Origin of the sequence: Ensifer sp. ENS03 (assembly GCF_014852035.1) — a bacterium.
Lineage (GTDB): Bacteria > Pseudomonadota > Alphaproteobacteria > Rhizobiales > Rhizobiaceae > Ensifer > Ensifer adhaerens.
This window is the reverse complement of sequence record NZ_JACVAV010000008.1, coordinates 1-115,343: the sequence shown is the minus strand read 5'-3', so window position 1 is coordinate 115,343 and position 115,343 is coordinate 1. Positions and strand designations below refer to the sequence as shown.

At 60.9% G+C, this 115,343-nt stretch carries 95 protein-coding genes and 4 pseudogenes (1 of these 99 running past the window's edge); 54 read left to right on the top strand and 45 right to left on the bottom strand.

Going from position 1 to position 115,343, the window contains the following annotated elements; all coding sequences use genetic code 11:
* The 7 genes from IB263_RS24525 to IB263_RS24495 form a co-directional block, all read right to left on the bottom strand.
* Positions 1-33, bottom strand: the start of a protein-coding gene (locus tag IB263_RS24525) for a bifunctional 2-polyprenyl-6-hydroxyphenol methylase/3-demethylubiquinol 3-O-methyltransferase UbiG (RefSeq protein WP_246811078.1). 822 nt of this gene lie to the left of the window's left edge; 33 of the gene's 855 nt are visible here — the first part of the coding sequence; its start codon is at positions 31-33; its stop codon lies off the left edge, out of view.
* Positions 34-459: 426 nt separating this feature from the next.
* A complete protein-coding gene (locus tag IB263_RS24520) occupies positions 460-2,394 on the bottom strand; it encodes a glycosyltransferase family 2 protein (protein WP_192439162.1) in 1,935 nt (644 codons plus the stop codon).
* A gap of 135 nt (positions 2,395-2,529) precedes the next feature.
* The gene (locus IB263_RS24515; RefSeq protein ID WP_192439160.1) at positions 2,530-3,348 is read right to left on the bottom strand and encodes a sterol desaturase family protein; all 819 of its coding nucleotides are present in this window, start codon (positions 3,346-3,348) and stop codon (positions 2,530-2,532) included.
* A gap of 81 nt (positions 3,349-3,429) precedes the next feature.
* Complete coding sequence (locus IB263_RS24510; protein ID WP_192439158.1) at positions 3,430-4,227, bottom strand: 3-methyl-2-oxobutanoate hydroxymethyltransferase; 798 nt, start codon at positions 4,225-4,227, stop codon at positions 3,430-3,432.
* A gap of 46 nt (positions 4,228-4,273) precedes the next feature.
* Positions 4,274-5,500, bottom strand: coding sequence for an NAD(P)/FAD-dependent oxidoreductase (locus tag IB263_RS24505; protein ID WP_192439156.1), 1,227 nt, complete (start codon positions 5,498-5,500; stop codon positions 4,274-4,276).
* 49 nt (positions 5,501-5,549) lie between these two features.
* Positions 5,550-5,867, bottom strand: a complete 318-nt coding sequence (locus tag IB263_RS24500; RefSeq protein WP_127890676.1) for a MocE family 2Fe-2S type ferredoxin — start codon at positions 5,865-5,867, stop codon at positions 5,550-5,552.
* A 30-nt stretch (positions 5,868-5,897) separates the two neighbouring features.
* Positions 5,898-6,989 carry a fatty acid desaturase family protein gene (locus IB263_RS24495; protein WP_192439154.1) on the bottom strand — a complete coding sequence of 364 codons (1,092 nt, stop codon included), beginning with the start codon at positions 6,987-6,989 and terminating at the stop codon, positions 5,898-5,900.
* Positions 6,990-7,153: 164 nt separating this feature from the next.
* Between IB263_RS24495 and IB263_RS24490 the strand changes: the two genes are divergently transcribed.
* Positions 7,154-8,185, top strand: a complete 1,032-nt coding sequence (locus IB263_RS24490) for a LacI family DNA-binding transcriptional regulator (RefSeq protein ID WP_210338312.1) — start codon at positions 7,154-7,156, stop codon at positions 8,183-8,185.
* Between the two features lie 29 nt (positions 8,186-8,214).
* On the opposite strand, the gene IB263_RS24485 is transcribed toward IB263_RS24490, so the two are convergent.
* Entirely contained in the window at positions 8,215-9,258 is a 1,044-nt protein-coding gene (locus IB263_RS24485) for a capsular biosynthesis protein (protein ID WP_192439152.1), read from the bottom strand.
* A gap of 319 nt (positions 9,259-9,577) precedes the next feature.
* Here IB263_RS24485 and IB263_RS24480 point away from each other — a divergent pair, with 319 nt between their 5' ends.
* The 5 genes from IB263_RS24480 (at position 9,578) to IB263_RS34505 (ending at position 14,649) form a co-directional block, all read left to right on the top strand.
* A complete protein-coding gene (locus IB263_RS24480; RefSeq protein ID WP_192439151.1) occupies positions 9,578-10,390 on the top strand; it encodes a TIM barrel protein in 813 nt (270 codons plus the stop codon).
* A 228-nt stretch (positions 10,391-10,618) separates the two neighbouring features.
* Positions 10,619-11,548: a sugar ABC transporter substrate-binding protein gene (locus IB263_RS24475; protein WP_192439150.1), complete on the top strand. Its 930-nt coding sequence runs from the start codon at positions 10,619-10,621 to the stop codon at positions 11,546-11,548.
* A 166-nt stretch (positions 11,549-11,714) separates the two neighbouring features.
* Entirely contained in the window at positions 11,715-13,256 is a 1,542-nt protein-coding gene (locus tag IB263_RS24470) for a sugar ABC transporter ATP-binding protein (protein WP_110819770.1), read from the top strand.
* A 31-nt stretch (positions 13,257-13,287) separates the two neighbouring features.
* Entirely contained in the window at positions 13,288-14,313 is a 1,026-nt protein-coding gene (locus tag IB263_RS24465; RefSeq protein ID WP_034800589.1) for an ABC transporter permease, read from the top strand.
* A 213-nt stretch (positions 14,314-14,526) separates the two neighbouring features.
* Positions 14,527-14,649 carry a hypothetical protein gene (locus tag IB263_RS34505; protein ID WP_255381084.1) on the top strand — a complete coding sequence of 41 codons (123 nt, stop codon included), beginning with the start codon at positions 14,527-14,529 and terminating at the stop codon, positions 14,647-14,649.
* A 120-nt stretch (positions 14,650-14,769) separates the two neighbouring features.
* On the opposite strand, the gene IB263_RS24460 is transcribed toward IB263_RS34505, so the two are convergent.
* Both IB263_RS24460 and IB263_RS24455 read right to left on the bottom strand, forming a co-directional pair.
* A complete protein-coding gene (locus tag IB263_RS24460; RefSeq protein ID WP_112975810.1) occupies positions 14,770-16,149 on the bottom strand; it encodes a sensor histidine kinase in 1,380 nt (459 codons plus the stop codon).
* The gene (locus IB263_RS24455; protein WP_034800583.1) at positions 16,146-16,823 is read right to left on the bottom strand and encodes a response regulator transcription factor; all 678 of its coding nucleotides are present in this window, start codon (positions 16,821-16,823) and stop codon (positions 16,146-16,148) included. Before IB263_RS24455 ends, IB263_RS24460 begins: the two co-directional genes overlap by 4 nt.
* A gap of 77 nt (positions 16,824-16,900) precedes the next feature.
* Here IB263_RS24455 and IB263_RS24450 point away from each other — a divergent pair, with 77 nt between their 5' ends.
* The gene (locus IB263_RS24450; protein WP_192439149.1) at positions 16,901-17,968 is read left to right on the top strand and encodes an ABC transporter substrate-binding protein; all 1,068 of its coding nucleotides are present in this window, start codon (positions 16,901-16,903) and stop codon (positions 17,966-17,968) included.
* Between the two features lie 56 nt (positions 17,969-18,024).
* On the opposite strand, the gene IB263_RS24445 is transcribed toward IB263_RS24450, so the two are convergent.
* Positions 18,025-18,474, bottom strand: coding sequence for a DUF1801 domain-containing protein (locus tag IB263_RS24445; RefSeq protein ID WP_192439148.1), 450 nt, complete (start codon positions 18,472-18,474; stop codon positions 18,025-18,027).
* Positions 18,475-18,936: 462 nt separating this feature from the next.
* Between IB263_RS24445 and IB263_RS24440 the strand changes: the two genes are divergently transcribed.
* The 4 genes from IB263_RS24440 to IB263_RS24425 all read left to right on the top strand — a co-directional run bounded on the left by IB263_RS24440 (position 18,937) and on the right by IB263_RS24425 (position 22,275).
* Positions 18,937-19,881 carry a tripartite tricarboxylate transporter substrate binding protein gene (locus IB263_RS24440; RefSeq protein ID WP_060521022.1) on the top strand — a complete coding sequence of 315 codons (945 nt, stop codon included), beginning with the start codon at positions 18,937-18,939 and terminating at the stop codon, positions 19,879-19,881.
* Entirely contained in the window at positions 19,878-20,369 is a 492-nt protein-coding gene (locus tag IB263_RS24435) for a tripartite tricarboxylate transporter TctB family protein (RefSeq protein ID WP_090427463.1), read from the top strand. Before IB263_RS24440 ends, IB263_RS24435 begins: the two co-directional genes overlap by 4 nt.
* A 14-nt stretch (positions 20,370-20,383) precedes the next feature.
* Complete coding sequence (locus tag IB263_RS24430; protein WP_192439147.1) at positions 20,384-21,901, top strand: tripartite tricarboxylate transporter permease; 1,518 nt, start codon at positions 20,384-20,386, stop codon at positions 21,899-21,901.
* Between the two features lie 206 nt (positions 21,902-22,107).
* Positions 22,108-22,275, top strand: a complete 168-nt coding sequence (locus tag IB263_RS24425; protein ID WP_192439146.1) for a hypothetical protein — start codon at positions 22,108-22,110, stop codon at positions 22,273-22,275.
* A 295-nt stretch (positions 22,276-22,570) separates the two neighbouring features.
* Here the strand turns inward: IB263_RS24425 and IB263_RS24420 are convergent.
* Positions 22,571-23,214, bottom strand: a pseudogene (locus IB263_RS24420) (3'-5' exonuclease).
* A gap of 145 nt (positions 23,215-23,359) precedes the next feature.
* Positions 23,360-26,620, bottom strand: a complete 3,261-nt coding sequence (gene traA / locus IB263_RS24415; RefSeq protein ID WP_192439231.1) for a Ti-type conjugative transfer relaxase TraA — start codon at positions 26,618-26,620, stop codon at positions 23,360-23,362.
* A 224-nt stretch (positions 26,621-26,844) separates the two neighbouring features.
* Here traA and IB263_RS24410 point away from each other — a divergent pair, with 224 nt between their 5' ends.
* The 4 genes and pseudogenes from IB263_RS24410 to IB263_RS24395 all read left to right on the top strand — a co-directional run bounded on the left by IB263_RS24410 (position 26,845) and on the right by IB263_RS24395 (position 29,630).
* The gene (locus IB263_RS24410; protein ID WP_192439145.1) at positions 26,845-27,138 is read left to right on the top strand and encodes a mobilization protein; all 294 of its coding nucleotides are present in this window, start codon (positions 26,845-26,847) and stop codon (positions 27,136-27,138) included.
* Entirely contained in the window at positions 27,135-28,712 is a 1,578-nt protein-coding gene (locus tag IB263_RS24405) for a type IV secretory system conjugative DNA transfer family protein (RefSeq protein ID WP_192439144.1), read from the top strand. The genes IB263_RS24410 and IB263_RS24405 overlap by 4 nt, the downstream gene beginning before the upstream one ends.
* A 73-nt stretch (positions 28,713-28,785) precedes the next feature.
* Positions 28,786-29,340: a ProQ/FINO family protein gene (locus IB263_RS24400; protein ID WP_192439143.1), complete on the top strand. Its 555-nt coding sequence runs from the start codon at positions 28,786-28,788 to the stop codon at positions 29,338-29,340.
* A gap of 88 nt (positions 29,341-29,428) precedes the next feature.
* A pseudogene (locus IB263_RS24395) lies at positions 29,429-29,630 on the top strand (WGR domain-containing protein).
* Between the two features lie 219 nt (positions 29,631-29,849).
* Here IB263_RS24395 and IB263_RS24390 read toward each other — a convergent pair.
* On the bottom strand, positions 29,850-30,800 hold the full coding sequence (locus tag IB263_RS24390; RefSeq protein ID WP_192439142.1) for an ArdC family protein: 951 nt from the start codon (positions 30,798-30,800) through the stop codon (positions 29,850-29,852).
* A 291-nt stretch (positions 30,801-31,091) separates the two neighbouring features.
* Here IB263_RS24390 and IB263_RS34205 point away from each other — a divergent pair.
* Positions 31,092-31,205: pseudogene (locus IB263_RS34205) on the top strand (cold-shock protein); the annotation flags it as partial.
* 258 nt (positions 31,206-31,463) lie between these two features.
* Here the strand turns inward: IB263_RS34205 and IB263_RS24385 are convergent.
* Positions 31,464-32,354, bottom strand: coding sequence for a LysR family transcriptional regulator (locus IB263_RS24385; RefSeq protein WP_113554521.1), 891 nt, complete (start codon positions 32,352-32,354; stop codon positions 31,464-31,466).
* Between the two features lie 118 nt (positions 32,355-32,472).
* Here IB263_RS24385 and IB263_RS24380 point away from each other — a divergent pair, with 118 nt between their 5' ends.
* The 4 genes from IB263_RS24380 (at position 32,473) to IB263_RS24365 (ending at position 36,767) form a co-directional block, all read left to right on the top strand.
* On the top strand, positions 32,473-32,688 hold the full coding sequence (locus IB263_RS24380; RefSeq protein WP_113554551.1) for a helix-turn-helix domain-containing protein: 216 nt from the start codon (positions 32,473-32,475) through the stop codon (positions 32,686-32,688).
* Positions 32,689-33,413: 725 nt separating this feature from the next.
* A complete protein-coding gene (locus IB263_RS24375; protein WP_192439141.1) occupies positions 33,414-34,988 on the top strand; it encodes a recombinase family protein in 1,575 nt (524 codons plus the stop codon).
* Positions 34,988-35,890: a plasmid partitioning protein RepB C-terminal domain-containing protein gene (locus IB263_RS24370; RefSeq protein WP_113554519.1), complete on the top strand. Its 903-nt coding sequence runs from the start codon at positions 34,988-34,990 to the stop codon at positions 35,888-35,890. Before IB263_RS24375 ends, IB263_RS24370 begins: the two co-directional genes overlap by 1 nt.
* Positions 35,877-36,767: a plasmid partitioning protein RepB C-terminal domain-containing protein gene (locus tag IB263_RS24365; protein WP_113554518.1), complete on the top strand. Its 891-nt coding sequence runs from the start codon at positions 35,877-35,879 to the stop codon at positions 36,765-36,767. The genes IB263_RS24370 and IB263_RS24365 overlap by 14 nt, the downstream gene beginning before the upstream one ends.
* 56 nt (positions 36,768-36,823) lie before the next feature.
* Here IB263_RS24365 and IB263_RS24360 read toward each other — a convergent pair whose 3' ends face one another.
* Positions 36,824-37,105: a hypothetical protein gene (locus IB263_RS24360; RefSeq protein ID WP_110819764.1), complete on the bottom strand. Its 282-nt coding sequence runs from the start codon at positions 37,103-37,105 to the stop codon at positions 36,824-36,826.
* 118 nt (positions 37,106-37,223) lie between these two features.
* Positions 37,224-38,378 carry an amidohydrolase gene (locus tag IB263_RS24355; RefSeq protein WP_192439140.1) on the bottom strand — a complete coding sequence of 385 codons (1,155 nt, stop codon included), beginning with the start codon at positions 38,376-38,378 and terminating at the stop codon, positions 37,224-37,226.
* A 192-nt stretch (positions 38,379-38,570) separates the two neighbouring features.
* On the opposite strand from IB263_RS24355, the pseudogene IB263_RS34200 reads away from it, so the two are divergent.
* Positions 38,571-38,771, top strand: a pseudogene (locus tag IB263_RS34200) (integrase); the annotation flags it as partial.
* A 176-nt stretch (positions 38,772-38,947) separates the two neighbouring features.
* Here the strand turns inward: IB263_RS34200 and IB263_RS24350 are convergent.
* Positions 38,948-39,148, bottom strand: coding sequence for a hypothetical protein (locus tag IB263_RS24350; RefSeq protein ID WP_246811076.1), 201 nt, complete (start codon positions 39,146-39,148; stop codon positions 38,948-38,950).
* A gap of 16 nt (positions 39,149-39,164) precedes the next feature.
* Entirely contained in the window at positions 39,165-39,383 is a 219-nt protein-coding gene (locus IB263_RS24345; RefSeq protein ID WP_192439230.1) for a cold-shock protein, read from the bottom strand.
* Between the two features lie 92 nt (positions 39,384-39,475).
* Between IB263_RS24345 and IB263_RS24340 the strand changes: the two genes are divergently transcribed.
* The gene (locus IB263_RS24340) at positions 39,476-39,643 is read left to right on the top strand and encodes a hypothetical protein (protein ID WP_110819761.1); all 168 of its coding nucleotides are present in this window, start codon (positions 39,476-39,478) and stop codon (positions 39,641-39,643) included.
* 95 nt (positions 39,644-39,738) lie between these two features.
* Here the strand turns inward: IB263_RS24340 and IB263_RS24335 are convergent, their stop codons facing one another.
* Together IB263_RS24335 and IB263_RS24330 are read right to left on the bottom strand one after the other, a co-directional pair.
* Positions 39,739-40,014, bottom strand: a complete 276-nt coding sequence (locus IB263_RS24335; protein ID WP_060521018.1) for a hypothetical protein — start codon at positions 40,012-40,014, stop codon at positions 39,739-39,741.
* A 119-nt stretch (positions 40,015-40,133) separates the two neighbouring features.
* The gene (locus tag IB263_RS24330) at positions 40,134-41,237 is read right to left on the bottom strand and encodes a DUF475 domain-containing protein (protein WP_113554516.1); all 1,104 of its coding nucleotides are present in this window, start codon (positions 41,235-41,237) and stop codon (positions 40,134-40,136) included.
* A 456-nt stretch (positions 41,238-41,693) separates the two neighbouring features.
* On the opposite strand from IB263_RS24330, the gene IB263_RS24325 reads away from it, so the two are divergent.
* The 6 genes from IB263_RS24325 (at position 41,694) to IB263_RS24300 (ending at position 46,679) form a co-directional block, all read left to right on the top strand.
* Complete coding sequence (locus IB263_RS24325; RefSeq protein ID WP_192439139.1) at positions 41,694-42,602, top strand: DMT family transporter; 909 nt, start codon at positions 41,694-41,696, stop codon at positions 42,600-42,602.
* A gap of 75 nt (positions 42,603-42,677) precedes the next feature.
* On the top strand, positions 42,678-43,073 hold the full coding sequence (locus IB263_RS24320) for a VOC family protein (protein WP_112984739.1): 396 nt from the start codon (positions 42,678-42,680) through the stop codon (positions 43,071-43,073).
* A gap of 127 nt (positions 43,074-43,200) precedes the next feature.
* On the top strand, positions 43,201-43,980 hold the full coding sequence (locus IB263_RS24315; protein ID WP_192339723.1) for an ABC transporter substrate-binding protein: 780 nt from the start codon (positions 43,201-43,203) through the stop codon (positions 43,978-43,980).
* Between the two features lie 128 nt (positions 43,981-44,108).
* Positions 44,109-44,681, top strand: a complete 573-nt coding sequence (locus IB263_RS34760) for a dTDP-4-dehydrorhamnose 3,5-epimerase family protein (RefSeq protein WP_192439138.1) — start codon at positions 44,109-44,111, stop codon at positions 44,679-44,681.
* A gap of 2 nt (positions 44,682-44,683) precedes the next feature.
* The gene (locus tag IB263_RS24305; RefSeq protein ID WP_192439137.1) at positions 44,684-45,595 is read left to right on the top strand and encodes a Gfo/Idh/MocA family protein; all 912 of its coding nucleotides are present in this window, start codon (positions 44,684-44,686) and stop codon (positions 45,593-45,595) included.
* A 1-nt stretch (position 45,596) separates the two neighbouring features.
* A complete protein-coding gene (locus IB263_RS24300) occupies positions 45,597-46,679 on the top strand; it encodes a glycosyltransferase family A protein (RefSeq protein WP_192439136.1) in 1,083 nt (360 codons plus the stop codon).
* 97 nt (positions 46,680-46,776) lie between these two features.
* Here IB263_RS24300 and IB263_RS24295 read toward each other — a convergent pair whose 3' ends face one another.
* Positions 46,777-47,835, bottom strand: a complete 1,059-nt coding sequence (locus IB263_RS24295; RefSeq protein WP_192439135.1) for a GNAT family N-acetyltransferase — start codon at positions 47,833-47,835, stop codon at positions 46,777-46,779.
* Positions 47,836-48,185: 350 nt separating this feature from the next.
* Between IB263_RS24295 and IB263_RS24290 the strand changes: the two genes are divergently transcribed.
* Positions 48,186-48,935, top strand: a complete 750-nt coding sequence (locus IB263_RS24290; RefSeq protein ID WP_110819757.1) for an SDR family oxidoreductase — start codon at positions 48,186-48,188, stop codon at positions 48,933-48,935.
* A 113-nt stretch (positions 48,936-49,048) separates the two neighbouring features.
* On the opposite strand, the gene IB263_RS24285 is transcribed toward IB263_RS24290, so the two are convergent.
* A complete protein-coding gene (locus IB263_RS24285) occupies positions 49,049-49,912 on the bottom strand; it encodes a LysR substrate-binding domain-containing protein (protein ID WP_192439134.1) in 864 nt (287 codons plus the stop codon).
* Between the two features lie 110 nt (positions 49,913-50,022).
* Here IB263_RS24285 and IB263_RS24280 point away from each other — a divergent pair, with 110 nt between their 5' ends.
* Entirely contained in the window at positions 50,023-50,433 is a 411-nt protein-coding gene (locus tag IB263_RS24280; protein ID WP_060610274.1) for a 4-oxalocrotonate tautomerase family protein, read from the top strand.
* A 232-nt stretch (positions 50,434-50,665) separates the two neighbouring features.
* On the opposite strand, the gene IB263_RS24275 is transcribed toward IB263_RS24280, so the two are convergent.
* Positions 50,666-57,172, bottom strand: coding sequence for a putative Ig domain-containing protein (locus tag IB263_RS24275; RefSeq protein ID WP_192439133.1), 6,507 nt, complete (start codon positions 57,170-57,172; stop codon positions 50,666-50,668).
* Positions 57,173-57,414: 242 nt separating this feature from the next.
* Between IB263_RS24275 and IB263_RS24270 the strand changes: the two genes are divergently transcribed.
* Genes IB263_RS24270 through IB263_RS24255 form a run of 4 tightly spaced genes read left to right on the top strand, consistent with a single transcriptional unit; the run spans position 57,415 to position 59,621 of the window.
* Entirely contained in the window at positions 57,415-57,936 is a 522-nt protein-coding gene (locus IB263_RS24270) for a phage tail protein (protein WP_060529399.1), read from the top strand.
* A gap of 21 nt (positions 57,937-57,957) precedes the next feature.
* Positions 57,958-58,488 (top strand): phage tail protein, encoded by a 531-nt coding sequence (locus IB263_RS24265; protein WP_060529400.1) that lies wholly within the window; start codon positions 57,958-57,960, stop codon positions 58,486-58,488.
* Positions 58,489-58,521: 33 nt separating this feature from the next.
* Positions 58,522-59,058 carry a phage tail protein gene (locus IB263_RS24260; protein ID WP_060610265.1) on the top strand — a complete coding sequence of 179 codons (537 nt, stop codon included), beginning with the start codon at positions 58,522-58,524 and terminating at the stop codon, positions 59,056-59,058.
* The gene (locus tag IB263_RS24255) at positions 59,055-59,621 is read left to right on the top strand and encodes a GNAT family N-acetyltransferase (protein ID WP_192439132.1); all 567 of its coding nucleotides are present in this window, start codon (positions 59,055-59,057) and stop codon (positions 59,619-59,621) included. The genes IB263_RS24260 and IB263_RS24255 overlap by 4 nt, the downstream gene beginning before the upstream one ends.
* 15 nt (positions 59,622-59,636) lie before the next feature.
* Here IB263_RS24255 and IB263_RS24250 read toward each other — a convergent pair whose 3' ends face one another.
* The 8 genes from IB263_RS24250 to IB263_RS24215 form a co-directional block, all read right to left on the bottom strand.
* Positions 59,637-59,930 (bottom strand): hypothetical protein, encoded by a 294-nt coding sequence (locus IB263_RS24250; protein WP_110819752.1) that lies wholly within the window; start codon positions 59,928-59,930, stop codon positions 59,637-59,639.
* A gap of 186 nt (positions 59,931-60,116) precedes the next feature.
* A complete protein-coding gene (locus IB263_RS24245; protein WP_192439131.1) occupies positions 60,117-61,028 on the bottom strand; it encodes an NAD-dependent epimerase/dehydratase family protein in 912 nt (303 codons plus the stop codon).
* 260 nt (positions 61,029-61,288) lie between these two features.
* On the bottom strand, positions 61,289-62,140 hold the full coding sequence (locus IB263_RS24240) for an ATP-binding protein (RefSeq protein WP_127890614.1): 852 nt from the start codon (positions 62,138-62,140) through the stop codon (positions 61,289-61,291).
* A 344-nt stretch (positions 62,141-62,484) separates the two neighbouring features.
* Positions 62,485-63,615 (bottom strand): glycosyltransferase, encoded by a 1,131-nt coding sequence (locus tag IB263_RS24235; RefSeq protein WP_060610250.1) that lies wholly within the window; start codon positions 63,613-63,615, stop codon positions 62,485-62,487.
* A gap of 212 nt (positions 63,616-63,827) precedes the next feature.
* Positions 63,828-65,051 (bottom strand): glycosyltransferase family 4 protein, encoded by a 1,224-nt coding sequence (locus IB263_RS24230; protein WP_192439130.1) that lies wholly within the window; start codon positions 65,049-65,051, stop codon positions 63,828-63,830.
* Between the two features lie 39 nt (positions 65,052-65,090).
* Positions 65,091-67,244, bottom strand: a complete 2,154-nt coding sequence (locus IB263_RS24225) for a nucleoside-diphosphate sugar epimerase/dehydratase (RefSeq protein ID WP_112984713.1) — start codon at positions 67,242-67,244, stop codon at positions 65,091-65,093.
* Between the two features lie 766 nt (positions 67,245-68,010).
* Positions 68,011-69,291 (bottom strand): HlyD family type I secretion periplasmic adaptor subunit, encoded by a 1,281-nt coding sequence (locus IB263_RS24220; protein WP_226020765.1) that lies wholly within the window; start codon positions 69,289-69,291, stop codon positions 68,011-68,013.
* 38 nt (positions 69,292-69,329) lie between these two features.
* A complete protein-coding gene (locus IB263_RS24215) occupies positions 69,330-71,111 on the bottom strand; it encodes a type I secretion system permease/ATPase (RefSeq protein ID WP_113504363.1) in 1,782 nt (593 codons plus the stop codon).
* Between the two features lie 251 nt (positions 71,112-71,362).
* On the opposite strand from IB263_RS24215, the gene IB263_RS24210 reads away from it, so the two are divergent.
* Positions 71,363-72,553: a calcium-binding protein gene (locus tag IB263_RS24210; RefSeq protein ID WP_060610239.1), complete on the top strand. Its 1,191-nt coding sequence runs from the start codon at positions 71,363-71,365 to the stop codon at positions 72,551-72,553.
* Positions 72,554-72,644: 91 nt separating this feature from the next.
* Here IB263_RS24210 and IB263_RS24205 read toward each other — a convergent pair whose 3' ends face one another.
* The 3 genes from IB263_RS24205 to IB263_RS24195 all read right to left on the bottom strand — a co-directional run bounded on the left by IB263_RS24205 (position 72,645) and on the right by IB263_RS24195 (position 75,312).
* Complete coding sequence (locus IB263_RS24205) at positions 72,645-73,343, bottom strand: HAD family hydrolase (protein WP_060521003.1); 699 nt, start codon at positions 73,341-73,343, stop codon at positions 72,645-72,647.
* Positions 73,344-73,347: 4 nt separating this feature from the next.
* Complete coding sequence (locus IB263_RS24200) at positions 73,348-74,319, bottom strand: ATP-grasp domain-containing protein (RefSeq protein ID WP_113187645.1); 972 nt, start codon at positions 74,317-74,319, stop codon at positions 73,348-73,350.
* Positions 74,320-74,406: 87 nt separating this feature from the next.
* Positions 74,407-75,312: a methionyl-tRNA formyltransferase gene (locus tag IB263_RS24195; RefSeq protein ID WP_192439129.1), complete on the bottom strand. Its 906-nt coding sequence runs from the start codon at positions 75,310-75,312 to the stop codon at positions 74,407-74,409.
* A gap of 428 nt (positions 75,313-75,740) precedes the next feature.
* Between IB263_RS24195 and IB263_RS24190 the strand changes: the two genes are divergently transcribed.
* The 3 genes from IB263_RS24190 to IB263_RS24180 all read left to right on the top strand — a co-directional run bounded on the left by IB263_RS24190 (position 75,741) and on the right by IB263_RS24180 (position 78,790).
* The gene (locus tag IB263_RS24190; protein ID WP_060521000.1) at positions 75,741-76,826 is read left to right on the top strand and encodes a glycosyltransferase; all 1,086 of its coding nucleotides are present in this window, start codon (positions 75,741-75,743) and stop codon (positions 76,824-76,826) included.
* A gap of 129 nt (positions 76,827-76,955) precedes the next feature.
* Positions 76,956-77,615 carry a response regulator transcription factor gene (locus tag IB263_RS24185; protein WP_113294464.1) on the top strand — a complete coding sequence of 220 codons (660 nt, stop codon included), beginning with the start codon at positions 76,956-76,958 and terminating at the stop codon, positions 77,613-77,615.
* Positions 77,616-77,686: 71 nt separating this feature from the next.
* On the top strand, positions 77,687-78,790 hold the full coding sequence (locus IB263_RS24180; RefSeq protein ID WP_371814209.1) for a glycosyltransferase family 4 protein: 1,104 nt from the start codon (positions 77,687-77,689) through the stop codon (positions 78,788-78,790).
* A 37-nt stretch (positions 78,791-78,827) separates the two neighbouring features.
* On the opposite strand, the gene IB263_RS24175 is transcribed toward IB263_RS24180, so the two are convergent.
* A complete protein-coding gene (locus IB263_RS24175) occupies positions 78,828-80,534 on the bottom strand; it encodes a glycosyltransferase family 39 protein (RefSeq protein ID WP_192439127.1) in 1,707 nt (568 codons plus the stop codon).
* Positions 80,535-80,868: 334 nt separating this feature from the next.
* Here IB263_RS24175 and rfbF point away from each other — a divergent pair, with 334 nt between their 5' ends.
* From rfbF to IB263_RS24125, 10 genes are all read left to right on the top strand, one after another.
* Entirely contained in the window at positions 80,869-81,693 is an 825-nt protein-coding gene (rfbF, locus tag IB263_RS24170) for a glucose-1-phosphate cytidylyltransferase (protein ID WP_192339749.1), read from the top strand.
* A 3-nt stretch (positions 81,694-81,696) separates the two neighbouring features.
* The gene (gene rfbG, locus IB263_RS24165; protein WP_127890623.1) at positions 81,697-82,854 is read left to right on the top strand and encodes a CDP-glucose 4,6-dehydratase; all 1,158 of its coding nucleotides are present in this window, start codon (positions 81,697-81,699) and stop codon (positions 82,852-82,854) included.
* Positions 82,844-84,082, top strand: coding sequence for a DegT/DnrJ/EryC1/StrS aminotransferase family protein (locus IB263_RS24160; protein ID WP_060520995.1), 1,239 nt, complete (start codon positions 82,844-82,846; stop codon positions 84,080-84,082). Before rfbG ends, IB263_RS24160 begins: the two co-directional genes overlap by 11 nt.
* 91 nt (positions 84,083-84,173) lie before the next feature.
* Positions 84,174-85,151 (top strand): NAD(P)-dependent oxidoreductase, encoded by a 978-nt coding sequence (locus IB263_RS24155; RefSeq protein ID WP_060520994.1) that lies wholly within the window; start codon positions 84,174-84,176, stop codon positions 85,149-85,151.
* 16 nt (positions 85,152-85,167) lie between these two features.
* The gene (locus tag IB263_RS24150; RefSeq protein WP_060610216.1) at positions 85,168-86,181 is read left to right on the top strand and encodes a glycosyltransferase family 2 protein; all 1,014 of its coding nucleotides are present in this window, start codon (positions 85,168-85,170) and stop codon (positions 86,179-86,181) included.
* The gene (locus tag IB263_RS24145) at positions 86,153-86,590 is read left to right on the top strand and encodes a GtrA family protein (RefSeq protein ID WP_168711285.1); all 438 of its coding nucleotides are present in this window, start codon (positions 86,153-86,155) and stop codon (positions 86,588-86,590) included. Before IB263_RS24150 ends, IB263_RS24145 begins: the two co-directional genes overlap by 29 nt.
* Positions 86,591-86,706: 116 nt before the next feature.
* The gene (gene cysD, locus IB263_RS24140) at positions 86,707-87,606 is read left to right on the top strand and encodes a sulfate adenylyltransferase subunit CysD (RefSeq protein WP_034798293.1); all 900 of its coding nucleotides are present in this window, start codon (positions 86,707-86,709) and stop codon (positions 87,604-87,606) included.
* Positions 87,606-89,495, top strand: a complete 1,890-nt coding sequence (cysN, locus tag IB263_RS24135; protein WP_089045701.1) for a sulfate adenylyltransferase subunit CysN — start codon at positions 87,606-87,608, stop codon at positions 89,493-89,495. Before cysD ends, cysN begins: the two co-directional genes overlap by 1 nt.
* A 53-nt stretch (positions 89,496-89,548) precedes the next feature.
* On the top strand, positions 89,549-90,358 hold the full coding sequence (gene cysQ / locus IB263_RS24130) for a 3'(2'),5'-bisphosphate nucleotidase CysQ (RefSeq protein ID WP_060520989.1): 810 nt from the start codon (positions 89,549-89,551) through the stop codon (positions 90,356-90,358).
* A gap of 75 nt (positions 90,359-90,433) precedes the next feature.
* Positions 90,434-91,807, top strand: a complete 1,374-nt coding sequence (locus IB263_RS24125; RefSeq protein ID WP_089045702.1) for an O-antigen ligase — start codon at positions 90,434-90,436, stop codon at positions 91,805-91,807.
* On the opposite strand, the gene IB263_RS24120 is transcribed toward IB263_RS24125, so the two are convergent.
* From IB263_RS24120 to IB263_RS24105, 4 genes are all read right to left on the bottom strand, one after another.
* Positions 91,773-92,363, bottom strand: a complete 591-nt coding sequence (locus IB263_RS24120; RefSeq protein ID WP_089045703.1) for a sugar transferase — start codon at positions 92,361-92,363, stop codon at positions 91,773-91,775. The genes IB263_RS24125 and IB263_RS24120 overlap by 35 nt on opposite strands.
* Positions 92,364-92,441: 78 nt before the next feature.
* Positions 92,442-93,650 (bottom strand): DegT/DnrJ/EryC1/StrS aminotransferase family protein, encoded by a 1,209-nt coding sequence (locus IB263_RS24115; protein WP_110819734.1) that lies wholly within the window; start codon positions 93,648-93,650, stop codon positions 92,442-92,444.
* 37 nt (positions 93,651-93,687) lie between these two features.
* Positions 93,688-94,371 (bottom strand): PIG-L deacetylase family protein, encoded by a 684-nt coding sequence (locus tag IB263_RS24110; RefSeq protein WP_060539340.1) that lies wholly within the window; start codon positions 94,369-94,371, stop codon positions 93,688-93,690.
* Positions 94,372-94,532: 161 nt separating this feature from the next.
* The gene (locus tag IB263_RS24105; RefSeq protein WP_089045705.1) at positions 94,533-95,846 is read right to left on the bottom strand and encodes a polysaccharide biosynthesis/export family protein; all 1,314 of its coding nucleotides are present in this window, start codon (positions 95,844-95,846) and stop codon (positions 94,533-94,535) included.
* Between the two features lie 301 nt (positions 95,847-96,147).
* On the opposite strand from IB263_RS24105, the gene IB263_RS24100 reads away from it, so the two are divergent.
* The gene (locus IB263_RS24100; protein WP_309142305.1) at positions 96,148-97,497 is read left to right on the top strand and encodes an oligosaccharide flippase family protein; all 1,350 of its coding nucleotides are present in this window, start codon (positions 96,148-96,150) and stop codon (positions 97,495-97,497) included.
* 377 nt (positions 97,498-97,874) lie between these two features.
* Here IB263_RS24100 and IB263_RS24095 read toward each other — a convergent pair whose 3' ends face one another.
* Both IB263_RS24095 and IB263_RS24090 read right to left on the bottom strand, forming a co-directional pair.
* On the bottom strand, positions 97,875-100,007 hold the full coding sequence (locus IB263_RS24095) for an exopolysaccharide transport family protein (protein WP_162727300.1): 2,133 nt from the start codon (positions 100,005-100,007) through the stop codon (positions 97,875-97,877).
* 326 nt (positions 100,008-100,333) lie between these two features.
* On the bottom strand, positions 100,334-101,794 hold the full coding sequence (locus IB263_RS24090) for a polysaccharide lyase family 1 protein (protein ID WP_060610196.1): 1,461 nt from the start codon (positions 101,792-101,794) through the stop codon (positions 100,334-100,336).
* A gap of 272 nt (positions 101,795-102,066) precedes the next feature.
* Between IB263_RS24090 and IB263_RS24085 the strand changes: the two genes are divergently transcribed.
* Both IB263_RS24085 and IB263_RS24080 read left to right on the top strand, forming a co-directional pair.
* Entirely contained in the window at positions 102,067-103,272 is a 1,206-nt protein-coding gene (locus IB263_RS24085; RefSeq protein ID WP_162770755.1) for a glycosyltransferase family 4 protein, read from the top strand.
* 31 nt (positions 103,273-103,303) lie between these two features.
* Positions 103,304-104,149 (top strand): sulfotransferase, encoded by an 846-nt coding sequence (locus IB263_RS24080; RefSeq protein ID WP_127890625.1) that lies wholly within the window; start codon positions 103,304-103,306, stop codon positions 104,147-104,149.
* Between the two features lie 7 nt (positions 104,150-104,156).
* Here IB263_RS24080 and IB263_RS24075 read toward each other — a convergent pair whose 3' ends face one another.
* From IB263_RS24075 to IB263_RS24065, 3 genes are all read right to left on the bottom strand, one after another.
* The gene (locus IB263_RS24075) at positions 104,157-105,341 is read right to left on the bottom strand and encodes a TCR/Tet family MFS transporter (RefSeq protein WP_246811082.1); all 1,185 of its coding nucleotides are present in this window, start codon (positions 105,339-105,341) and stop codon (positions 104,157-104,159) included.
* 520 nt (positions 105,342-105,861) lie between these two features.
* Entirely contained in the window at positions 105,862-107,046 is a 1,185-nt protein-coding gene (locus tag IB263_RS24070; protein WP_113294477.1) for a GGDEF domain-containing protein, read from the bottom strand.
* A gap of 115 nt (positions 107,047-107,161) precedes the next feature.
* Entirely contained in the window at positions 107,162-107,611 is a 450-nt protein-coding gene (locus tag IB263_RS24065) for a helix-turn-helix domain-containing protein (RefSeq protein ID WP_029742867.1), read from the bottom strand.
* Positions 107,612-107,706: 95 nt separating this feature from the next.
* Here IB263_RS24065 and IB263_RS24060 point away from each other — a divergent pair, with 95 nt between their 5' ends.
* The 3 genes from IB263_RS24060 to IB263_RS33990 all read left to right on the top strand — a co-directional run bounded on the left by IB263_RS24060 (position 107,707) and on the right by IB263_RS33990 (position 115,062).
* Positions 107,707-108,972: an MFS transporter gene (locus IB263_RS24060; RefSeq protein WP_082566498.1), complete on the top strand. Its 1,266-nt coding sequence runs from the start codon at positions 107,707-107,709 to the stop codon at positions 108,970-108,972.
* A gap of 253 nt (positions 108,973-109,225) precedes the next feature.
* A complete protein-coding gene (locus IB263_RS24055) occupies positions 109,226-112,858 on the top strand; it encodes a response regulator (protein WP_371814208.1) in 3,633 nt (1,210 codons plus the stop codon).
* Positions 112,859-113,016: 158 nt separating this feature from the next.
* Positions 113,017-115,062, top strand: coding sequence for a PAS domain S-box protein (locus tag IB263_RS33990; RefSeq protein WP_210338310.1), 2,046 nt, complete (start codon positions 113,017-113,019; stop codon positions 115,060-115,062).
* The last annotated feature ends 281 nt before the right edge of the window (positions 115,063-115,343 follow it).

Genomic DNA, 115,343 nt, shown 5'->3' with positions numbered 1-115,343 from the left:
CCGTATTCTCCATTTTTTCCAAAACTGAAACATATTCTTTCCTGTGGGAGCGGCAGTTTGCTTAACTGAGCTTATAGAAACGGCTCTCTGCGATGGCAATTAGGATCGCGTCAAACAAAATTTTGCTTGCCCGAGCCGCGAGCACGGCTAGCGCATCCCCGACCTCCCTTAGGCCGGGTTGTTATCGCGAACAATCAGTCCTCCATTGGGCATCTTGATTCGCAACGCCACCCTATCAGCCCACATACTAGCAGGTGAAGGTGAAGGATCCGGGACTTAAACATCAGCAGAATCCACTATCCTGCTGTCGACTTCCACCTGAGAAACTCGTCCGGCCCCTTCGACGCGCCGCGAAATAGAATTTGATGTGACTCTCTGTCTCCATCCAAGACCGGTCATCCGCTTGGCAGCCTCACAAGGACTTGCGATCGGCCTTGTGACACTATCTTCTAAGGCAGATCATTGAGACGTTCTCGGCGATAGATCGCGTGGATAGGCCTCAAGTACATAATCCTCAGCGATAAGCGATAGATTCGGATTATGATACGGATCATTCCGCAAAAGATCGCCCCAGCGTTGATACACGGTCCGTTCTTCTGCCGCGAAACGACGCAACTTCTCGGGTGTGTTGTCCGCACCGCGGGATACCGATTCTTTATGCACGAGAACACTTTGGGGTGTCCATACAATCTGCGAGCCCGCCTGGCGCACTTTGACGCAGTAGTCCACATCGTTGAACGCCACCTTTAAATTGTTCTCATCCATACCTCCGGTCTGCACCCAGAGGCTCTTTCGAGTCAGCAGGCATGCGGCAGTAACCGCTGAGACCTCTCTTCGTTCGCGAAGGAGACCATGATCCTCGACTGATTCTGGGTGAAGGAAATGGAAAGTATGCCGGGCTACCGTTCCCGCTCCGAGCGTTACGCCCCCGTGTTGAACGTAACCATCGGGGAAAAATAGCAAGCTGCCAGCAGCTCCGGTACTTGGATCGTCCAGCTCCCGAGCAAGCTTAGCAAGCCAGTCCGGCTGCAATGGCTCGACATCGTTGTTTAGCAGGAGGATAAGTTCATAGCGCGACGCGCCCACGCCGATATTGCACGCTTTTGAGAAATTGAACTCTCCGGGGAGGGGCAAGCGACGAATTTTACCAACCTCCCGATATCGCTCCATGAGAGCCAGCGTTTTGGGATCACTGCTATCATTGTCGATGACAATAACATCTAGAACTACACCGCTGGTGCTTTCAAAAAGCCCCCTTAGGCAAGCTTCAAGCAGGTCCGCGCGATCACGCGTCGGGATTATAACGCTCACATGAGGTAGCTCAAGCGGTTCCGATGGGAGCCGCGCTGGTCCGGAGACACGTTGGCGTGGAGCGTCTCTATGCAAAAGTACGCGTGGTATGTGAAACACTGCGTCTCGGCGACCATTTGCAGCCTTGGCGATCACCTCTCCCATCGGCATTGCCTCAAGATCGAGCTCGTCCGGTAGGTCCGCCACTCGGATGAGTGCGCCGTCTAATGCGAGCCAACCGGATTTGGCAAGCGGTGGGTTCCAAGCCGGCTTGAGGAATGGCTCAACCCGGCGACCACGTTTGGTGAGGCGATCTTCATCGCAATAAACCGCGACCACCGATTGCGATAATGCGAATGGACGCACAAGCGCTTCCAGCGCACGTGGGGCCAGGCGCATGCCTGCGGGAACTCGCATCCATAAAAGCGGTCGAACTGCATCCCGCTCTTTGATGTTGGCGACTTTGTCAGGCGATATCTCGACGTGGTGACGCCAAGTCTGCGCAATCAGTGACGCTCGAGTTTGAGCGATGGCCTCCTCAATGTCGCCCACAATCGAAACGACAACAAGGGGCTTCGTAGGCCAGTTGGTAGGTAGCGTGTCAGGCAGCTCCGCGCGCTCTGCTGCCTGCTGCGCTCCGATCCACTCGCTATAGCTCGGTGCGGACATAGCATCTACCTGCCGGGCAAAGCGGAAGGTCGCGCCTTTCAAGTTGAACGCTAATAAGAGGCGGAGCACACGAAGCATGAACAACGGTCGTTGCAGCACCAGCCGAAGCCCGATTTCCAGCAATGAAAGTCGACGGATGGTTATTCCCGGATCAACGTCTGCCCACACTTCCGCGGTCGCTTCATCTGCGATAAGCGTAACGCCGTCGAATTGAACCGGCATCCATCCATAAAACCGTCCTCGTCCTTTGGCATTTACCAGAAAAGATCGAAAAACAGTGGCAGGCACCCTGCCTCTACGATGCAACCCCAAACGAGGCCGCAAACCCAACCGATGATTAGGATCTTTAACTGTTAGAATGACGGGATGGTTGGCATAGTAACTTGGCGCAGCTTTGAGCTGAACTTTAAATTCGACCTTTTTAGCGTCAGCCATAATTCTCTTCTCTGCAGTTCAAGCGGCTACGGCGGCATGCAGTTGGCGATAGAATCGCCCGGTTCGCAGATTACTTCCGGTGCAGGAAAATCACCTCACAGGCCTATCGGCGACGATGATCCTGCCTATCGGGGATTACCGATCCAAATTAGCGGCCGTGCTTTGTGCGGGAGCAGCTTGCAGCGGTCGCTTCAGGGTGACCGCAGGCGCCTCATTCTCAAATGTCTGTACCCGTCGATCGTAGTTTGGCGCAACCGTGCCCATCACGCGGTCCCAGAACGAGAAGTAGTTGGCGTAGTTGTACTTGAATTCGGCGTGGTGCTGGTCGTGATAGGTCGTGCAAAGCATCGGCGAAGGATAGCGCGCGGTGCGTGAGGCGAAGTATTCGAAGCCGGCGTGGCCGAAGGTGCCGTTGATCTGGTCGAACAACCGGTGCACGAGGAGGATGATCGGCGGGAACGGCACGAAGAAGGTGACGACGGCGTAATAGCCCTGGCTCATGGCGGTGTCGACCAGGCCGATCGAGTCGTTGCTCCAGGCCGTCGGCGCGACGCTGCGGTGATGAAGCAGGTGGTACTTATAGAATAGTTTGGTGTGCAGCAGCCGGTGCGCAAAATAGAACCAGGCGTCGAAGAGCACCATGCAGAGCACGAACAGCGGAACGGCCGCCCACCAGCTGAACTCCCAGGGCGAGAACAGGGTCCATCCCTTGTACTGGACGAAAAGTCCTATCGCGACCGACGTGCAGGTCACGAGGATCGAGGCCATGCTCTGGCGGATCTCGATGGCCTTGCGCTTCTCGCCGCGCCGCCCCTTCTGGATGCGGCGCTCGGGGTTGCGATCGTTGAGCCAGGTGATGCCGTAACCCAGGATGAAGTACAGCGCCACCGTCGCTGCATAAATCGCAGCCAGCAAGCCGACAAAGGTAAGACTGTCCTGAAGAAGGGCGCTCAAATCGTGATCCGTCGCGGAAAGAAAAGTTGAACTGGCGCGTGGACTATACCAAGCACCCTCTTCCGCGCAAGACGTACAGCCTTAGCCGCGCTCAAGTTCAGCCAGAAATGCGCGCAGTTCAGCTCCGTCAATGCCGACGAGGTGGCCCTCCTGCGGATACCTGCCCGAGCGCACATCCTCGGCAAACTCCGAGAACGCGGCGATCCGTTCGCGCTGAAGCCGGTCGTATTCGGCGGCAAAGGTGCGATAGGTCTTGGCGTGGCGCGGTACGTGGCCGCGATTGCTGCCGAGCACGTCGGCCGCGAAAAGATACTGGGCGTCGCAGCCGGAACCCGCTCCCATCGAAAGCATCAGCATCGAGGTTCTGGCACTGATCGCCCCAGCGACATCTCCCGGAACGACCTCGATTTCTGCCGCGAAGGCGCCGGCTTCCTCAAGCGCCTTGACCTGTCGCCAGATCTCGAGCGCACTCGCGGCCGTCTTGCCGACGGCGCGAAATCCGCCGGTCCAGGTGGCCTTGGAGGGGATGAGACCCACATGGCCGCAGACGGGAATGCCCTCCTCGCGCATCCGCCGGACGGTGGAAAGTCCTGCAGCACAATAGACCGCGTCACCGCCGGCCTTCAGCGCCTTGAAGGCTGCACGCATGTACTCTTCCGCCGTGACGTAGTCGCCATATTCGAGGCCCGGAAAGGCAAAGCAGGTCGGCGCAACCTCGCGAAACTCCGGCCCTAAGAGCGTCGGGGGAACGGAAACGAGATCGATGCCGGCGGTTTCGGCCGCTTCGGCTTCATCCAGCGTTTCAACGCGCAGCATGGTGAGCTGGCGCTTGCCTTTCATCGACAAGAGATCGGCAACGGTCGGACGGTGGCTTTTCATGAGAAGGCTCCGGAGATCATGAAAGAAGGATGATTTGCCGCTCACTCTAGGCGGCGAGGAGTGCTTTGAGCTTGGTTTCGGGCGAGATGAGCGCCTGCGGATCCGGTCGTTTTCGGGCTGCAATCAGCATTTCTGCAAGCCGAATGTCGCGCGCGATCGCATTGCCCGGTCCGATGCCGGAAGCCGCAAGCAGCCGACCGGTATTGTCGAGATGAAAAAGAATGAAGGCGTCGTCGGTAAGTTCGCGCCGCACGGTCGTTGCAGCACCCTCGGCAAGCCCCGCGATCTGCAGTGTCAGATCATACTGGTCGGACCAGAACCATGGCACGCTGGTGATCGCCTCGCCCCCGCCGAGCAGATTGCCGGCAACGAGCGTCCCCTGATCCTGCGCATTGCGCCACGCCTCAAGACGTATCCGACGATCACCATAGTGACAGAGCGGGAAAGAGCAGCAATCGCCGGCGGCATAGATATCCGGGTCGCTGGTTTGAAGCGTCGCGTCGACCGCAATGCCGTTCTCGATCGAAAGGCCGGCGACGGCTGCAAGCTCCGTGTTCGGGACCGCGCCGATGCCAACGACGACGAGATCGGCCTCAATTGTCTCGCCGCCGGCGAGAACGACGCGCGCATGGCCTTCGTCCGCGTCGATACGTTCGATCTTCGCGTTGCATCGTATGTCGACGCCTTCTGCACGATGCCGCGCGGCAACAATTGCGGCGATCTCCTCCGGCACGCCGCGCGAAAGGATGCGCGGCAACCCTTCGATAAGCGATACGGCAGCACCGAGCCGGCGCGCCGTTGCGGCGAGCTCCAGGCCGATGAAGCCACCGCCGATGATCGCAAGCTTGCGACCGGGCGCAAGTGCGCGGCGGATCTCTTCAGAATCGGCATGGGTTCTAAGCGTGCGGATGCGCCGTGACACCTCATCTATACCGGCGATGGTTCGCGCCCGGGCACCGGTCGTCAGCAACAGCCGGTCATAGGCTATGCTGCTTCCGTCTGCGAGGGTCACGCGCTTATCGGCGCGATCGATGGCCATGACCGGGATATCCGTCAGCACTTCGATCCCTGCTGCCGCGTAGCGCTCGGCATCAGCGACATATTTCGGTGCTACCTCTGCCTTGAGCCCTTCCTTCGAAAGAGGCGGCCGCTCATAGGGAAGATGCGGTTCTGCGCCGATCAGTGTGATCTTGCCGTCGTATTCCTTTTCCCTAAGGGCAAAGGCGGCCCTTGCCCCACATTCGCCGGCGCCCACGATGACGATAGAACCCATCTCAACCTCCCTGCCCGCCGCGGCGGGCCCAATCCTATCGAGAGCGGCTTCAGCCGAGCGCGATGAACACGCTTCCGGCCTCGACCTTCACCGGATAGGTCTTCAGGTTGACGCAAACGGGCGCGCCCTTGGCCTGGCCGGTCTTGTAGTTGAAGCGGCCGTTGTGCTTCGGACATTCGATGATGTCGTCCATCACGAGGCCATCGGCGAGATGAATATGCTCGTGGGTGCAGAGCCCGTCGGTGGCAAAATACTCGTCGTCCGGGCTGCGGTAGACAGCAAAGGTGCGTCCGTCGTGATCGAAACGGATAACATCTTCTTCGTCGATTTCGTCCGCTGCGCAGACTTCAACCCAGTTTCCGTTCATGATTTCCTCCCATTTCCTGGCATCGGTTGGTTATTCGGCTGCGTGCACGATCGCATCGCTGTGAAATTCTTCCCGGTAGGGCTTTGCCGTCGCCGGCAGCTCGCGCTTCAGGAAGTAATCTTCGTTCCGCAACTGCCGCAGGAAGGCCGGGATCATTTCTCGGTAGCCGTGCAACATCGACGGGTTCGGCTCCGGCAGATCATGCTTGATCATGGCGTGCAGCTTCGGCAGCGCGTGATAAGGCACCATCGGGAACATGTGGTGTTCCACATGGTAGTTCATGTTCCAATAGACGAAGCGGCTAACCGGATTCATGTAGACGGTGCGGCTGTTCAGCCGATGGTCGGTCACGTTGTCGGCCAAGCCGCCGTGCTGCAGCAGCCCGGTCAGCACGTGGTGCCAGGCACCGTAGAGCCTGGGCAGACCGATCAGCATCAGCGGCAGGATCGAGCCGAGATAGAAACAGGCGGCGATGGTGGCTGAATAGATCGCAAACCAGATGCGTGCGACCAGGATCGCCTTCGGCTGCTCCATTTTAGGGATGAAAGTCGCTTCCTCGGCGCTGATGATGCCGAACGTGTTGCGCACCATGTCGATCATCGCGTGCCAGACGTCGAGCACACCGAAGAAATTGAGGACGAGGCGCAGCAGATCCGGCGGCCGCATGACCGCGATTTCGGGATCCCGGCCGACGATCACCGTATCCGTGTGGTGGCGGGTGTGGCTCCAACGCCAGGTGACCGGATTGCGCATGATCATGAAGCAGGCGATCTGGTAGACGGCATCGTTCATCCACATCGTCTTGAAGGCCGTGCCATGGCCGCATTCATGCCAGCGGCTATCGGAGGCGGAACCGTAGAGAACGCCATAGGAAAGGAAGAACGGAACGGCCCACCAGGTGCCCCAGAAGGTGATGCCGAGTGCACCGAACAGAACGAGACAACCGAGCCAGATCGCAGTGTCGCGGATAGCCGGCCCATCCTCGCGCTTCATCAGTTCCTTCATCTGCTTGCGCGGAATGTCGGTGTGATACCACTCCGCGGCCGAGAGACCGTTGGCGACGGCCGCCTGGGCATCTCGGCCAAGCAGGCTGTAGTCTCGCTTCGTCGGTGTCATCGTCATTTGCGCTACTCCCCGCGGTCCGACCCGATCTGGCCGGCGACGTCTCATGTCGTGCAATGACGATAGGTTGACTTTTGCCAGGTCTCAATGCAGCAATGATATATTCTCTCAAATGATGTCATCATTCGCATTTCATTCATGATGCAAACCTATCAGGAGACGCGATGAGCAACCGACCGACAATTGCCGACCTTGCGCGCACCGCCGGCGTCAGCGTCGCGACCGTCGATCGCGTGCTCAACGGGCGCCATCCCGTGCGGGAGGAAACCGCACGCCGGGTCTATGAGGCTGCCAAATCAATTGGCTATCACGCCGTGGGCTTGATCCGGCAGCGCGTCTTTGAGGACCTGCCGCAATACAGGCTTGGCTTCGTGCTGCAAAAGCCGGAGCAGGCGTTCTATCAAACAGTCTCGAAGGAAATCGAAAACGCGGCACTGTCGCTGTCGCATGCCCGCGTCTTCGCGCAGGTCGACTTCGTCGCAAATTCCACTCCATCGGCCATCACGGAGAAGCTTCGGGCCGCCGCAGCGCGCAACCAGGCCATTGCGCTCGTCGCTCCCGACTACCCGGCAGTGACCACCGCAATCGAGGAACTCAAGGAACGCGGCATTCCGGTCGTCTCCCTGCTATCGGATTTTGCGGCTGGCGTCCGTGAAGGCTATGTCGGCCTCAACAATCACAAGGTCGGCCGCACGGCCGCGTGGATGATCACCAAGGCGGCCAAACGCCCCGGCAAGGTCGCTGCCTTCGTCGGCAGCCACCGCTTTCTCGGCCACGAGCTTCGAGAAATTGGCTTTCGCTCCTATTTCCGTGAGCACGCGCCGGATTTCGAGGTGCTGGATACGATGGTTAACCTCGACACGGCCGAGATCACCCATGAAGCTACGCTCAATCTGCTGCAGCGCCACCCAGACCTGATCGGCTTTTATGTCTGCGGCGGCGGCATGGAAGGGGCGATCTCGGCGATCCGCGAGGAAAAGCTTGAGGGAAAACTGATCGTGGTCGTCAACGAGCTGACACCGGATTCCCGTCCGGCCCTTGGCGACGATGTCGTGACCCTGGCGATATCGACCCCGACGGCCGCCCTCGCGCGCGAAACGATCAACCTGATGATCCAGGCGATAGACAAGGGCCCGACCGGAGCGCCGGGGCAAACCTTCTTGCCGTTCGACCTCTTCACACCGGAAAATATCTAGGCGGATGGTGGTTCGTGAGAATGACGGCGCTACGACTCGCGCCGCGTCTGTGCAATTTCTTTCACAAGGTAATCAATGGCCGCCAGTGTATCCAACTGCACCCATGTCTCAGGATGGCGATACACTGGATAGAGACTTAAAGCCGCAAAGGTCAGTTGATCGAGCGTTGGGCGCGCCGCCGACCTGCGACGCAAGGTGCTTTGCGAAGCCTTGCCCGATCGGTCGTCGGTGAGACCCCAGCCTGCATAAAACGGCGTTGCATAGCAACGGACGGGCAATCCCCGCAAAAGCGCATCGAAGCCCATTTGGCTGGACACCGTCCAGACCTCATCTACGATTTCGAGGATTGAGGCGGCAGAGACCTTGTCCGCCATCAAGATGATCCCGGGCGTTTTGGCAGCCCGCTCTGTCATGTAGCCGCGCCTATGGCCGGCGATCACATCTGGATGTGTCCGAACAACGCACTGAGCGCCGCTAGCGAGGGCATCATCCAACATCCGATGAAAGGACGCCGGCGATCCGAGCGCCTTTGCAACGGAAACATCCCCGTACACTTGATCCACGAGCAGCACCCTGCGCCGGTTAGTGCGTTCAATGCGCGGACTATGGTGGGGCAAGCTGTTGTATTTAGAAAGCTTGTTCGCCACCAGGGCCTCCCGGATGGCGGCACCCGTGTTTGTGAACTCCGTACGACCCGCTTCGGCGATCAACAACTCTAGACGCGAGGCACGACCCGCTTCGACCGGAAGCGCTTTGTCGTCGATAACAATCGAAATCGGCACACTGCCTTCCTTGCCCAGACCCACGGAGCGTAGAAAGCCATCTTCGAGGTGCCAATGCGGCAGACCTCTGAGGCGTGCAATACGGATAGCTGCCTTTGCCGGCAACCGACCGCCCCAAGAGACGATCCCGTCGAGTGAAGATGACAGCGTCGAATGAAGCGGCGCATCCCCGAAGTAGTTCCGCAGCCAGGGGAATGCCTGCTGCACGAAAAAGGATGCCCCTATTCTGGAACCCCATCTCGGGTGCCAGGGGCGCGTTGTTTCTGGCGATACTTCGTCCAGCTCGTTCATCCCATTGTCTCAAGTCGCTAAAATTCTCAACTTCGTCCGGCCAAAAACCATCTCCCCTTCAGAAATGCAATTGCCAACTTGAACCAGGAGCGATCGGAGATCTCTTAACCACTGGGAAGCATGTCAGAGAGAATTTGGTACCCACGCAGGAATGAGAGAATTCCATCACTGACGAAAGACAATCTTGCAGTAATGCAAGGCCTTTTCGCGCTGTGCTCTTTGACTGCGCTCCGACAGTTGGTGAATTGTCCGCAAGGTTATAAATGGAATGAACGTTCCATTTATAACCCATAGCCACCCCACTGGAGGAGACATTCCCGTGACCGCCCTGCCCTTCGCCCTCAATCACATGACGACGCCGAATCTACCGCTTGGCGACTTTTTCCAACTCGCCAAATCGCTCGGCATGACCTCTGTCGAAATCCGCAACGATCTCACCGGTAACGCCATCCTCGACGGCACGCCGGCGAAGGATGTCGCCGCCCTCGCCAGCCGTCACGACATCACGATCATCTCGATCAATGCTCTGCAGCGTTTCAACGAATGGAACGAAGCCCGGCAGGCCGAAGCCGAAGAACTGATCGCTTATGCGCGCGACTGCGGCGCCAAGGCCCTGGTGCTCGTTCCCGTCAATGATGGCACGGGCCAGGCCGATGGCGAACGCCAGGCAAATCTTCGCAAAGCTCTTTCGGCACTGAAGCCGATGCTCGAAAAGGCCGGAATCATCGGCCTCGTCGAACCACTCGGCTTCGAGATCTGCTCGCTGCGCTCGAAGACGGAGGCTGTTGCGGCAATCAAGGAAGTCGAGGGTGTGAAGACCTTCCGCCTGGTGCACGACACGTTTCACCACCACCTCGCCGGTGAGCATGCGGTCTATCCCGAGATGACCGGTCTCATCCACATTTCCGGCGTCACCGATGAACGCGTGGCCGTGTCGGATCTGCGTGATTCGCACCGCGTCCTCGTCGATCGGAGCGACCTGCTCGACAATGTCGGACAGATTCGGCGCCTGCGCGCGGCGGGCTATTCAGGGCCACTCTCGTTTGAGCCTTTCGCCGCCGAAGTCCACGGACTGGCGGATCCGGCCGCAGCCGTCAGGCAGAGCGCGGACTACATCCAAACCCAGATCTGAGCATCCCCGGCCCGAGGCCGGCAAATCAACAACGGGCGCCGCATCAGGCCTTGACGGCGTCCGTATAAAATGGAATACATATTCCGTAATCGCAATTTACTGGTTCGTTTATTCCGTTTCATTCGAAAGCGCAGCGGGAGTGCCGCTTTTGAAATGAATGAGCGCAGTCCGGCATTGCGTCCCGGCAGGAGAAGGTGTCGCCGGGCACCATTGTGGAGGAGAAAGACAATGAAGAAATTCGTGCTCAGCACAGCGCTGGCCGTGATGATGTCGACGGCAGCCCATGCCGAAACTATCGGCGTATCCATGGCCCTTTTTGACGACAACTTCCTGACAGTCTTGCGCAACGGCATGTCCGACTACGCCAAGACGCTCGATGGCGTCGAACTGCAGATCGAAGACGCGCAGAACGACGTCTCCAAACAGCAGAGCCAGATCCAGAACTTCATCGCCGCCGGCGTGACCGCGATCATCGTCAACCCGGTTGATACCGATGCGACGGCTGCCATGTCGAAGATCGCCGCGGATGCCGGTATCCCGCTCGTCTACGTCAACCGCGAACCGGTCAATGTCGACACTCTGCCGGAAAAGCAGGCTTTCGTGGCATCGAACGAGCAGGAATCCGGCACGCTGCAGACGCAAGAAATCTGCAAGATGCTTGGCGGCAAGGGCAAGGCCGTCGTGATGATGGGTGAACTGTCCAACCAGGCCGCCCGCATGCGCACCAAGGACATCCACGATGTGCTTGGGACCGACCAGTGCAAGGGCATCGAGATCGTCGAAGAGCAGACCGCCAACTGGTCGCGCACGCAAGGCTCAGACCTTCTGACCAACTGGCTCTCGGCCGGCGTTGAATTCGACGCCGTCATTTCCAACAACGACGAAATGGCGATCGGCGCGATCCAGGCGCTGAAGGCCGCCGGCCGTTCGATGGATAGCGTCGTCATTGGCGGTATCGATGCGACGCAGGACGCTCTTGCAGCCATGGCCGCAGGCGACCTCGACGTCACGGTATTCCAGAATGCCGCTGGCCAGGGCAAGGGCTCTGTCGATGCCGCGCTGAAGCTTGCCAAGGGCGAAGCAGTCGACAAGAAGGTCTACATTCCCTTCGAGCTCGTGACGAAGGAAAACCTCGACAAGTACCAGGCGAAGAACTGATCGCCGCAATAGAGAGCGCGGGAAAGCCCGCGCTCTCATTCGAAAAATGCAGGTCCGACCGCAAATCTCTGCGTCCAATGGATGCCGTACGCGGTAAAATGGGCTGGTCACCCGCCAGCGATGAGGACTTTCCGCGACAGCCGGAACCCACGGGGAGGCAAGGAACATGACGCTCAGTCCGACAACGATGGCAGCCGTGCGCGCCAGCGGCGCGGTACCCAAGGCCGAATATCTTCTTTCTGCGGAAGGGATCCGCAAGGAATTCCCCGGTGTCGTCGCGCTCGACGATGTCGAATTCAAGCTGAAGCGTGGCACGGTCCATGCGCTGATGGGCGAAAACGGCGCCGGCAAGTCGACCCTGATGAAGATCCTCGCCGGCATCTACACGCCCGACAAGGGCGACGTGAAGCTTAAAGGTGCCGAGATCCGGCTGAAGTCGCCGCTCGACGCCCTCGAAAACGGCATCGCCATGATCCATCAGGAACTGAACCTGATGCCGTTCATGACGGTCGCGGAAAACATCTGGATCCGCCGCGAACCGAAGAACCGCTTCGGCTTCGTCGATCACGGCGAAATGAACCGCATAACCGCGCGTCTCTTCGACCGCCTGAAAATCAAGATCGATCCTGAAATTGAAGTGCGTCACCTGTCGGTGGCCAACCGGCAGATGGTCGAGATCGCCAAGGCGGTCTCCTACGAATCCGACGTGCTGATCATGGACGAGCCGACGTCTGCGCTGACCGAGCGCGAGGTCGCCCACCTCTTCGAGATCATCCGGGATCTGCGCGAACAGGGCATCGGCATCGTTTACATCACCCACAAGATGAACGAGCTGTTTGAGATCGCCGACGAGTTCTCGGTATTCCGCGACGGCAAGTTCATCGGCACGCACGCTTCGAGCGACGTTACCCGCGACGACATCATCCGCATGATGGTCGGCCGCGAAATCACCCAGATGTTCCCGAAGGAGGAGGTTCCGATCGGCGACGTCGTGCTGTCGGTCAAGAACCTGGCGCTTGACGGCGTCTTCCGCGACGTTTCCTTTGACGTCCGCGCCGGCGAAATCCTCGGGATTGCCGGTCTCGTCGGCTCCGGCCGCTCGAATGTCGCCGAAACCCTCTTCGGCGTGACCCCGGCAAGCTCAGGCACGATTTCGATCGACGGCAAGACCCTTTCGATCGACAGCCCGAACAAGGCGATCAGGAACCGCATGGCGTTTCTCACCGAAGATCGCAAGGACACCGGCTGTCTCCTGATCCTCGACATTCTCGAAAACATGCAGATCGCCGTGCTTCAGGACCGCTTCGTCAAGGGCGGCTTCGTCACCGAAAAACAGGTCACGGCGGCCTGCGAAGAAATGAGCCGCAAGCTACGTGTCAAGACGCCGAACCTGCAGGAGCGCATCGAGAACCTATCGGGCGGCAATCAGCAGAAGGTGCTGATCGGCCGCTGGCTGCTCACCAATCCGCGCATCCTGATCCTCGACGAGCCGACACGCGGCATCGATGTCGGCGCCAAGGCGGAAATTCACCGTCTCGTCACCGAACTCGCGCGCAACGGCGTCGCCGTCATCATGATCTCTTCGGAGATGCCCGAGGTGCTCGGTATGAGCGACCGCATCATGGTCATGCACGAGGGCCGCGTCACCGGCTTCCTCGACAGGGCCGAAGCAACCCAGATCAAGGTCATGGAGCTCGCCGCGAGCTGAGCGGGAAACGACCCCAAAGGGAGGACTGAAAATGGATACCAATGTCGCCGCACAGGGCGCGAGCGCACCGCTCTCAGGGACAAGGCGCCGCTTGCCGCCTGAATTCAACATCTTCCTGGTCTTGATCGGCATCGCGCTGGTCTATGAGATCCTCGGCTGGATTTTCGTCGGCCAGAGCTTCCTCATGAATCCGCAGCGCCTGACGATCATGATCCTGCAAGTGTCCGTTATCGGCATCATCGCCGTCGGCGTCACCCAGGTCATCATCACCGGCGGCATCGACCTGTCCTCGGGCTCCGTCGTCGGCATGACGGCGATGATTTCGGCAAGCGTCGCCCAGGCCTCCACCTGGCCGCGCGCGCTCTATCCGTCCTTGACCGATATGCCGGCGATCGTCCCGATCGGGCTTGGCATCGGCATCGGGCTACTCGCCGGCTTTATCAACGGCCAGCTGATTGCCCGTACGAAGATCCCACCCTTCATCGCCACGCTCGGCATGATGGTTTCGGCACGCGGCATTTCCAAGTGGTACACCAAGGGCCAGCCGGTCTCAGGTCTCACCGATCAGTTCAACTTCATCGGAACCGGCATCTGGCCCGTCATCGTCTTCCTGGTCGTCGCGCTCATCTTCCACATCGCGCTGCGCTACACCCGCTACGGCAAGTTCACCTATGCGATCGGCGCCAATGTCCAGGCAGCCCGTGTCTCCGGCATCAATGTCGAGGCGCATTTGATCAAGGTTTATGCCATTGCCGGCATGCTGGCGGGGCTGGCTGGTGTCGTCACTGCCGCCCGTGCCCAGACCGCACAGGCCGGCATGGGCGTTATGTACGAACTGGACGCGATCGCCGCGACCGTTATCGGCGGAACCTCGCTGACGGGTGGCGTCGGCCGGGTCACTGGCACAGTCATCGGCACCATCATCCTTGGCGTCATGACCTCAGGCTTCACCTTCCTTCGGGTCGACGCCTACTACCAGGAAATCGTCAAGGGCCTGATCATCGTCGCGGCTGTCGTGATCGACGTCTATCGACAGAAGAACCGCAAGAAGGCCTGAGTCCCAAAAGCAATACTCTCCTCCCAGTGAAGCCAACTGGCCGGGATGACGAAAGTCATCCCGGCATTTTATTTTGTTGAGAAGGCTATATCGCCAGGCTCAAGCCGTTTTCCACATATGCTTGGCGCGCAGGTCTGCCCCGGCGCACGCGCTCTGGCAAAATCCTTGGCGATGCACTATATGACAGGCGTTCAAAACTATTGGAGACTTCCCATGTTGTCGCAGCGTAAGCTTGCGAGCCAGTTTCAGCCGCGTTTCGTTCTTCAGCTTTGGAACGCGATGCTGCGGGTACAGACCCGCGAGACAGCTTCCTTCTTCGGCCACCGCGGCCGCTAAGCAAGACCCCAAAAAACCTGAATTGCCCCAGCCACGTGAGCGTGTCGCCTGACCGGTCGCAGATGGCTTTCGCTCAACCGGCCCGCATTTGGCGGCGCGCCGGGCTGAGCCTATTCGTGCTTAGCCCTCTGGAAAGCGGATGGTCACCTTGAGGCCGCGGCCGTCAGCCCCCTCGCTGAGGCTGGTCGTCGCGCCGTAAAGCTCGGCAATCTCTTCGACGATCGGCAGCCCGAGCCCGGAGCCCGGAGCATCACTGCCGCCGCGCTCGAAACGCCTGAGTACCGTCTCGTGCAATTCCGGCCGAATGCCGGGTCCGTTATCCTCCACCTCCAGCGACACTGAACCGTCCCGCGCAAAGACACGGCTCGTCACTTCCGCACCGCGGCCGGCATAAAGCAGCGCATTGCCGATCAGGTTCTTGAGGAGTTCACCGATGAGCAACGGCTCGGCGCGGATGAAAGCCTCACCCCCACCGTCAAAGCCGAGATCGATATCCGCGTCTCCAGCCGCCGGCACGTGTTCGGCCGTAATCTCCCGCACGAGTTCGATGAGATCGACGCGCTCCAGCGAACGTGCCTCATCCTTGCCGGCAGCATCGATCTTCGCCATCAGCAGCAGCTGCCCCAGAATGCGCTCGGCATTGGCGACCGCCTCGTCGGCCTTTTTCACAGCACTTCTCGTCTCCTCGATCGAGCCGGCGCGTTGCGCCAGGGCGAGCTGCGTGCGGATGATTGCGAGGGGCGTGCGCAGCTGGTGGCTTGCATTGCCGGTAAAATTGCGAAGCGCATCGAGCGCCGACTGCAAGCGCCCCATGAAGGAGTTGACCGTATCGACGAGGCCCTGGACCTCGTTCGGAACCCGCTCACCGATCGGATGCAGATCGTCCGGACTGCGCTCCGAGATCGCGTCACCCAGCCTGTAGAGCGGGCGCAAGGAAAACGTGACAGCGATCCAGACGATCACGGCAGCGCCGGCAATCATCATGCCGAGGCGGAGCGCCGAGCGCACCAGGATCGTCTGCGCCAGATGTCGGCGCGCGATCGTCGTTTCGGCAACCGTGACCACGAAGGGCACGGAATTGATGCCGGTTGACGCGGAGCGGCGAAGGGCGGCGATGCGGATCGGTTCGCCGCGGAAGATCGAATCCGCAAAGGTGGTCGATGCGCCCGGCTCCTCCGCCAGCGACGGCAGCGTCTGGTAACCGGTGATGAACTGGCCGGGCGGCCCGTCGACCCGGTAGAACACCCGGTCCTGCGCGGCCGACGTCAGCATTTCCAGCGCAACATAGGGGATGTCGACTTCGAGCGATCCGTCTTCCGCCACGACCACGCGCTCGGCGATTGCCAGCGCCGAGCCGGCAAGCACACGGTCGGAAACGACGTTGGCGGTCGTGACCGCCTCGCGATAGGTATCCATCAGTGCAATGACCCCGATCACCACCGTCGAGATCAAAAGCCAGCCAAGCAGGCGCCGGCGGAGGGAATAGACCGTCGTCCTCATTCCGGCCCGGCCGCCTTGTCGAGATAGTAGCCGATGCCGCGAGCGGTGCGCACGGTCAGCCCATGCGGTGCGAGCCGCTTGCGCAGCCGGCTGACATATTGCTCGATCGCGTTGGAGCTCAAGTCGTCGTCGAAACCTGTCAGCGACTGCATGATCGCATCCTTGGCGACCACCTTGCCGGCACGCATGAACAGAAGCTCAAGAAGTCCGAGCTCGCGCGCCGGGATCTCGATCGGCGCACCGCCGGACGAGAAGCTGCGGGTGTTGAGATCGAGCGACACATTGCCGTAACTGACGGTCGAGGCCCTGAGGCCCGCCTGACGGCGCAAGAGCACGCGCACGCGCGCTTCGAGCTCGCCGACGTCGAAAGGTTTGATCATGTAGTCGTCGGCGCCGAGGTCGAGCCCCTTGATCCGCTCTTCGGGCGCGCCCCTTGCCGTCAGGATCAAGACCGCGGCGCGGTTCTGGCGAGCACGCATCGCCCTCAGCACATCGAGGCCATCCATTTCCGGCAGATTGAGATCGAGAATGACAAGATCGAACGTTTCGGTGGCGGCCACCGCATGCGCCGACGCACCGTCACTGACGACGTCAACGGCATAGCCACTGCCGCGCAAGATCGCCGACAGGCCCTCGGCCAGGTCCTGGTTGTCCTCAACAAGCAAGATACGCAATTATCATCACTCCCCCGACCACCTTATCCGCCGACGCCTTGCTTGTGAACGGTGCGACACTGAGGCATTGTGGATTCATGCGGTTCTTGATTTCTTTTCTTTTTTTCGCCCTTTGTCCCCAGCTGCTCCTTGCGGCCCCCATCATATTCCCAGCTCTTTCCGGCAAAGCGGACGTGCGCACGCTGGTCGTCTATTCATCGCTCGACGAGCCGCTCGCAAAGCCGATGATCATCGGTTTCCAGCGGGCCAATCCGGATGTTGCCGTGCGCTATGAGGACATGCTGACCGGAGAAATCTACGACCGCATCATCAAGGAGACCGACGCCGGAATGAAGACGGCGGACTTCGCCTTTTCTTCCGCCATGGACCTGCAAGTCAAGCTCAGCAACGACGGTTACGCCCAGCGCAGCGACCTGCCGATGAGCGACCGCTGGCCGGCCTGGGCCAACTGGCGCAACACGGCTTATGCGCTGACCTTCGAGCCTGCCGTCTTCGTCTATCACAAGCCGAGCTTCACCAAGGAGAAACCGCCGTCGACGCGCGCGGAATTTGTCGATTACCTGAAGCGCCAGGGCGCGGCCGTCTTCGGCAGGATCGGAACCTATGACATCGAGCGGTCCGGCGTCGGCTTCCTCTTCATGTCACGCGACCAGGAACAGTTCGGCGATATATGGGATGTAATCCAGGCCATGGGTGCGGCCGGCGTCAAGCTCTACTCGACCAGCGAAGCAATCCTCGAGCGTGTCGCCGACGGCCGCTTCGTGCTCGGCTACAACATCCTCGGCTCTTACGCCGCCGACTGGGCGGCACGGCATCCGGATGTCGGCATCGTTCTGCCGAAGGACTACACCGTGGTGATGTCGCGCATCGGCCTCGTCCCGCAAGCCGCCGCCTCCCCCGAACTCGGCCGGCGCTACCTTGAATTCTTCATGTCGAAGGAAGGCCAGACGATCATGGCGCGGGAGTTGCAAATCCCGGCCGTCAGCCCAGAGGTCGCCGGCGAAAATACCGCCAACACCATGCAGGAGATGCTTGGCGGTCAGTTGCGCCCCGTCCCGGTAAGCCCGGGACTGATGGTCTATCTCGATCAGGTGAAGCGTTCACGGCTGATTGCCAAATGGAACGAGGTTTTAAGGCTCCATTGAAGACGACCGACCGGAAAGCGCTCCCGGTCAGGCTGGAAACCCGCCAGGCTCCGGCCCTAAGCCTTCTTCCGCGAGCGCCCGGAGCGTAGGGCCTGCGCGGAAAGGTTCAGTTCGACGGCGGCCAAAACCAATGCCTTCAACGCCTCTTCGTCGATCGCCTCGCCCTCATGGATATCGATGGCACGTCGGGTATTGCCGTCCAGGCTGGCGTTGAAAAGTCCGGCCGGATCCTCGAGCGCCGCCCCCTTGGCAAAGGTCATTTTCACAACCGCTTTATAGGTCTCGCCGGTACAGATGATGCCGGCATGTTCCCAGACCGGGACGCCCCGCCATTTCCATTCCTCGACGACGTCAGGATCCGCTTCCTTGATCAGCTTGCGTATCTGCGCGAGCGTCGCACCGCGCCAGTCGCCAAGCTCCGCGATTCTCGCGTCGATCTGCCCGGAGGCGGAGGCGGCGTCTTCCGCCGCATCGTTGATTTTGGCCTTGGTCGTCGCTTTCGCCATCGAATTTACTCTCCCATCATCCTTGCCCGGAACTCGCCTTCAGGCGGGGCCGGCGCAAACCTGTCTTCGCCTTGTCGGCGTTGCTTCCTCATACCTAGGCTCGGCCCGGCTGGCGGCAATATCCCAGTCGCGATTCGTGGTTCCGTCGCGAAATCCGGTCGGGAACTTCCTCAATTTGAACACCGGGGACCGGCAGCATCGCCTGTCAGCGCATGCGAGAGCCTAAAATTCCGTAAACGATGCAGCAGGATTTTCGCATTCGGGGCTTGATGTCAGCTAAATGTCAGCTTTCTATGGTGCCTTAAGGTCACTGGCACCCGTGGAGGCGGGCCGCCGGTTGCGTACTGGGAGGAAGCCACCAATCCGGTCAAGCGATAAGGGTCGAAAGAGCCCGTCGCCGTCTTCCCGTTCGCACACAGCAACAACGTGCGCGGTGAAAACGCGCCTCACGGAGGACTGACCTTGAAACATATTTTCCTCGCAACGATTCTCGCCGGTGCCATGTCGCTCCCGGCAGTTGCCGCTGACTACACGATCATTGCACCGGCAAATCCGGGCGGCGGCTGGGACCAGACGGCGCGTTCGCTGCAGACGGTCATGCAGCAGGAAGGCATCTCCGGAAACGTTCAGGTTCAGAACGTACCGGGCGCCGGCGGCACCATTGGTCTCGCCCAGTTCGCAAGCCAGCAGAAGGGCAACCCGAACGCCCTGATCGTCGGCGGCTACGTCATGGTCGGTGCAATCCTCACCAACAAGTCCCCGGTCACCCTTAAAGACGTCACGCCGATCGCGCGTCTCACCGGCGAATACGAAGCTGTCGTCGTTCCGGCCTCGTCCGAGATCAAGACCATGGGTGACCTCGTCGAAGCCCTGAAGAAAGATCCGGGTGCTGTGTCCTGGGCTGGTGGCTCGGCCGGCGGTACCGACCACATCGCTGTTGGCCTGATCGCCAAGGCTGCCGGCGTCGACCCGACCAAGATCAACTACATCGCCTATTCCGGCGGCGGTGAAGCGCTTGCCGCCATCCTCGGCAGCCAGGTTACGGCCGGTGTCTCGGGCTACGGCGAATTTGAATCGCAGGTCAAGGCCGGCACGCTTCGCCTGCTCGCCGTATCGAGCGCCGAGCGCCTTGCCGGCGTCGATGCTCCGACGCTGAAGGAATCCGGTCTCGACGTCACTGTCGAAAACTGGCGCATGATCGCTGCTGCTCCGGGTCTCTCGGACGAGCAGAAGGCTGCCGTAACCGCCGATATAGAGAAGCTTGCGAAGTCCGCCGGTTGGCAGGAAGTCCTGAAGACCAAGGGCTGGCAGGACACCTATCTCGCCGGTGACGCCTTCAACACCCAGCTCGACAAGGATGTTGCGGCGACCGAAGGCGTTCTCAAGGACATTGGACTGGTGAAATGACCAAGGGGCATCACCCTTCAACTGCAACGCGTCGCCCGGATCGGGCGGCGCTCTTCATCGCGGTGGTTCTCGCCGCTATCGCTGGACTCATTTTCTGGGATGTGTCGCGCCTGACCGGCGCTGCCGGCTACTCCCAGGTCGGACCGACGACGGTTCCCTATGCGATCGCCTGCTGTCTTTTTGGCCTTGCGATCTGGACCGCGATCGAAGCGTTTCGCGGCGATTTCCCAGAGCGCGAGCGCCAGGAAGTCGCTCCGGTTGTCTGGATCGTCGGTGGTCTTGCCGCCCAGATGCTGCTGTTGAACATTGCAGGCTTCTCGATCGCCACCGGCATTCTGTTCGCGTTGACCGCACGTGGTTTCGGCAAGCGCAAGCTTTGGTTCTCGCTCCCCGTCGGCATTGCGATCTGCTTTGTTGTGTGGGTGATCTTCGCCAAGCTGCTGCTTCTGTCGCTGCCCGCGGGGCCGCTTGAACGCCTGTTCTTCTAAGAGGGCCTACGACCATGGCTACTTTTGAATTCCTGATGCAGGGATTGCTGGTTGCTGCGCAACCGATGAACCTGCTCTACGCCCTGATCGGCGTAACGCTCGGCACGGCGGTCGGCGTCCTGCCCGGCATCGGCCCGGCACTGACGGTGGCGCTCCTGCTGCCGGTCACCTACCGACTCGATCCCGGCGGCTCGCTGATCATGTTTGCCGGCATCTATTACGGCGGCATGTATGGCGGCTCGACCACGTCGATCCTGCTCAACACGCCTGGCGAAAGCGCCTCGATCGTGACTGCGCTCGAAGGCAACAAGATGGCAAGAGCGGGACGCGGCGGGCCAGCGCTGGCAACGGCGGCGATCGGCTCCTTCGTCGCCGGCCTGATTGCCACGCTTGGTCTTGCCTTCATCGCGCCCTACATCGTCAAGCTGGCCCTGGTTTTCGGTCCGCGCGAATATTTCGCGCTGATGGTTCTCGCCTTTGTCACCGTTTCCTCGGCCTTCGGCGACAGCACCCTTCGCGGTCTGACGTCGCTGTTTGTCGGCCTGGCGCTTTCCGTCATCGGCATCGACCAACTGACCGGCCAGGCGCGCCTTTCCTTCGGCGTTCCCGAATTGCTTGACGGCATTGAGGTGACGACGCTCGCCGTTGCCATGTTCGCGATCGGCGAGACGCTCTACATCGCTGCACAGGGCGACAAGGGGCCCGACAAGGTCGAGGCCGTCCGTGGCTCGGTGTGGATGAATGCGGCCGACTGGGCACGTTCCTGGAAGGCGTGGCTGCGCGGTACGCTCATCGGCTTCCCGATCGGCGCCATGCCGGCTGGCGGCGCCGAGATCGGCACGTTCCTGTCCTATGCCGCAGAAAAGCGCCTGACGAAGCATCCGGAAGAATTCGGCAATGGCGCGATCGAAGGCGTCGCCGGCCCGGAAGCCGCCAACAACGCGTCGGCCGCCGGTACGCTCGTGCCGCTGCTGACGCTTGGCCTGCCGACCACGGCAACTGCGGCCATCATGCTTGCCGGCTTTCAGCAGTATGGCCTCCAGCCCGGACCGCTGCTCTTTGCGACCAATCCGCAGCTCGTCTGGGGCCTGATCGCCAGCCTGCTGATCGCCAACTTCATGCTGCTGGTCCTGAACCTGCCGCTCATCGGTCTTTGGGTGAAGCTGCTGACCGTTCCGAAACCCTGGCTCTATGCCGGCATCCTGCTGTTTGCCACGCTCGGCACCATCGGTGCCAACCCGTCGGTCTACGAACTCGGCATGCTGCTCGCCTTCGGCCTGCTCGGCTATGCCATGCGCATCTTCGGATATCCGATCGCGCCTGTCGTCGTCGGCCTGATCCTCGGCCCGCTTGCGGAACAGCAGCTGCGCCGCGCGCTCGCGATCAGCCAGGGGGATTACTCGGTCCTGTTCACCTCGCCGATTGCCGCAGGCCTCCTGATCATCGCAGCTGCAGCGCTGATCGTACCGCTCATCCTTCGGGCCCGTGGCCGCGGCGAAGTCCTTTCGCAGCTCGCCGCCAACGAAGACTAAGCCCCAATAACGATCAGGTCCGGAAACCCTTTCGGACCTGATCGAAAAAGCGCCGCCTCCCAAGGCCTATTCGCAGGCCCGGCCGGTTTGAAAACCGACCGGGCCTGCTTCCTTTGCATGGCTGGCCTGCCCGATTGTGCATTGCAATAAGACTGGCCAGACCCCATCTTTTGCTCATCAAAGAGAAAACGAAAGCGAGCAAGAAGATGGCTACCACAACTTATCACAAGGGTTTCATCGGTCGTGCATTCGCAGTTCTCGGCGCTGCTAGCGCTGCCGCCGCCGCTGTCGAAGGTCACCGCCGCCCGAAGGCAAGCGACCTGCGTACGCTCGGCATCGATCCGGTGAACTTCCCGGACACGCGTCGCGGCTAGCAAATTCAAGCGCCCCGAGGGGCGCCTTGTTCTCCCAAGGATGAAAAACGGCTCGGGGTCGAAAGATCGCCGGGCCGTTGTGTTTTCCGGCATCCGGCAACTTCAACCGCCACGCCCCACGACTTCACAGGCCCGGACCAGGAGGGCGGCGATCGAGGGACCGAAATTCTAAGCCATATGAATCCGCGATTTTCTGGGAAATGTGGTCTTACCGCCTCCAGAGAACCGATAACGAGAACTCGATTGGCTTCTGCCAGCATTGCCGACGCTTCGATCAGCGATACGTATCGCGGCACTAAAATATCTCCTTCCTGTCAAGGATTGGTGCGGCAAGTTTGAATGCCTCCGGCCGCAATATTCCGGCTTTCATCAGGTGTTGCAGGGTATATGCAAGGGAAAGGGCGTCATCGAGCGCGTCGTGGCCATGCAACGGCGGGTGTTCCACCTGATAGTAGTCAGCGAGCTTGTTGCTCGGTGTCTTGGCCAGGTCCTCCATTGGCATGCCTGCAGCCGCAAGCAGTTTGACAGCATTGTCAAATCGATTGGCCGGGATCGGTGGCTGAATGCCTGCGACGTAACAACTGATCGCGACCATGTTGAGTTCGTCCTTGCCCCACGACCAACACCGGGCTCCCTCGGTAAAACTCTCGAAGTTCGCAAGGGCGTCCTCCAATGACACACCCTGTTCCTCGATATTCGTTTCCGTGATGCCCGTCAGCCTGGTGAAAAACGGGTCGAGAGAATATCTTCTGCCAAATCGGTCGATAGGTCGAACATACGCCTTATAACTACCTAGGAGGGCAAAATCGCCCTCGAGCGCTAACTGGACAGCGCCAATCTGCGCGATGACCGGGTCCGGGTCATGGGCTCCACACCAAAACCGCGCTGCGAGTCTTCACGGCAGAGAAATTCACAGTCGAGTATGATGGCGGTTTTCATGACAACCTCTCATGCGTCCCATGGATGTACTTCCGCACACGGATGAGCGTGTTGATGCTTGCCACGGATGGCTTCCCGCGGCGAACTGCAACTCCGATCCGGTCTGCCTGCCGGCAATCTCCGCGCGGCAGTTTCCGCGGCAACGTCACATGCCCAAACCGAGCCCCCTCTTCAGCGTCCGCGTGAGCTCGTATTTCCGACTGAGCTCGGCCCGATCGGCTCGATCGACCAGGCGGGCGACGTACTTGATACGCTCGATCGCGGACGGATCTTTCAACCCGAGCCGATCGAGCTCCTTCTTGAAACTCCTCGGATCCGCGCTGCCCAAACGCTGCTCAAGAGCGCGGGCGATGGTTTTGGTTTCTTCCAGCACTTGCCGCCCTTCTGGCGTCCCGGAGAGCTCGGTGAGAAACCGCGGTTTTTCGGCCTGAGGCAAGGCATCGAACTGCTTCAAGATGTCCTCGCTGCGCCTGGTCAAACTGGGAACTTCAACAACGTCCCTCTTCTCACGCTGCCAGGCTTCCGATTTACGTTCGGCCTCAAGGCGGCGCGACCAGGTGTTGGCCGCCGATGCCACATGGAGACCGAGGGCCTTGGAGAAGTGATGAGCGGCCTTGCGCTCCTTGTTGTCGCCGAAGAAACCGGTCTTGCCGCGCAATTCCCCGAACCGTTCCGGATGCTCGGTCACGGCGTTTGCAAGCGTCTGCCCGTCCGCTCCAGCTTTGACAATGGCCTGTCCGATTTTCGCCGCAGCTCCGTCGGGGTCGACATAGATTTGTCGACCCACGGATCGCACCGTTTCCATGGCGCGATCGAAATCCGGCCTTGCCTTTTCGCGTGCGACGTCCTCGATCCTGCGCGCATAGCTCGTGATTGCCGGGATGAGCGGATTGACGCTCTCGCGCCCTCCCTCACCTGTCGCCATTCCCGTTTGCGTACCGAGGGCGGGCCCGGGTCTGGCGACCTTTGCTGCCGGCAAGATGGCGATCTCACTCTGAATGCCGAACTCTTCAGCAAGCCCTCTGCGCGCAGCGAAGGTGCTCGTGTAGTCGAGCGTCGTTTCCTTCGCGCCCGAGCGTCCCATGCTGGCGCCAAGCGCTTTCATGTCCTTCATCTCATCCCGACCGATATAGAGCCGCACATCGTCGCGATGGCGGGTCATTGCGACATAGGCCAGATGCCGGTCCATGGTAGTGGAGGCCATGACAAAGGCGCGATCGACGGTTCCTCCTTGCGACTTGTGGATTGTCGTCGCGTAGCCGTGATCAAAGGATTGGTAACTGTTGACCGGTATTGAAACTGTGCGGCCGCTTTTGTTTGCGCCAGCACTGCCGTCGAGACGTATCTGTGGTGCGTCCGGCTCGACGGCCTCAACGGTTCCAAGCATGCCGTTCTTCACGCCGAGATCGCGGTTGTTTTCGAGAAGAACGATGCGGTCGCCGCGGGCGAAGGACCGATCGCCATCATTGGTGCGGTAGACGCGTTGCCGCCCAAGGGCCGCATCCTCTTGGTCACGACGCGCCAACCGCCCACGCTCCTGAAGGCCGAACCGGATGTCGGCATTGATCGCCCGGACGTCGACACGGCGATGCGCGAGTGCGACGCGTGACCCCGCTGCTCGTGCCTCGCTGTCAGCGAGATAGTCAGACACCAAAGCTGCTCGAGCCTCGTCGCGATCATCGCGGAATTGAACTGCCCCACGCTCGGCATAGACCGCCAGCCCCTCCCCGGTGCGATGCGTGGCAAAGGCGATCGACGCCTCACGCTGCCAGGCTTCTTTTTGCCGGCGAATTTCGGAGAGTTCGACCGCCCCGATCCGTTCAGAAATTGCGCGGAACGGAGACCCGGCGCCGATCGCCTGCAGCTGTTCATGATCGCCGACGAGAACAAGCTTGGCGCCTCTCACTTCAACCTCTTTGACGAACCTCGCAAGCTGCCGACTTGCAATCATGCCAGCCTCATCGATGACGAGAATGTCTCCCCTTCCAAGCAGCCCTTTCTCGTTCTGCCAGCCGTATTCCCAGGAGGCCAAAGTCCGTGCCGCGATCCCTGAGGATTCCTCCAGTCCCTTGGCCGCCTTGCCGGCGAGAGCCGCACCATGAACACGGTAGCCTTGCATCTCCCAGGCCTGACGCGCCGCAGCCAGCATGGTAGATTTTCCGGCTCCGGCAAACCCAATCACGTTCGCGATCTGCTCAGGCCCGGTGATGTGGCGCACCGCCGCGCGCTGCTCGTCGCTGAGCCCCACGCGCGTTGTCTTCACGTCGCGATCAACCGGACGCTGATCAGTTCCGCTGGCCGACTTAGGTGATGCAGAAGAAGCACTCCCTCGAATGGCCTGGTCCTGAATGTCCAAGGCCCGGTCGACGTAAGAACGGTGGACAGAGTGACTGGAACGCTGAGCCATGCGGTCTGCGCTTAAGGCCATCGAATGCTCGATATCGATCATTTCCCGGGTCGAGTACCGCGCCAGCTCCGTCGCCGTTTCTGGCTTCAGTTCCACCAGCGCCGGCGACGCCATGACCGCCGCAAAGGCATTGCGAAACGGGTCGGGATCGTCGATGTAGCGATGCAGTGCTCGCGCCACATCATGACGATCAAACACGCTCTTCTCGCCGGTGATGATCGACAAAACCTCTTCAGGTTTTCGGCGGATCAATTCGGCGTTGGAGCGCGCCGCCTTGTCATCGATCCGCCCGCGCGACACACCCATGCCGCGCCGATCCATCTGCGACGCATGCACGCCCATATGCTCGGTCGGCTCGATTTCCAAACCACGCTCCAGATGCGAGCGATGGTCAATGCGAATGTCCAATCCAAGCCTTGCCAGATGCCGGTTGGCCTGGTGCTCCCAGAGCTGCCGGATATCACGAAGCTGCATGTGCGAGGTCGGGTAATCGTGGTTGAGCAGCCATTTGTTCTCGCGCTCGATCAGCGTCTTTTCGCCGAGCCCCTGTTCCGTCACCACCCGCGTTGTCATCACCACATGCGCGTGTACGTTGCGGATGTCGCTTTCACCCTGCGGCTGGTGGATCGAGAAGTCGACAGCGGCGCCGTAACGGTTGGCAAGCTCGCGCGCAAAGTCGCGCGTCAACGCCAGCCGGTCGCCGGCACTCATCTCATGCGGAAGGGCGATCTCAAACTCACGCGCAACGCGCGCATCCTTGCGGCTCTCGGCGCGCTCAACCGCGTTCCAAAGCGTCGAACGATCAAGCGCCCAGTCCGCATTCACGCCATCCGGAAGCACGATCTCGGAATGCTCGACGCCCTGCTTCCTCGCGAAATCATGCACGATGCCGTCGCGCTCATTCAGCATCTTCGTCGCCGTACGATAGGCAATGGCGGCAACCGCGCTGCGGCCGCCGCTTCGAGCGATCGGTTTCATGCTGCAATGGTAGATGGCCAAGCGACACTCTCCAAAGTCGCACAACCATAGCAAGTGCTGAGTTGCATAGCAACTCGTAAGTGCGCCCTTAAAACTTCGTTCGCTTCGCTCTCTCCGTCCGGGATCATGCAAGATGCACCGTTCCAGTGCCAATTCAGGGTTGTGCATTCCGCAATGTCGGATAGCTTCGCGGCCACAAACGGGCAATGGCACGGACTCTTGGGGCATGAGCATTAGGAGATGTCATGGCACACAAGTCGATCACCCAACGCCTCGCCGAACTCGAAGAGCGCAAGAAGACGCTGAAAGCCCGGCTCGGAAAACAGGAACGCGCCCAGGACACCCGCCGCAAGATCCTGCTTGGGGCGCTGGTGCTGCACCGGCTGGAGCACTCCCACGATTCCGAATTCACGCGCCGACTGAGAGATTGGCTGCAGCGAGAGCTGCCCGGGTTTCTCGTGCGCGACGGGGACAAGATGTTGTTCGAGGATATCCTCGCGCCCGCTCAGGCCGAGGAGAACAGCAGGGCGGCGGAATGAAGCTCACCTCTGTCGTGAAGTCACTGATCAAGGCGCCGTTCTACGCGCTTGCCGTGGTCATTTTCGGTCTCGGCCTGTCAGCGGTGATCCTGCTGACAAACTCTCTCGTCCACCTCGTCCTCGGCGCTGAGCACGGTGACGCCAGCGACGTTGTCACTCTCGTCGCAAAGCACCTTCCAATCGCGCTCGGCATTCTTGGTTTCCTTGCTGCCTTCATCTCAGTCGACATGACGACCTCCGTCTTCGGGACTGCGCGTTGGGCGAACAGCCACGAATTGAAGCAAGTCACTGCGGGCGACGAAGGCTTGCTCATCGGGCGCGATCCGACGACCGGGCAGCTCTTGCGTTACGATGGCCCCGCCCACCTTTTGACGATGGCGCCGACGCGGACCGGCAAGGGTGTTGGCACGGTCCTCCCGAACCTGTTGACCGCCGATCGTTCGATCATCTGCATCGATCCAAAAGGCGAGAATGCGCAAGTCGCCGGCTCGGCGCGTGAGCGGTTTGGACCGGTCCATGTTCTCGACCCCTTCGAAGTCACCGGTCAGAAATCATCGGCATACAATCCGCTCGATGTAATCGAAGCGGACGGGCTCGATGTCGCCGAGGACGCAAGCACGCTTGCAGATGCACTCGTCTATGACGAACCCGGTACCGGTGGCGAAGCACATTGGAATGAAGAGGCGAAAGCGCTGATTGCCGGTCTGATCCTGAAGATCGTCGTCGCGGAATCGCCTGGCCGTCGACATCTGGGAACGCTGCGCGAATATCTGACCTTGGCGCCGGAGCGCTTCCTGGTCTTGATGGCGCGCATGCAGGAGATGGACGAGGCGAACGGGTTGATTGCCCGGACCGCCAATCGCCATCTCGGCAAGTCGGAACGCGAGGCAGCAGGCGTGTTGTCAGCCGCGCAACGCCACACCCATTTCCTCGATAGTCAGCGCATGACCGCGGTGCTCAGCCGATCGGAATTCGGCTTCGCTGATCTGAAGCGCCGGAGCGTCTCGATCTTCCTCGTCCTGCCGCCCGATCGGCTCTCGACCTATGCCCGGTGGCTTCGTTTGCTCGTTTCGCAGAGCCTCGCAGCGATGGCGCGAGAACGCGCTATCCCTCGCCGACCGGTGCTCTATCTGCTCGACGAATTCGCAGCACTCGGCCATCTCGCGCCGGTCGAACGCGCGATGGGTCTGATGGCCGGTTACGGCGTGCAGCTCTGGCCGATCCTTCAGGACATCCATCAGCTGCGCTCCACCTATGGCCGCCGTTCCGGCACGTTTCTGTCAAACGCGGCGGTGCTTCAGGTATTCGGCGTGAATGATATCGAGACGGCGGAGCTCATCGCTCGGACCATCGGCAAGGCGGATGTGAACTATTCCACCCGGTCCTTCAGCAAAGGCGTCACGTCCAGAGCCGAACACATCGCGGCGCGCGACCTCATCAATGCCGACGAGATCCTGCGACTGTCGGCAAGTAAAATGATCCTGCTGCGACAGGGGCAACTGCCGGCCGTCGCCTCCAAGATCCGCTATTTCGAGGACAAGGAGTTTGCCGGCTTGTTTCCGGCGGCGCCATAACGTCGCGCGCAGGACTTGCGTTCCCGGGCACTCGCTATATTTGCTTCCGCAGCAACGTTGATGTTGCCGCATTGTGCTGGCCACGCACGATCTCGACGGTGACTTTTTTTGCTTGGCTCGGACGGTGATGGGGCAGAAACCAGGGACGCCGACATTTCTACAGAAGGGCTCACGCCCAGTCGTCGCGCGTGAACGAGAGGTCGCAAAGACCGAGGCAATCAACGCCCTTCTCATCCGGCCGATCACCATTCTTCCAGCCAGGGTTGTCGATCCGATCAGACCCTTTGCGCGCGGACTTTGGAACGACATCCGCCTTCTCCTGAAACCCGAAGTCAGCGTCACGGCGCTACGCAAGGCGTTGGCAACCTATGTGCACTCGCGCAGTTATCAGATCGCAATCGCGCGACCGGGTTCCTTCCACCATGCCGTCAATGGCGAGCCGGTCGAACCCGTCTCGGACGCAGACCATCTGGATGCGCTTGAGAAGTACGAGGGCTTCAAGGGTCGAGCAGACCGGACGCGGCTGCCTCCGCCCGCTCCCAAGGACCGGAGGAATCCGCATAGGGAAACACAGGCCTGCGCAGTGGCGCTCCGTCAATCGCAAGCTGACTGCGACCTTCACGCATGAACCGGCCATCACGAAAATGAATCGATGACACCTGATCGATTCAAAAGTGTCGTTGGACGGGGGCGCTCGCACGCGCGACTCTACATGCATGATCACGCAGCCCTACCACCTATACGTCGAACGCAATCGTGGCGACGCTCTTCGGTGACGTTTGCCTCAGGCGTCGTTGGGGACGGATCGGAGCCCGCGGGCAAGCGATGGAGCATCACTTCGAAGATGAGAAGCAAGCGATCTCGCTGTTCTTCGATCTCGTGCGACGGAAACTGCGGCGCGGCTATCGACCGCGGTAGCCAAAACGAAAACCCGGGGCGTAGTTGTGCTACGCCTGAAATTTCGCCCGCAGAGCCAGCTGCGGGCCGATTTTTTTGAGCACGACGGGTCATTTCCCCAATTGGGGTATCGCGATCACGGCGCAGCAGGCGTAGTAACGGTCACACGGTGCTGACCGTGGGGATATTCGGGACGCCGATACGAGGCGGCGCACTCGAATATCCCTTGGTTGTCTCTGCTCATGCGGCGCTCTGAGCAGACGCAGTTTCGTGATCGGTATCCGTTGCCGCCGCTGTCTGCAGCCCGTGCAAGAATCCGACGGCACGTTCAGCATGGGCGGCCATCTGGAAGACGGCGCGCTTGTCGTTCTTCAGGACCTTCAGCCAGGAAGCAATGTAGGCGGCGTGATCCTCGCGCGGCTCGATCGCAAGGCCGAGATCGGCAGCCAGAAACACGGCTCCAAGTTCAGCCACGAGCTCCTCCTTCGCATAACCTTCATCGCCCCACTTCTCGCGCCCGAGATCGCGATCAAGCCGCGTCCTGTTCATCGTCCAGTGGATGCACTCATGTCCGAGCGTCGTTGCGTGGGCTTCGGCTGAAACGAAAGACTGGAAAGGCGGCATCTGAATGAAGTCGCCGCCAAGATGGTAGAACGCTCTGTTGCCACCTTCCCGGATATCGGCTCCGAGGCCTGCGAAAAACCGGTCGGCCGCCTCGATACGCTCGTTCATCATCGCCGAGGTTCCCGCCGGCTTTGCATGGAAGCGCTCAGGCAGCCCGTCGATCTGGTCGGCATTGAAAACACTGTATCCCTTCATGAAAGGAATACGACGGTCTACTTCTTCGCCTTCGTCGTCGGTTTCTTTGCGCTCAATGGCGTTGGCATAGACAACAAGCGTTCCCTTCTCACCCTTGCGCACATTGCCGCCGATTTCCTGCGCCTGCCGAAACGTCATCCAGTAGCTTGAACTGTAGCCGTGTTCGGCAGCCGTCATCCAAAGTAGGACCGTGTTGATGCCGCGATAGGCTACGCCGTTGTGCCGCAACGGCCGGACAGGCGACCCACAAGCACCCCATGGCTGCATCCACGGCCGCGTGCCGGCCTCCAACTGCTCGATGATGCGCTGGGTGACGCGCTCATAGATGTCACTGAAACCAGTCGTGGTCTCGTTTGCTTTTGCCTTGCCCATGTTCTTGCCCTTTCCGTGGTCTCGCGAAGCGGGAGCCCTTCGCTCCTGCTTCCGAGCTCGTGCGGAACAGCGGGGGATTGGGGTGCAAGCGCCTGCGCGGGGAACCGGCTGCACGGAACGGAACGTCAGTGGAGTGGAGGAAGCTGGGCGGCAGGTGCTTGAAGGGGCGAAGGGGGCAGAGCCCCCCGGCCCCTCCCCTTCAAGAAAGGTGGCGGCATAAGCCGCACACCAGAAAATCACCACGTCCGACGAGACGAGGATCAATCGCGCTCGCCTGGCCGACTTGCCGCAGTCTCGGCGATCGACGGAGGAGGCCTTCTGTGTGACGGTCAGAAGGTCAGCTATGACGTCGGCCAGGACCGCAAGACCGGAAAAACGAGAGCTGAGAACGCCAGGTCCGTCTGAGCCGCCCGTCAATCCGACCGATACGAGCATCGGGCAAGCGACCAGAGCGACCGCGGTAAAGCGGAACAGCGCTTTACCGCCTTGATCGTCTCGGGGCGCACCAGGGCGCTAGGCACTCGAAATTGCGACAATATACTTGTAATTGCTCACCTACAAAGCACACGTTAGAGATGAATCTCGCTCCCCTGTGGAGGCTCAAGCATTTGCATGAGGCCACAACCGACTACGGTCAGCGTCCCCTCGTTTTGCTCCCTCTCCTCACTTGCCCGGCCGCGCCAGCGACCGGGCAATGTCGATGATGTCGTCCCGTGACGCTGTTGGGTCTTCCTTGCTCCAAGCAACCCCAAGCCCGATCTTGAGATCGACGCCGCGCACGGGCCGTAGCTCGAAGTTGCGGTTCGGCAGATCCTTCGTCCATTCCGGAGCAAAACCGACACCAAGGCCGGCGGAGACGAGTGAGACCAGCGAGAAGGTGTCATCACAGCTGTACGCAATGTTGCCGGTCAGCCCATGGGTCTCGAACATCTCGGAGAAATACCGCTCGGAATAGGAGAGGTTCTGACGGGAAAAGGCGATGATCTTCTCTCCCCTCAGGTCATCGATGTCGATCTCGCTTCGAAGCGCCAGCGGACTGGTCTTCCCGACCGCCAGCAGATAGCGCTCATGCGCAATCGAGAAGAAGCGCAAGGAACCGATGTTTTCGACCGGACGGATGAAGCCGAGATTGATCTGGCCGTTCTCTAATCCGCGAATGATGTCGCTGGTCGAGCCGCTCGTCACATGCAGCGCGACATCCGGAAACTTCCGGCCGATGCGAGAAAGAAACGCCGGCAGCACGCCGATAGTCGCTGGATAGACGGTTCCGATCTTGATCGTCCGCGCCCCTTTGCCGGCCACCGATCGCGCGACATCCATCGAAAGCCCGACATCACCAATAATCCGGACCGCCCGATCGTAGAACGCCTCCCCTGCCCGCGTGAGTTCGACCCGACGCGTCGACCGATCCAGCAGCCGAACCCCCAGCTCCTTCTCCAACGCCTGGATGTGCGCACTCAACGCCGGCTGGGCGATGCACATGCGCGCCGCCGCTCGATTGAAGTGCAGTTCCTCGGCCACCGCAACGAAGAACGAGAGTTGGCGCAGTTCCATCGTCTTTCCTCACTGGCGCGGATGCACACGGAGAAGACGGGATCAGACCGTCCCGGATGCTCCGATTGTCGAGAATACTCCGTGGATGAATACTCGACAAGTCCGCTGTGCTGAATTCATGGACATTCGAGAGATTTTCGCGAAGAACTTAAGGTTGGCACGCCAGGCAAAGGGCTTGTCGCAGGAGGAGCTTGCGCACCGCGCTGATATTGACCGCACCTACATCAGCTCTCTCGAACGATGTGTCTACAGCCCCAGTATCGAAGTGCTTGATCGCCTCGCGCAGGCTTTGGGGGTCGAGGCGGCCGATCTGATTAAGTCGCAGGAGAAGTAGCTTCCCGGCTTCCCACGCTATCAGTTTCAGTAGTTACATTATGCGATCATTTTGGCCTGAACCGTGAACAGTTCGGCAACGCGCTGTGGAATAGCGTCGTAACCCGAAGTCGCGCTAGCGACCGGAAACTGGTTCGTCCATGCTAAATCGCTTAACGCGCCCGTGCTAGTCACGCGTGCCGGATCGAATTTCCGCTGACGTTGTTGTGCAGGACGACAACGAAAAAGGAAACAGCCACTGATTTTGAAGTCACTCGGGGTTGGTTGGTCAGCGGCCACGCACGGGTTCTGGGGTGTCGCCCTACCGGTTAACTTCGCAGTGCTTTTAGTATTGCACTGGCGCGCGCCAATGAGGCTTCGGCGGCTCGCAACTCAAGGGAGACCGAAAGTAGGTCTCGGCACGCCAGCGAGAGCACAACCTGCAACACCTTGTCGGAGTGCCTGGCCAGCAGAATGAGATGCCATCCGTCGGGTGCACGATCACCGGCTAACCAATACTTCGCCGTCCGACCACTCGCGCCTGTCCAGCGCATGATCGTCTTTATCGCACGGCCTCCCCCACCCAAGTCTTGATGCAGTGCCGCAGCAATGGCGGCAACGTAGTCGTCTCTAGCGGCGCGCGTTGGCGTTGGAACAATTGTGCCCGTATTCGGAACCATACTGCCCACCTCCCCGGTCTATACTCCGACATTCTGACCTCAACCACACGTGATTTACCGGCACGTCATGGTCATCGTTTGGACTGACAACGGCGACGAACAACCACCTCCGAGCGAGCGACCCGAGGTTCGCGCGGCTGCCTACGTTCGGATGTCGACCGAGCATCAAAAGTATTCGACCGACAATCAGATCGCCGCCATCGGACGCTACGCTGCCAAACACCACTTCGAAATCGTGCGGACCTACGCCGACGAAGGCAAAAGCGGTTTGAGGCTCGTTGGGAGAGATGCACTGCAGGCGCTGCTTCGGGATGTTGAGGAGGAGGCCGACTATGAAGCCATCCTTGTCTACGATGTCAGCCGATGGGGTCGGTTCCAGGATCCTGACGAGGCGGCGGAAATCGAACTGCGCTGCAAACGTCAGGGCATTCGCGTGCACTACTGCGCCGAGCAGTTCAGCAATGACGGCAGCATCGGCTCTTCAATCATAAAGACCGTCAAGCGGGCGATGGCCGGCGAATATAGCCGCGAACTCTCAGTGAAAGTCTTCGCCGGCCAGGCAAATCTCATCCGGCTCGGCTTTCGCCAGGGCGGCGCTCCCGGGTATGGCCTAAGGCGTCGTCTTGTAGACCAGGCAGGGAACTCCAAGGCGCTTCTCACGCGAGGAGAGCATAAAAGCATCGCCACCGATCGCGTCATCCTCGTACCTGGTCCCTCAGACGAAATACGCGCGGTTCGCCAAATGTATGAGCTGTTCGTGGGTGAAGGACGCACCGAGGCCGAGATCGCCGAGGCCTTGAACAAGCAGGGCCTATGCACCGATTTGGGGCGTCCATGGTCCCGCGGATCGGTACATCAAGTCCTAATCAATGAGAAATATGTCGGGAACAACGTTTGGGGTCGAACCTCTTTCAAGCTGAAGCAGGAGCACGTGAAGAACCCCGAAGCGATTTGGGTTCGAGCCGACGGTGCGTTTGAGGCAATCGTCGACCTCGAGACCTTCTGCAAAGCACGTGACATCATCGCGGCAAGGTCCGCACGGTTGTCTGATGAGGCCATGCTCGACAAATTGGCGACAGTGCTTGCGCACCACGGATATCTGACGGGATTAATCATCGACGAGTCGGAGGACTGTCCCTCGAGCAGTTCATACGCTGGGCGGTTCGGCACGCTTCTCAGAGCCTACGCCTTGGTCGGGTTTATCCCCGATCACGACTATCGCTATCTGGAGATTAACCGAGCTCTCCGCCGTCTGTTTCCTGACGTGCTGGCGACAATCGTCGCCGGCCTTCAATCAGCAGGTGGCACCGTTTCTCGTCACTCCGGCACGGATCTCCTGACGATCAATAGCGAGTTTACCGCCTCCGTCTTGATCTCACGATGCTTCCAGACGAGTGCGGGCACGTTGCGATGGAAGGTGCGACTGGACGCGGCCCTCAAGCCCGACGTGACGGTGGTGGTACGCATGGATGCGGAAAATGCCACGCCCTATGACTATTACCTGCTTCCGCTGCTCGATATGCACGAGGCCGTTCTGCGCCTCTTTGACAGCAACGGACTATCCCTTGACGCCTACCGATGCGAATCGCTTGAGCGCTTCTATGCAATGGCCTCTCGCACGAGCCTTTCGGAGGTTGCCTAATGGTTGCAGTTCCAGCTCAGAAGATCGAAATGATCCCGATCGAGCGGGTGGTTGTGGTCAATCCGCGAATTCGCAACAAAAAACAGTTCAAGGAGATCATCGCCAACATCGGCCAAATTGGCCTGAAGCGGCCGATCACGGTAACACGCCGAATGGATTCGGAGGGCCCGTTCTACGATCTTGTGTGCGGACAAGGTCGTCTTGAGGCCTTCATTGCCCTGGATCAAAAGGAAGTACCCGCAATCGTCGTGAATGCAAACTCGCAGGATTGCCTGGTCGCGAGTCTTGTCGAGAACTGCGCACGGCGACGACATCGCGCCCTTGACCTTCTGCGTGATATCGGCGGTATGAAGGAGCGTGGACACAATGTCCCTGCTATCGCTCGGATGACGGGATTGTCGACCGAATACGTTTATGCGGTCGTCCGTCTGTTGGAAAAGGGCGAAGAACGCCTTCTGCGAGCCGCGGAAGCCGGGCAAATCCCATTCACTGTCGCATTGGAGATTGCTGAGGCTGAAGACCATGAGGTGCAGTCCGCTCTTCAAACTGCCTATGAAAACAAGCTTCTACGCGGCAAAAAGCTGATGGTTGCCAAACGGATTGTCGAATCACGCCGCAGTCAAGGGAAATCGCTCAACTATCGGCACAGCCCTTCCCCAAAATCCATCTCTTCGGAGGCCTTGCTGCGCGCATTCCAGGACGATGCTGACCGCAAGCGGATTCTCATTCGGCGAGCCGAGGCTGCAAAAGCGCGCCTGACCTTCATCACAGAAGCCGTGCGTCGGCTGATCTCGGAAATCGCATTCAAGAACATTTTGGAGGAAGAAGGCCTCATCAGCCTTCCGGAGGCGCTCGCCAAGCGACTTACCGCCGAGAAGGGGTCGCAGCATGAAAGACACTGACCCCAGAAAACCTGTTTCGCTTGCGTTCGAGACCACGAGCCTGCGCATTCCCGTCGCGGAGATCTCACCACTCAAGGAACTCACCCAAACGGCAATCCGGTCGATCAAATACACCCAAATTGCAGCGTCGATTGCTGAGCTCGGTCTGATTGAGCCGCCCGTTGTCATCCGCGACCGCGAGGACCCCGCCGTCTTTCATTTGCTCGACGGCCATGTTCGTCTCGACGTGCTCAAAAAGCTTGGCCAAAGTGAAGTCGTTTGTCTGGTTGCGACGGAAGACGAGGCCTTCACCTATAATCGGCGCGTTAGCCGGCTGGCGACGATCCAGGAACATAAAATGATCCTGACTGCGATCGAGAAGGGCGTTTCAGAAGAGAGAATAGCACGCGTCCTCAACGTCAACCCTTCCAGCATTCGGCAAAAGAAGAACCTGCTCGATGGTATCTGCCCGGAGGCGGTAGAGCTGTTCAAGGACAAACACGTGCCGATCAACACGCTTGTCCAGTTCAAGAAGTTGAAGCCGCTGCGCCAGATCGAGGCGGCCCAACTGATGGCGGCAATGAACAAGTACACGATCGCCTATGCTCGCTCGCTGGTCGCAGCAACCCCAGAAGCCATGCTCGTGCGCCCGAAAAAGCCCATCAGAGGCCTAACCGTGGACCAAATCGCCTTGATGGAGAACGAAGCAGCCAGCCTTGAACGTGAATTCAAGGCGATCGAACATGACTATGGAACGGATCATCTCGATCTCGTGCTGACGACTGGGTATCTGGCCCGCCTACTCAGCAACGCGCGCGTCATTGGCTACCTCGCACAGAAATTCCCCGATATCTTGGCAGAGTTCCAAAAGATTTCGGAACTTCGGAAGGCGGCTTAGAGATCAACGTCCTGTTTTGTCCGCATCGCCCGCGGGAAATCTCTGCCCGCGATGTTCTATCTGCCCTCCCGCCTGGTGCACTGGTTCTCCTGCTTGATGCAGGCGATCTCCGCCGTCGAGCATTCGGCGACGCCGTTGACGACCGCACAATGCGAGCACTGATCGGTGAACTCCAGGCAATCCGGATTGGCCTTGATGAAGTCCTGAAGGTTGGCATTTTCGGTCTGTCGCGGCTCGGGAACGGCGTCGCCAACGGGCGCATCCGCCGCATGAGCGGTCGCCAGTCCCGTCGTGGCCATCGCTAGGCAAAGCGCGACACGAAAGCTGAAATGCCTCATTCCCGCTCCTTTGAGAAAGAGAAACAGTACCGGAAAGGCCTCAACATTTTTCCGTCCCGGGCGACACGTTTTCAGAGAGGGCCGTCCCGGCGGTCGCAGCGCAAGCGGCGACGAGCTCTCACCCCAGTTCGTTGCGGATCGCGCGCATGAAGACCTTGGCGCCAATGCCGATCAGGTCGTCGGGAAAGTCATAGTCCGGATTGTGCAGCCGCGCATGGTTTTCACCGGCGCCGAGGAAGAACATCGCGGCTGGCGCAACGCGCCCGAACAGGCCGAAATCCTCCGAACCCTTCATCGGCAGCACGCCCTCGCCCTTGTCATGGCTGACGCCCTCCTCGTCCATGGCCCGCTCAAGCGCCGTCACGGCGCGTTCCGCATTGCTGCACTGGTGGAACACGTCCTCGTAGCTGATCGCTACCTTCAACCCGGCAGCACCGGCCACTTTCGCAACCAGCGCCTCGGCACGGGCGACGAGATCGGTCATGCGTTCGTCGGTGAGCGTCCTGAGCGTCACCCAGATCTCGGCGTAGCCCGGGCTGATGCCGAAGGCGGCTTCGCCGAGACGCGCATGCGTCACCGTGACAAGCGTGTAATCGCGGTCAAGCGGCCCGTTGTTGCCAAGCGCCGTCAACCCGGAAAGCAACTCGGCCATCGCAAAGGTCGGCGCGACCCCGTCCTCCGGCGTCGAAGCATGCGCGGTCTTGCCGGAAAGCGATATCCGCATGCCGCGCGAGGCGCAATTGACCGGACCGCTGCGAAGCGCGGCATGGCCGAAGCTCAATCCCGGAAAATTGTGCAGCGAAAAGACGAGATCCGGCCTAATCTCTGAAAACTTCGGATCGGCAAGCACGGCAGCAGCACCGGCGCCGTTTTCCTCCGCCGGCTGGAACATCAGGATAGCCCTGCCTTTGGCCGGCCGCTTCTGCGCTAACACTTTGGCGAGCGCCATCAGGATCGTCATGTGCCCATCATGGCCGCAGAGATGCCCCTTGCCCGCAATCTCGGAACGATGGGCGACCTGTGAAATCTCCTCGATCGGCAGCCCGTCGAGCTCGGCCCGCACCATCACCGTCGGCCCCGGTTCGCGCCCTTCATAGATCGCCGCCACCCCGTGCCCGCCAAGACCGGTGATGACCGCATCTGGCTTCGTCTCGGCCAGCACCGCAACGATCGTTTCCGCCGTCTCGCTCTCCTCGCCCGAAACCTCCGGCCGCCGGTGCAGGTCGCGGCGAAACGCGGCAAGCGCCTCCAGTTCGTGCTCAATAAGATACAATATTGACCTCCGTTAGCGCTGTCCGCCATCTTAAAAACTCAGGCAGATACTAGCTTAAATCACCAATCCTCCACTGAATGAAGGGGCGCAAGGCAGTCGGCGTCGAGGATGCGTTGCAGCGAGATCACTCGCCACAGTTAGTTCAGAGCTTCCATGCTATTCTTGAGGGGATATCACAGTCAGTTAGACCCGCCGGAGACCGTTCGCCGCCGGCTGACAAGCCGGTCGATCCTAACCCGCTGGCGGGGCTTAAACGGTTCCTTCGACGGACCGTCGCTCAAGTCGGCGCTGCGTCTTGCCGATCGCGCGAGTGGCCGGCCGCGGCAACGCAAGAGCAAAAAGGCGGTGACCGGCGATGTCCTGGAAAAGCTGCTGGACGCCAGCGAACGACTGGCGGCAAGCTATTACAACAACGCGGAACGAAAGAATGGACGAGCGGCCCGGCTCATCGTCCAGGCGGAGACTACGCGCCGAACAATGTATCGGCTCGCTTCTCAAATGACTCCCATTCTTCTCGCTCCGCTTCGCCTTCGATCTGTCGCGCGCGCCCGTGGCTATTGCGACCCGGATCAAGGGACACCATCTCTGCCTTCAGTTTGATGCGAGCGTTGGAGGTCGGCGGCGCGATCGGCATTCTGGCGGGGATCGTAGAACATGCCAATTGGCGCACCGGCCGCCTTGCGTTCCGCTTCCAACTGCGCGGCCAGTTCGGCTTTAGCCGCAAAGCATCGTCTCATCACGACGATGAGTTCACGGTCTTCAGTTTCCATGAAACCTCCCGCATGTTCAGATCGGCCTCCAATTGTCCGCCGACATCTCGCCTGACTTGCGATCCGCCGCCAGTTCGTAGGTAATCTTCTGACCATCTTTCAGCTCTCGCAGCCCCGCCGCTCTCCCGCAAAAAATGTGGACGAAGACATCAGCACCGCCTTCATCCAGCTGGATGAAGCCGAAACCCTTTTGTTCGACGCCTGTCGGTCGCAAGTTCAAGCAGCCTGCTTCCATTGCATGGCTGGCGTGCTTCATTGTGCATTGCAAAAAGACCGGCTGAACCCCATCTTTTGCTCATCAAAGAGTAAACGAAAGCGAGCAAGAAGATGACTACCACAACTTATCACAAGGGTTTCATCGGTCGTGCATTCGCAGTTCTCGGCGCTGCTAGCGCTGCCGCCGCGGCTGTTGAAGGTCACCGCCGCCCGAAGGCAAGCGACCTGCGCACGCTGGGCATTGATCCGGCGAACTTCCCGGACACGCGCCGCGGCTAACAAATTCCAGCGCCCCGAGGGGCGCCTTATCCTCCCAAGGATCAAAAAACGGCTCGGGGTCGAGAGACCACCGGGCCGCTTTGCATTTGAAGGTATCAGCGAGATTTTGCGAACGGCAGGAAATCCCGCAATCGCGTCCGAAGGATCTGGGACCAAGGAACCTCGGCATCGATTGCTGCGTAGCCGGCCCGCGTCAGCGAGAACTCGACACGACCGGCACTGTCTTGCCGACGGATCATGTACTGCATGTTGAGCGCACGGAAGACCGCCGCATGCAGGTCCTGCGGCCAATCGACGTCTTCGGCCGGCACGCGATGGGCACCTGCCCTGTATAGCTCCTCAAGCACATTCTTCAGATCGTCAGCCAGCATTCGTTACTTATCCGGTCTACTGTCTGATTTGGCAACGCGACGCGATCGATCCGGGCCCAAAGAAAAATGGCCCGGCGTTTCCGCCGGGCCGTTTCCGATTTGAAAGGGAGGCTCTCCGCTTAGGCTTCCGCGCGAGCGCGCTCTTCCTGATGTGCGCCAGCAAGCTCTTCCTCGCGTTCCCGCTTGTTGTAGCGGATCGACGACCAGAGCGAGATGCCGATGAGCGCTGCCCCACCGAGGCCGGTGATGACTTCCGGAATGTGGACCAGCGTCTGGAAATACATGACGACCGAGAGGATCAGAATCGCATAGAACGCGCCGTGCTCCAGGTAGCGATATTCGCTGAGCGTACCCTTTTCGACGAGCATGATCGTCATCGAGCGCACGTACATGGCGCCGATGCCGAGGCCGATCGCAATGATGAAGAGGTTCTGCGTCAGCGCGAAGGCACCGATAACGCCGTCGAACGAGAAGCTGGCATCGAGAACTTCGAGATAGAGGAAGGCACCGAAGCCGCCCTTTGCCGCAGCACTCATGGTTTCCTGCTGAGCATCGAGCAGTCCGCCGACCACCTCAACCACGAGGAAGGTCAGGAGGCCATAGATCGCCGAATAGACGAAGGTGTGCACGTCTGCCGGCTCAAGCAGCGTCGAGAAGCCGAGGATAAGAGCAAGGACGAATGCGATCTCGACGCCCTTGATGGTCGCAAAACGCGCCATCTTGGTTTCGACCCACTTGATCCAGTGCACGTCCTTCTCATGGTCGAAGAAGTAGCTGAGACCGACCATCATCAGGAAGGTGCCACCGAAGGCCGCGATCGGCAGATGCGCGTCGTTCATGATGCGCGCGTATTCTTCGGGCTTGCTTGCCGCCAGAACGATCGCTTCGATCGGACCGATCTTCGCTGCGATAACGACGATCAGGAGCGGGAAGACGATACGCATGCCGAAGACGGCGATGAGAATGCCCCACGTCAGGAAGCGATGCTGCCACTCGGGCGTCATGTCCTTGAGCTTGTTGGCATTAACGATCGCGTTATCGAAGGACAGGGAGATTTCGAGCACCGCAAGCACGGTGCAGATGAAGAAGACGGAGGCCATGCCACCGATGGTGCCGGTCGACTGCCAGCCGAGCCAGGCGCCGAGCACAAGGCCGACCGCCGTGACGATGAAGGCCCAGGTGAAATAGCCGAGCGCGCTCGAATGCGATTGAGGCTGGTTCATCGACGTGCCTCCTTCGCGCGGACGACGCCGGATTCGGTGAAAAAATGGGGTTTCAAAACAGAAATGCGCACGGCCGAAGGGGCACATGCGTGAGGCATGAGATCAGTTTTCATGAGAGCTAATCCGCCGGCTAATTTGCTGGCGGTACCGACATCACGAGAGCGCCGTAAAAACTCTCGCCAGAGGGGCCCGGCACCAGTGTTCGACCCGCGATCCGATGTCTGGACGGCGGGCACGCTTGACTAATTAGCAGTGTCGGGCGGAACGTCAAGGGGGCGGCCACTCGCTTTGATGGTGGATCGCCAAACGTTTGTTACCAAGCCCTGTCTTAGTTCGGCCGCCGCACCAAGCGTCGTCACCGATTCATTCGCAAAACTTATGGTTCCATACACAGACGGCAATGGATCGGCCGCGCTGAATGTGGCATGGCGTGCGCAACTTATTGAAGGCCCTGACATGACCGTGATCTCCGCCGCCATAACCGCCCCGAACGCCGCCCGTACCGGCGTCCTCATCATGCTCTTGGGCATGCTGATGTTTTCGCTAAACGACGTGATGGGCAAATGGCTGGTGGCGACCTACTCCGTCAGCCAGCTGATGGTGATCCGAAGCGTTGCGGCACTTCTGTTCCTGTCGCCCTTCATTCTCAGGCGCGGCCTGCGCTCTATGTTCCAGGTCGAACGGCCTGGCCTCCAGGCCCTGCGCTCGCTGCTCTTTGCCATCGACGCCTCTGCCTTTTATTTCGCGGTCGCCTACATGCCGCTCGCCGATACCATGACCTACTGGCTGGCCGCGCCGATCTATGTGGCGGCGGCCTCGCCGTTCCTGCTTGACGAAAAGGTTGGCTGGCGTCGCTGGACGGCGATCCTCATCGGCTTTGCCGGCGTCCTGATCGCGCTCGAGCCCTCCAAGGAAAGCCTCGGCCTTCCGGCCTTGATTGCGCTTGCCGGCAGCACCGCCTTCGCCTTTGCCCTCATGCTCGGTCGCACGCTCCGCTCCACGCCTGACACGACGCTGGTCTTCTGGCAGATCGTCGGCGCGCTCATCTTCTCGCTCGTCGGCGTTGCCGCCAATCCCTCCGGCTGGGCGCCGGTCGATGGCGAAGCGCTATTGCAGCTCGGCGCGCTCGGCATCGTCGCGATGCTCGCCCATATCCTCGTCAATCGGTCGCTCAAGCTCGCCGATGCCGCCACCGTCGTCCCGCTGCAATACACGCTGCTCTTTTGGGCCGTCGTCTTCGGTTGGTTCTTTTTCGGCGACACCCCTCGCCCGACCGTGCTCGTCGGCGCGGCATTGATCGTCGCCTCTGGCCTTTTCATCTTCTTCCGCGAACAGCAGTTGAAGAAGCGAAACGCAAAAGCCTGATCTCCCGCCCGGCGGGGTTCCCTCATCGGCGACACTCTGCTACGCCGCCGAGGTCCAAGCTTGAAGGAGATGTCCGTGGCCAAAGCGATCCATTCGATGATCCGCGTTCTCGAGGAGAAGCGATCGATCGATTTTTATCGTGTGGCCTTCGGGCTCGAAATCGCTGAACGGCTGGAGTTCGAAACCTTCGTGCTGATCTACCTCAGCAACGGGGAAAGCGAATTCGAGCTGGAGCTGACGGTCAACAAGGACCGGACCGAGCCCTATGCGCTCGGTGATGGCTATGGTCATCTGGCGTTGTCGGTCGACGACCTCGACGCCGAACATCAGCGGCTCACGGAAGCCGGCCTCAACCCGGGAAAGATCGTCGACTTCAACCGAGACGGCGCGCTGCTTGCCCGGTTTTTCTTCGTGGTCGATCCTGACGGTTACAAGGTCGAAGTGCTGCAGCGCCACGGTCGCTACAAGTAGGACATGGCCGCCAGACAGATCAACCAAAACAATACCGATTATCGCGCCTATCTATTTCGCTTATAGACGAGCGCGTCTTAGTCTTCCCCGGAAGCATCAAGAATGATGCGCAACAAGGGGAACGCGAATGAAGAAGCGGATTGCAGCAGCAGTGCTCGCCATCATGGCGGCAACGGCCGTTTCGGCCCAGGCCGCCGAAAAGATCAAGATCGGCACGGAAGGAGCCTACCCTCCCTTCAACTTCATCGACCCCGCCGGCAAGATCGGCGGCTTCGACGTCGACATCGGATTAGCACTTTGCGAGCGCATGAAGGTCGAATGCGAAGTCGTCGCCCAGGACTGGGACGGCATCATTCCCGGTTTGGTCGCCAAGAAATACGACCTGATCATCGCGTCGATGTTCATCACCGAGGAACGCAAGAAGCAGGTCGCCTTCACCAATCCCTACTACCTCGCAGCCATGACGCATGCGGCCCCTAAGGGTGCAGGCTTTACCGAGTTCACCAATGAGGCGCTCAAGGGCAAGGTGATCGGCGCACAGTCAGGCACGACCCAGGCCGAATACATCACCGCCACCTACCCCGATGCGGAGATCAAGCTCTACCCGACCCAGGACGAGGCGAACCTCGACATGGTCAACGGCCGCCTCGACCTTCAGGTGGGCGACATGCTGCCGCTGCTCGACTGGGTGACGAAGAATGCCGACGGAAAGGCATGCTGCGAACTGATCGGTGAACCGATCACTGACAAGAAGTTCGTCGGCGAAGGCGTCGGCATTGCCGTGCGCCAGGAGGACAACGACCTGCGCGAACGGCTGAACAAGGCGCTGGACGAAATCCGCACCGACGGCACTTACAAGAAAATCAACGACAAGTACTTCACCATTGACGTCTATACGATGAAGTGAGAGCGATCCGTGTTCCGGCCGCCCACGCGGCCGGGCTCCTTTCGTGCGACGTTCTCATCTTGCTTGTGTAGCAACACAGTATCGACTTGTTCGAACACCTAGACGTGTGCGATTGATTTCGCGCTAATATGGGCGCGATCAGTATGTATCCTTCCGTTCTTCCGCAGGTTTTGCCACCGGGTGTTCAGCTCCGGTCGCTGCTCCCTCACAAAGACGACCGTGGCGTTTTCCTTGAAGCGTTCAGAGAAGAATGGTCGACAGGGTGTGACCCCGTCCAGTGGAATGTGGTCAGGAGTGAGCCTGACGTCCTGCGAGGCGTTCATGTGCATTCCAGCCACACTGATTATCTGCTTGTGATAAGTGGCAGAATGTTTCTTGGCCTACATGACATCCGGCCGAATGCGCCGACAGATGGGCTCTCGGCTATGCTCGTCCTCGATGCGTCCACTCCAACCGCAGTCACCGTTCCGCCCGGCGTCTGCCACGGCTTTTATTTTCCCGAGCCGTCAATTCACATGTACGCCGTCTCTCACTATTGGGATGAAACGGACGAGCTAGGCTGCCGTTTTGACGAGTCCGAATTAGGACTTAACTGGCCAAATAGGGAGCCTAAACTGTCACGCCGAGATGGTCTCGCGTCATCCTATGGCGAGATGCGGGACCAGTTCTTGAAGCGATACACTCAAAACACGAAGCGATAACGATGACTTCTATCGGGCTGGTTGGTTATGGGCGCTGGGGAAAACATATCTTTCGCGACCTGAGAGCATTGGGCGCGGACGTGCATGTCGCGGTGCCCTCGGCCGCTAGCCGGGCCGAGGCATTGGCGAAGGGTGCGGCGTCCGTTTGCAGCGATTGTTCGCTTCTGCCTCAGGTGGACGGATTTGTAGTCGCCACGCCAACGATGACGCATGCTTCTGTTCTATCTGAACTCACCTCGCGCGAGCGCCCCATTTTCGTCGAAAAACCAATGAGCGACGATCTTGAACAGGCCCAGGCCCTAGTGAAGGCTGCTGGCGAACGAATATTCGTGATGGACAAGTGGCGATATCATCCAGGTGTGGAGGCACTTGCCGCGCGAGCGAAATCTGGTGCGCTTGGAGACATCTTGGGAATACGGACGTTTCGGCTAGGCTGGGACAACCCTCATAAGGACGTAGATGCGATTTGGATCCTGCTGCCGCACGACCTGAGCATCGCCTACGAAATACTCGGATATCTTCCGCCGGCGCGATCGGCAATCGCAACTGTACCGGGCCAAGGTCATTCGAACTTGATCGCCGTGCTCTCCGGCCCTACGGAAACGTGCCAAGTCACGATGGAAATATCGGCCCATCATCCTGTTTCTCGGCGCTCGGTGATCGTCGTCGGCAGCAAGGCGAGCGCTCAGCTCGCGGACTCCTACGACGACCGCATCTTCATCGCAGAGGGCGTGCCCGGGATCAACGCCTCTACGCCCACGCACGAGCATGTCGCTTCAGAGTTCCCACTGTTGCGTGAGTTGCGAGCGTTCCTGGAGTACATTCAGGGCGGCGCCGCGCCTCGATCTTCTGCCAGTGAAGGGTTGCTTTTCGTCGAACGAGTGGCAGCCCTCCGTCGTCTGGCTGGCGTATGAAATGGTTCGCCCCTCCTTCACGGTGCTACTGCCGATCAACCGTTCGCCGGAGCTGTTACCTTTCGCCGTCGAGAGCGTTCTGAAGCAGTCGAATGCCGATTTCGAACTGTTCATAATCTGTGACGGTGCCCCCGACGCAACGGTCGCTTGCGCTAAGGGTCTTGCAGAGCGGCATCCGCAGCTTCGGGTGTTCTCGTTCGAAAAGGGGGAGCGACACGGAGAGGCGCATCGAGACTTGGCGTTGCGCGAGGCACGCGCGCCTTTGATCGCACAGATCGGCGATGACGACCTATGGCTTCCTGACCATCTGGCGATCCTCGGTACTCTTCTCGAATCGGTCGACTTTGGCAATCTACTGCAAGCAGAACTCTTAACGGATGGTTCGATCGCTGTTCACATAGATGATCTTGCTGACGAAACGACACGCCAGCGCATGTGCTCAACTCCCTGGAACTTTTTTGGCCCGTCTGTGGCGGGTTACCGCCTTTCCGCCTATCGTTCGTTGCCTGTTGGCTGGAGCCCTGCCCCGCCCGATGTTTGGACTGATTTGCACATGTGGCGAAAGTTTCTCCGGCATGAAAGCCTGACTTTTGGCACGTCGTTTTCGGTCCAATGCCTGAAGTTGAGTGCTCACTCTCGGCAAACCGTTGAGACCGCGGACCGTGCGAAGGAAAATGCTCCCATCGCTCAGGCCCTTTTGGATCCACGTCAGCGGCTGATCTATCAAGAACGCGCTATGAAAGCTGTTTGGCAACAGCTGAAAGAGCAGTATCGAGTGGCAGACGCCGACCGCACGGAACTGCGACAAGCAAAGGACGCCGCAGCGTCCAATTTCAAAGTCACGGAAGAACGGCTTCTGGAAGAGAACCGACGCCTAGAGCAACAGCGTCTCGATCAGACTTCGGCTTTGGTTGCAAACTTTGATGCTGAACGGCAGAAGTTACTACACGATGTCGAACGCCTTGACCGTCTTCGCTTGGACGCCAACTCAACGCTCGCAGAAATCAAAAGCTCTCGATCGTGGGCAATGACCGCGCCATTGAGATGGATCGAAAGCAAGATCGAGCGCCGGAAACCTCGATAAGGCCGGCACTCAATGGCCGCCGCAGATCAATGAGCAAAAACGATTCTAAATCGGGGACCCGGCCGCGTCCTACGGGCAAGGCCGGATCTTCTTGTTATTACTCTTCTCTTATCGCGCGCTGCCTTGCCACGATCGCCTTGAATTCAGGGGCGTCGACGAGCGATTGCACGGCCCAGTAACCTTCGAGCCACTCGGCCTCGCCTTCCCAACCGCCATCGACAAGCTCGCGGAGATTGGCAAGCGCCCGGGTGCGGTCGCCGGCAAGCGTCCAGGCCCCGGTTGCGTGGAAGCGATACCAGCTGATGTGATCGCTTGCCCGCTCCAGATGAAGGCCCCATTCCCGGCAGGTGTCGAGATCGAGATCGCCGACGTTCTCTGCCGGCAGGTTACCGCTATAGGCTACGTGCCGATCGCGTTCGATGAGGCCGATGCCCCTGGCAATCGCGATTGATCCCTTGTTCGAGGCGTGCGCGTGCCACTCGATAACGGGACGTCCGCGCTTGATGCACTCGGCGATCGTCACAGCCGCTACCGCTTTGCCAAGCCCAAGGCGCCGATAGGCGGGCTCGGTCCCGACACCCACTTCGCAACGGGTACCGCTGACGCTGTCGGTTGCACAATGGCTGACGACGGATCCGTCGTAAAGCACACAGAAGCCGATGGCGTTTTCCAGGAAGAGTTCGGGAGAAGCCCACCCTTCCATGAGATCAGTTACCGTCTCGATATTGCCGGGCTCCAGATCGAGCAGGCGCTGGTCGATCGGCACGAGACGGAAGCCGTCAGGCAACACCGTCGCAGCAAGACCGAGACTTGCTCCCGGCAAGCCCATCCTGACGCGCGGATGGGGCCGGGCGAAGCGATTAGACCAGATATCGCCGAGACGATCGGACCAGCGGTCTTCGACGAAGAAATAGGCCCAGTCAGGGATCAGTTCCTTCAGATTGGCAAAGCTATCGACCACCTCGTCGGGCAGACCCGCGAGATAGTAAGCATCGCCATTGGCGAGCAGCGCGACGCGTGGTTCGACTGGACGATCGACCCAGACTTCACCGTCTATGGTGCCGTCGAGTACGGCAGCAATGGCTACGTGGGTGGAAGAAAAGTCTTTTAAGAGGGCGTGAGCAGCCGAATAGGCCGCTTGTTCGAGTAGAAACATGAAAATGCAATCCTGTTGCGGCGGGATATCCCATCCCTGCCGCCAGAAGAAAGAGTAGAGACGAGCAGGTCGTCCCGTTTCAGACCGGCTTCAGCCGACCGGCGCACGGCGTTGGAGACTGTCATCTTGCACCCTCTCTCTTCCTGCGCGCCCCGGATCGGGCGCCATTGCATTCGACGAACTAGACAGCCGGGCCGGACGGAACAAGCGCTTTACGGTAACCGCTTCAGGACGGCCCTGCGGTCCGTGCGCTTGCGCCATTGGCGGCTGCAATGACAGGCGCTAAAGCTCTCCTGCCGGGATTTGGTGTAGCGTCAGCCCGGAATCGGCGGAATGCATCGGAGACCGACATGTTCGACCTCAGCGGAATGACGGCATTGGTAACGGGTGGCGGCCGCGGTCTCGGCTTTGAAATGGCAAAGGCGCTCGCACGGGCAGGAGCAGCCGTCGCGATCAACGGCCGCGGTTCCGCCGCACTCGAAACGGCCCGTACCCAGGCTGCCTCGGAAGGCACCGCACTCGACATCGTTCCCGGCGACGTTTCGACGGATGCGGAAAAGATCGTCGCTGCCGCCGCCGGCAGGACCGGCCAACTCGACATCCTCATTCACGCCGTCGGCGAGCGCGACCGGCGCGGCACCGACGTCATGGATCCCGCCGCCTTTGCCACCCTCGTCAACACGGACCTGACGGCAGCCTATGCGATGGCGCGGGCAGCACTTCCCTATTTCCGCCGCTCCTCGTCCGCCCGGCTGATCTTCGTCACCTCGATCGCCGCCTCCGTCGCGCGGCCGGGCGACCCCGCCTATACCGCGGCAAAGGGCGGTCTTGATGCCCTCACCCGTTCACTGGCGGTGGAACTTGGATCGGCGACGCTGACGGTCAACGCGATTGCGCCCGGCTGGTTTGCAACCGAGACCAATGCCGCACTCGCCTCCGATCCCGCACTGCAGGCCTTCGTCGATATCCGAATTCCCTTGAAACGCTGGGGCCGACCGGAGGAGATCGCGCCGGCCGCCGTGTTCCTGGCCTCGCCTGCCGCCAGCTTCGTCAATGGCGTAACCTTGACGGTGGACGGTGGCATGACCGCGCAGATGTGAGCGTCATCGTAGACCTTTCCCGTGCAGCGGCTGCTTTCGGAATTCGCCGTGGCGCTGTTTGGAATGCCTGTAGATCGACGCAGCAGCGCCGCAGTCTTTCCGGCTGATCGTCTTCACCACCGCTCGGAACCGGCCGCCAAGCCTTCGGCAAGCAGTGTAGCGAGGTTCGACGCCGGCTTGTCGGCTTTTGCCTTCAGCCGCAAGCTGAATTCCGCATTCGGCAGTGCCGGGAGCGAAAGTGCCTGGGGTGCGACCGCGATCCCTTCTCCGAGGAAGCGTGCTGTGCGCGCCGTAACGGCAATCCCGCTTCGCACGGCTGCGCGCAGACCGGAAAGGCTGGGGCTTGTCGCCGCGATGCGGTAGCGACGACCGGTCTCATCGAGGGCTGCCGTCGCGGCCGCGCGAAAACCGCAGGGCGGATCCAGCACCGCGATCGTCAACTCACTGTCAGCTGTGGGCGGAGCATCCGATGCCGATAGCCACAGCATCGGTTCGCGCAAAATGGCGATCTCGTCGGGCGTCGGCCCCTCCCGCATGACGATCAGCACTTCGATCAGCCCCTGATCGTAGGCCGAAGTCAGTTCACGGGATCTGCCGACCCTCAAGTCCAGCCGCACACGGGGGTGGGTGCGCCCGAAGCGGCGCAGGAGATCCGGCAAGTTGCTGTCGGCGAAATCCTGGGTGCAGCCGAGAGCCAGACGGCCGTCGGTGCTGGCACCCTTGAGGCTCAGCCATGCATCCCGGTGAACTTCGAGAATCCGGCGTGCATGAACGACCAATTCCTCCCCGGCCGGCGTGAGAATTCGCCCCCGGCCTGAGGGCGCGAGAAGTGGCTCGCCGATCATCGTTTCCAGGCGCTGCATCTGGGCGGTCACAGCCGAAGGCGTCCGCCCCACGGCCGCAGCCGCATTCGCAAGAGAGCCACTCTCGGCGAAAGCAAGAAAGGTACGAAGCAGATCGGGATCGAAGGCTTGCATTACTTCAATATAATCGAAGTTATGATATTAAACAATTCGATTTTTCAGAAGGTAGAGACGTGGCAGATTGGGCTCACACACGAAACATGAAACCCGAAAGGAACCACCCAATGCCCATCATCAACGTCACCGTCAGCGGCAAGCCGGACACCGCACTCTCGTCACGGATCGCCGCTTCGGTCAGCGAATTGACGGCAGCGCACCTGCGCAAGGATCCGACGATCACGGCAATCGTCGTCACCTATGCGGATCCGGAACACTGGTTCGCTGGCGGAAAGTCGCTTGCCGAACAGGATATCAACAGCTTCTGGCTCGACATCAAGGTCGTCGACGGCACCAACACCAAGCAGGAAATGGCTGCTTATCTCGAAGCCATCTTCGGGCGCTTTGAACAATTGCTCGGACGGGTACACCACGAGAGCTACGTTCTCGTCCACGAGGTTGCGGCTGCCGCCTATGGTTATGGTGGCAAGACGCAGGAATTCCGCTACATCAGTGGCAAGCTCAAATCCGGCATCTGAAGCATTTCACCAAGCATTCCGCAGCCTCCAACGTTCGCGAAGGCGGAGCCCTAAAGGTGCGGAAAGATGGCTGCCGGAAACGCTAGAAGCAAACCGGTGTCGCAGAGCCAATAATGGCCGGTTTACCGCCGGCAGCCTCGTGAACTGGAACGGAAGTATCGGTCCAGCGCCGTCTCATCTATCGGTATCGCGTCAATCGCAACGCGATACCTCCGTATAGACCTCGTGGGCGTCAGAACCGGACGCGCGCACCGATTTTCGCACCAGCCGCCTGCGAACCGTCGCCCTCGATGTTGAAGAGCAGCGAGAAGTCGAGGCCCCAGTTGTCGTTGTTGCTGAGCGCGAGCCCGGCCGAGACCCGGCCAAACAGGCCTTCGCCATCGAGCGACGCAAAGCCGACATCCGCTCCGACCGTCGGCGACAGGATCAGGCCGTTTTCCAGTTCCAGCGTCCGCTCGACATCAAGACCGATGCTGAAGCGGGCTTGCTCCTCGATGAACCCCTTGAGGTCGATCGTCTCTCCGAGCGCGTTCCTGGCGGTGTAATCGTCGACCTCTTCGTTGAAGTAGACGGCCCTGAGCTTCGGGGTGAGCACCGTGATCTCGTCGAGCTGCCACTCGCCGGTCAGCTTGACGTCCGCCATCCAGCGGGTCGTGTCAAAGGTGCCGGTGAAGATACCGGTATCGATGTCGTTCGAGGAGCCGCCATAGAGCAAGTTGGCATCGAGGAACACACCTTGTCCGATTTCGAACGACGCATAGGGACCGGCAAGCCAGCCATTGCCGGTCAGTTCGGCGTCCTCGTCGGTCGGGTCGCTCGTGTAGTCGTAGTGGAACGACAGGCCGACCAGCGCCCGCTCGCTGATCAGGTAATCGGCGCCGATCGAAAACAGGGCGAAGTTGCCCCACTTGTCACTGTCGTCATCCTTGTCCTTGTGGAACAGGAAGCTGCCATCCATCCAGACGTCGAAGGGCTGATCGGTCTTCACGAAGGTTTGGCCGGCAGCCGCCGCGTCGGCTGCGTCGCGCGCCGCCTGGATCTGCGTGAGGCTGCTGGAAAACCCAAGGCGCGCGCCATTCTCCGACGGCGTCACCGCCGTCGTCACCGGATCGGTGCTCATCGCCGCCCGTCGCCGCTCGATCAGCCCCGGGACCTTGACCGTCGACGACAGCAGGCTCTGCCGGTTGCGCACGAAATCGCGCACCAGGCCGTCGATCTCTTCCCCGGCTGCGACACGGTCCAGTGCGATCTTGTAAGTGACAGTTCCAGCACCCGACGTACCGAGTGCGCTTCTCAAGGTGTAGCTAACCACCGCCGAACCGGAATAGGACGGATTGGGCGTGAACTTTAGATAATAGCCGACCGGCGTAAAGCTGCCGGCGGCTGCAAGCTCGCCCTCGATGATCTCGGCTGTGCCAGCGATCGGCGGCGAGACCGAGGCGACGGCGGCACTGGTGAACGGACCGCCGGTGGCACCGGCGTTGAGATAGACGTTGTTCGGTGTCGTGCCCGCGGGCACGTCGACGACGATGCTGGGCGCCGTCACCGCACGCGGGTTGAGTTTGAGCGTATAGGCCGCCGAACCGCTGGCGCCACGGCTGTCGACGACGCCAATGGTGAAGCGATAGGTGTCGGGCACCGCATCCGCGGCCAGCGGCCCGGTCAGTTCGCCGGTCGAGACATTGAGCACCATGCCCTTTGGCAAAGTGCCGCTCTTGACGCTGTAAATCAGGGCACCGGTGCCGCCGCTTGCGGAAATCGGCGCGGAATAGGCCTCACCGACCATGGCATCCGGAAGGCTGCCGGCCGCCGGGCTGAAGACGATGTTGGCCGAGACGACGGCAATGCGATAGCTCGCCTGCCCCGTCGCCCCGTTGGCGTCCGTCGCCGTCACCGTGAAGGCGAAGTCGCCGTCGGCGCCCGGTCGCCCGGAGATCGCGCCGCTGACTGGATCGAGCGTCAGTCCGCCCGGCAATGCCCCGGATGTAACCTGATACAGATAGGGTGCCGTGCCGGCGCTGGCCGTCAGGCTCTGGCTATAGGAAACCCCGGCGACGGCGGCCGCAAGCGTGCCACCGGTCGGAGAAAAGACGAGCACCGGCGGCGAGACCGTCACCGTGACGGTTGCCGGCGTGGATGTGCCAGTCGCATTCGTCGCCGTGTAGGTGAAGCTGTCGGCGCCGGAATAGCCGGGTTGGGGTGTATAGAGGATCTGCAAGCCGGACACCGACGCATTGCCGCGCGACGGCGGGCTTGCGATCGCGAGCGATGCGGCTGCACCGCCCGAAATGCTGGGCGAGATGACGTTTGCCGTCGAGTTTGCGGCAACCGTAAGCGCAACCGCACCGGCCGACGGCGCCTCAACCGCCACTGCCAAGCTATAGGTGACAGAGCCGGTCGCGCCGTTCGCGTCGGTCGCCTCGATCGTGAAGTTGAAGTTGCCGTCCACCGTCGGTGTGCCCGACAGGCGGCCGTTGGCCGCGAGCGTCAGGCCAGGCGGCTGCGAACCGGTGATCGCGTAGCTGTAAGGCCCGGTTCCACTGGTCGCCGAAATCGTCTGATCGTAGGGCTGGGCAACTGTCGCCCCGGGAAGCGGTCCCGGAAGCGGCGTAAAGGCGAAGATCGGTGGAGACACCGTCACCGTGACCGTCGCCGGCGCCGATGTCCCGGTCGCGTTCGTTGCGGTGTAGCTGAAGGTGTCAGTACCGGAGAAACCCGCGGCGGGCGTATAGTTGAACGACGTTCCAGCCACCGTGGCAGTGCCGTGTGATGGCGCGGTAGTGACGGTTACGGAAGCCGCAGCGCCACCGGAAAGATTGGGCGCAATGACATTCGCCGTCGAGTTGGCGGCAACCGTCTTCGTCGTTGCTCCGGCAATCGGCGCTTGCACCCGAACAATCAGGCTGTAGCTGCCGCTGGTCCCGGTCGCACCATAGGCATCGGTGGCCGCGATCGTGAAGGCGAAGGTACCGTCCTCGTTCGGCGTGCCCGAAAGAACGCCCGACGACGCGAGCGAAAGCCCGCCCGGCAAGGCGCCACTCGCGATCGCGAAGCTATAGGGCGATGTGCCATCCGTGGCCGTGAAGCTCACGCTATAGGCGGTCGCCACGGTTGCAACCGGCAGTGAGCCCGCAGCCGGTGAAAAGGCAAAGATCGGCGCCGAGACCGCGAACGACTGGCTGACACTGGGTGCCGCCAGATAGGCGCCGTCGCCGGCCTGTGAGACCTCGATGGTGCAGGTGCCGCCGTTGCGGAAGGTTGCCGCACCGCTTGAAGTGACGACGCAGACGCTGGGCGTCATGGATTGCCAGGCCACAGGGAGCCCGGAACTGGCGCTCGCGATCAGGTTCACCGGCGTCGTATAGTTCTGAGGTCCGGGATTGGAAAAGATGATCGTTTGCGGCCCCTTCGGGGTGACAGAATTGGAGGCGCCGGACGCGAGCCCCGTACCAGTGCTGTTGGCAGCCGTCACCGTGAACGTGTAGCCGGTGCCATTCGTCAGGCCGGCCACCGTGAGCGGACTCGCGGGGCCCGTCTCGGTCAGGCCGCCGGGGCTGGCTGTGACGGTGTAGCCGGTGATCGGCGCACCACCAGTATTGGCCGGCGCGGCAAAGGAGACCTCGGCCGAGGCGTTGCCGGCCGTGGCTACAACGCCGGTCGGCGCGCCCGGCGCAATCGCGTTGACCACGAACGATCGGCTAACCTGCGTTGCCGGCAGATAGGTGCCGTCGCCGGGCTGGTCGGCGTTGATGGTACAGGTGCCGATCGATACGAAGGTCAGAAGTCCAGCGGGACTGATCGTGCAGACCGCCGTCGTCGACGAGGTGAAGTTCACCGTCAGGCTTGAGTCCGAACTCGCCGTCAGGGTCGGCGTCGTGCCGAAGTTCTGGGCACCCGGATTGGCAAAGGTGATCGTCTGGATCGTGCGCGGCGTCACCGCGTTGGAGGCGGCCGACGCAGGGCCAGGACCGGCGCTGTTTTCGGCGACCACCGTAAACGTATAGCTCGTGCCGTTCGTCAGCCCAGTCACCACGATCGGGCTCGTCGTGTGGTTCGCGGTGATGCCGTCCGGACTCGAGGTGACGACGTAGCGCGAGATCGGCGCCCCGCCGCTGCTCCAGGGCGCAACAAAGGCAACCATCGCCTGGCTGTCGCCAGCCGTCGCAACAACTCCCGTCGGCGCCGCCGGGGCAACCGCATTCACCACGAAGGTTTGGCTTACTCGTGGCGCAGCCTCAGTGGCCGCGTCACCGGCTTGGTCAGCGTGAATGGTGCAAGTACCCATCGATTGGAAGGCTAATTCACCGCCGGGATCGATTGTGCATACACCAGCCGTCGCGGACGTGAAGGTGACGGGCAAGCCGGAACTCGCCGTTGCCGTCAAGATTGGCGTCGTACCGAAAGTTTGGGAACCGGGGTTGGCAAACGTGATCGTCTGCGGCGCTTTCGGCGTCACGGCGTTGGAATCGCCGGAAGCGACACCCGTCCCGGCAAGGTTGGAGGCGGTAACCGTAAACGTATAGCTCGTGCCGTTGGTCAAGCCAGTGACGTCGATCGGGCTTGACGGTCCCGTCGCGGTAACGCCGCCCGGGCTCGCTGTAACTGTGTAGCCTGTAATCGAGCTGCCACCATTAAAGGCAGGCGCAGAGAAACTCACACGTGCGCTAGCATCATTCGCCGTCGCCGCGGCCCCAGTCGGAGCATCAGGAGCGATTGCTGCGACATTGATGCTGTAACTTTCGCTGGCCGTCCGGCTATGCATGTCGGTGGCCGTCACGGTGAAGCCAAAGGCGCCCGCAACCGTTGGCGTGCCGGTGATCGCGCCGCTTGCCGGCGCCAGAGCAAGACCGGGCGGTAGGGTGCCCGATGCTACAGAGTAGCTTACCGCCCCGAGCCCATTCAGCGCGGCGATCGAAGTCTCGGAGTAAGCCGCCCCCGCCATCGCAGCCGTCAATGCGCCGGCCGCGGGCGTCAGCGTCATCGGTGGCGCCGAAATCGCGATGCTGTAGGCAGCAGACCCGGAGCCGCCGATCGAGCCTGTCGCGGTGATCGTGAAGTTCGCCGTGCCGTATCCCGCAGCCGTCGGCGTGCCCGAAATCTCACCCGCCGAACTCAAGCTGAGGCCATTCGGAAGAGAGCCGGATGTCACCGCATAGGAAAACGTGCCCAATCCGCCGTTCGCAAGGATTGTCACACCCGGATAGGCGACGTCTACGACACCACTCGCCAACACACCACCCGGCGGCGACATCAGCACCGGTGGCGCCCCAATCGTGATCGAATAGTTTTTAGAATCCGACCCGACCGTTGCGGCCGTGGCCTTCACCGTGAAGTTGGCGGTCCCGTACGCACCAGCCGCCGGCATTCCAGTAATCGCGCCGGTCGATGGATTGATGCTGAGACCGGACGGCAGTGAACCTGCCGAAACTTCGTAGGTCATAGCTCCGACCCCGCCCGTGGCGGAAATCGACGTGTTCGAATACGCAACGCCCACCGTTCCACCTGACAAGGCGGTGTTGTTTGCCGGCGTCAGCACTACGGGCGGCGCACTGACGGCAATGGAGTAGTTCGCGGTGGCCGAGCCAGAGGTCGCCGCCGTGGCCGTGACGGTAAAGTTTGCAGTCCCGATCGCCGCAGCAGTCGGCGTGCCGCTAATGACGCCTGTTGACCCGTTCAGCCCAAGGCCTGCCGGCAACGAGCCCGATGCCAGCGCATAGGTGATCGCGCCCGAGCCGCCGTTGGCCGAAATCGTCCGCGAATAGGCGCTGCCAACCGTTCCGGCAGGAAGCGCGCCGCTCGCCGGGCTGATCGTCACCGGTGGAAAGGAGTTGACGATGACTGTTACGTCCTGCGCCAGGAAATGGACGCCACCGGTCGAAATCGTCGTGCTGTCCTGGACTTTCAGTTTGAAGGTAAAACTTCCTGCCGCAGTCGGCGTGCCGGACAAAAGGCCACTTGACGAAAGGTTCAAGCCGCTGGGCAGGGTGCCGGTGTCGCGTGTGTAGGTATATCCCGGCGTGCCACCGTTCGCTGTAAACTGGACGCTATATGGTACGCCAACCCCACCATCTGGCGGATTGTCCGGCGTCACGTCGATCACGGGCGCTGCGATTGTCACACCATAGCTCTTGTCGAAGGTGATCGGTGTCGGCGCGGTCGAATCCGTTACACGCACGGTGAAATTGTACGGACCCGAACCGGTCGGCGTTCCGGAAAGCACACCGGCGGAAGAGAGCGTCAGCCCCGGAGGCAACGCGCCGCCGACACGGGCGTAGGTGTAAGGCGCCACCCCGCCCGTCGTTGCGATCGTCTGGCTGTAGGCGCTGCTGATGGCGGGTGCAGGCAGGGAAACGGGGGTAACCGTCAAGGGAGAACTCACCGGCACGACGGTCACATTGAAGGTAACCGGCGTGGCGTCGTCGTCTTTCACGATGAACGTGTCGGACATCGTACCGTCACCGTTGTTGGCATAGACCAACTGGTTGGTGAGCGGAATGTTGAACGACAGGCTACCATGGGCAGGGTTTTGGACCGCAGGCTGGATGAACCCCCAATCAGAACAGGTGATAGTAACACTCCCGCCGGACTGCACCGTCACGTTCTGGGTTGTTCCGCAGAGGCCAGCCTGCGCCGAAGACACAGGTGCCATCGCCGCCAGGAAAAGGACCGTGAGGAAACAAAAGAGCAGCGCAAGGTGACCGCGTCCAGCGCCTGCCCGACCAAAGATCTGGTGAAACATGTCCTGCCCCTGTACGCACTGCGCGTTTCGTGGACGCGAGCCCATCGCCACGATCAGTCCCTTCCAACCCCACGGACTGCTTGACACGAAAATTCGAGTCACACAACCATGACTAGTGCTACTTTTGCGGGAATTCAAACAAAAAAGAGTCCGCATACACTCTTCCCAAGATGCGCGTTATAAGGGAGAGTGCGCGAAAGGCGCAAACTAGAGTCGCTAAGATTTATCGGGAAGGGGCAGCGATGACCGAGGTCTATGTCGGACAGATCATGATGACCGGATTTGGTTTCGCGCCGAAGGGCTTTGCTCTCTGCAACGGTCAGGTGATGGCAATCGCCCAGAACCAGGCCCTGTTTTCCCTGCTGGGCACATTCTACGGTGGCAACGGCACTACAAACTTCATGCTACCAAATTTGCAAGGCCGCGCGCCTGTTTCGTACGGCAATTCTGTCGATCCAAGCTGGCAACCTACCACCGCGATGGCGGAGATTGGAGGCGTGGAGACCGTGACATTAAATACGCAGCAGATCCCCTCTCATCTCCATCAGGGTAATGGAACGACGACCGTTGGAGATCAACGTGCCCCGTCGCTCTTCGGTACGACAACTCTGCCGATTTATGCGCAACCCGGTGGGTCTGAGGTCCCTCTATCGTCCCAGAGCATCGCGCCTGCGGGCGGTGGGCAGCCGCACGCGAATATGCAACCCTTCAACGTCATCAACTTCTGCATCGCGCTGTCGGGCGTCTACCCGTCGCGCAACTGAACTCAGCCACCGGAGGTAAGCATGAGCACTCCCTATGTCGGGGAAATACGGATATTCGGGTTCCCCCGGGTTCCCACCGGTTGGCAGACCTGCGACGGTTCGCTGCTTTCTATCGCGGAATATGAGATGCTTTACACGCTGCTCGGGACCACCTACGGCGGAGACGGCCAGTCAACATTTCGTGTGCCTGACCTACGCGGCCGCGTGCCGATGCACTGGGGCACGGGTCAGGGCCTGACGACGCGGGTGCTCGGTCAGATTGCTGGCACCGAAAACGTGACACTGGTCAGCACCCAACTCCCACCGCATGGCCACCCGATAGTCGCAACGACGGCCACTGCCGACGCCACGGCGGTCGGGCCGACTGTCATGTTAGGAGCGGTTGCCAGCGACACACTCTACGCAACGGACGTGAGCGGCCTGACCGGGCGCGGGACGTCGCCGAATTCGACCAGCCCCACAGGCGGCAGTCAGCCTCATGACAACACGATGCCGACGCTGACGACGCACTTTTGCATTGCATTATACGGAATCTTTCCGCAGCAAAGTTGATTCGGGCCTGTATTTCACAATAAGGGGATAAGAATGACAGAGCCTTTCATTGGCGAGATCCAGCTCTTCAGTTTCAATTACGCACCCTATGGTTGGGCGTTCTGCAACGGACCGTTGATGCCCATCCAGCAAAATACGGCGTTGTTCTCGCTCATCGGCACGTCGTATGGCGGCAACGGTCAGAGCAATTTCCAGTTGCCGAACTTTGCCGGACGCGCACCGTGCAATCAGGGGACAGGTCCAGGTCTTACGCCCCGGACGATCGGAGAGGTCTTCGGGACACAGAATGTTACCCTGCTTTCAACTGAAATGCCGGCACATACGCATTCACTGACCATCTACAACCAGACAGACGGGACGAAAAGAGCGAGTACGCCGTCTGCCGGAAACTCGCTCAGTCTGCCAACGGAGCACACGGTCATGGCGGTGAGCACTGCCCAACCGGATGCCCAGTTTGCTCCTTCCATGATCGGTCTGTCGGGTGGAAACCTCCCGCACGAAAACCGACAGCCCTACCTGGCGGTAAATTTCTGCATCGCGCTTAACGGCAACTTTCCGTCGTTCGGGTGAAGCCGCACACTGACATTGCCGCGGTCGATTTTCCGATCCGGTCTGATCCACTCCGATTGGAGGTGCTGGGCACTTCCCTGCGCCATGCCTGCACGAACGACATTGCGTTCCTGCTCGAGCTTTACTCGTCGTTTCGGGCGGACGAACTGGCGGCCGTGCCATGGTCGCCTGAGCAGAAGCAGGTCTTTCTCGAACAACAATTTATCGCCCAACATCGCCACTACCGGTCGGTCTATCCGGACGCGGACTATCTCGTTGTCGAAATCGGAGACAAGCCGGTCGGCCGGCTCTATCTGGACGCGGAAAAGGAGCGCTGGCTCATCGTCGACATCGGATTCCTGCCTGAGTGGCGCCGCCAGGGCAAAGGCACAGCCTTACTGACGGCTATTCAGCGTGAGGCCGCAACCTCAAAGGCGTGCGTTCTCACCTTGCATGTCGAACAACGAAACTTTCGAGCCCAAGCACTTTATCAGCGCCTTGGATTTCGGGGCATCAACGATGTCGGCTCGCATATCAAGATGGAGTGGTCGCCCGGCGATTTCGACGAAGCGGAGCCCCGCTGACCGCCCACTTCAGCGTCAATTGAAAACGGCCTGGTAGACAATACCCTGCTTGTCGCGGGCAACTGGCACGAGAAAAATGTCCAGTGCGCCGAGCGACGCATTTTTAAGCCGGTAGATCTGTTGCGGCAGCACGATCGCTGAACCGCTGCGGAAGATCAGCGAAAAGGGCGCGCGAAGCATGCCCGGCAAGATCGGCGTCGTACCGGGTGTGGCTTCCGCAAGTGTCAAAGGCACCGTGCTCTCACCAAGGGACAGATCGAACTCCTGACCGACGCAACCCGCGAAATGTTGAAGCGTCAGCAGTTCCATGCGCAGATCCCCTCGATGATTCCCGTTTGGGTCGTTTCCGGCGTTTCTACACCATGGAAGTTGAACACAAAAGTCTCAAGGGCGAGGAATGGCACGCACCATGCTTTGAACAGCAAGAGGACGCCAATAGCGCGATCGCCCCCACTCCGCAGCAGGCGAGCATCGCCGCCCGCTCTGCCATCGAGATCACTGCAGCAGTCGCGCGAGCCCGGCCCGAAGGTCGGTCACGCAGCGATAGGCCAGTTTTGCGTGAAGCGATTCGACGCACCCCCGCGAGCGCCTGACTTCACCCGAAAGGCCGTCGATATAGGTGATATCCGAGCGGCTGCCGGTTTCCTCGATCATGATCCGTGCAAGGTCGCTGATCGATGTCTCGACGCCGCTGCAAACATTGACGATGCGCGCGCCCGTGTCCCAGCGGCCAAGCGCGTGCAGCACAGCCTCCACAACGTCGTCCACATGGACGAAATCGCGGGTCTGACGGCCATCCCCATGGATCGTGATGTTTTCACCGCGCTCCAGCCGTTCGGCGAACTTCGCGATCACTCCGGAATAGGGAGACGATGGATCCTGCCCCGGCCCGTACACGTTGAAGAAACGCAGACCCAGGCTCGCTATGCCGTAGACCTCATAGGCAGACCGCGCGTGAAGTTCGCAGGAAAGCTTGTCCGCACCATAAGGCGACAACGGAATGCAACGTCCGGCTTCCGAAAGCGGCAATTCCTGGCTTGCCCCGTAAACCGCAGCCGATGAGGCATAGACAAGCGGAAAATGAGCCCCGGAGTGGGCAAGTTCCTCGATGATCGTGAGGAACCCCGTTATGTTGATTGCGTGCGATGACGTCAGTTGCCGCTTGCATCGCTCGACCGAGGAGATCGCCGCCAAATGGATGCAGGCGTCCACATTGGCGAGCGCACGGCGCACGGCGTCGCGGTCGAGCACCGACCCTTCGATGAAGGTGGCAGCCTGCGGGACGTTTTCTCGCTTTCCCGAACTCAGATCATCAAGGACGGTCACGTCATGGCCGGCCTTTACCAGCCGACGCGCGAGGTGCGCGCCAATGAAGCCGGCTCCACCGGTAACCAGTATCCTGTTCAAGCCGTTTTCCCTCGCGACACCTCATCGCGATCGGAGGCGCCTGGATCTTAAGTGTAGGTGGATTCCTGAGCCGCCGAGCCGACCGTGGAGCGCGACCGGCACTCGGCCAGTGCGTCCGTGACCGGACCTTCCGTCTGGGTTGCAATCTTCCTTGTCGCCCAGGCGGCGTCAAGGCTCCCGCAGCCAGGTTTACCGTTTCGCAGAGACTTGAGAAGGAACAAGGCTAAGGCTTGCCCTCGAGAAGACCTATAGGGAGAGCGTCAGGGCGCTGGACAGCCGAGGATCAGGTCTTCGACCTCCGATCCGGAACCGACGCGCATCAGCACCGTGAACGTGCCGTCGGCGCCCACTTCGAAAAGCGTGCCCCCGTTTTCACCCTTCTCGTTCGTCCGGGTCACAATCAGCAGGCTTCCGGCGCCGCTCAGATAGGATCGAATGTTGGACACTGCCGACCGGATCTGCGCGGCAGAGAAGTAACTCCTGTTGAGAATGTTCGCTGCTCTGACGAGATCGAAGCGGCCGGCGAAATCCGGTGAGCGCCGCATGATGTCATCCTCGACAAACGCGATAGAATCGTCACGCGACAACGACCGGGTGATCATCTGGACCGGCTCGCTCCTTCCGCTGCGGATCAGCGCGCGCAGGCGCGGCTGCAGCATGGATTTCGCCAGATGCCGCGGGATGAAGGCAAGGGAGACATAGTCGAGCCGTCGGATCCAGGGCCGGATCGCAAGACCGGCGACATCATATTGAAGCGGCCAGCCTTCCGGATCGGCAAGAACGCGAACCCCCGGCGCCACCTCGACGATGTGCGCGTCGATGAAGAGATCGGTGGCTGTGATCTTCGGCTTCGCCCCGCAGGCCTCCAGGTATCGCAATAGCTCGACCGTCGTCACACCGGTAGAAACACCGACATCGAGCACCTCCCGCAACTGCGTCGCCCGCTGCGAAAGCAAGGGCCTGAATGCGGTTTCCAGCTCGCGAAAGCGCGACGGCTGCGTGAGTTTGAAGGTGCCGTTTCGCATCTTCAGTTTTGCGAAGAACTCCGACTCCCGAACCCAGTCCGTCGAGCCGTCATTTCCAGAATAAAATTGTCGGGCGCTCATCACCATGGTCGGACAACCTGTAAAAATTGCCTGCGGCTCTCGAACCCAGAGGGCATCTGGCAGCGACCGAATACTTTGCCGCCTGCCTTTCCAGACAGGGGCTCAGCGCCCGCTACAGTGATCCCGAGGGTAGATTGGCCGACATCGGCTCCCAAAACATGAAAACGACAACAGTTAATTTCAGTATATTCGAAAACAATGCAGGGATAATACCAACTCCCCCGGAGATTCCAAGTTACATTTCAGCAGTTGCTTTCAAATGAGCCGCTGCGTCATGCCATGCCCCCGTTCGCCAGATCGTGCCCGCCTTCTTTCTTCTCTGCTTTCCTCCGGCCGAACGCAACGACTGCTCAGCGCAGGTCCTGTGAAGGGTGCGAGGAACGGTGGAACCGAGGGGCGCCGGCATCTGCGCCGGCCGCCGTCAATGACGGCGGACCGGGCTTGATCAGCTCGTAAAGGTCCTCGTAGCACGAGACGGTCCGGTCGATTGAAAAGCCTTGTGCACGGCGGCGCGCATAGGCCGTCGCATTGCGATATTTCTCATCATCGCTGGTAAGTTCGCGAATGCGGTCGGCGAGTTGCCCGTGGTTCTTCGCCGGGAACCGGTAGTCGTCGTTGTCAACGACCACGGCCAGCCCTCCGACATCGCTGACCAGGACCGGCAGGTCCGACGCCATCGCCTCGACCACGGCCACCCCGAAGCCCTCCCAATGGGACGATTGCACATAGAGATCAAGGCGGCTGAGGAACGCCGGGATATCCCGGACCAGCCCGGAAAAATGGACGCGCTCGCGCAGACCCAGAGCCCCGGCCAGTTCCTCGACGATCGGTCGACGGTCCCCCACACCGGCAAAGACCGCATGGACATTGTCCGGAAGCCGCTGCAGGGCCCGCACGATGGTTTCCTGGTCCTTCTTCTCCGTGAAACTTCCGACCATGCCTATGTAAAAGAGCCCATCCTCTCTCGGCTTGCGGTCGCGCGCCGACGCAAACCGGTCCAGGCTGACACCGTTTTCGACGATGTGGATTTTCGCGGCCATGGGCGCCAGCCATTCGGACAGGTGGTCGCGGACAGGTGCGCTGATTGCCGCAACGCAGTCATAACGGCCATAGACCCACCGTTCGATACCTCGCAGCCACCGCCTCGCCCTTCGGCGGTTCCAGGTGTTGTGTTCGGTGTAGATTTTCCGAAAAGGCAGAAACGCGCAAAAATAGAGGGACGGAAACAGGTGGACGTGCACGACGTCCGCCGCCCGCATCGCGCGCCATGCTCTGGCAATCGAACGGGGGCTCGACAGCTTGACCGCAATGATCGTCACTGCAGCAAAAGCCGCGTCTTCCAGGAGTTCGTTGTTCGCTCCCTTCCACACGATCACCGTTGCCGAAAACCGCGCCTGCCGCTGCGCCATTTCCACGACCAGGCGCTCGGCGCCGCCGTTTCCGTTAAGGTCGTTGATGATGTGAACGACGCTGCCCGCCATCGTAAGACGATCGCCTCAAATATTCCTCAAAGGCGATTATGCATAGCAATGATCAACTCAACAACTATTAGTAATGTATACATCGAAAAATATGAGTTTCCCATTGACCGTTAGAAACGCGCGCAGCCGAAAAGTTGCTGACAAAGCATCGTCGCGGTTGTTCTTTCTTGTCGAACACTCTCGACTATTTTGGACAAGATGAAATATTCCTGTCAGATCAATGCCATGCGCTCAAGAAGCAGCTTGTTCACGGCATGCACATCAAACTTTGACTGGGCCAGTTCACGAGCCCTGAGCCCCATGTCTGTGATCAGCGAAGGCGCCCTCAGGAAGCGGCACATGGCTTCGGCCAGTTGCTTGGCGTTGCGCGGCTCCACAAGGTAACCATTGAGCCCGTCGACCACTGTCTCGTCGCAGCCCGGCAGATCGGTTGTGACGATCGCGCGCCCGGTCGACATCGCCTCAAGAATGCTGCGCGGTATGCCCTCGCGATAGTAGGACGGAAGGACGAAGACGCTGCAATCGCTGAGATGCGGGCGCACATCCGTGGTTTCGCCGAGATAGTTCAGGCTGCCGTCCTTGACCCATCCATCGATGGTTTCAGCGGAGATCGCCGCCGGACTGGGATCGAACTGTCCCAGAAGACGAAATTCGGCCTCCGGGAACTGCTGGCGAACGAGGCGCGCAGCCTCGACATACTCGCTGATCCCTTTGTCCTTCAGCAGCCGGGCGACGAGCAGAAAAACCGGGCGCCCGCGGGGCGGGCTCGAAAAGGCATAGTGGTCGAGGTCGACGCCTGAGCCCGGCACGAGCGTCAGCGCGCGCGGGTCGGAAATCAGCCTGCAGCTCTCGATATCAGCCGAATCCGCACGATTATAGGCAAAGACCCCGCCGGCCCCCTTGAGCGCCAGCCGGTAGAGCAGCACGCTCAGCTGCTTGATGCGGCGCCCGACCCACCGCCTTCCTGCGGCGTCCGAGTAGACATGGCCAAGGCCGGTCACGAGAAAATACCGTCGCTTGACGCCGGCCAGACGAGCGGCAATGCCGCCGTAGACGATCGGCTTCATCGTATAGGGGATCACGACATCGATCTGCCGCGAGCGTAAGAGCCGCCAGTAGGACCAGAGCGTCGCGAGATCCGTCAGTGGGTTGAGCCCTGTGCGGCTCATGGGCGAGCGGACGAACTCTACACCGATCGCGGCAAGCTGCCGGACGACGTCCTCGTCCTGCTCCGGCCCGACGGCCAGGACCGAGTGGCCGGCCTCCACCAGGCGCCGCAGCAACTCCAGGCGAAAATTGGTGAGCGAGCGACTGTAGCTCGAAAGCACCGCGATCCGCTGTTTCGGAACCACGCCGGCAACCGCCGATCCCGCGGCGGCAGCCGCCCGCTGTGGCGGCAGCCTGACCGGAGAATAGTCGCTCGCGTCAATCAACATCAGGGGCGCTCCATACAAGCGTTCGAAAGATCGTACAGATCACATCGGCATCGGCGTCGAAGGCGGCCCTCGCCTAAGGCTTGACAGCGCTGCTTGCAGGACATCGTCGGTGAGATGCGCGGCATCGGCGTCGGCGGCCACTTCCTCCCCGTCGTCCGAAGAAGGCGCGCCAGCCGTGCCTTCAGCCGGATGTTTGTCGAAGCCGGGAATGAGGCTGTTCATGATCGCAAAGACCATCGCCTGATCGCCGAGTTCAGCAAAGAGCTTCAGGCGCGCGAACATCTCCTTGAGCGTCGCCAGGGGCACGGCGTTCGGCATCGCGCCGAGCACACCTGGAATAGGTGAACTGATGCGTTGCTCGCCGCTGTCGAACAGCTCCTCATAGAGCTTTTCGCCGGGCCTGAGACCGATGATCTCGATATCGATATCCTTGCCCGGCGTCAGACCGGCAAGGCGTATCATCCGCTTGGCGATGTCGATGATCTTGATCGGTTCATTCATGTCCAGAACGAAAATCTCGCCCTTGCCGATTTCGCCTTCCAGACCATAGGCCGAAGCCTGCAGCGTCAGTTCGACGGCTTCACGAATGGTCATGAAGAAGCGCGTCATGCGCGGATCTGTTACCGTCAGCGGACCACCCTTGGCGATCTGCCGCTTGAACAACGGGATCAGCGAGCCGCTCGATCCGAGCACGTTGCCGAAGCGAACGGTCATGAAGCGCGGGCCGGAACCCTTCTTCAGGCAATGAAGGTCGAGCGCCTGGCAATAGAGTTCGGCCAGCCGTTTGGTCCCGCCCATCACGCTCGTCGGGTTGACGACCTTGTCGGTCGACACCTGCACCATCGCCTGCACTTTGAAGCGGCGGGCGGCGTTCGCGACGTTCATCGTGCCGATCACATTGGTCAGCACGCCCTCGCAAGGGTTAAGCTCCACCATCGGCACATGCTTGAGCGCTGCGGCATGGAAGACCAATTCCGGCCGATACTTGGCAAAGACGTCGTTGACGCGATTGGCCCGGCGGACGTTGCAAAGGTTTGCCGTCCGCTTGACGGCCGGATAGCGCTCGCCGAGTTCCATGTCGATCGCATAGAGATTGTATTCGCAGTTCTCGACGAGGATGAGTTCGGCCGGTTCACGCGCCGCCACCTGCAAGGTGAGTTCGCTGCCGATCGAACCACCGGCGCCGGTGATCAGGACGCGCCGACCGCGGACGAGGCGAAGAATTGCCTCGTTGTCGAGGGCTGCCTGCGGGCGCTCCAGAAGATCCGTCAGCTCGATCGAGCGTAGTTCGAAACGGCTTTCCTGCTTGGCGCTCTTGAGTTCCGTGATCTGCGTCAGGCGCGATACGGTCATGCCACGCGCTTCGGCGCGCCGCATCACATCCTCAGCGGCTTCGCCGAACGCCGAAAGCGCTTCGGTAAAGACGACATGGCGCGGCAACTGTCCACTTTCTGCGAGTGCGCAGACCACAGTTTCGAAATCGCTGAGCGCGCCAAGGATCGGAATGCCGCGCAAGGTCATGTCCGTATGCTCCGGCGTCACTTCCAAGCAGCCGACCGGCTTATGGCTGCAATGTGGATCGCGGCGGAGCGCTCTCAGATAGAGATCTGCCGCATGGCCGCTGCCGACGAGCAAGGTCGGGATGCGGTCGGCATTGTCCTCGGCGATCGGCTGCCGCCGCGTTGGGCGCAGCGCCAGTTCGTCGAGCCGGAAGCTCAGTCGCGAAGCCGAAAGGAATGCGGTCAAGAGCAGCGCCTCGAGCGGCACAACGCTTCGCGGCATATCCTGGAGCCGGTTCGCAAAGAACGACATCAACACCAGCGCCGCCGAACTGATCAAGACGGCCTGAAGGATTGAGCGCAGGTCCGAGACGGAGCAGTAGCGCCAGTCGCGAGCGTACAATCCCGCAATCGGAAAAGCGAGCGCACAGGCCAGAAGATATTGCGGTCCGGTCGTTAGCAGCGCCCAGATAAGCTCCGGTCGCGTCGACATGGCGTCGAAGCCGTAGCGCAGAAAAAAGGCGGCCACGAGCGCCAGGGCTGCAGACGCGATGTCCATCGCATAGAGCACGCGCGATCGACGAACCTGCTTGACCGACGATACGGTCGTTCTTGCCGCCAGGCGCAGAAGCGCACGTCCGACGGCAGCAAACCAGGTGAATATGGTGAGGAACCTTGCCCAGTATCTCGCCATTGACGGCGGAGACGGGGCGACGGCTTGCGTGGGCTGGGCAGCGGCCTCGTTGCGATGCATGCGACACCCTTCGATCCATAGAACGCCAGTCAACCGCCGCGCCGAGAACGGACGGACGAATGACGCGCCTTGAGACGTCATGTCTCGTTGAATTTGTTTGGAATAAACTTCTGATATCGATCAGATCATACAAAGTTACCTGAAATTTATTTTATCTATGCACTGATACAAGCTTTGGTCTTAGCAATAAAATACGCCAACTTCGCCAAAACTCTCGCACGCCAAAAACTGCGTGTAAATTATCTTTTCGTTTTATCGAAAGCAATTTCCCTAATTATCTTAGAACTCAATAGTATTACTGCAAATTAATCCATAATCCTTTGGGATTAACTAGCGACCATTCCATCACCAAGGAGACAGAATGCACCGCTCAAAAGAAAGACATAAAACTTAAGATACGAAAGCAAGTCCGCGTCTTTTTTAATATTAAATGGACGATAATTTTCTCGCATGAAATAATGGTCAGAACACTAGAAAGAACACCCGAGGATATACATCGGATAAATCTTGGCGCATCTGGAAATGGCACTCCAATACCCCAGCATGCAGCCTGGAACCGCTCTCAGGTGACGATCGAGGGGCGCCGACAGGAACTCGCCGACCACCGGAAACGGACCAGCCATCCGGACATGCAAAGAGCGCGTCCCTGCGACCTCAGTCTAAATGTCGACCCACTGCATTCCCGCCCCGGAAAGACCTTGTGGGGTCATTCCCCCGCAAAGGCGCGTCGATAGGAGTCGGAAATCGGCCGGATCAGATACTCAAGGAAGGTGCGGTCGCCGAGTTCGATAAAGGCGTCGATCGGCATCCCCGGATGCAGCTGCTCCATGCGCACGCCGGGCGGCAGCGGCGTATCCAGGCGCAACACGGCCCTGTAATAGGGCTCGCGCGTCGCCGGATCGGTGAGGCGGTCGGCAGAAACATGGGCAACCGTCGCAGAAACCTCTGGCGTCAAGCTGGTATTGAGCGCCGAGAGGCGGACCCTTGCCGGCTGACCGACATGGACGACGTCGATGTCCTGCGGATGAATACGCGCGTCGACGACCAAGTCCCCTGTCGGTAGGATCTCCATGATCTTCTCGCCGGGACCGACGACACTGCCGACGGCATTGTAGACCGAGGCGACGACGACGCCGTCCACCGGCGCTTTGACGACGGTGCGCTCGAGCACACGGCGCGCGGCTTCGACTTGTTCTTCCACGTCGGCAAGCCCGGTCTTCACCTCGTTCATCGCGGTCACCGCCTGCTCGACGCGCTGGGTCTTCAGCCGTTCGATCTGCTCACGCGCTTCTGCGACTTGGGTGCGGCTCGATGAGGATTCTGCCTGCAGCATGCCGACCTGGCCGAGCAGGTCCGCTTCGACGCGAAGAAGCTGCGTGTACTCCGTGCGGTTCGTCAGCCCCTTTTCCAGGAGATTGAACTTTCGCTCGGCTTCACTGCGCACGATCTGCGTCTGCTTCTCGACGGCCGCCTTCTGCGCGGCCAGGCCATCGAGCGCATCGTTGATGCTTTCGACCCGTTGCTGCAGAATAACGGTCTCGGAGGTGAAGCGGGCAAGCCGGGTCTGAAACTCCTTCACCTGCTCTTCGGTCAGGTCACGGCTTGCGGCCGACATCGTGGCTGGCGCGTTGCCGATCGCGATCGTCAGGTCCCGCCGGCCGTCCCGTTCGGCGGCAAGGCGCGCCTCCCGCGCCTTCAGCGCCACCCATTGCTTGGCAAGGCGGTTGAGCTGCGTGCGGGCGACGGTGTCGTCGAGGACCACGAGCGTCTGCCCCCTTGCGACCGCATCGCCCTCGCGAACCGCGATTTCGCTGACGATCCCGCCTTCCAGATGCTGCACGAGAACATTGCGGCCCGTGGCCGTGATCGTGCCGGAAGCGACCGCGGCACCGGAGAGCGGCGCCGTTGCCGCCCAATAGCCGAAACCGGCAAGGATGAGAACAAGCGTCCCATAGCCGAGCCGGGCGACCAGCCCGGTATCGGTCACGATTGTCTCCCGCCAGGAGCGCCGAGTGGTCGCCGCCGTCATGGCCGATCCCCGGTTCTGCCAGGCAGGAAGGCGGAAATGTTTGTCGGCGGCGGGTTCGCCTGTCGCTTGACAGCCGCCGCCTTTGCCGCCCGGTCCGCCCTTTCGGACTGCGCCCGACGCGCCACCTCGTCCGTTGGACCGAAGTCATCAATCCTGCCATTCTTCATCACCAGGATCCGGTCACACGTCGTGGCGATCGAAATGCGGTGCGTGACAATGACGACCGTGACGCCGCGCGCTTTCGCGTCTCTCAGCGCCCGTCCGAGTGCCGCTTCCCCTTCGCTGTCGAGGTTGGCGTTCGGCTCGTCGAGAACAAGAAGACGCGGGGAGCCGTAGAAGGCGCGCGCAAGCCCGATGCGCTGCCGCTCGCCGCCGGAGAGATTGTTGGAACCGGGCCCGATCGGGGTCTGATAGCCCTTCGTCTGCGACAGGATGAGATCATTGGCATGAGCCGCGCGCGCGGCCGCAACGACCGCCTCGTCGGCTGCATCCGGCTCGAAGCGAGAGATATTGGCGGCGATCGTGCCCGGCAGCAGCTGCACGTCCTGTGAGAGATAGCCGATGAGGCCGCCGAGCTGCGCCGCGTCCCATGTTCTCAGATCCGCACCGTCGATGGTGATCGAGCCCGCTGTCGGGGCAACGGCGCCGGTCAGAAGCCGCGCGAGCGTCGATTTGCCCGCCCGGCTCGGGCCGACCACTGCAACGCTTTCGCCGGCAGCGATCGTGAAATTCAGCCGCTTCAGGATCGGCTCAGGGTCGGCTCCGGCGTCGGGCGAAACATAGAGCAAATCACGCACGGCGATATCGCCGGCGGGGTTCGGAAGCAGAAGCTTGCGGCTATCGACACTGCCGGCCTCGATCACCTTTTCGAACCGCGACCAGGCGCTGCGCGCATCCATTGCCTGCTTCCAGATCCCGACCAGTTGATCGAGCGGCTGCAGCGCGCGTCCCGATAGGATCGACGACGCGAAAATCATGCCGGCAGTCATCTGCCCCTTTAAGACGAGGGTCGCGCCAACAGCAAGGATCGCCATCTGCAGGATCATTCTGATCGATCGCGATATGCCGCCGAAGATTGCGTTGACGACGAGGCTTCCGTCCGCTGCCGCGGTCGCGGCGGCAAACTGGCGGCCCCAGACCTCACCGACATTGTTCGTCATGCCCATCGCACGCACAGTCTCGGCATTGCGGCTGAACATCTGCGCCGTGAGATTAGCGCTGGTTATACGCTCCTGCGCGAACTGCGACGCCTTCTTGTTCATGTACTGATTGAGGAAAACCAAAAGCAGGATCACGATCGCGCCGATCGTCGTCATCAAAAAGAGCAGCGGATGCAGGAGATAAAGGAGTGCGGCGAACACCGGCGAGAACGGCAGGTCAAAGAGGACCGGCGTGCCGCGTGAAGCGACGAAGCCTCTAACGGTCGCAAGATCGCGCAAAGGCTGGATATCGCCCGGTTCCCGGCCCGTTGCCGCGACCACGTTCGCAAAGGCGGCCGCCCCGAGCTCGCTGTCGAGCTTGGCCGCCATGCGCACCGCATAGATCGACCGAATCACATCGAGCAGGCCGAGGAACGCGAAGGCAAGGAACGCGATAATCGTGAGATAGACGAGCGTTTCGATGCTCGAAGAGGGCAAAACCCGATCATAAACCTGGATCAGGAACAGCGGCGAGGTCAGCGCCAACACGTTGACGACCGTCGAGAACAAGCCGAGATCTATGACGCTGCGCCGGAACGCAGATCGTAAACTGCCGCTTGTGATTCTGTTGTCTACCATGCTGCAACGACACCGTTTCCAGGAATTTGAGTGGGGCCGTATCGATGGAAGTGTTCCCCGATGTCAACGTGCCGGAGGTTGAGTAGGTACTATACATCTGTTGTAGCGGTTGCTTATAGATGCTATTTTAGACCCCCACCATTTAACACGACAGATCACAGTTTTCACACGCTAAGGTCGCTTGCTGTCTTTGCGCGGCGGTCGGTAAAAGCAACGGCGCGTATTCTGCCCCACTAATAAAGGATGGAAACATGATCGTTAAGGGAAGACCCGTAGCTGACACGCTTTATGGCACGAACGTAGCTGACACAATTTATGGATATGGCGGCGACGATAGCCTTTGGGGCTATGCCGGAGACGACTATCTCGACGGTGGCGACGGCAACGACCGCATGTACGGTGGCGACGGCAACGACTTCTTCAAGGCCGGTCCAGGCGACGATTATGCTGAAGGCGGCGTCGGCAACGACTCCTTCGATGGCGGCCTTGGCAACGACCACTTCGTCGGTGGCCTGGGCAACGACATCTTCGACGGCGAGGACGGCGACGACATCCTCGACGGCGGCGATGGCCACGACACCATGCTCGGCGGTGCCGGCAACGATACCTTCTACGGCGGCGCCGGCGAGGAATATATCGATGGTGGCGCGGGCAATGACATCATCTATGCCGGCGACGGCAATGACGGTTTCGTCAACCGCGTCAACCCGGCAACCGGCCAGGTAACGACGCAGGCCGTCGGTGGCGGTGCCGGCGACGACTACATCTATGGCGAAGGCGGCAACGACGCGCTCAAGGGCCAGTCCGGCAATGACCACGTCTATGGCGGCATCGGCGATGACCGGGTCGACGGCGGCGACGGCGACAACTATCTCGATGGCGGCGACGGCAACGACATTCTCGATTCCGAGAGCGGTCGCGATGAGGCCCATGGCGGTGCCGGCGTCGACCGGATCAGCGTCGGCGCAGGCGACGACCTCGTCTACGGTGACGGCGGCAACGACAGCATCAGCGGCGAAGACGGTAACGACACGCTGAATGGCGGCGATGGCGATGACCTGTTCTATGGCGGCTCGGGCAACGACACGATCCGCGGCGATGCCGGCAGGGATACCCTGATCGGCGACACCGGCTCAGACTTCCTCTGGGGCGGCGCCGACGCCGACCGCTTCGTGCTCAAGGGCGCGGGCGCACTCGATGGACGGGATACCATCATGGACTACCAGGATGGTCTCGATCGCATCGTGCTCGAAAAGCTCGGCATCACCCGCTACGCCAACACCGGTGGCCCCGGCACGGTCTATGCCTATGACGACCCGAGCGGCGACGTGATCCTGAAGGCACAGGATTCGGCCGGCCACGCCTTCCAGATCGTCGTCGACGATCCGAACGGTACCCTGTCTGCGGCCAACTTCAGCGCGGCGGACTTCACCTTCGCGTAAAAATACCGGCGGCCGCGGGTTTGAATACGCGCTCCGCGGCCGCCACTTCCGCCAGTTCCTGCCTGTACTGGCAGTCCAGTTCGCGAAAAGCTCACCGAGAGACCGCTTCACCAGCGGCGAGTGACCGCAATGCCTCGTCCAGTTCGTCTAGATCGCTGATCCGCCTATCGGCTTGGTGCGCCTCGTCCGGCGCCGCCGTGCGGTGAACCCGCGCGTCGCGCGCGACCATCACAGTTTGCCATCCGCGCCGGCGCGGCGTGACGAAATCCTTGAGCGGATTGTCGGCGATGTAGACGAGATTGTCCTGCTTGACGTCCGCCCAGCTCTCGATCGCCTCATAGGCCCGTGCATGCGGTTTCCAGAATTCTCTCCCCCAAAGATCAGTGAAGATCACCCGGTCCACCAAGGCTTCGAGCCCCAGCGCCTTGACCTTGGCCTGTTGCGTGGCCGCCGGCCCGTCGGTGATGATCGCTCTTCGGCCGACGCGCGCATGCTCCAGATAGCGGCGAGCATCGTCGGCGAGAGCTATCTCCGGCCGGTGTCCGCGGTAGACGGCAACCAACTGGCCGACCAACGCTTCGTCGACGGCAATGCCCATCGCTGCCAGCGCCGTATCGAAAACGCGTCCGCTGTGCCCGCTCGCAGCAGCTGCCTCGCAATGCCCGGCAAAGCCTTCCGCGCCCAGATGGTTCGCCAGCCAGGCATCAACGGCCCTGAAGCCGCTTGCGGCAAAATCCCGCTCCAGATAGAGCGTATCGTCGAGATCGAAGACAAGCACCTGCTCGCCCATCCGTCTATCCCCTGAAGACCGCTGCATCGTATCGCAGCATCAGCACACCTTCTCGCCAATCGTCGTGGACCGTTCTCGGCAAGCCTGCCACTTCCTCCAGCAGCCATTGGGCAAAGGTCGCGCCGGCATGATCCACAAGCGGATAGCCGCCGCCGAAACGGGCGTTGATTTCGATCACCCGCGGGCCGGTGAGCCGATCGTCCATGACCTGGAAACAGAAAGCACCGCGCAAGTCCGGCAACGCCCGCAAAATACCCTCAGCCATCGCCCGATGCGCCGTATGTCGCTCGGTAACGCCCTTTTCGACTTCGCCTGCCCTAATGCGCAATCGCCGATGCGAAATGACCGACTGCAATGTGCCGCCGTCATCGACGAACGCATTGACCGTATGCTCCGGGCCGTCCAGATATTGCTGCAGGATCATCGGCTCTGCGGTCGTTTCAGGCAGATCGGCCATTGAGCGCACCATGCTGATCGAGCGGCTTGCGCTCCCGGCATTGGGCTTGAGGAACAGCGGCCAGTCCCAGCGGGAGAGCTCGCCGCGAACCTCCTCCAGCATGCCGGTTCGCGGGACCGGAACCCCGGCCGCGTCGAGCACACGCATGGTTTCGAGCTTGTCGCGCACAACGTCGATGACCGGCGAAGTGCTCACATGCACGCGGCAATCGAAGCGGGCGAAATCCCCCGCCGCTGCCGCAAGCGGCACCAGTTCGGGATCGATCGTTGGTACGAGCAGGCGCACATCATGCGCCCGCGCGATCTCCGCCAGGCGGCCCGTGAACTCCGGGTGATTGTAGGCGGGTACCGCGAAAGCCCGGTCGGCGACCGCACAGGCCGCGCTCAGGTCAGGATCAAGATCGCAGGCCAGAATCTGGAGATCGATGTCCAGCGCGCGCGCTGCCCGGCGAAAACACTCGATCAGGCCAACACGCCTTCCCGCGGAAGAGACAAGGATCTTGAACGATCGGTACGCCATACACGCCTTCTCCTTGACTGTTAGGACGAGGGGCCAAGGCAATCACTGTGGCCCCGCCTGACTGAACCCGATGCAATGCCCGTGCGATTACGCTCCCAACTTGCTGTGCACCGGGGGGCGCCGGCCGTCGGCCGTGCGCCACGCGGTTACCTCGATGCACTGCCGATCTCCGCACATGACGGTAAAGCCATCCGCCGTATGGGTCTGAACTTGCGCGGCAAGGCCGATGTAACGGAAGGAGTCCGCGAAGGGCCGCGCCGCATCAATATGGACGACCTTTCCGTCCGGGCGCGAAAAGGCGCCGGGATAGGGCTCGCCGACCGCCCTGATCAGTCGCAGCACCTCCGCTGCCGGGCGCTGCCAATCGATCAAGCCATCCTCGGCGACACGCTTTGCACAATAGTTTGCCAGGCTGTGGTCCTGCTCGACCCGCGGCGCCTTGCCGGCCGCGGCCAATTCAACGGCCTCCGGCACCATCTCCGCCAGATTGCGCACATGCTTACCGTAGAGACTACGCGCGGTCTCATCCGGCGCGACGGAAAACAGACGCTGCAGAATGATGGGGCCGGAATCCGTGCCCTCGTCAATCCAGAAGAGCGACGAACCCGTGGTCTTTTCGTCAAGCAGGATGGTCCAGGGGATAACACCCCTGCCTCTCAGACGCGGCAGCGCCGACGGGTGAAACCCGATCACGCCCAGCCGCGGGATGGCACGGAAGGCCTCACGGCAGATCTGCGACCAGCCGAGGACCAGGACGAGGTCCGGGGCGCTCGCGCGGATGGCTGCGAGCGTGTCTTCGGCATTCACGTTGGTCGTATGGCAGACCGCGCTGCCTGCCGCGCGCGCCGGCGTCGTCAAGTCCGCGAAATCGGAATGGCGATCCGCAGCCTCCGGCGGCAGCGTAACCACCAGGGACGGCAGCATCCCCTTCGCCAACAGGGCATCGAGCGCGATTAGGGATCCTTCGACAGCACCAACCAGAGCAAAACGCATTTTGGTTCTCAAATGCACAATGTGTCAGAGCGCAATATACAACTCGGATCACAACCAAGGGAAGAAATAACCCATCCGGGCGATATTAATGTATTTCAAGTATGATATGACGGGATGCTATTTCAGAGCCGGGCTATACTGCAAGAGAATAATTGCATGACAGTGTCTGCCGTTGTATCTTGAAATCACTGCTTTTCTAGGGTGCGCCCTGGAAGGCCAATTTAGAGTACGAACCTATTTCAGAAATGATCGCGTCCGATGTGTCCTCCAAAATCGAGGCAATAGGAAGTTAATGTCCTGGCGTGCATAGCGCGCCCAGGAATTTAATGCTTGTGACCAGCGCCGGGATACACACCAGTGTGCCCTGTCGTCAGGCTCAGGGAATGCGGAGGAAGGCCCAAACGGCGGCGCAACTTCGGATCCACGGTATGATATTGCATTTGATCACTAATTTCAGCGCAAGCGCCGGAGCTGAGACGATGCTCGCGCGCCTGCTCAAGGCGTCGTCTGACGAACGCGTCATGGTCGTATCGCTGCTCGATGTCTCGGCGCGAAACCGTGACCTCGCGGACAATCCGCGCGTCGAGTATGTGGCGCTCGGCGCACACTCGCTCCCGGCCATTCTGCAGGGCACGATGCGGCTTGCCAATATCATCCGCCAGGAAAAGCCGAGTGTCATGCTTTGCTGGATGTACCACGCCATGGTGGTCGGCACGGTCGCTGCCAAACTTGCGCGACGGGCAACGCCGGTCATCTGGAATGTTCGCCAGTCGCTGGATGATATCGCCTCGCTGTCGCGGAGCTCGCACATGGCGATCGCCGCTGCCCGCGCGCTCTCCGGCTCGGCCTCCGGCATCATCTACAATTCGTCGCGCGCCCGCGAAATGCACCGCGCCTATGGCTACCGCAACCTGAATTCGGTCGTCATCCCGAACGGCTTTGAAATTCCGGCGGTGGCGGCAGGCCACGAAGCACCGCCCCGGCGGATCGGGATCGTCGCGCGTTTTCACCCGCAGAAGGATCACGCCACCTTCTTTCGCGCCGCCGCCTCGGTGTTGCGCACCCATCCTGACACGCGCTTTCTCGCCGCCGGACGGGGACTAGCCTGGGACAATCCCGAAGTCGTCCAGCTGATTGCAGATGCGGGATTGCCAAGCGAGGCCATCGACCTCAGGGGCGAAGTCGCGGACATGGAGGATTTCTACCGCAGCATCGACATTCTCGCCCTGTCCTCCAGGACAGAAGGCTTTCCGAACGTCGTTGCCGAGGCGATGAGCTACGCAAAAATGGTGGTGGCAACGGACGTCGGTGACGCGGCTGAGGTTGCCGGCAATGCCGGAATCGTCGTGCCCGCCCGCAATCCCGAGGCCTTTGCCGACGCCATGCGCAAGGTGCTCGACCTTTCGCCGGAGGAGTATGCCCGCTACGCGCTTCTCGCCCGCGATCGTATCGAAAGCGAATACACGCTGCACAACATCGAACGGCGTTACTCCAATTTCCTGAGGAACTTCTAGCAGCCACCGCACGGCTCAAGCTGCGGAAAGAAAATTCGGAGAGGGGGACCGACACATGAACGACAACAACAAAGGGGCTCGACCTAAGCGAATGTCGGCGGACTTGGCGCCGACAGTCAGGCGGGCAGCATGACCACGCCGATACGCACAGTCATCATCGACGACCATCCGCTCGTCATCGTCGGCGCCCGCGCGACGATCGAGACGACCAACGATATCGTCTGCGTCGGCTCGGCCGGAACGGGTGCGGAGGCGCTCGCGCTGATCAAGGAAACCGGGCCGGACGTTTCGGTCATCGATATCGCCCTTCCCGACATGAGCGGCCTTACGCTGGCGGAGCAAATCCTCAAGCAGCAGCTTTCGGCCTATGTGGTGGTGATGACGATTTACCCGGAGCGCTCCTACGCACAGCAGGCGCTTCAGATCGGCGTCAAGGGCTTCATCCAGAAATGCTCCGCCCCCGAGCACCTGCTGCTTGCCGTTCGCTCCGTCACGCATGGCGGGCTCTATCTCGATCCGCCAACCGCCCAGGAACTCACACGCACGGCACCAAATCCCGGGTCGCGCACGATGAAGACGGCCGGCGTGCCGGGGCTGACCCGTCGCGAACAGGATGTTCTGCGCCTCGTAGCCCTTGGGTACTCCAACAAGGAAATCGGCGCGCGCGCCAATGTCAGCGTCAAATCGATCGAAACCTACAAGGCCCGGGCGACGGAGAAGCTGCAGCTCCACACGCGGGCGCAGATTGTCCATTTCGCCTTGACCCACGGCTGGATGAGCGCCGTCTAGGCCGTGGCCGGGTCGGGTGCAGGCGGGATGCCCGCCTGCCCCAATCGAGACAGGAGCCGCCATTGCGAATTGTGTTTGTGCTTTCAGGGCTTGGTGCCGGCGGCGCAGAAAAGGTCGTCAACATCCTCGCGCGCCATCGCTCGGCCCGCGGTGACGACGTGCACGTGCTCGCGCTCAACGCGGAAACCCCGGAGACCTACTTTGCCTACGACAGGTCGGTCCGCGTGGAGGCGCTCGGCGGCGGCTCTTCGGTGCGCGTGTTCAGGACGGCTGCACGTATCGCCCGATTGCGCGCGCGCCTGCGCGCTCTGTCGCCCGATCTCGTCATTTCCTTTCTGACGAAGGTCAACATCATGGTCGTGCTTGCCAGCCGCGGGCTCGGCCTGCGGCTCGTCCTTTCCGAGCGAAACAACTTCAATACGCAGGACATGAACGGGCTGTGGCGATTGGCGCGGCCGCTGGCGGCTCGCCTGGCAGAGCGGCTGGTGATGCAGACGACGGAAGCGGTCAATTCGCTGCCACCGGCCCTCAAAGCCAAGGCCGTGATCATCCCCAATCCGATCACGCTTCAGCATGTGCGTGACAAACAGTCAGGCACCAACACCCGGGTGCTAGCCGTCGGCCGCCTGGACAGGCAGAAGGGCTTCGATCTGCTGATAGACGCCTTTGCCGATATCGCGGGGCGCGCGCCGAACATGACGCTGACCATCTTCGGCGAAGGCCCGGAACGGCCGGCGCTTGAGGAACAGGTCCGACGCCTCGGCCTTTCGAACCGCGTTCGTCTGCCGGGCACGACGAAATCACCGGTCGAATGGATAAACGCCGGCGATATCTTCGTCCTCAGTTCGCGCTTCGAAGGCTTCCCGAACGTGCTGCTGGAGGCGATGTCCGCGGGCCTTGCCAGCATCGCCTTTGATTGTCCGTGGGGGCCGTCGGAAATCATCGACACGCCGGCGGTGGGCATGCTCGTCCCCAAAGAAGACATTCGCCGGCTGGCAGACGCGATAGCCCGCCTGGCGGCCGACGCAACACTGCGGCACCAGATCGGCGCCATGGGCGCACGCGCGGTTGCCGCGCGCTACGCGATCCAGTCGGTCCTTCAGCAATGGGACGACGTCATCGCTGCGCCTGAGGAGGCCCAGGCGCTTTACCCGGCAGCGCGCGTATCGACCTGATACGCACCGCCTCAGGAGGCGAGGCCGCATCACCCGATCACGACCCGGGCGGCGTTGCTGGCTTCAGGTAGAGGGTCGGGATCCCATATCTGTCCTTGAAACCGAGAGACGCGGACTGCACGTAGCCGTGGCTTTCGGCAAAGGCACGCATCGGCTTTTCCAGTTCGTCTTCAAAGCCAAGCAGAAACGCCGCCGGCGGGTCTTTCTCGAACAGCGCTTCGATCGTCGATGGTGACGTCATCTTGTAGTACTTCGCCAGCTCGGGGCTCGTCATGTCGGCGGTGCGGTAGGCAAACGGCCCTGTCGCCAGCTCGGCATAGACATCGAGGCCGCCTTCCAGCGGATAGATGGGCGCGAGCGTCGCAACCTTGCCGGTGACGCCGGCAGCCTGCATTCTCTCAGCAATCGTCACGCCTCCCTCATGCACGCGCATCGTCGTCCACTGCTGCGGATGGGTCGCCTTGCCAAGGTATTGACCAAGGCGCGGCGCGTTGACCGCAAGGACGACAAGCACCGCCGACAGCAGGATCGGCCGCACCATGGGGAGTGCGCGCGGACCAAGTGCCTCGAGCAAAAGGCCAAACGCCAGCGGAAGGCAGACGAGCGGCGGCGCAAAATACTGGGGGAACCCGGGCGTCGGAACGAAGCTCAGCACAAAGCTGCAGACGAGCACGCCCGCAAGCACCAGCACCTCCCTCATGCGCAGCTGTGGTTCGACCGCCACGTTGTCGGTGCGCCGGGCAAGAACGATGAACGTGACGGCGATGAGCGCGGCAAGCGCCACGGCCACGGCCGGTGCAAGCCATATATCCTGCGCCATGACCAGTTTCTGGGCGAGCGACATCGCACCGCCCTCCCCGTCGCCGCTCATCAGCCGCCAGTATTGCGGATGCGGACCGGTATGGTAGCGCACCACATGCGCCAGGAAGAGTTGCGGATCCCTGACGAGATAGAAAAGGATCGGCGCGCCGCCGACAAGACCGCCGACCAGCAGCGGCGCCGCGACCTTGGCAATACGATCCTTCAGCGCCAGCGATCGCGGCAGAAGGAATGCGGCCACGGCCACGGCCGGGATGAAGGCTATGGCGCTCAGCTTGAAACACACGGCCAAGCCCAGCAGAAACCCGGCCAGCGCCACCAACAACGAACGGCGCTGTTCATTACGCAGGGCGAGAAGAAAGAGGCTGAGGCCGAGAAAGGCGAACGGCCACGGCAGGAAATTGTTGGTGGCGCCGACACCCGTCTGCGTCAGGAACAACTCGTTCACCAGCGACAGGATGCCGACACAGACAGTTGCCCAAGCCGAACGCGTCAACACATACACCACGCCGCCGACAGCGACTGCCATAAGGATCCAGGCCAGGAAGACACCGAGGCGACCGCTTAAGAGCAGGTCGCTGGACCCGGTCAGCTTGCTGATGCCGTAGAAGTACCACGCGGAGGCCGGCGGATGATTGTAGAAGAAATCGGCGTAGAGCGCCTGGTTGTTCAAGAGTCTAGCCGGCGGGACATACAGCTGCTCGTCTCGCCGCATCTCGAAATTCATGATCCGAAGAAACAGAAAATAGAAAACGAACAGGAAGAACAGAGCCGCTGCAACTTGATAGAAAATCCCGACCGATTTTCCTTCAACAGAGTCCTGTCTTTCCGAAGAAACACTTGCTGGATAGGTCATGCAAAAACTCCGAACAAAAATAGACGAAGTATAAAATAAAGGCGGACTGTGGGAACGATGCAGTCGCACACGGCTTCAAATGGATCACACAGGATCGTAATGCGCAGCGGCGCATGGCCTAGCGGGACAACCCCGACAAGCGTGCAGGGATAAACCTGACACGTAAAAAGGCTTGCGGCCAAGCAGAATATAAGGTATTTCTTGTATATTAGTTACTTAACATAACGGAAACCCTGGGACTTATCCAGACATATTCCGTAGCGCGCAGGTAACCACCTGCTTTTATTGACGTGCATTTTTATCAGTTATTGAAAACGCTCAAATCGCGCATTGGATCGCGATTGCTCATGAATAAAACCTGAGACGTCAACACTATCCCAAACATATCTTCTTGGAGACCGCTATGAAAGTCGTTCTCTTTGCGGGAGGGCTTGGCTCGCGCCTGGCCGAGGAAACCACGCGTATTCCCAAGCCGATGGTCGAGATTGGTGGCAAACCCATCATTCTTCACGTCATGGACATTTACAGCCACTGGGGGCACCGCGACTTTGTCGTTGCCGGCGGCTATAAGTGCATGTCGATCAAGAGCTTCTTCCATAACTTCCATCTGTCGACCGCAGACTTTACCGTCGCGCTGGGAAGCGGCTCGATGGTGCTGCACCCCAATCATCCGCTCGACTGGAATGTCTCTGTCGTGGACACCGGCCTGTCGACGATGACCGGAGGGCGGCTCCTGCGCCTTCGCGAGTGGCTCGACAACGAGCCATTCATGGTGACCTATTCGGACGGCGTCGGAAACATCGACATCGAGGCGCTGCTGGCGTTTCACCGCTCGCACGGGCGCCTTGCGACGGTCACCGCCGTGCAGCCACCGGCCCGTTTCGGCAACCTCGAGATCGAAGGCGACCAGGTCGTCGAGTTCACCGAGAAGGTGCAGAAGAAGGAAACCTGGATCAACGGCGGCTTCTTCGTCTTTGAACCCGGCGTCCTCGACTACATTCCGAGCCTTTCCGAACCGCTCGAAATGTCGCCGCTGACCAATCTCGCCAGGGACGGTCAACTGTTTGCCTACAAGCATCACGGCTTCTGGCATCCGATGGACACGATCCGCGATCGCGATTACCTGAACGGGCTGTGCGAAAGCGAAGATCCGCCGTGGCTGCACTTTGAACGCGATCACCTGTCCGCCGCGGCAGCCGCACCCTCCACCCATCACGTACGGATGTAGGACATGGCTTTGATCACCAGCGAGGTCGACCTTGCCGAGGCGTTCCGCGGTCGAAAGATCCTGATCACGGGACACACCGGTTTCAAGGGAGGCTGGCTCTCGCTCTGGCTAAGGCGACTGGGTGCATCGGTGGTCGGCCTCTCGCTGCCACCGTCGACACCGTCCTTCTACCTGGCGACCGGCCTCGGCGACGTTATCGACGGCCATGAGGGCGACATCCGGTCTGCCGCCGACGTTGCGCGGGCAATCGACGGACAGGATTTCGATCTCGTCATTCACATGGCCGCGCAGGCCGTGGTTCGCGCCTCCTTCGAGAACCCGGCTGACACCTATGCGACCAATGTCGTCGGCACCGCGATCGTGCTCGATGCGGCAAGGCGCATGAAATCCCTGAAGGGCGTGATCGTCGTCACCAGCGACAAGTGCTACGAGAACCGCGAATGGGTCTGGGGCTATCGGGAAAACGACCCGATGGGCGGGCGCGATCCCTACAGCTCGTCGAAAGGCTGCGCTGAACTCGTCGCAGCGGCCTATCGATCCTCGTTCTTCAATGACCCCAACGGGCCGCAGCTCGTCAGCGTGCGCGCCGGCAACGTCATCGGCGGCGGCGACTGGGGTGCCGACAGGCTCGTGCCCGATCTGGTCCGGTCGGTGGAAGGCGGCAGCCCCGCGCGGCTGCGCAATCCCTCGAGCATCCGGCCGTGGCAGCATGTCTTCGAACCGCTTCGCGGTTACATGATGCTGGCGGCGCACCTGCTTCACGGCAGAACGCGCTTTGCCGGCGGCTGGAATTTCGGCCCCGACCAGGAAGCGACCGTCAATGTCGGAACGCTTGCCGACATGGTCGTCGCCCAATGGGGTGACGCGCCGCCGAAATACATCGTCGAGCCGCAGGTAAACGCGCCGGTGGAATCGACCATTCTGCGCCTCGACAGCACCAAGGCCCGCACGGAACTCGGCTGGAAGCCGGTGCTGCGCCTGCGCGACACCGTGGCCATGACTGTCGCCTGGTACCGCAAGTACCGGGAGGATCCGAGAAACATCCGGTCGTTCTCGGAGCATCAGATCGAGCAATACGCCGGCGCCTGGAAACAGGAAGTCGAACACGAAGCAAGACCATTGCCATTGCGCGACATCGGAGATTGGAAAGATGCGAGTTAATTACGGACAGTCCGTTTACGGTCAGGAAGAGATCGATGCCGTTGTGGCAGTCCTGCGCTCATCGACACAGATGGGCAAGGCCGTCAGGACGATGCAGGAACGTGTCGCGACCCTCTTTGCGAAACGGCACGGCATCATGGTGAACTCCGGTTCGTCCGCGAACCATCTCGCCATCGAAATCGCCGACCTCCCGAAGGGATCCGAGGTCATCACGCCCGCATTGACCTTTGCGACGACCGTCGCCCCGATCGTGCGCGCCGGTCTTATCCCGGCATTCGTCGACGTCGTCGAAGGCACCTACAATATCGACGTCGATGCGATCGAGCGGATGATTACCAGGAAGACGAAGGCGGTGATGATCCCGTCTCTGATCGGCAACCTGCCCGATTGGGATCGCATTCGCGAAATCGCCGACGCGCACAAGCTGCTGGTGATCGAAGACAGCGCCGACACGCTGGGCGCGACGATCAGGGACAGCAGCACCGGCGCGCGTTCCGATATCAGCACGACCAGCTTCTACGGCTCGCATGTCATTACCGCGGCGGGCAACGGCGGCATGGTCTGCGTCAACGACGACGAGCTGGCGCGCAAGGCGATGCTCTATCGCTCCTGGGGCCGCACATCCTCGCTCTTTGTCGAATCCGAGACCATCGAGAACCGGTTCAACATCGATCTCGACGGCTTCGACTATGACGCCAAGTTCGTGTTCGAGGTGCTGGGCTTCAACATTGAACCGTCCGAAATGGGCGCAGCGTTCGGGCTTGTCCAGCTCGATCGGCTGCAGCAGAACATCGACGCGCGCGAGCGCAACTTCGCCAAGCAGCGCGCCTTCTTCGAGACCTACGAGGACTGGTTCGTCCTGCCGGAGCAACTTCCGCTTTCGCGAACCGGGTGGCTGGCCTACCCGATGACCGTGCGCGCCGATGCGCCGTTCACCCGCCGGGAGATGCAGATCTTCCTGGAACAGCGCGACATCCAGACCCGTCCGGTGTTTACCGGAAACATCCTGCGCCAACCGGCGATGAGCGGCGTTCATAGCAAGGTCGAGCCGCGCGGCTATCCGGTCGCCGACGACGTGATGCGTGGCGGCATTCTGCTTGCCTGCCACCACGGCCTGACGCAGGCGCACCTGGACCATATCCACCAGTCCTTCCGTGATTTCGCCCAGCGGTATGCAAGCTCCGGCGCCACGAAGCGCCGGGATCATCAGCCGGCCTCGTTCTTCTGAGCGAACACGAAACGCGCTTCCCCCGGCCAAGGGGAGGCGCGTCAGACGGATCTTCGGTCCTCGGCGGTCACGCGTAGATGAGAAGAGGCGCATGTCGAGAATATTGATAACCGGTGCCGCTGGCTTCATTGGTTCGCATCTGACGCGGACCTGCCTCGACGCGCGCCATGAAGTACATGTGGTGGTGCGGCCCGGCTCGGAAGACAGCCGGCTCGAGGCAGTCGACGGTGCGTTCATCCGGCACAATTTCGACCTTCAGTCCGACGATGCCATGCGGCGTTGCCTGCAGGAGGTCGAGCCGGAAATCGTCTTTCATCTCGCCGCCCGCACGCGCCGACGCGAAGAGGCGGAGCTCAACGATGCCAAGGCGGGCATCCGCGAACACCTCAACGCATTGCTCGGTCTGCTCGGCGCGGCAAGTGCGCTGCGCCACCCGCCGCGAAAGATCATCCGAACCGGATCGCTTGCCGAATATGGTGCGACACCCGCCCCCTATGAAGAAGACAGCCGCGAGATCCCGGTAAATGCCTATGGGGCCGAGCTGACGGCCGCGACCCATTTCATCGGCGGGTTGCAGGCACGCCTGCCATTCCCGGTGATCACCGCGCGGCTGGCACTTGTCTTTGGCCCGAGGCAATCGACCGAGTTCATGATCCCGTCCTTCATCGAGCGTTGCCTTGCCGGCCAGCGCTGCCTCGTCCGCCATCCCAGCGACCGGCGCGACCTGCTCTATGTCGACGACGTCGTCGAAGCGCTGCTGCGGATTGCCGATGCGCCGGTCAGCACCCGGCTCGTCAATGTCGCAACCGGCATCGCCCCACCGATGCGCGAGGTCGCGCGCCTCATCGTCGAACAAACGGGCGCCGATCCCGCCCTCATCGAATACGGCTCGGCCACCTCGACAGGGGGCATCCGCGATTTCCGGGCAGCACCGGGGCGCGCCAAGGATCTGTTCGGGTGGAGCGCCCGCATACCGTTTGCGGAGGGACTGGCCCGCACCATCGCATGGCACCGAGCCGTCGTGCCTCCGGCCTCGACCGACGGCCACGCTACGCGCAAGACCGTTTGAGGGTGGTGACAACGAGATGAAAAAGAGACAGAAAATCTCGATCCTGGTACCGGCCTATAACGAGGAGGCCAACGTCCGGCGCGCCCACGAGGCGATCGTCGACATGTTCCGCAGCTTGCCTGAATACGACCGCGAAATCATCTTCACGGACAACCACTCCACCGACAAAACCTTCGAGATCCTGACGGAGATCGCGAGCGAGGATCCGAGCGTTCGGGTGATCCGCTTCAGCCGCAACATCGGCTATCAGCGCTCGTTGCTCGTGGCCTACAAGGCGGCGACCGGCGATTGCTCGGTGCAGATCGACTGCGACCTGCAGGATCCGCCGCACCTGATACCCGGTATGATCGATCTCTGGCTAAAGGGGCACCAAGTGGTCTACGGCATTCGCCGAACGCTCACCGACGGCTGGCTGACAACCCATATCCGCCGGGCCTTCTACTGGTGCATCAATGCACTCAGCGAGGACGATCTGCCGCTCAACGCCGGCGAATTCAGGCTCGTCGACCGGTGCATCCTCGACGAACTGCGCAAGGTTGACGACACGTCTCCCTATCTGCGTGGCCTCATCAGCGCCATGGGGTTTTCGCAGGTCGGATTCGAATACGACCGTCAGGCCCGTGTAGCCGGCGAAAGCAAGTTCCCGTTCAAAGCGATGCTCTCGCTTGCCGTCGATGGCATTCTCAACCATTCGCTGACGCCGCTGCGGCTCGCCTCGATGGCGAGCCTGGTGATGGGCACTGCCACGCTGCTGCTTCTGTTCGGCTACCTCGTCGGCAAGCTTCTGTTCGGGCAGGACTGGCCCGCCGGCTTCGCGACGACCACAATGCTGCTTTTGCTCTCCATCACGCTCAACGCGATCTTCCTTGGTATCATGGGCGAGTATGTGGGCCGCATCTTCATGCAATCGAAGCACCGGCCCGCCCCGATCATCGAAGCTTCAATCAACAATGACGAACACCGGCGGCCGACGCCGGCGATGCCGGATTGGAGGCGCGGCGATGTCGCTGCCGACAACAAAAGACGCTAGCTCCCGGCAGGGTGCCGGCGAAACGCTTGCCCGGTTTGCGGCGGTGGGCGCCGTGACGACCCTGCTCGACATGGCTCTGTTCAACACGTTCTATTTCGCGGGGGCGCCGCCAACGCCGTCGAACCTCGTTTCCTATTCCTGCGGCATCGCGGTCAGCTACATGCTCAATCGCGCCTGGACTTTCCGCGCCGCCCATAGCCACGTGCAAGCGGTGAAGTTCGTCGCCGCCACCCTGACGGGTCTGTTGATATCGACGGCGATCGTCGCGGGCCTTGCCCTTCTGATCCCGGCACCGGTCGCCAAGGTGATCAGCGTTCCGATCGTCTTTGTCTGGAATTATCTGGCGTCGCGACTTTGGGTCTTTCGCGGCTCAGAGGCGCCAAGTACAGGAACAAGAAATAACGCGTAAATCAGCAAGTATTATTTACGGTTACAGTTCTTTAAAACATGATTTTCTACTGAAAACGAAGATAGAATTTCGAGATATATGAATTTTTTATTTTGCAGTTTTGGAGTATTCGCCCGATGTCCTTAACTCATTTGCAGCGCCTGGAAGCCGAGGCGATCCACATATTCAGAGAGGTCGCCGCGACCTTCGCGAAGCCGGTCATGCTCTATTCGGTGGGCAAGGACTCCTCCGTCATGCTGCATCTGGCGATGAAGGCATTTTATCCCGGCAAGCCGCCCTTCCCCTTCCTCCACGTCGACACCACCTGGAAATTCCGCGAGATGATCGAGTTTCGCGACCGCACTGCGGCCGAACTTGGCATTGACCTGCTTGTTCATATCAATCGCGAGGGCGTCGAGCAGAAGATCAACCCCTTCACCCACGGCTCCAACGTACATACGCATGTGATGAAGACGATTGCGCTACGTCAGGCGCTCGACAAATACGGCTTCGATGCGGCCTTCGGGGGCGCGCGGCGGGACGAGGAAAAGAGCAGGGCAAAGGAGCGCATCTTCTCCTTCCGCAACGCCCAGCACGCCTGGGATCCGAAGAATCAGCGGCCCGAACTCTGGAAGAGCTACAACACGCGCGTCGGCCCATCCGAATCCATTCGCGTCTTTCCCCTGTCCAACTGGACGGAACTCGACATCTGGCAATACATCCTCAAGGAAAACATCCCGATCGTACCGCTCTACTTCGCCGCACGCCGGCCGGTCGTCGAGCGGGACGGCATGCTGATCATGGTGGATGACGAACGCATGCCGCTCCACGCGGACGAGAAGGTCGAGCAGCGCCTGGTGCGGTTTCGCACGCTCGGCTGCTACCCGCTCACCGCTGCAATCGAATCCAACGCCACGACACTCCAGGACATCGTCCGCGAAATGCTGACCGCCCGCACGTCGGAAAGGCACGGCCGCCTGATCGACGCGGACGAAACCGCATCGATGGAGAAGAAGAAGCGGGAGGGGTACTTCTAATGACCGCCAGCATTCCCGCAACACCGGGCAGCGTGCTCGAATATCTGGCCAAGCAGGAGAAGAAATCGCTTCTGCGGTTCATGACCTGTGGTTCGGTCGACGACGGCAAGTCGACGCTGATCGGCCGGCTGCTTTACGATAGCAAGCTGCTCTTCGACGACCAGCTTGCAGCACTCAAGCGCGAGACCAAACGCAACAGCACAAACCACGGCGACATCGATTTCGCGCTCCTGATCGACGGCCTGGAGGCTGAAAGAGAACAGGGCATCACCATCGATGTTGCCTATCGCTTCTTCGCCACCTCGCGCCGCAAGTTCATCGTGGCCGACGCGCCAGGGCACGAGGAATATACCCGCAACATGGTCACGGCGGCGTCCACGGCGGCCCTTGCCGTCGTGCTCGTCGACAGCCGCAAGGGTATTCTTCGGCAGACGCGGCGCCACTCCTTCATCGCGTCCCTGCTCGGGGTGCGCCACGTCGTTCTCGCCGTCAACAAGATCGACCTCGTCGGTTTTGACCGCAGGGTCTTCGACACGATCGTCGCCGACTACAGGGCCTTTGCCGAGAACCTCGGCTTCTCGACGATCACGCCGATCCCGATTTCGGCGCGCTTTGGCGACAACATGACGGGGCGTTCGCCGAACATGCCCTGGTATGGCGGTCCAACATTGCTGGAGCATCTCGAGACGGTGCCGATCGAGGAAGAGGCAGCCGAAGCGGAATTCCGTTTCCCGGTCCAACTTGTCCTTCGCCCAAATCTCGACTTTCGCGGCTTTGCCGGCCAGGTGGCATCGGGCAGCATTGCTGTCGGCGATCCGGTCGCGGTGGCAAAATCCGGCCAACTCTCCAGGGTCAAGGAAATCGTCACTTATGACGGAAAGCTTGCGCGCGCGGTCGAGGGCCAGTCTGTCACGCTCGTGTTGGAGGACGAACTTGATATCTCGCGCGGCAACATGCTCGTGCCCCCGGAAGACCGGCCGCATGTCGCCGATCAGTTCATGGCGCACGTGATCTGGCTTCACCCGGATGCGATGCTTCCCGGACGCAGCTACATCCTGCGCACGGAGGTCGACAGCGTCAGCGCGACCATTACCAGCCTCAAACACCAGATCGACGTCAACACTTTTGCCGAGGAAGCGGCAAAATCGCTGCGCATGAACGAGATCGGCGTCTGCAATCTTTCTACCCAGGCGCCGATCGTCTTCGACAGCTACAAGGACAATCGGACCACCGGCAACTTCGTGCTGATCGACCGCTTCACCAACGCCACGGTCGGCGCCGGCATGATCGACTTTCCGCTCCGTCGCGCGCTCAACGTGCATTGGCAGGCCCTCGACATCAACAAGAAGGCCCGTTCCGCGCTCAATCATCAGACGCCGCGCGTGCTGTGGTTCACGGGTTTCTCCGGCTCGGGGAAATCGACGATCGCCAACACTGTCGAGAAAATGCTGCACGCCCAGGGCAAGCACACGTTCCTGCTTGACGGCGACAATGTCCGTCACGGCCTCAACCGCGATCTCGGCTTCACCGAAGAAGACCGCGTCGAGAACATCAGACGCGTGGCCGAAGTCGCGAAACTCATGACCGAAGCGGGCCTGATCGTGCTCGTGTCGTTCATCTCGCCGTTCCGCTCGGAGCGCCGCATGGCCCGCGAATTGTTCGGCCCGGGCGAATTCATCGAGATTTTCGTCGACACCCCGATCGAGGAATGCGCGCGCCGCGATCCCAAGGGCCTCTACAAGAAGGCGCTCGCCGGCGAGATCAGCAACTTCACCGGCATCAGTTCGCCTTACGAGCGCCCGGAGACGCCGGAAATCCACCTGCTCACCTTGGGCCGCGAAGTCACGGCGCTTGCAGGCGAAATCGAGGCCTATCTCGACAATCAATAAGCGCCAGTTCGGCGCAGCAGACGACGCCGCCAGCGGCAGTACGGAGAGAGACGATGATCGATACGCTCACGGCCGCAGCGATAGAGGCTGGCAAGGCCATTCTCGACGTCTACGCGCGTGATATCACGGTCGATGAAAAGGCCGATTGTTCGCCGGTCACCGAAGCCGACCGATGTGCCGAAGAGATCATCCTTGCCATTCTGGCTCGAACTTTCCCTGATATCCCGGTGGTCGCCGAGGAAGCCGTCGCGGCAGGCGCCGTTCCCGAAATCGAGGGCCAGCGCTTCTTCCTCGTCGACCCGCTCGACGGCACCAAGGAATTCATCAATCGACGAAGCGATTTCACCGTCAACATCGCCTTGATCAGCGACGGCGAGCCGGTGGCGGGCGTCGTCTTTGCGCCCGCCCGGCTCGTCGGCTATGTCGCCGAAGGGGGACGGGCGACGAAGTTTCAGGTGACCGCCGACTTTGCCGTCACCGAGACCACGGAAATACGGTGTCGAGAACGGCCTGAAAATCTGACCGCGGTTGCCAGCCGTTCGCACAGCGATGCCGAAACGGCGGATTTTCTGGAGCGGAACGCAATCCGCGACTGCACGTCGATCGGCTCGTCGCTCAAATTCTGCCTGCTGGCCGAGGGGCTCGCCGATGTCTATCCCCGTTTCGGGCGCACGATGGAATGGGACACAGCCGCCGGCGACGCCGTGCTGCGCGCTGCCGGCGGGCGCGTCACGACGCTTGACGGGCAACCGTTCCGCTACGGGAAGCGACGCCAGGCAAATGATTGCGATTTTGCCAATCCCGGCTTCATCGGCTGGGGGCGTGATTGCGGGCCGGAGGTTCGCGAAAAGGAAGCGGACTAAAAGGAAAAAGGCTAGAGTGCCTGAAAACGAGGTTCAAACGCACGGCCTCGTGTCGGTTGAAGGTGACGGCATGCCATGAACATGTTCAACCATACCCTTTCGGCCGGACTGAGTGCTCGTCGCGAAGCCGCGCGCCGCGATGCGCCTGGCATCGTGCTCACCAAAAAGATCGAGTTCCTGCTGCTGGTCGGCGCCGTCTTCTTCTGCTCGATGAACTATTTTCGCTATGGCGATACGAACTTCACCGTCGCCGATTTCCTCGCCTTGCTTTGCTTCTGCTTTGCGCTGCTCAACCGCAACATCGATTTTCAGCTGTTCGGGCGTGTCAGCAGCGGATTGTGGTGGCTGGGACTGACAATGCTGGTCTCCGGCCTGCTGGTAAGCAGCATTGCAGGCCCGGACCCGATGCGCGGCATCGTCGTCGTCACCCAGTATCTCTACGCCTATCTCTTCGTAGTGCTGTTGTTCAGCGGTCGTACGCTCGATCAGCTCGTGCTGCTCGCGAAGACCTATGTGTTCTCAATCCTCGTCCTGTGTTTCCAGGGCATCTATCTCATCCATATTGATGGCCGCACGAACACGAACTTCGTCAGCGGCAACGGCCGCTTCAGCGGCCTGATGGAGCGTGAAAACGAGTGCGCGGCGGTGATAGCGCTCGCGGTCCCAATCCTGCTTGTGTTGATGACGACGAAGCGGATCAACCGCATCTATGCTGTCTTTGCCCTATTGATTCTGATTTACGGGATCCTGCTGACCGGCTCCAACACCGGCCTCATCGCTCTCGTCTTCGGCATGAGCGTATTTGCCGTCATCGGCGTCAACTGGAAGCGGCTTATCGTCAACGTCGCCCTTTTGGCCGGCATGGTTCTCGCGGTCTTCACATCCGCCCGTGACTATCTTCCAGCCGCGTTCCAAAAGCGCGTGCTCGGAGCGCTCGAAAGCGGCGATATCGGCCAGGCCGGCACATTCGATCATCGCGTCGAGCTGATCTATGAAGCGATGAACATGACCGACAGCACCTTGCTGCTCGGAGTCGGCGCGGACCAGTACCGGATCGCGAGCGCCATTCACCAGCCGGTTCATAATCTCTATCTGCTCTTGTGGACGGAAGGCGGCCTGGTCTCGGCGCTGGGTCTTCTGGTGATGCTGCTTTCGGCCTTCGGCCCGGCGCTGGCCGTGGCGCGGCTTCCTGGCGGGCGACCGTTTGCAGGCTGCATCGTCGCCAACGTCTCCATGCTGCTGTTGGTCGCGAATGCCGTGCCGCACGCCTATAGCCGCTTCTGGCCCTTCCCGCTCGTGCTGCCCGTGGCCCTTGCCTGCGCCTACATCGCGTTATCACGCTCGGCTAAACCGGCGGCGGACGCCTTTGCTCAGCCCGAACCGGTGCCACAACCCGAACTGCGACAGAAGGACCTTATCGCTCAGGCGCGCTCTGGCGTGCCGCGCTGAGCCGGCGTTCGCTGATCCGATCTCCGAGGATCATCACCAGAACAGTTTCGGCGATGATCTTGAGATCGACCCAGGCTGATCGGTTGGCAATGTACCAGAGATCAAGATCGAGCTTGTCGTCGTTCGAAAGAATGGCGTTGCCGCTGATCTGGGCCCAGCCGGTGAGCCCCGGCCGAACGCTGCACCGGCGAACCCCGCGCTCGCCCAGCGCGTCGATCGTCTCCGGAAGGATCGGCCGCGGGCCGATGAGGCTCATGTCGCCGATAAGGATGTTCCAGAACTCGGGCAACTCGTCCAGGCGCGTCCGGCGAAGCAGAAGCCCGAACCGTCCCGTGCGCTCGGCGTCGCTGAGGGGGCGGCCTTCGGCGTCTCGCGCATCCGACATTGACCGAAACTTCATCATGCGAAACGGACGCCGGTCGAGCCCCGCCCGGGTCTGGTAAAACAACACGGGCCGCCCAAGCCAGATGGCGACCGCAATCCCGACCACCAGCATGATCGGCAGGCTCAAGAGGCCCGCGACCAACGCAAAGACGATGTCAAAGCACCGCTTCATCTCCAACTCCCATGCACCGGTCGGCACATGGCCGGGCAACCGCGTCGCCGCTGCTCGACCGTTTCCGAAATCGCGGTTTTATGCCCGCGCTTCCATTTCAAGCACCGGCGCGCGTTGACCCAGAGCGGGAAGAGACGCTTCGGTGACGACGGCATGCAAGAAGCGGGCGGCCTTGGTCATCGCCTCTTCGCTCTGCGCCGGATCGACGAGAAGCGCGATACTGGTTTCGCCGAGCCTTCGTGCGACCGAGAGCCTCTCGGACGGCGAAAGCCCAAGATCGGTAAAGCACTTCTCCAGGTAGACCTCCGAGCAGCTTCCGGAAAAACACGGCACGCCTGCCGCGTTCATCGCCGCGACGATCCAGTCGCGGTCGTGCCCGGGCTTCAATGCCTCCGGGCGAACGAAAGCGTAGTAGCGGTAATAGGCGTGGCGATATCCCTTCGGCAACGTCGGCACGCGCAACGCCGCAAGCTCTTGGGCCACCTCGTCGAGGATCGCAGCGTTGCGAGACCTTGTCGCGTGCCATGCCGGAAGGCGCTCCAATTGCCTCGAGCCAAGAACGGCCGAAAGCGATGTCATCCGCCAGTTCGTGCCGATCGTTTCATGCAGCCAGCGGAAACCCGGCGGGTGCTCTCGCAGGAATGCTGCGTCATAGGATTTGCCGTGGTCCTTACGGCTCCAGGCCTTCTTCCACAGTGTCTCGTCGTCAAGAGCGATCAGGCCACCCTCGCCGCCGGTTGTGATGATCTTGTCCTGGCAAAAGGAGAATGCGGCGATATCGCCGAAACTTCCGACCGGCTTGCCGTCAATCTCCGCGCCGTGGGCCTGCGCGCAATCCTCGATCACCCATAGTCCCGCCTGTCTGGCAAGGGCCATGATTTCCGGCATGTCGCAGGGAAACCCGGCCAGGTGAACCGCGATGATGCCCTTTGTCCGGCTGGTGATCTTCGGTGCGATCGTTGCGGCGCTGATGTTTTGGCTATTCTCGTCGACATCGGCAAAGACGGGAACGCCGCCGCAAAACGAAACGCACGACGCCGAGGCGACGAAGCTGCGCGGTGTCACAATCACCTCGTCGCCGGGTTCGAGACCGAGCGCGAAAAGCGCCAGCTCCAGCGCAAGCGTACCGTTTGCAAGCGCGATGGCGTGCTTGCGCCCGAGTGCACGGGCATAGGCCTCCTCGAAGGCTGCGACGTGCGGCCCGGTCCAGGCATTCACCTTGCCCGACCTCAGGACCGCTGCAACATCCGCAATCTGTTCCTCGTCATATACCGGCCACGTCGCCACAGCTTGCTCCCTCGCTCGACTGAAAACTCCGGAAATATCAGATGACCTGCCGAACCATCACGAAGGCCTCGGCGGCCGACTTCAGCACGGTTGCGCCGCGCAATGTGGCGAGCGCGTTCAAGGTCTCAAGGCTGCGCTCATGCGGCGCCGCCCGAACCTGGGACTTGAACGCCTTCATCGCCGCAAGCTTTCGATCGATATGGTCGCTGATGTCGACAAACACATTCGGTGCGAAGCCCGGCGTCACATAAGGCGCGTTCCAGTTTGTCTCCGAAAGCGTCTCGTAAGCCAGGATCACCTTGGGATAGCCGGGCTGATGCGGTCTTGCGGCCACCATCGACGACAGGAAGATCAACTGATGGTCGATATGCATGTCACCGACAAAGGGGATGATCAGCGTCTGCGGCGCGATGGAGCGCACCAGCTCGAACAGCGCGGCGTTAAGCGCCGAATGGGAGGTTTCGGAAAGGGCTGCGGCGGGAAAGCCCAGCCAGCGCGTTTCCTTGACACCGAGAATCCGATGCGCCTCATGGGCTTCGGCCTGAACGGCTTCCACCGAGGCGCGATCATAGGCCGGTGGTTTTCCCTCCGTGACAACAGCCACGAAGACGTCGCTTCCTTGCGCCGCCAGCCGCGCCATCGTCCCGCCGGCACCCAGAACCTCGTCGTCGGGATGTGGCGCGATGACCAGCGTTCGTCCGAGCGTTTCCATCAGGCTCATCTTGCCGCCCTCACCAACACGCCGATCGCCACCGATTTCAGAACCGTTTCCCGACGATGACGGTCATCCTCGTCGTCAAAGCCCGACGTCAGCCCACATGCAAACTCGCCCCTCACGCAACTCTCCATCTATGCACGGCCGAAGCCCCTATTATTCCGAAGTTACAGGCCGGCAATCGATACGAAGATGACATCGCCAGGCAGCACCGCGGTAACGTTCGTAGCCTCGATGCTCTGCCTGCTTTTCGCCTCGCCGCGACCGGTCTCCCGGTCGATCTTGTAGAGAAACGATACCTGTTCCTGCTTGCTCGAATCGACCGCCGCAGCAGCCATCAGGACCATCTGCTCCTTGGTTGTCTGACGCTGCGTTTCGAGCTTTTTGAGCGTGGCCTCGCGCTCCTGGAGCAAGGTCAGGATCTCCTTCTCGCGGTTTGCCTTCAAGGTTTCGAGCTGTAGCTTCAGGTTCGCGAGCTCGCGGTTGGAGCGCCCGATCTCGGAGATAAGCTCCAGCAATCGCGATTTTTCGCTCGAGGTCGCCATCTTCACCCGTGAAAGCTCGGATTCCGTGTTCAGCTCCCGTTTCCTGAGCGCGAGCGTCCTCGCCTCAACCTGTTCGTTGAGCGCGACGACCTCCTCCTGCTGCTCCTTGAGCTTGTCGAGGATCGTGAGGCTCGCCTCGGTCTGCATGATGCTCTGGTTGAGGATCTCCATCTGGTTCTTTGTCGACAGCAGGTCCGTCTTCAGGATCTTCTCCTCGATCGCGACCACGGGACCGACGGAAGCTTCATCGACATACATCTTGACGCCTTCCGGAATATCCTTGAGGTCGACCTTCTCGGAACCGCGCAATTGTGCGTAAAGCCGGGCGGTGTAGATCGCCTCCCGCACGATCTCGACATCCGTTTCCTCGATCGTGCCGCGCAGCTTCGCCTGGGCGATGATGCGGTCAGCCGGATTGCTCATCGCCGTCTGCGGTCCACCGGCAAGGCCGACGGCCTGCTCGACCGTCAGTCCCGGATAATAGGCGAAGGAGCCCGGCGTGCGCACTTCGCCAAGGATCAGCACAGGTCGAACCGTTACGATGGAAAGCGACAGCTTTGGATCGGTCAGCAACTGGCGGGACAGATATTCGCTGCGCAAGGCGTCAACCGCCTCGGGAATGGTTCGCCCCTCGATCTTGAACGCGCCGATCAAGGGAAAGGCGGCTGCTCCATCGGTGCCGATCGTCAAGGGCGTCGGCAGCTCGGCATCATCCAATATGTCGAAGGACAGCACGTCCCCGACCGAAACCCGGTAGGCGGCAGGCGCCGCTTGGATCGTGGGCACGGCTGTTGCAGCGCCCGATGGGGTGGCGCTGGGCGTACTGGCGGTTGATGCGCCGGCAGCGTGAAGGGGACCCGTCAGCGACAACGTCGCCGTCGCGACGAAAGCGATATGACTGACGATGCGAAAGATTGTTTGAGCCGGAAACTTCATGCTTCCCTCTAATGAATAAATCCGAACTTCACGGTGGTTCAACCGCACCAAAAGAAGCGGAAATTAAACTCCAACAATGGATGAATTTATTTTACGAGACCTCTGTAATTTCTTTTGGTCACTATGATATGCTTCAAAAACAGGTTCCACTGCACAATTTTTAATTGCATATGGATAAGTAATTAAATTTTCCCAGAAACAGGGAAACAAATTTTCCTCGCAGTGCGAGAACACTAAAACACATATTAGCATTCTTCCATGAAACAGACGTAATTGCAACCTCGAAGCAGGATGTAATTTTGTGATATTATTGGAATCACTACTAAAAAAGACAAGAAAGTATCGTTTAGCCTGGCAAGCCGAGGCGGACCTCCACGGACGGCTCAAGAACATAGCGCACCTGCTGACCGGCAACTTCGCCAGCGCCTTCATTGGCCTCGCCGGCTTTGCCCTGACGGCGCGTGCGCTCGGCCCTGCCGACTATGGCCTCCTGGCCCTGTCCTTCGCCTACACGCGCGGCATCGAGCGCTTCGTCAGCTTCCGCTCCTGGCAGCCGCTCATCAAATACGGGGCGAAGGCCCTTCAGGTCGGCAAGACCGACGACCTCAAGGCATTGTTCAAATTCGGGCTGCTGATCGATCTCGCCACCGCCCTTGCGGGATGGGGTCTGGCGGTGCTGATCGTGCTGTTTGCAGGACCGCTTTTCGGCATTTCCGAAGAGATGAGCCGCTTCGTGCTGATCTACTGCGCGGTCCTGCCTTTCCAGGTGACCGGCATGCCGACAGCGGTGATGCGCCTTTATGGCCGCTTCAAGATTGTCGCCTATGGCCAGGTCGCCGCCAGCATCCTCAGGGCACTCCTGTGCCTTGCCGGCGTCTATCTCGGCTGGGGGCTGTTCGAGTTCATGCTTCTGTGGATGGCGTCGCAGATCTGCAGCAGCCTGAACAGGACCGCCTGGGCTTTCCGCGAGTTGCGCAAGCAGGGGCTGACTGGCGTCATGTGGGTGCCGCTCGGCGATATCCGGACCCGCTTCCCCGGTTTCTGGAGCTTCTCGCTGTGGACCAACATGGCGCTCATCATCCAAGCCTGCGCCTTCGAATTCGACACGCTTCTTGTCGGTTATCTCGCTGACCCGGGGTCAGCCGGCCTCTACCATATCGCCAAGCGGGTGGCGAAGATCGCGCAGCAGGCGGGCGAGCAGGTTCAGGCCGTGCTCTATCCGGATCTTTCGCGCGTCTGGGCAACCGAGGGGATCGACGAATTTAGGAAGACCGTCAGCCAGACAGGATGGCTGCTCTTCGCCTTCGGCGTCTGCGCCCTCGTCGGCGCGCACCTGACCATTGAATGGGTGCTGCGCGTGACGGCCGGCCCGGGTTTCGAGGCGGCCGCCTCTCTCGTCATGGTGCAGTTCGTCGCCGTCATCATGTTTCTTTGCGGCAGAACCCTCTATTCGGCCCTGCTCGCCATGGGGCACGAAAAGATCCTGCTGCAAAGCGCGCTTCTTGGGGGCGTCCTCTTCCTCTTCACGGCAGTCGTCCTCATCCCACGTGTTGGTGCCGTGGGCGCGAACGTTGCGCATATCGTAATGTCCGGCGTCTGGTTCGTGCAGATGGCGATCGCCTATCGCCGCAAGCTGGACAGCAAGCGCTGACCTCTAGCAATCGGCTTTCCGTTTGCCGGGCTCAGCGTCAGTCAGCCTGACCCGCCCCCTATCGACGCGAGCGAACTCATGTGTCGCACTGACCTTCGACGAGTTTACGCCGACCCTAGGGAACAAGAACTTTGCCAAAGCGGCTGCACCGATCGTTCGGACGCAGACGTTAGCGACGATCACCGCACACCGAAAGCTGCTTCGGCACGAAGCCAGGCCAACGCGCGCTCGAACGAGCCGGCAACGGACGCGACTGTCGAACATCAAGGCTTTCGCAGTTTGACGATGGGCCGATCAACAGACCGTCTGAGGCGACTTTGGCCGTCGGCGCTCGCCAGTTGCGAAACGCCCCTTCCCACCCGGATTGACGGCGGCGCCTACTCCGACCGGTCGCAGTAGTTCATGACGCTGCCGAGAATAACCGCGTGGTTCAGCGACAACCGTTGCTGAACATTGGCGAGCTGGCGATCCGTCGTGCCGCCCGAGCGGCAGACCAGAATGACGGAATCGACGTGCGACGCGAGCCAGATCACGCCTTCGTTTTCTTCGACGGCCGGCGCGTCGACGATGATGAGATCGTAGCTGTCGCGCAGTTCGGCACAAAGGACATCGAGGTTCATCAGGCCCGGCCGCACCGAAATGAACTCAAGGTGGGGATAGGCCGGCGACGTCGCGATCCGGCTCTTGATATCGACCTTGCCTTCGAGCGGCGCCGTGATCGCGGTATCCTTGGTGTTGGCACCGGCGATGTTCGGCGCGCTCTGCGCCGACATGTCGAGGTCGATGACGATCGGGCGCAGTCCGTCGACCTTTGCCATTGTCGCCATGCCGAGCGCGACTGTGGTCTTGCCGTCTCCGAGCGCCGGCGAGCACAACATCACCACCTTGCCGCCCGCCTCATGGTCGATCGTGAGCCAGGCCATGCATAGCGTGCGCATGGCGGTCGCCGCCGGCGACTCCGGATTGTTCAGCATGTAGTGATAAAAGGCCGACGAATTCCGCAAGCGCTTGCGCATATCGGGGACACTGGCAAGGTTCGGACGGTTGAGCAGTTGCTCGGCGTCGCGCGGCAGGTACAGCCTGCTCTCCAGCGAGTCCGAAATGATCACCCCGACGACCGCGAGCAGAACGGCCCCGATGCTGCCGGCTACGATCACCAGCGTGTTGTTCGGGAACGTCGGCTTCGTCGGCACTTCCGCATAGGACGCGATCCGTGCGGTCGGCTTGTACTCGCCTCTTTCGGGATTGAGCGCACCCAGCCTGAGCACGATCTGGTCGTAGATCGCCTGTTCCGACTGAAGGTCGCGGGCAAGTTCACGCCGACGGATTTCGGCAAGGTTGCGCCCCTGGACCTTGTCCTGCAGCGCGCTCAGTTCCGTCTGGAATTTTTCGGCGCGCACCGTTGCCACCTTGGCGTTGTTTGCCAGCTCGTGCACGAGGCGCTGCGCCTCGTTGCCGATCATGGTGCGCACGGACTCAAGCTCGTTCGTGGCGTCGAGGACCAGCGGGTGGTTCTTGCCGAACTTGGCGCCGAGCTGCGCACGCGTGCGCTCGAGCCGCGCCTCTTCACCACGCAACTGGTCAAGCTGCGTCGAGGTCAACGCACCGCCGGCCAATTCCTTCCCGTCGGAAGACACCAACTGCTTGGCCTCGTTGTATTTCGCAACCGCGCCGGCTTCCTCGACGCGCAAGGTCACATATTGCTCGTTGAGCTGCAGCATACGGGCTCTTAGAACATCATCCTGCGGATCGAAGGTCAGGTCGCTGTCGCGGGCAAAGGCGGCGATATCGCGCTCCATGCCGGCAATTCGGGTCGCGCTGTTGGCCATCTCGCCGCGCAGATACGCAACCGTGTTGTTCGTGGCCTCTTCGGTCTTTTTCGCCGTCCAGGAGAGATATTGCTCGGCGAGTGCATCGGCGATCGTGGCCGCCTTCAAGGGGTTCGATTGCACCACGCGGATCGTCAGCGCGAGGCTTTCCCCGGTACGGGTGACGACATAGGAGTTCAGCAGCGTCGAGATGGCGCGGTTGCGCTGCACATTTTCCGAGATCAGCCGCTCCTTCTGGGTGCTCTCTGCCGGCGCGCCGAAAATGAACTCGGAGATGTTGGCGAAGAACGACTGCAGGAACGTCTCGTGCTCGCTGCGGGTTTCAGGCAGGTAAGTGTTGAAATCGGGATCGTTGACCAGGTTGAGCGCATCGACGACGACGCCCACGAAGACGCGCGAGCGGATCACGTCCAGCTCCGTTTCCATCACCGACCGGTCGCGTTCGAGCTTGCGCAACTCGACCTGCGCCTCGTAGGGGCGGACGTCGTTGCGGTCGAAGACGATAGCCGAAGCTGCAGTATAGGAGCGCGGCAGCAATGCGGCCGTGAGCAGCGTCGCAAGCAACGCAAACCCCAGCAGCGAGAAGAAGATCACGCGATACCGGCGGAAAAGCTCGACCAGATCGCGGATGCCATATCCGCGTGGCGCAACACGCGCCTCCCGATACTGAACCGCAGGCATTTGGCCTCGCCCTGGAGGCGCTTCGACTTTGCGATCGATGGTCAGCATGAGAGCCCTAACATATAAATTTGATAGAAATACCTGACGTCAAAGAACTGTAGCCACGCTCACACAGAATCCGCGCGGCAAAAGGCAACGCCACGCAGGTAAATTACTGACATAGAAATAACATTCAAATTTAGAAAACTATATTATACCGCGTCCGGAAGAGCAATAGTTGGTTGCCGCCGAACCACGGAACGATTTGACCTCCATGGTTGCGACAAACATTCTCGGGCACGTCCGACAATTGCGGGCCGCCGCAGCAGAGAAACCGTAGGCCACCTCTAGTTCGGGTAGCGACCGGCAATCCGCTCCTGCGACAACCATTCCATGAACTGATCGAAGCGCGTGCCCCCACCGGTCGAGGCAGGCTCCCAGGCGTCATTCACACCGACGACGCCACCAAATTTTTCCTCCACGCTATCGGCCATGCCATCGCCGTCCTCGTCGGCATAGGCATCTGCCTCTTTAATCGCGGGGATCTCGCCGGGCGCAACCACCATGCGCCCTGCTCCCCTCTCGCCTTGTGCACCCATATCCTTGATCCAGGCGACATCGAGATCGTCGCGGGGAAACGCACCGGACTGGCCGCGAACCTCTTCATATGCCTCACCGGCTGCAAGGAGCGTATCAACCGCCAAGGGGCAAGGCGGGCGGTTCACCACGAATTGGTCTGTTCCTGGCGAAAGCAATTGAAGCGACTTGGATGGCGGCGCCCACAACTCGTTGCCGCTCTCGTAGATCTGCGGCTGGCCGGCGCTTTCGACATTCTGCCACTTGATTGCGTAGGTTTTCTCGACCGTGCTCGGACCCGCCTTGAAGTAGTTGCCGACGTAGGAAATCGGCGTGCCGCCCGGATACTGCGAGAACACCTCGCCCCACTCGGAACGTGCATTGAAGAACACGTTGTTGACAATCTCGATGCAGGATTTTCCGTAGTGGTTGTTGTCGGGGTTCCGGTCATTGTTGGAAATGCAGGCGTTCCGCCAGAAGGTAATGTTCTGCGGGACTCTGGGATCGGCGCCGAGAAGGGTGCACTTGCTGTGCTTGTTCAGCCCCTCGGCAAAGATCGAATTCGCGATGGTGATGTCGGTCGTGTTGGAATAGGTGCTGACGTTCTCGTCGGTCGCCCAGGACATCGACGTATGGTCGAAATAGACGCGCTGGCTGTTTTCGATCACCGCCGCATGGACGTTCTTGACGGAGTTCGGCAGCCGCGGCCGAATGCGCAGATGCCGGACGATCACGTCGTGCGTCTGCTTGGCAACAAGCGGGGTATGCCTCAGTTCGTCATTCGTCTGGTCGATGGTTAGCAAAATGCCGCCACCCGGCGCCGTCTGCCCGAGGATCGAGACCGAGTTGTTGTCCTCGCCGATCACCAGCGAGGATTTGAGCTGGATGATGCCGGAAACGCGAAACACGCAATTTCGTGCCCCAGTCGCCTCGATGCATTCGCGCAGCGTGCCCGGGCCGGAATCCTCAAGGCTCGTCACCTGGATGATGCGGCCGCCGCGGCCGCCCTGCGCCATCTTGCCGTGCCCTTCGGCACCGGGAAACGCGACCATCTGCGGCTCGCTGGCGGAAGCCGCGACACCCAAGAAGGCGGAAAGCAGGGCAAGCGTGCGCGCACCATGCTGAAAAGCCTTTGCGCGTCGAGTCTGTTGCTGGAAAGACCGAGAACCGAAATGGCCGGCCGACCGCGGCGCACGTGGCGATGTGCGCGGCATGACAATCTCAATCGGCATACAGTTTACTCCCAAAGCCTTTTGGCGAGGCCCCGCTCCAGAAGCTTGAAAACGCTCGTGCAGGGCAATTCATTCCGCCCTATATCGTCAATCAAAAGAATATTTTTCGCGCAATTCGGGGCGAAGCTTTCCACTTTTATTATAGTTCGTCAATTCGATTTATTTGCATCACCCGAATTAGGTATATAACTCGCGCTTTTGACCTCTCGAAGTAGCATTGAGACGGTGCTACAGTCTTGCGAATATTTAGTTTACTTTCGGGACCTCGTTTCGTGTCTCAAAAAGCAATTACCGTCGGATTTCCATTTTCGGGTGATGATATCGGGGGGAGCCATATTTCCGCGCTCAACCTCATATCGTCGTTTGACAGGGACCGGATAACCCCCATCGTCTTCGTGCATCATCCGCGCAAGGCGCTTTCCAGATATCTGGACGAAAACAAGATCGACTATGTCACGATCGAGGACATCGACATCCTCTCGCCGCAACGGGATCGTCCTTTCGCGACGCAATCCCTCTCGGCGCTGCGTTATCCGATCTCGATGGTGAAGATCATCAAACTCCTGAGACGGCACAAGATCGACATCGTGCACACCAACGACGGCGCGATCCATACCACCTGGGCGCTTCCAACCTACTTGGCCGGCGCCAAACTTCTGTGGCACCACCGTGGCGACCCCCGCGCCCGGGCGGTCAACATGCTTGCGCCGCTTCTTGCCAAGCACGTGGTCACGGTTTCGCGATTTGCGCAGCCGGCAAAGCCTTTGCTCCCGCTTGAGGGGCGGATCTCGGTACTGCACAGCCCCTTCCGGCATCCGGATCAGGTCCCCGATCGGGAGGAAAGCAGGCTCGCGCTGGTGCGCGAACTCGGCCTGCCGGAGGAGACGCGGTTCGTCGGCTACTTCGGGCTTCTCAACGAGCGCAAGCGCCCTCTCCGTTTCGTCGAGGCGGTGCACGCCTTTCACCGCAGCAATCCGGATTTCCCGATTGCCGGCCTGCTTTTCGGCGCACCCGAACAGGCAGGGCCGCGGCTCGACCTTGAGACAGCAGAACGCGCGCGCGCGCTCGGGATCGCCGACAAGATCCACCTCATGGGATTTCGCCATCCGGTCGCGCCCTATATGTGCGCCGTCGACATTCTCCTCGTGCCGGCCATGAGCGAGCCGTTCGGCAGAACGCTCATCGAAGCCATGATGTACGGCACCCCGGTCGTCGCCACCAATCACGGCGGAAATCCGGAGGCGATCGAGAACAACGTGACCGGTTTTCTCGTCGAGCCGGAAAACCCAGAGGCTTTCGTCGCCCCGATGGAGCACCTGCTGAAAGACCGTAACGAGTGGCAGCGCATCAGCGAAACGGCGCGCACCTCGACGCTCGCCGCCTATGGCATCAAGCCCCATGTCGACGGCATCGTCAGCATTTATCAGCGAATTCTCGGAAGACGGCCGTCCGACATCTCGGCACACGCCGCGCACTGAGCCCACCGACAGCGGAAAGAAAGAGAACGACATGCAGCTCTCGGATATCGATTTCCTGATCATCGGCGCCGCCAAGAGCGCGACCACCTGGCTACAGCAGTCGCTGCAGCAGAACCCTTCCGTCTACATGCCGGATCCCGAGCTCCACTTCTTCAGCCGCAACTTCGAAAAGGGCGACGGCTGGTATCTGGGGCAATTCGAGCCCAAACCTGAACAGACCATCGTCGGCGAGAAATCCAATTCCTACCTCGACGAGCCGGAAGCAGCTGCCCGCATCAAGAAAGCGCTGCCGCGCGCACGGCTGATCGCGCAGCTGCGCAATCCCGTCGACCGCGCCTATTCCGACTACTGCATGCTCTATCGCCGCGGGGAAGTCGGCACCGACATCACCCGGTATCTCGATCCGCGCCAGGCGAAGGGAGGACGTTTCCTGGTCGGCGGTCTCTATTGCCGCCAGCTCGAAGCCTATCTCGATCTGTTCCCAGCCGAAAACCTGCAGGTTCTCCTCTATGAGCATATGCGCCAGAACCCGCAGGCGCATCTCGACGCGGTCAGAGACTTTCTGCAGCTGTCGTCGCCGCTTTATCCGGTCGTCAACAAAGTCAAGGACAAGACGGTGCCTGTCGTGCCGCCGAAGCTGCGTCGACTTCTTCAGCCGCTGAAGCCGATCGCGGCACCGTTCCGCAGCAACCCCATCGTGAAGGGCCTGCGCTCAATGGTCGCCCGCGAACTCGACTATGTGCCGCTGCCGACGGACCTGCGCAACCGGCTGGTCGAATTCTACGCGCCGGAAACCGAAAGGCTCGGCGCGCTTCTGAAGAAGGACCTTTCAGGCTGGCTGCAGGCGGCCGCCGGTAGCGCGCGACCAGCGGCCTGATTTGGGCCTAGCCCTCGGCGGGCCGCCCAAATCGTAAGAACAGAACGAGCGGTACGACCACCAGATAGACGGCGACGACCGACAGCCAGATGGCGCCTGGCCATTCCTGCCTGAAGACGAAATAGAAGCTCGAGAATGCGAGCGGACTGACAATCGATGCCAGGCTTACCGCCGACGCCAGCACGCCCTGAAACTGGCCTTGCTGGGTCTCATCGACCTGTCGGGTTGCAAAGGACTGCAAGGCCGGCGCGCCGATGCCGCCAAGAACGAATACCGGCATGATGGCGAAGATCATCCAGCCTTCCGTCGCAAACGCCATGACGACCAAGCCAACGCACGCGCCGGCAACACCTGTCAGGATCGTCGCGCGTTCGCCGAGCCTTCTCACCGCTGGGCCCGGGAGGAAAGCCTGGGCAAGGGCCTGACAGACCCCAAAGGCACCGAGTGAAAGACCGATCCACAGCCCGTTCCAGTGAAGGGCATCGCTGCCCCACAGCGCCCAGCAGGTGCTGTAGGCCTCGCCGGTCGCACTGAAGGTGATGAACAGAACGACGATTGGCATCAAGCGCTTGGACGAGAAAGCCCAGCGGAGCGGACGGAGCGGATTGAGCGCGGCCAGGTCGATTTTCTCCCGGCCGGGAATGCGCGGTTCCGGCAAGACGAAGAGCGCCAGCAGCAAATTGCAGGCGTTGAGGATGGCGGCTGCAATGAAGGGCAGCCGCAAGCCGCGGTCGCCGAGGATGCCGCCCAGCACCGGGCCGACGATAAAGCCGATGCCGAACATGGCGTTGAACAGGCCGAAACGGCGGGCGCGTTTGTCCTCCGGCGATATGTCGGTGATATAGGCGGTCGCCACCGCCAGGTTGGCGCTTGTGAGGCCGGCGATCGCGCGACCTGCGAAAAGCATCCAGAGGTTGGAGGCGAAAGCCAGAAACAGGTAGTTGATGGCGGCTCCTGCGAGAGAAAGCAGCAAGACGGGCCGCCGGCCGATGCGGTCGCTGAGCGCACCGAGCACCGGTGCAAACACGAACTGCATCACTGCATAGAGGGCCGTCATTGTGCCGATGAGCGGCGCGACGTCGTCCGTCTGCGTGAGCTCCTTAAGCAGCGACGGCAGAATGGGAAAGATCAGCCCGATGCCGACGGCATCGAGGATAATGGCAGCAAAAATGACGATAAGTGGCTTCTTCATGGTGAGGGGTGTGGTCATGGCACGCTCCGGTAGACGCGAGCGTGCGGCACCGACAGGCGCCAATGGCTCGCGAGCAGGGGCTGACGAAATGTCAGATATCTGGTTTATGGGAGACGCTGGCCGATCCGCGCCGAAATAGGCGGGGATGGCATGTACTCGACCGCCTGGACGCCAATTCGTCCACCTGTTTACTCCGCCACTGAGCGGATCAAGGGAAGCGGTCGCTTTTCGCGACGGGCAATATTTACGTCAGATAGCCGCACGCCGCAATCCCTCTCCGCGCACGCCTATAACATGAGATTTAAACTCCACTATTGCGCTTGGCTCTGTGGCCCGCTATCCCGGTGCCCAGCGCCGGGCACCGGCCGGCTCATCGCCCGTGGCCCGCCGAACCAAATCATGGAGAAGTCGACGCTCGGCCGATCGCGTCATCGCCGTCCCATGTTGATGGAGGGGCAGCCCCGATCCCGTCGCTGATTTGGAGGCCGGGAGGCCGTACTTTTCCCGGCTCCGCTGCCGCTTAGGCAACCTGCGCGTCGGGCTCTGCGTCCGTGGCCAGCACGACCGTATTCCTACCCATGCGCTTGGCTTCATAAAGCGCGTCGTCTGTTTTCTGCAGTAGTCGCTCGAGCGTCGTATCCGCGGCGATCGCCGACGCTGTCCCGAGGCTCGCGGTCACGCAGCCATCGGTCAGGCCGCGATGCGGTATGCGCAGCCCTTCGATTGCAGACCTGATCCTCTCTGCCATCGCCAAAGCCTGCAGCGGCTCCCGTCCAGGCGCCAGCACCAGTATCTCCTCGCCGCCGAAACGGAAGACGAAAGCGGCCTCGTCGACGGCGGCGCGGATGCACTGCGAGACTGCGCGGATGCAGGCGTCACCTTCAATGTGGCCATGAACGTCGTTGAACCGCTTGAAGTGATCGATATCGAGCAGGATCGCCGAAACTGCGGTCTCCCCCGGCGCTTCGTTCCACAGCATGCCGCCGATCCGCGCCAGCGACCGACGGTTCAATAGCCCCGTCAGTTCATCCCGTTCAGCGTTGCGTTCGAGTTGCTGGCAAAGGAGGCTGCCTCTCAACTGATTGAGAAAATTCTGCCGGTCCTTCTGTTCCAGAAAATAGGCACTCACCGCCAGGAATATCGACAGCGTCAAATAGAAGGTGATGATGCCGGAATAGGTTACGTCGTCGAAGGCGCCGGTCAGGTGCGTCGTGGTGAAGTGCGACGCGCACATCAGCGCAAGCCCCGAAAGAACGGCAAAGAAACGCGGCCGGAGCGCGATGACGAAGAACAGGAAGGCAGCGGAATTGCCGTTCTGGTAGACGAAAAGGTAAGGGCTGGCGCTCTGCGTGGCCACGGCCATGGGCAGGGTCACGCCCAGCACCGCGATCGCCACCGCCAGGACATCGTAAAGACGGGCATCCGGCCAGCGCCGCACCGCCAGGATGCAGGCGATAACGAAGGGCGTGAACACCAGGAAGCGAACGGTGAACAACCCGGTGAAGACATCCGGCAACATGGTGTGGTCGCCGAAATAGACGAGATCGTAGATAAAGATACCGATCACGCCCCAGATTGCGGCGAGCCGCACGCGCTCTGCCGCATAGTCCTTGCGGAAGAGCTCTTCTATTTCGGGCGAAAAATGCAGATAGCGAAAGCCCCGCGCGATCTGGCCTTCTACCTGGTCTAGCGTCACAACGCCCATCGCCTATTTCCCGAACAGCGGAAAGACTCGGCACAGACTAGCAGAGAAAGCTGAATATTCGTCTAAAGTTAGAACGGTTCACTGCCCGGGGCGCGCGGGCCGGCCTGAAGCGACGTCACGCCTCGGGAACCTTGATCAGCACCGTCCCTGCCGCATCGATCGGCCGGCCATCCTGCGTGCGGATATCGAGCTTAACCGGCAGGCCCGTTTCCTTCTCGACCAGCAAAGAATGCTCCTCGCCGGGCTGGAACAAGTGCCTTTCGCCGAACTGCCGCAAGGCGACCATGACCGGAAAGAGGTCGCGGCCCTTCGCCGTCAACTGGTACTCGACCCTCGTTTTCGCATCGCCTGCCGGAACCGTTTCGAGAATGCCGCGCTCGACAAGCGTTCTCAGGCGGTCCGTCAGGATGTTCTTGGCAATGCCAAGGCTCTTCTGAAAGTCGCTGAAGCGGCGGACGTCATCGAACGCATCGCGCACGATCAGCAGCGACCACCAGTCACCGATCGCATCCAGTGACCGCGCGCTGGGGCAATAGTCTTCCTTCAGCCGTCTGCGGGCGACCATGCATGAGCTCCTTTCGCAATTTTGGTTGCATTATGAAACCAAAATGATATCCATTCCTTGGTTTCATTATTAAACCAAAACAAGGAACACGTCCAATGGATGGTAAAATTGCTGCAGCGCCGGCCGGCGCTGCAAACGAAGTCTCGTGCCCGGTCGGCAGCGCCCGCCCGGCATCGCGGCTGACGCGTCCGATGATGACGCTCTTTGCCTTCGCCGCCGGCCTCGCGGTCGCCAACGCCTATTTCGCCCACCCCTTGCTCGACGTGATGGCCGCCGATCTCCATCTGTCGGAAACCCGCGCCGGCCTGATCGTCGGCGCGACCCAGCTCGGCTACGCGCTCGGCCTGATCCTGCTTGTCCCCCTCGGAGACATTTTCGATCGCCGCAAGATCATCATCTTTCAGTCGCTGCTGTCGGTCGCAGCCCTTGGCTTCGTCGCCCTTTCAGCCACCGTCGAAATGCTCATGGTCTCCATCGCCGCAGTTGGCATGCTTGCTGTCCTCACGCAGGCGCTGGTGGCCTATGCGGCCAGCCTCTCTCATCAGGCGGAACGGGGTCGGGTGGTCGGATTTGTCACCAGCGGCATCGTCATCGGCATTCTTTCGGCTCGCGCCGTCGCCGGATTTCTGACCGATCTGGCCGGCTGGCGGGCGGTCTATATTGTATCCTCTGCGCTCACCTTTTTGATCGCTCTGTTGCTTTACAAGCTGCTGCCGGATCAGCAGCGGGAAACGAGCAAGCTCCGCTATCTCCGCCTCGTCGCCTCCACCTTCACGCTAATCGCCCAGGAGCCGGTTCTGCGCGTCCGTGGCATCATCGCAATGCTGATCTTCGCCAATGTGACGACGCTGCTCACCCCGCTTGTCCTGCCGCTGAGCGTGCCGCCCTTTTCACTGTCGCATACCCAGGTCGGCCTCTTTGGCCTGGCAGGGATTGCCGGAGCACTTGCTGCCTCTCGCGCCGGACACTGGGCCGATCTCGGATTCGGTCAGCGCACGACCGGTATCTCGCTGGCGTTGATGCTCGCCGCGTGGTTGCCGATTGCGCTGCTGGACCAATCGCTCCTGTGGCTCGTTGCCGGCGTCCTCGTCCTCGACTTCGGCCTTCAGGCGGTGCACGTGACGAACCAGGCACTGATCTATCGCGTCCGTCCGGAAGCCCAGAACCGGCTCACCGCCGCCTACATGCTCTTTTATTCGCTCGGCAGTGGGCTCGGATCTTCCTTTTCTACCATCGCCTATGCCTATGGGGGATGGCATGGCGTCTGCCTGATGGGAGCGGCACTCAGCCTCATAACCCTGCTGTTCTGGTTGATAACGAAACCCGCAGGTCCGCGAGGCGGCGCGATGCTGAACGGCTAGCTTCGCCACCACGCGCACTACGCATGGCCGCCCTCGGCGGGAGGCGGTCATGCTTTTGGCCCGCCAGCCCTCCCCCGCTTTGCCAGACGTCTCGACATCATACGCGCCGACCGCACGGAACCCTTCCCCAAACCGGGCGTTTAGGTTGCTTGAGCGTCATCTATCGGGGATCAACGCAATGTCAGACGCCGAAAACACGTCCGACAGCGATGTAGTAGCCAAGGGAAATGTGTGGCCGGCATCTCACGACGAGATGCGGTCGTTGATCGACAACTTTGACTGGTCGCCGACCCCTCTCGGACCGATGGAGAATTGGTCGCCGACGCTGAAGATTATGATCCCCTTCCTCCTGCGCAACCGGTTTCCGCTCCTGCTGTGGTGGGGGCCACAGTATGTCTCGATCTACAACGAGGCCTATCGCCCTGTGCTCGGCGCCAAACACCCCTGGGCACTCGGCAAACCGGTCAGCGAATGCTGGAGCGAGATCTGGCATGTCCTGAAGCCGCTGATCGACACGCCCTTCAATGGCGGTCCTGCCACCTGGAACGATGACATCGAGCTCGAAATCAATCGGCACGGCTTCCTGGAAGAAACCCATTTCACCATCGCCTACAGCCCCGTGCCGGACGAAACCGCAGAAAACGGGATCGGCGGCGTGCTCGCCACTGTGACCGAAATTACCGAGAAGGTGATCGGCGAGCGCCGTATCGTCGTCCTTCGGGATCTTGCTTCTCGCTCGGGCGATGCACGATCGCCCGACGAGGCCTGCGCGATCGCAACGGAAACATTCAAGAAGCACGAACGAGACGTGCCCTTCGCGCTTCTCTACCTCGTGGAGCCCGGCCGCAAACGAGCAAGGCTTTCCGGATTGGCAGGCCTTAAGCCGAATCACGCGCTGTGCCCGGCAGAGGTAGAGTTGGCGCTAAAGGACAGTTCTGCAGGTTGGCATTTCGGTGCCGACCTGAAACCCAGCCTTGTCGATGATCTCGGACGCCGTTTCCCGGCCTCCGCGAGCAAAAACCATCCCAATCTACCGCATACGGCGGCCGTGCTTCCGTTGCCCGCGGCCAATGCCCGCGATGCCGCCGGTTTTCTCGTGGTCGGCATCAATCCTCGCCTGAAGCTGGACGAGCACTACCACGATTTCTTGCATCTCATGCGAGCGCAGATCGCCAGCGCCATCGCCAATGCGCAGTCCTATGAGGACGAGCGTAAACGTTCCGAGGCACTCGCGGAGATAGACCGGGCGAAAACCGTCTTCTTTTCCAATGTCAGCCATGAGTTCCGCACGCCGATCACGCTGATGCTCGGTCACATCGAGGACCTGCTGGCCCGTAGCGGAGAGCGTCCGGACGATCACGACCGTCTGCTTATTGCCCATCGCAACTCGCTGCGCCTGCTCAAGCTGGTCAACATGCTGCTTGAATTCTCGCGCATCGAAGCCGGGCGCCTCCAAGCACGCTTCGAGCCGACGAACCTTGCAACGACGACGGCAGAGCTTGCCAGCGCCTTTCGATCGGCGATGGAAATGGCCGGGCTGAACCTGACCGTCGATACGCCGCCGCTGCCAGAACCGGCCTATGTCGATCGCGAGATGTGGGAGAAAATCGTCCTCAACCTCCTCTCCAATGCCCTCAAATTCACGCTCAGGGGCGATGTCGCCGTCAAACTCGCGGACGATGGCGACAAATTCGTCCTGACGGTCCGCGATACCGGCATCGGCATTCCTGCCAACGAGATGCCCCGCCTTTTCGAGCGCTTCCATCGCGTCGAAGGCGCAAGGGGTCGCAGCCAGGAGGGCTCAGGCATCGGGCTCGCCTTCGTCCAGGAATTGGTGAAACTTCATGATGGAACGGTCTCGGCCGAAAGTCGCCTCGACGAAGGCACGACCATTAGCGTGACAATCCCCAAAGGCAGTCGCGCTCCTGCGCATCACCGCAACGGCAATGGCGAGGATCGCTCGTCGACGACCGTCGGCGCCGCGCCGTTCGTGGAGGAGGCGCTGCGATGGCTGCCAGATCATCCGTCCTCGGATGCGGGTCTGCCTGAGGTCGACCCGGCGCCGCATCCGCCGGAAAAACGAAACGGCAGCCGCCGAACCCTGCTGGTCGTCGATGACAACGCCGATATGCGCGACTACCTACGCCGCCTTCTCGGCGCGCAATACGATCTCAAGATCGTTGGCAACGGCGAAGACGCGCTCGCCGCCGTCGGGTCGCAAAAGCCGGACCTGATCCTCACGGACATCATGATGCCAGGCTTCGATGGGATCGAACTGCTCAGGCGCCTGCGCACGGACGCGCGTACCAACACCGTGCCGGTCATCGTTCTGTCGGCGCGAGCCGGTGAGGAGAGCCGTATCGAGGGCATGCAGGCGGGCGCGGACGATTACTTGATCAAGCCCTTCAGCGCACGCGAGCTTTTGGCCCGGATCGAGGCGCACCTGAAGATGTCGCAGTATCGCATGGAAGCCGCGGAGACCCTGCGCGCGAGCGAAGAGCGTTTCCGTGCTCTGGTCACCGCGAGTTCGGATATCGTATACCGCATGGGTCCCGACTGGCACGAGATGCGGTTTCTGCAAGGCAAGGACTTCGTTGCCGACACCGACGAGCCAAGCGACAGTTGGCTCGAAACTTACATTCCGCCTGAAGACCAGACGCTGATGCTCGCGCGCATCGGCGATGCCATCGACAACAAGGCCGCTTTTGAAATGGAGCACCGGGTCATTCGCCGCGACGGCGGCCTTGGATGGACCCATTCGCGCGCCATACCGATGCTCGACAGCAACGGGGACATCGCCGAGTGGTTCGGTGCGGCGCGTGACATCACCGACCGCAAGCGGGCTGAAGAGACCCGGAAACGTCTGCTCAGCGAGCTCAGCCATCGGGTCAAGAACATGCTCGCGTCCGTCCAGGCGATCGCCCAGCATACGTTGCGCTCGGCCAAGAACCCCGCCGACTTTGCCGCCAGCTTCAGCGGACGCCTGCAGTCAATGTCGCGCATGCACTCGCTTCTGACCCGAACGGCTTGGGAAGGGGCTGACCTCGGCGACATCATTCGCGATCAGCTCTTGTGGGGAACTGCCGACGAGCGCCGAGTCACGACCTCCGGACCACCCGTGCGTTTCGATGCGCAGACGGCAACGCATATGGCGATGGTCCTGCACGAACTCGGGACCAACGCAGCAAAACACGGTGCGCTTTCCTTAAGCAATGGAACGGTGTCGATCGATTGGAGCGTGAGCGACAATGCGCTTTGTCTCAACTGGACAGAACAGGGCGGACCACCACTCAAGACGCCGCTCGGTTCAGGCTTCGGCACCAGCCTGATCGAGAAGGTCGCGACGGGCGGCGGCGGAAGCGCCCGCCTGACGACCGAGGCAGATGGCATGCGCTGGGAAGTGCGGCTGCCGCTCGAAGCCCATGTTCCGCCGAGTACCCTGTCCAACTTGGAGGAGCCTGTGAGAGAAGCACCGGCGGCCGATGCCCCGGCCGCGTCGACGAAGCTGAAGGGAAAGCGAATATTGGTGGTGGAGGATGAAGCGCTGATCGCCTTCGAAATTGCCGCGATTCTCGAGGATGAGGATGCTGAGGTCGCCGGACCGGCGGCGACACCCGGCGATGCGCTACGCCTGATCGACGAGATGGCGCTGGATGCCGCCCTGCTCGACGCCAATTTGCGCGGCCAGCCGGTTGACGCGATCGCCACTGCATTGGCCGACAAGAAGGTCCCCTTCGTCTTCGTATCCGGCTACGGTCGCGAGGCACTGCCCCCGGGCTTTGCCGACACCGCTCTGCTGGCAAAGCCGTTCAACCCTCGACAATTGCTCGAGGCCGCGGCCCTGCTCGTCACCGAGCCCAAGGCCATCCTTCGTTTCCGGCACTGAGGGAGCGCGCTTGATCGAGCCTTCTTTCCTTCGGACACCGTTGCATTTCGGCTCGCTTGCGGTAGCTTTTCAGAACGCCCCGCAAAGCAGCGGCGGCGTTTCGCAACGTGTGGCCATCACCGATGCGGTTCCACTTCGGGTTCGTGGGAGCGATCAATATGCTGGTCGACAATAGTAGCGCGAACGCCTCCGAACAGCCGTATCGCGAGAGCGAGGCGCGGTTCCGCGAGATCTTCGAAAACGCCGGCGTCGCGGTGTGGGAGCAAGACTTCTCCGGAGTCTGCGATCTGCTGGATCAGCTTCGCTCGGAGGGCGTCGAGGATCTGCGCGCCCACCTGAAGGCTCACCCCAACCGCCTGGACGAAGCGATCGCGCAGGTGCGTATCGTCGACGTCAATCCTTTCACCGTGGAACTGTTCGAGGCCACCGAGAAGGACGAGTTGCTGCGTTCGCTCTCGAACGTTTTTCTGCCGGAAACGGCGCCGATCTTCTTAGAAGAACTGATGGCGCTCTGGCAGGGCCACAGGCGCTTCGGCAGTGAAGCCGTCGTGCAGACGCTGCGTGGGCGGCGGCTGGATGTGGTCTTCACCGTCACCTTTGAAGGCGCACGCTGCGAACGCACCTATGTCAGCATCCTCGACATCTCCCAGCGCAAGGCCGCGGAGCGCCGTCTGCAGGCGGTTGACCGCATAGCCAAGGCAATCGCCAGCAACCTTGATCTCGATCACATAGTTCAGACGGTGACCGACGCCGCCACCGAGCTTGCCGGGGCGAAGTTCGGCGCGTTCTTCTACAATCTCGCCGACCCGGACGGCGAGCGCTACACGCTCTACACCCTCTCAGGCGTACCGCGCGCGGCCTTCGAAAAATTCCAGTTGCCCCGCAACACTGCCGTATTCGAGCCTACCTTTCGCGGTCTCGGCATCGTACGCTCCGACGACATCCGAACCGACCCGCGCTACGGAAAATCCGCACCACATTTCGGCATGCCGAAGGGGCACCTGCCGGTGGTAAGCTACCTCGCGGTTCCCGTGGTCTCACGGTCCGGTGATGTTCACGGCGGGCTCTTCTTTGGCCATGATCTGCCCGGCGTCTTTACCGCCGAGACCGAGGCAGCCGTTACCTCGATCGCCGCGCATGCCGCGATCGCCATCGACAACGCCCATCTGCTCAAGGCGGCCGAACATGAACTGATGGTGCGTCGCACGACGGAACGCGCCGCCCAGCAACTGGCGGCAATCGTCGAATCCTCCGAAGATGCGATCCTGTCGATGGATTTGAACGGCATCATCACCAGTTGGAACATCGGCGCCGAGCGCCTCTACGGCTATACGGTCGAAGAAGCGGTCGGAAGCCCGGTCACGCTGCTGATCCCGGAGGATCGCCTCGGCGAAGAACTGGAGATCCTGGCAAAGGTTCGCGCCGGCCAGCGCGTCGATCACTTCGAAACTTTCAGACAGCGCAAGGATGGCGGGCTCATCCCGATCTCGCTGCGGATCTCGCCGATCCGCGACAATGCCGGCGTGGTCATCGGCGCCTCAAAGATCGCCCGCGACATCAGCGAGCGCCGGCAGGCCGAGCAGCAGAAGGACCTGCTGATCCAGGAGATGGCGCACCGGGTGAAGAACCTGTTTATGGTTTCAAGCAGCGTCGTGTCGCTGAGCGCCAAGGCCGCCGCATCTGCCGAAGAGCTGGCGTCTGCCGTCGTCGCGCGGTTGGGGTCGCTGGCGCGCGCGCACGTGCTCACCTTGCCGACGCCGGATCGTGACGGCGCAGGCGAAGGCCGAGCGAACCTGCAGGCGCTGCTTTCGACATTGCTCTCGCCCTATGACGGCGAAACGCCACAGGGCCTTCGCCGGGTCACGACGCGAGGCTGCGATCTTGGCATCTCGCGCCCCGCGATTACCGGCTTTTCGCTGGTCGTGCACGAGTTCGCCACCAACGCCGCCAAGTACGGCGCCCTCTCGACCGCCACCGGTTCCCTCGACATCGAATGCATCGATCGCGGCGAAACCTTGGAACTCAATTGGACCGAACAGGGCGGGCCTCAGGTAACCCGGACCGAGACCGAGGGCTTCGGCACCAAGCTCGCCAAGCTGACGATCGAAAGGCAGTTCGGCGGCGAAATTCTTCGCGAGTGGCACTCGCAAGGCCTGGTCATACGCCTGATCGTCCCCAAGGATCGCCTTCAGCCGCCGGAGTGAGGGGCGCCTTGCAGGCCGCAGCTGCGATCGACGGCCGTGTGCACGTCCTCCCGGCTTGCGGCCATTATGTCCCACTGGAGCGTGCGTTTGCGCTGAATGCGATCCTTAAGGGTCTGATCGGCTCTTTGGCTGTTGCCTGATCTGCCCGCCTGCCCCCGTCTGGGTCTTTTCCCTGCGGTTTAAACGTCAAAAAGCCCGCTGGATTTCTCCATGCGGGCTTTTTTTGATTTGGTTGCGGGGGCAGGATTTGAACCTGCGGCCTTCAGGTTATGAGCCTGACG

Coding starts and splice junctions, on each gene's coding strand:
- IB263_RS24520 (WP_192439162.1), bottom strand. CDS start 2,394: ATGGCTGACGCTAAAAAGGTCGAATTTAAAGTTCAGCTCAAAGCTGCG.
- IB263_RS24510 (WP_192439158.1), bottom strand. CDS start 4,227: ATGAAAAGCCACCGTCCGACCGTTGCCGATCTCTTGTCGATGAAAGGC.
- IB263_RS24505 (WP_192439156.1), bottom strand. CDS start 5,500: ATGGGTTCTATCGTCATCGTGGGCGCCGGCGAATGTGGGGCAAGGGCC.
- IB263_RS24500 (WP_127890676.1), bottom strand. CDS start 5,867: ATGAACGGAAACTGGGTTGAAGTCTGCGCAGCGGACGAAATCGACGAA.
- IB263_RS24495 (WP_192439154.1), bottom strand. CDS start 6,989: ATGACGATGACACCGACGAAGCGAGACTACAGCCTGCTTGGCCGAGAT.
- IB263_RS24490 (WP_210338312.1), top strand. CDS start 7,154: ATGAGCAACCGACCGACAATTGCCGACCTTGCGCGCACCGCCGGCGTC.
- IB263_RS24485 (WP_192439152.1), bottom strand. CDS start 9,258: ATGAACGAGCTGGACGAAGTATCGCCAGAAACAACGCGCCCCTGGCAC.
- IB263_RS24475 (WP_192439150.1), top strand. CDS start 10,619: ATGAAGAAATTCGTGCTCAGCACAGCGCTGGCCGTGATGATGTCGACG.
- IB263_RS24470 (WP_110819770.1), top strand. CDS start 11,715: ATGACGCTCAGTCCGACAACGATGGCAGCCGTGCGCGCCAGCGGCGCG.
- IB263_RS24465 (WP_034800589.1), top strand. CDS start 13,288: ATGGATACCAATGTCGCCGCACAGGGCGCGAGCGCACCGCTCTCAGGG.
- IB263_RS34505 (WP_255381084.1), top strand. CDS start 14,527: ATGTTGTCGCAGCGTAAGCTTGCGAGCCAGTTTCAGCCGCGTTTCGTT.
- IB263_RS24460 (WP_112975810.1), bottom strand. CDS start 16,149: ATGAGGACGACGGTCTATTCCCTCCGCCGGCGCCTGCTTGGCTGGCTT.
- IB263_RS24450 (WP_192439149.1), top strand. CDS start 16,901: ATGCGGTTCTTGATTTCTTTTCTTTTTTTCGCCCTTTGTCCCCAGCTG.
- IB263_RS24445 (WP_192439148.1), bottom strand. CDS start 18,474: ATGGCGAAAGCGACGACCAAGGCCAAAATCAACGATGCGGCGGAAGAC.
- IB263_RS24435 (WP_090427463.1), top strand. CDS start 19,878: ATGACCAAGGGGCATCACCCTTCAACTGCAACGCGTCGCCCGGATCGG.
- IB263_RS24430 (WP_192439147.1), top strand. CDS start 20,384: ATGGCTACTTTTGAATTCCTGATGCAGGGATTGCTGGTTGCTGCGCAA.
- IB263_RS24425 (WP_192439146.1), top strand. CDS start 22,108: ATGGCTACCACAACTTATCACAAGGGTTTCATCGGTCGTGCATTCGCA.
- IB263_RS24410 (WP_192439145.1), top strand. CDS start 26,845: ATGGCACACAAGTCGATCACCCAACGCCTCGCCGAACTCGAAGAGCGC.
- IB263_RS24405 (WP_192439144.1), top strand. CDS start 27,135: ATGAAGCTCACCTCTGTCGTGAAGTCACTGATCAAGGCGCCGTTCTAC.
- IB263_RS24390 (WP_192439142.1), bottom strand. CDS start 30,800: ATGGGCAAGGCAAAAGCAAACGAGACCACGACTGGTTTCAGTGACATC.
- IB263_RS24385 (WP_113554521.1), bottom strand. CDS start 32,354: ATGGAACTGCGCCAACTCTCGTTCTTCGTTGCGGTGGCCGAGGAACTG.
- IB263_RS24380 (WP_113554551.1), top strand. CDS start 32,473: ATGGACATTCGAGAGATTTTCGCGAAGAACTTAAGGTTGGCACGCCAG.
- IB263_RS24375 (WP_192439141.1), top strand. CDS start 33,414: ATGGTCATCGTTTGGACTGACAACGGCGACGAACAACCACCTCCGAGC.
- IB263_RS24370 (WP_113554519.1), top strand. CDS start 34,988: ATGGTTGCAGTTCCAGCTCAGAAGATCGAAATGATCCCGATCGAGCGG.
- IB263_RS24365 (WP_113554518.1), top strand. CDS start 35,877: ATGAAAGACACTGACCCCAGAAAACCTGTTTCGCTTGCGTTCGAGACC.
- IB263_RS24360 (WP_110819764.1), bottom strand. CDS start 37,105: ATGAGGCATTTCAGCTTTCGTGTCGCGCTTTGCCTAGCGATGGCCACG.
- IB263_RS24350 (WP_246811076.1), bottom strand. CDS start 39,148: ATGGAAACTGAAGACCGTGAACTCATCGTCGTGATGAGACGATGCTTT.
- IB263_RS24345 (WP_192439230.1), bottom strand. CDS start 39,383: ATGGAAGCAGGCTGCTTGAACTTGCGACCGACAGGCGTCGAACAAAAG.
- IB263_RS24340 (WP_110819761.1), top strand. CDS start 39,476: ATGACTACCACAACTTATCACAAGGGTTTCATCGGTCGTGCATTCGCA.
- IB263_RS24335 (WP_060521018.1), bottom strand. CDS start 40,014: ATGCTGGCTGACGATCTGAAGAATGTGCTTGAGGAGCTATACAGGGCA.
- IB263_RS24330 (WP_113554516.1), bottom strand. CDS start 41,237: ATGAACCAGCCTCAATCGCATTCGAGCGCGCTCGGCTATTTCACCTGG.
- IB263_RS24325 (WP_192439139.1), top strand. CDS start 41,694: ATGACCGTGATCTCCGCCGCCATAACCGCCCCGAACGCCGCCCGTACC.
- IB263_RS24315 (WP_192339723.1), top strand. CDS start 43,201: ATGAAGAAGCGGATTGCAGCAGCAGTGCTCGCCATCATGGCGGCAACG.
- IB263_RS34760 (WP_192439138.1), top strand. CDS start 44,109: ATGGGCGCGATCAGTATGTATCCTTCCGTTCTTCCGCAGGTTTTGCCA.
- IB263_RS24305 (WP_192439137.1), top strand. CDS start 44,684: ATGACTTCTATCGGGCTGGTTGGTTATGGGCGCTGGGGAAAACATATC.
- IB263_RS24300 (WP_192439136.1), top strand. CDS start 45,597: ATGGTTCGCCCCTCCTTCACGGTGCTACTGCCGATCAACCGTTCGCCG.
- IB263_RS24295 (WP_192439135.1), bottom strand. CDS start 47,835: ATGTTTCTACTCGAACAAGCGGCCTATTCGGCTGCTCACGCCCTCTTA.
- IB263_RS24290 (WP_110819757.1), top strand. CDS start 48,186: ATGTTCGACCTCAGCGGAATGACGGCATTGGTAACGGGTGGCGGCCGC.
- IB263_RS24285 (WP_192439134.1), bottom strand. CDS start 49,912: ATGCAAGCCTTCGATCCCGATCTGCTTCGTACCTTTCTTGCTTTCGCC.
- IB263_RS24280 (WP_060610274.1), top strand. CDS start 50,023: ATGCCCATCATCAACGTCACCGTCAGCGGCAAGCCGGACACCGCACTC.
- IB263_RS24275 (WP_192439133.1), bottom strand. CDS start 57,172: ATGTTTCACCAGATCTTTGGTCGGGCAGGCGCTGGACGCGGTCACCTT.
- IB263_RS24270 (WP_060529399.1), top strand. CDS start 57,415: ATGACCGAGGTCTATGTCGGACAGATCATGATGACCGGATTTGGTTTC.
- IB263_RS24265 (WP_060529400.1), top strand. CDS start 57,958: ATGAGCACTCCCTATGTCGGGGAAATACGGATATTCGGGTTCCCCCGG.
- IB263_RS24260 (WP_060610265.1), top strand. CDS start 58,522: ATGACAGAGCCTTTCATTGGCGAGATCCAGCTCTTCAGTTTCAATTAC.
- IB263_RS24250 (WP_110819752.1), bottom strand. CDS start 59,930: ATGGAACTGCTGACGCTTCAACATTTCGCGGGTTGCGTCGGTCAGGAG.
- IB263_RS24240 (WP_127890614.1), bottom strand. CDS start 62,140: ATGGTGATGAGCGCCCGACAATTTTATTCTGGAAATGACGGCTCGACG.
- IB263_RS24235 (WP_060610250.1), bottom strand. CDS start 63,615: ATGGCGGGCAGCGTCGTTCACATCATCAACGACCTTAACGGAAACGGC.
- IB263_RS24230 (WP_192439130.1), bottom strand. CDS start 65,051: ATGTTGATTGACGCGAGCGACTATTCTCCGGTCAGGCTGCCGCCACAG.
- IB263_RS24225 (WP_112984713.1), bottom strand. CDS start 67,244: ATGGCGAGATACTGGGCAAGGTTCCTCACCATATTCACCTGGTTTGCT.
- IB263_RS24215 (WP_113504363.1), bottom strand. CDS start 71,111: ATGGTAGACAACAGAATCACAAGCGGCAGTTTACGATCTGCGTTCCGG.
- IB263_RS24210 (WP_060610239.1), top strand. CDS start 71,363: ATGATCGTTAAGGGAAGACCCGTAGCTGACACGCTTTATGGCACGAAC.
- IB263_RS24205 (WP_060521003.1), bottom strand. CDS start 73,343: ATGGGCGAGCAGGTGCTTGTCTTCGATCTCGACGATACGCTCTATCTG.
- IB263_RS24200 (WP_113187645.1), bottom strand. CDS start 74,319: ATGGCGTACCGATCGTTCAAGATCCTTGTCTCTTCCGCGGGAAGGCGT.
- IB263_RS24195 (WP_192439129.1), bottom strand. CDS start 75,312: ATGCGTTTTGCTCTGGTTGGTGCTGTCGAAGGATCCCTAATCGCGCTC.
- IB263_RS24190 (WP_060521000.1), top strand. CDS start 75,741: ATGATATTGCATTTGATCACTAATTTCAGCGCAAGCGCCGGAGCTGAG.
- IB263_RS24185 (WP_113294464.1), top strand. CDS start 76,956: ATGACCACGCCGATACGCACAGTCATCATCGACGACCATCCGCTCGTC.
- rfbF (WP_192339749.1), top strand. CDS start 80,869: ATGAAAGTCGTTCTCTTTGCGGGAGGGCTTGGCTCGCGCCTGGCCGAG.
- rfbG (WP_127890623.1), top strand. CDS start 81,697: ATGGCTTTGATCACCAGCGAGGTCGACCTTGCCGAGGCGTTCCGCGGT.
- IB263_RS24160 (WP_060520995.1), top strand. CDS start 82,844: ATGCGAGTTAATTACGGACAGTCCGTTTACGGTCAGGAAGAGATCGAT.
- IB263_RS24155 (WP_060520994.1), top strand. CDS start 84,174: ATGTCGAGAATATTGATAACCGGTGCCGCTGGCTTCATTGGTTCGCAT.
- IB263_RS24150 (WP_060610216.1), top strand. CDS start 85,168: ATGAAAAAGAGACAGAAAATCTCGATCCTGGTACCGGCCTATAACGAG.
- IB263_RS24145 (WP_168711285.1), top strand. CDS start 86,153: ATGTCGCTGCCGACAACAAAAGACGCTAGCTCCCGGCAGGGTGCCGGC.
- cysD (WP_034798293.1), top strand. CDS start 86,707: ATGTCCTTAACTCATTTGCAGCGCCTGGAAGCCGAGGCGATCCACATA.
- cysN (WP_089045701.1), top strand. CDS start 87,606: ATGACCGCCAGCATTCCCGCAACACCGGGCAGCGTGCTCGAATATCTG.
- cysQ (WP_060520989.1), top strand. CDS start 89,549: ATGATCGATACGCTCACGGCCGCAGCGATAGAGGCTGGCAAGGCCATT.
- IB263_RS24125 (WP_089045702.1), top strand. CDS start 90,434: ATGAACATGTTCAACCATACCCTTTCGGCCGGACTGAGTGCTCGTCGC.
- IB263_RS24120 (WP_089045703.1), bottom strand. CDS start 92,363: ATGAAGCGGTGCTTTGACATCGTCTTTGCGTTGGTCGCGGGCCTCTTG.
- IB263_RS24110 (WP_060539340.1), bottom strand. CDS start 94,371: ATGAGCCTGATGGAAACGCTCGGACGAACGCTGGTCATCGCGCCACAT.
- IB263_RS24105 (WP_089045705.1), bottom strand. CDS start 95,846: ATGAAGTTTCCGGCTCAAACAATCTTTCGCATCGTCAGTCATATCGCT.
- IB263_RS24095 (WP_162727300.1), bottom strand. CDS start 100,007: ATGCCTGCGGTTCAGTATCGGGAGGCGCGTGTTGCGCCACGCGGATAT.
- IB263_RS24090 (WP_060610196.1), bottom strand. CDS start 101,794: ATGCCGATTGAGATTGTCATGCCGCGCACATCGCCACGTGCGCCGCGG.
- IB263_RS24080 (WP_127890625.1), top strand. CDS start 103,304: ATGCAGCTCTCGGATATCGATTTCCTGATCATCGGCGCCGCCAAGAGC.
- IB263_RS24075 (WP_246811082.1), bottom strand. CDS start 105,341: ATGAAGAAGCCACTTATCGTCATTTTTGCTGCCATTATCCTCGATGCC.
- IB263_RS24070 (WP_113294477.1), bottom strand. CDS start 107,046: ATGGGCGTTGTGACGCTAGACCAGGTAGAAGGCCAGATCGCGCGGGGC.
- IB263_RS24065 (WP_029742867.1), bottom strand. CDS start 107,611: ATGGTCGCCCGCAGACGGCTGAAGGAAGACTATTGCCCCAGCGCGCGG.
- IB263_RS24060 (WP_082566498.1), top strand. CDS start 107,707: ATGGATGGTAAAATTGCTGCAGCGCCGGCCGGCGCTGCAAACGAAGTC.
- IB263_RS24055 (WP_371814208.1), top strand. CDS start 109,226: ATGCGGTCGTTGATCGACAACTTTGACTGGTCGCCGACCCCTCTCGGA.
- IB263_RS33990 (WP_210338310.1), top strand. CDS start 113,017: ATGCTGGTCGACAATAGTAGCGCGAACGCCTCCGAACAGCCGTATCGC.